Annotated in this window: 92 protein-coding genes, 5 pseudogenes and 1 riboswitch (1 of these 98 cut by a window edge); of the genes and pseudogenes, 48 read left to right on the top strand and 49 right to left on the bottom strand. The window is 72.5% G+C overall.

Annotation, left to right across the window (positions count from 1 at the left end; translation table 11 throughout):
• On the bottom strand, window positions 1-115 hold a 115-nt coding region (locus HHL19_RS09375), incomplete at its 3' end, for a biotin carboxylase N-terminal domain-containing protein (RefSeq protein WP_161198291.1).
• A 364-nt stretch (window positions 116-479) separates the two neighbouring features.
• Between HHL19_RS09375 and HHL19_RS09370 the strand changes: the two genes are divergently transcribed.
• Entirely contained in the window at window positions 480-926 is a 447-nt protein-coding gene (locus tag HHL19_RS09370) for a hypothetical protein (protein ID WP_169087545.1), read from the top strand.
• A gap of 7 nt (window positions 927-933) precedes the next feature.
• On the opposite strand, the gene HHL19_RS09365 is transcribed toward HHL19_RS09370, so the two are convergent.
• From HHL19_RS09365 to HHL19_RS09355, 4 genes are all read right to left on the bottom strand, one after another.
• Window positions 934-1557 carry a nucleoside triphosphate pyrophosphatase gene (locus HHL19_RS09365; RefSeq protein ID WP_169087543.1) on the bottom strand — a complete coding sequence of 208 codons (624 nt, stop codon included), beginning with the start codon at window positions 1555-1557 and terminating at the stop codon, window positions 934-936.
• A gap of 13 nt (window positions 1558-1570) precedes the next feature.
• On the bottom strand, window positions 1571-1699 hold the full coding sequence (locus tag HHL19_RS38065; RefSeq protein ID WP_277349218.1) for a hypothetical protein: 129 nt from the start codon (window positions 1697-1699) through the stop codon (window positions 1571-1573).
• A gap of 175 nt (window positions 1700-1874) precedes the next feature.
• Complete coding sequence (locus HHL19_RS09360) at window positions 1875-2087, bottom strand: acyl-CoA carboxylase subunit epsilon (RefSeq protein WP_169087541.1); 213 nt, start codon at window positions 2085-2087, stop codon at window positions 1875-1877.
• 20 nt (window positions 2088-2107) lie between these two features.
• Window positions 2108-3712 (bottom strand): acyl-CoA carboxylase subunit beta, encoded by a 1605-nt coding sequence (locus tag HHL19_RS09355; protein WP_169087539.1) that lies wholly within the window; start codon window positions 3710-3712, stop codon window positions 2108-2110.
• Window positions 3713-3846: 134 nt separating this feature from the next.
• Here HHL19_RS09355 and HHL19_RS09350 point away from each other — a divergent pair, with 134 nt between their 5' ends.
• From HHL19_RS09350 to HHL19_RS38450, 5 genes are all read left to right on the top strand, one after another.
• Window positions 3847-4698, top strand: a complete 852-nt coding sequence (locus HHL19_RS09350; RefSeq protein ID WP_169087537.1) for a biotin--[acetyl-CoA-carboxylase] ligase — start codon at window positions 3847-3849, stop codon at window positions 4696-4698.
• A 127-nt stretch (window positions 4699-4825) separates the two neighbouring features.
• Window positions 4826-6235 carry an adenylate/guanylate cyclase domain-containing protein gene (locus tag HHL19_RS09345; protein WP_169087535.1) on the top strand — a complete coding sequence of 470 codons (1410 nt, stop codon included), beginning with the start codon at window positions 4826-4828 and terminating at the stop codon, window positions 6233-6235.
• Between the two features lie 52 nt (window positions 6236-6287).
• Window positions 6288-7076: an enoyl-CoA hydratase-related protein gene (locus HHL19_RS09340; protein ID WP_169087533.1), complete on the top strand. Its 789-nt coding sequence runs from the start codon at window positions 6288-6290 to the stop codon at window positions 7074-7076.
• Window positions 7077-7161: 85 nt separating this feature from the next.
• Entirely contained in the window at window positions 7162-8295 is a 1134-nt protein-coding gene (locus tag HHL19_RS09335) for a GGDEF domain-containing protein (RefSeq protein WP_169087531.1), read from the top strand.
• A 191-nt stretch (window positions 8296-8486) separates the two neighbouring features.
• Window positions 8487-8591 carry a DUF397 domain-containing protein gene (locus tag HHL19_RS38450; RefSeq protein WP_346768456.1) on the top strand — a complete coding sequence of 35 codons (105 nt, stop codon included), beginning with the start codon at window positions 8487-8489 and terminating at the stop codon, window positions 8589-8591.
• Window positions 8592-8596: 5 nt separating this feature from the next.
• On the opposite strand, the gene HHL19_RS09325 is transcribed toward HHL19_RS38450, so the two are convergent.
• The 4 genes from HHL19_RS09325 to HHL19_RS09310 form a co-directional block, all read right to left on the bottom strand.
• Window positions 8597-9997 carry a hypothetical protein gene (locus HHL19_RS09325; protein ID WP_169087529.1) on the bottom strand — a complete coding sequence of 467 codons (1401 nt, stop codon included), beginning with the start codon at window positions 9995-9997 and terminating at the stop codon, window positions 8597-8599.
• A gap of 526 nt (window positions 9998-10523) precedes the next feature.
• A complete protein-coding gene (locus tag HHL19_RS09320; protein ID WP_169087527.1) occupies window positions 10524-11108 on the bottom strand; it encodes a hypothetical protein in 585 nt (194 codons plus the stop codon).
• Window positions 11105-13246, bottom strand: a complete 2142-nt coding sequence (locus HHL19_RS09315; RefSeq protein ID WP_169087525.1) for a hypothetical protein — start codon at window positions 13244-13246, stop codon at window positions 11105-11107. The genes HHL19_RS09320 and HHL19_RS09315 overlap by 4 nt, the downstream gene beginning before the upstream one ends.
• 52 nt (window positions 13247-13298) lie before the next feature.
• Window positions 13299-13730, bottom strand: a complete 432-nt coding sequence (locus HHL19_RS09310; protein ID WP_169087523.1) for a hypothetical protein — start codon at window positions 13728-13730, stop codon at window positions 13299-13301.
• Window positions 13731-14069: 339 nt separating this feature from the next.
• On the opposite strand from HHL19_RS09310, the gene hutH reads away from it, so the two are divergent.
• On the top strand, window positions 14070-15611 hold the full coding sequence (gene hutH / locus HHL19_RS09305) for a histidine ammonia-lyase (RefSeq protein WP_169087646.1): 1542 nt from the start codon (window positions 14070-14072) through the stop codon (window positions 15609-15611).
• A 56-nt stretch (window positions 15612-15667) separates the two neighbouring features.
• Here the strand turns inward: hutH and HHL19_RS09300 are convergent, their stop codons facing one another.
• Complete coding sequence (locus HHL19_RS09300) at window positions 15668-15925, bottom strand: hypothetical protein (RefSeq protein ID WP_169087521.1); 258 nt, start codon at window positions 15923-15925, stop codon at window positions 15668-15670.
• 138 nt (window positions 15926-16063) lie between these two features.
• On the opposite strand from HHL19_RS09300, the gene HHL19_RS09295 reads away from it, so the two are divergent.
• Window positions 16064-16447 (top strand): hypothetical protein, encoded by a 384-nt coding sequence (locus HHL19_RS09295; protein WP_169087519.1) that lies wholly within the window; start codon window positions 16064-16066, stop codon window positions 16445-16447.
• A gap of 195 nt (window positions 16448-16642) precedes the next feature.
• On the top strand, window positions 16643-17911 hold the full coding sequence (locus HHL19_RS09290) for an Ig-like domain-containing protein (RefSeq protein WP_169087517.1): 1269 nt from the start codon (window positions 16643-16645) through the stop codon (window positions 17909-17911).
• Between the two features lie 74 nt (window positions 17912-17985).
• Here HHL19_RS09290 and HHL19_RS09285 read toward each other — a convergent pair whose 3' ends face one another.
• The 3 genes from HHL19_RS09285 to ilvA form a co-directional block, all read right to left on the bottom strand.
• On the bottom strand, window positions 17986-18846 hold the full coding sequence (locus tag HHL19_RS09285; protein ID WP_169087515.1) for an ABC transporter permease: 861 nt from the start codon (window positions 18844-18846) through the stop codon (window positions 17986-17988).
• A complete protein-coding gene (locus HHL19_RS09280; protein WP_169087513.1) occupies window positions 18843-19859 on the bottom strand; it encodes an ATP-binding cassette domain-containing protein in 1017 nt (338 codons plus the stop codon). Before HHL19_RS09280 ends, HHL19_RS09285 begins: the two co-directional genes overlap by 4 nt.
• Window positions 19860-19933: 74 nt before the next feature.
• Window positions 19934-21163 (bottom strand): threonine ammonia-lyase, encoded by a 1230-nt coding sequence (ilvA, locus tag HHL19_RS09275; protein WP_169087503.1) that lies wholly within the window; start codon window positions 21161-21163, stop codon window positions 19934-19936.
• A 146-nt stretch (window positions 21164-21309) separates the two neighbouring features.
• On the opposite strand from ilvA, the gene HHL19_RS09270 reads away from it, so the two are divergent.
• The 4 genes from HHL19_RS09270 to HHL19_RS09255 are packed head-to-tail and all read left to right on the top strand — an operon-like array spanning window position 21310 to window position 22842.
• Window positions 21310-21822, top strand: a complete 513-nt coding sequence (locus tag HHL19_RS09270; protein ID WP_169087501.1) for a MarR family transcriptional regulator — start codon at window positions 21310-21312, stop codon at window positions 21820-21822.
• A 32-nt stretch (window positions 21823-21854) separates the two neighbouring features.
• Entirely contained in the window at window positions 21855-22349 is a 495-nt protein-coding gene (locus tag HHL19_RS09265; RefSeq protein WP_169087499.1) for a sigma factor-like helix-turn-helix DNA-binding protein, read from the top strand.
• Entirely contained in the window at window positions 22346-22594 is a 249-nt protein-coding gene (locus tag HHL19_RS09260; protein ID WP_169087497.1) for a hypothetical protein, read from the top strand. The genes HHL19_RS09265 and HHL19_RS09260 overlap by 4 nt, the downstream gene beginning before the upstream one ends.
• A gap of 56 nt (window positions 22595-22650) precedes the next feature.
• A complete protein-coding gene (locus HHL19_RS09255; RefSeq protein ID WP_169087495.1) occupies window positions 22651-22842 on the top strand; it encodes a DUF1059 domain-containing protein in 192 nt (63 codons plus the stop codon).
• A 118-nt stretch (window positions 22843-22960) separates the two neighbouring features.
• Here the strand turns inward: HHL19_RS09255 and HHL19_RS09250 are convergent, their stop codons facing one another.
• Window positions 22961-24115 (bottom strand): cystathionine gamma-synthase, encoded by a 1155-nt coding sequence (locus tag HHL19_RS09250; protein WP_169087493.1) that lies wholly within the window; start codon window positions 24113-24115, stop codon window positions 22961-22963.
• 151 nt (window positions 24116-24266) lie between these two features.
• On the opposite strand from HHL19_RS09250, the gene HHL19_RS09245 reads away from it, so the two are divergent.
• Both HHL19_RS09245 and msrA read left to right on the top strand, forming a co-directional pair.
• Window positions 24267-25373 (top strand): hypothetical protein, encoded by a 1107-nt coding sequence (locus HHL19_RS09245; RefSeq protein ID WP_169087491.1) that lies wholly within the window; start codon window positions 24267-24269, stop codon window positions 25371-25373.
• A 185-nt stretch (window positions 25374-25558) separates the two neighbouring features.
• Complete coding sequence (msrA, locus tag HHL19_RS09240) at window positions 25559-26218, top strand: peptide-methionine (S)-S-oxide reductase MsrA (protein WP_169087489.1); 660 nt, start codon at window positions 25559-25561, stop codon at window positions 26216-26218.
• A gap of 82 nt (window positions 26219-26300) precedes the next feature.
• On the opposite strand, the gene greA is transcribed toward msrA, so the two are convergent.
• Window positions 26301-26798 carry a transcription elongation factor GreA gene (gene greA, locus HHL19_RS09235; RefSeq protein WP_169087486.1) on the bottom strand — a complete coding sequence of 166 codons (498 nt, stop codon included), beginning with the start codon at window positions 26796-26798 and terminating at the stop codon, window positions 26301-26303.
• Between the two features lie 189 nt (window positions 26799-26987).
• Entirely contained in the window at window positions 26988-27389 is a 402-nt protein-coding gene (locus tag HHL19_RS09230; protein ID WP_169087484.1) for a DUF4307 domain-containing protein, read from the bottom strand.
• A gap of 98 nt (window positions 27390-27487) precedes the next feature.
• Here HHL19_RS09230 and mca point away from each other — a divergent pair, with 98 nt between their 5' ends.
• The 4 genes from mca to HHL19_RS09210 all read left to right on the top strand — a co-directional run bounded on the left by mca (window position 27488) and on the right by HHL19_RS09210 (window position 30400).
• Complete coding sequence (gene mca, locus HHL19_RS09225) at window positions 27488-28369, top strand: mycothiol conjugate amidase Mca (RefSeq protein ID WP_169087482.1); 882 nt, start codon at window positions 27488-27490, stop codon at window positions 28367-28369.
• Complete coding sequence (locus HHL19_RS09220) at window positions 28362-28604, top strand: hypothetical protein (protein WP_206325350.1); 243 nt, start codon at window positions 28362-28364, stop codon at window positions 28602-28604. Before mca ends, HHL19_RS09220 begins: the two co-directional genes overlap by 8 nt.
• 222 nt (window positions 28605-28826) lie before the next feature.
• Entirely contained in the window at window positions 28827-29705 is an 879-nt protein-coding gene (locus HHL19_RS09215; protein WP_169087478.1) for a metallophosphoesterase, read from the top strand.
• An 11-nt stretch (window positions 29706-29716) separates the two neighbouring features.
• Window positions 29717-30400, top strand: a complete 684-nt coding sequence (locus HHL19_RS09210; RefSeq protein WP_206325401.1) for a 4'-phosphopantetheinyl transferase superfamily protein — start codon at window positions 29717-29719, stop codon at window positions 30398-30400.
• A 153-nt stretch (window positions 30401-30553) separates the two neighbouring features.
• Here the strand turns inward: HHL19_RS09210 and HHL19_RS09205 are convergent, their stop codons facing one another.
• The 5 genes from HHL19_RS09205 to HHL19_RS09185 are packed head-to-tail and all read right to left on the bottom strand — an operon-like array spanning window position 30554 to window position 36432.
• Window positions 30554-31777, bottom strand: a complete 1224-nt coding sequence (locus HHL19_RS09205) for an acyl-CoA dehydrogenase family protein (RefSeq protein ID WP_169087474.1) — start codon at window positions 31775-31777, stop codon at window positions 30554-30556.
• The gene (locus HHL19_RS09200) at window positions 31778-32815 is read right to left on the bottom strand and encodes a class I SAM-dependent methyltransferase (protein ID WP_240981482.1); all 1038 of its coding nucleotides are present in this window, start codon (window positions 32813-32815) and stop codon (window positions 31778-31780) included.
• Window positions 32816-32842: 27 nt separating this feature from the next.
• A complete protein-coding gene (locus HHL19_RS09195; RefSeq protein ID WP_169087473.1) occupies window positions 32843-34045 on the bottom strand; it encodes a hypothetical protein in 1203 nt (400 codons plus the stop codon).
• Window positions 34021-35145, bottom strand: coding sequence for an MFS transporter (locus tag HHL19_RS09190; protein ID WP_169087471.1), 1125 nt, complete (start codon window positions 35143-35145; stop codon window positions 34021-34023). The genes HHL19_RS09195 and HHL19_RS09190 overlap by 25 nt, the downstream gene beginning before the upstream one ends.
• Before the next feature lie 39 nt (window positions 35146-35184).
• On the bottom strand, window positions 35185-36432 hold the full coding sequence (locus HHL19_RS09185) for an ATP-grasp domain-containing protein (RefSeq protein WP_169087469.1): 1248 nt from the start codon (window positions 36430-36432) through the stop codon (window positions 35185-35187).
• A 683-nt stretch (window positions 36433-37115) separates the two neighbouring features.
• Between HHL19_RS09185 and HHL19_RS09180 the strand changes: the two genes are divergently transcribed.
• From HHL19_RS09180 to HHL19_RS09135, 10 genes and pseudogenes are all read left to right on the top strand, one after another.
• Complete coding sequence (locus HHL19_RS09180) at window positions 37116-37790, top strand: iron-containing redox enzyme family protein (protein WP_169087467.1); 675 nt, start codon at window positions 37116-37118, stop codon at window positions 37788-37790.
• A gap of 75 nt (window positions 37791-37865) precedes the next feature.
• Window positions 37866-39209, top strand: a complete 1344-nt coding sequence (locus HHL19_RS09175) for an ATP-grasp domain-containing protein (protein ID WP_169087465.1) — start codon at window positions 37866-37868, stop codon at window positions 39207-39209.
• A complete protein-coding gene (locus HHL19_RS09170) occupies window positions 39197-40390 on the top strand; it encodes a biotin carboxylase (protein ID WP_169087463.1) in 1194 nt (397 codons plus the stop codon). Before HHL19_RS09175 ends, HHL19_RS09170 begins: the two co-directional genes overlap by 13 nt.
• Window positions 40387-41505: an arginine deiminase family protein gene (locus HHL19_RS09165; protein ID WP_169087461.1), complete on the top strand. Its 1119-nt coding sequence runs from the start codon at window positions 40387-40389 to the stop codon at window positions 41503-41505. Before HHL19_RS09170 ends, HHL19_RS09165 begins: the two co-directional genes overlap by 4 nt.
• Entirely contained in the window at window positions 41502-42479 is a 978-nt protein-coding gene (locus HHL19_RS09160) for a DMT family transporter (protein ID WP_169087460.1), read from the top strand. The genes HHL19_RS09165 and HHL19_RS09160 overlap by 4 nt, the downstream gene beginning before the upstream one ends.
• 55 nt (window positions 42480-42534) lie before the next feature.
• A pseudogene (locus tag HHL19_RS09155) lies at window positions 42535-42681 on the top strand (DUF255 domain-containing protein); the annotation flags it as partial.
• A gap of 213 nt (window positions 42682-42894) precedes the next feature.
• Window positions 42895-43097: riboswitch (cobalamin riboswitch) on the top strand.
• Window positions 43098-43272: 175 nt separating this feature from the next.
• On the top strand, window positions 43273-44430 hold the full coding sequence (locus HHL19_RS09150) for an ABC transporter substrate-binding protein (protein ID WP_169087456.1): 1158 nt from the start codon (window positions 43273-43275) through the stop codon (window positions 44428-44430).
• A gap of 115 nt (window positions 44431-44545) precedes the next feature.
• Window positions 44546-45517: an iron ABC transporter permease gene (locus HHL19_RS09145; protein ID WP_240981481.1), complete on the top strand. Its 972-nt coding sequence runs from the start codon at window positions 44546-44548 to the stop codon at window positions 45515-45517.
• Entirely contained in the window at window positions 45510-46295 is a 786-nt protein-coding gene (locus HHL19_RS09140; protein ID WP_169087452.1) for an ABC transporter ATP-binding protein, read from the top strand. Before HHL19_RS09145 ends, HHL19_RS09140 begins: the two co-directional genes overlap by 8 nt.
• A complete protein-coding gene (locus tag HHL19_RS09135; protein ID WP_169087450.1) occupies window positions 46292-48151 on the top strand; it encodes a TIM barrel protein in 1860 nt (619 codons plus the stop codon). Before HHL19_RS09140 ends, HHL19_RS09135 begins: the two co-directional genes overlap by 4 nt.
• On the opposite strand, the pseudogene HHL19_RS37140 reads toward HHL19_RS09135, so the two are convergent.
• Window positions 48126-48435 (bottom strand): annotated as a pseudogene (locus HHL19_RS37140) (Uma2 family endonuclease); the annotation flags it as partial. The gene HHL19_RS09135 and the pseudogene HHL19_RS37140 overlap by 26 nt on opposite strands.
• A gap of 140 nt (window positions 48436-48575) precedes the next feature.
• Between HHL19_RS37140 and HHL19_RS09125 the strand changes: the two are divergent.
• Window positions 48576-50597 (top strand): thioredoxin domain-containing protein, encoded by a 2022-nt coding sequence (locus HHL19_RS09125; protein WP_169087449.1) that lies wholly within the window; start codon window positions 48576-48578, stop codon window positions 50595-50597.
• 76 nt (window positions 50598-50673) lie between these two features.
• Here the strand turns inward: HHL19_RS09125 and HHL19_RS09120 are convergent, their stop codons facing one another.
• Both HHL19_RS09120 and HHL19_RS09115 read right to left on the bottom strand, forming a co-directional pair.
• The gene (locus HHL19_RS09120) at window positions 50674-51072 is read right to left on the bottom strand and encodes a rodlin (protein ID WP_169087447.1); all 399 of its coding nucleotides are present in this window, start codon (window positions 51070-51072) and stop codon (window positions 50674-50676) included.
• A 96-nt stretch (window positions 51073-51168) separates the two neighbouring features.
• Entirely contained in the window at window positions 51169-52203 is a 1035-nt protein-coding gene (locus HHL19_RS09115; protein WP_169087445.1) for an LCP family protein, read from the bottom strand.
• 187 nt (window positions 52204-52390) lie between these two features.
• Here HHL19_RS09115 and HHL19_RS09110 point away from each other — a divergent pair, with 187 nt between their 5' ends.
• Entirely contained in the window at window positions 52391-52549 is a 159-nt protein-coding gene (locus tag HHL19_RS09110) for a hypothetical protein (protein ID WP_169087443.1), read from the top strand.
• Between the two features lie 69 nt (window positions 52550-52618).
• Here the strand turns inward: HHL19_RS09110 and HHL19_RS09105 are convergent, their stop codons facing one another.
• Window positions 52619-53029 (bottom strand): rodlin, encoded by a 411-nt coding sequence (locus tag HHL19_RS09105; RefSeq protein WP_169087441.1) that lies wholly within the window; start codon window positions 53027-53029, stop codon window positions 52619-52621.
• A gap of 218 nt (window positions 53030-53247) precedes the next feature.
• Here HHL19_RS09105 and HHL19_RS09100 point away from each other — a divergent pair, with 218 nt between their 5' ends.
• Together HHL19_RS09100 and HHL19_RS09095 are read left to right on the top strand one after the other, a co-directional pair.
• Window positions 53248-53661, top strand: a complete 414-nt coding sequence (locus HHL19_RS09100; protein ID WP_169087439.1) for a rodlin — start codon at window positions 53248-53250, stop codon at window positions 53659-53661.
• A 180-nt stretch (window positions 53662-53841) separates the two neighbouring features.
• A complete protein-coding gene (locus HHL19_RS09095) occupies window positions 53842-54075 on the top strand; it encodes a chaplin (RefSeq protein ID WP_169087437.1) in 234 nt (77 codons plus the stop codon).
• 90 nt (window positions 54076-54165) lie between these two features.
• Here HHL19_RS09095 and HHL19_RS09090 read toward each other — a convergent pair.
• Together HHL19_RS09090 and HHL19_RS09085 are read right to left on the bottom strand one after the other, a co-directional pair.
• Window positions 54166-54363 (bottom strand): annotated as a pseudogene (locus tag HHL19_RS09090) (dimethylaniline monooxygenase); the annotation flags it as partial.
• A 14-nt stretch (window positions 54364-54377) separates the two neighbouring features.
• Window positions 54378-55688 carry an ATP-grasp domain-containing protein gene (locus HHL19_RS09085; RefSeq protein ID WP_206325348.1) on the bottom strand — a complete coding sequence of 437 codons (1311 nt, stop codon included), beginning with the start codon at window positions 55686-55688 and terminating at the stop codon, window positions 54378-54380.
• 315 nt (window positions 55689-56003) lie between these two features.
• Here HHL19_RS09085 and HHL19_RS38445 point away from each other — a divergent pair.
• A pseudogene (locus tag HHL19_RS38445) lies at window positions 56004-56846 on the top strand (glycosyl hydrolase); the annotation flags it as partial.
• Window positions 56847-57458: 612 nt separating this feature from the next.
• Here HHL19_RS38445 and HHL19_RS09075 read toward each other — a convergent pair.
• Genes HHL19_RS09075 through HHL19_RS09035 form a run of 9 tightly spaced genes read right to left on the bottom strand, consistent with a single transcriptional unit; the run spans window position 57459 to window position 67657 of the window.
• Complete coding sequence (locus tag HHL19_RS09075) at window positions 57459-58607, bottom strand: GNAT family N-acetyltransferase (protein WP_346768455.1); 1149 nt, start codon at window positions 58605-58607, stop codon at window positions 57459-57461.
• A complete protein-coding gene (locus HHL19_RS09070) occupies window positions 58604-59272 on the bottom strand; it encodes a lipopolysaccharide biosynthesis protein (RefSeq protein WP_169087433.1) in 669 nt (222 codons plus the stop codon). The genes HHL19_RS09075 and HHL19_RS09070 overlap by 4 nt, the downstream gene beginning before the upstream one ends.
• A 45-nt stretch (window positions 59273-59317) precedes the next feature.
• Window positions 59318-60454, bottom strand: a complete 1137-nt coding sequence (locus tag HHL19_RS09065) for a glycosyltransferase (RefSeq protein ID WP_169087638.1) — start codon at window positions 60452-60454, stop codon at window positions 59318-59320.
• Between the two features lie 53 nt (window positions 60455-60507).
• A complete protein-coding gene (locus HHL19_RS09060; protein WP_169087431.1) occupies window positions 60508-61311 on the bottom strand; it encodes a polysaccharide deacetylase family protein in 804 nt (267 codons plus the stop codon).
• Window positions 61208-63286 (bottom strand): murein biosynthesis integral membrane protein MurJ, encoded by a 2079-nt coding sequence (gene murJ, locus HHL19_RS09055; RefSeq protein ID WP_346768454.1) that lies wholly within the window; start codon window positions 63284-63286, stop codon window positions 61208-61210. The genes HHL19_RS09060 and murJ overlap by 104 nt, the downstream gene beginning before the upstream one ends.
• The gene (locus tag HHL19_RS09050) at window positions 63279-64619 is read right to left on the bottom strand and encodes an O-antigen ligase family protein (RefSeq protein WP_169087429.1); all 1341 of its coding nucleotides are present in this window, start codon (window positions 64617-64619) and stop codon (window positions 63279-63281) included. Before HHL19_RS09050 ends, murJ begins: the two co-directional genes overlap by 8 nt.
• Window positions 64620-64621: 2 nt before the next feature.
• A complete protein-coding gene (locus HHL19_RS09045; protein WP_169087427.1) occupies window positions 64622-66076 on the bottom strand; it encodes an exopolysaccharide biosynthesis polyprenyl glycosylphosphotransferase in 1455 nt (484 codons plus the stop codon).
• Complete coding sequence (locus tag HHL19_RS09040; protein ID WP_169087419.1) at window positions 66073-67209, bottom strand: glycosyltransferase; 1137 nt, start codon at window positions 67207-67209, stop codon at window positions 66073-66075. The genes HHL19_RS09045 and HHL19_RS09040 overlap by 4 nt, the downstream gene beginning before the upstream one ends.
• Before the next feature lies 1 nt (window position 67210).
• Window positions 67211-67657 (bottom strand): hypothetical protein, encoded by a 447-nt coding sequence (locus tag HHL19_RS09035; protein ID WP_169087417.1) that lies wholly within the window; start codon window positions 67655-67657, stop codon window positions 67211-67213.
• 379 nt (window positions 67658-68036) lie between these two features.
• On the opposite strand from HHL19_RS09035, the gene HHL19_RS09030 reads away from it, so the two are divergent.
• The 6 genes from HHL19_RS09030 to HHL19_RS09005 all read left to right on the top strand — a co-directional run bounded on the left by HHL19_RS09030 (window position 68037) and on the right by HHL19_RS09005 (window position 72135).
• Window positions 68037-68276: a chaplin gene (locus tag HHL19_RS09030; protein ID WP_169087415.1), complete on the top strand. Its 240-nt coding sequence runs from the start codon at window positions 68037-68039 to the stop codon at window positions 68274-68276.
• Between the two features lie 274 nt (window positions 68277-68550).
• The gene (locus tag HHL19_RS09025; protein ID WP_206325347.1) at window positions 68551-69396 is read left to right on the top strand and encodes a hypothetical protein; all 846 of its coding nucleotides are present in this window, start codon (window positions 68551-68553) and stop codon (window positions 69394-69396) included.
• A gap of 241 nt (window positions 69397-69637) precedes the next feature.
• Window positions 69638-69910: a hypothetical protein gene (locus HHL19_RS09020; RefSeq protein WP_169087413.1), complete on the top strand. Its 273-nt coding sequence runs from the start codon at window positions 69638-69640 to the stop codon at window positions 69908-69910.
• Between the two features lie 161 nt (window positions 69911-70071).
• Entirely contained in the window at window positions 70072-70926 is an 855-nt protein-coding gene (locus tag HHL19_RS09015) for a hypothetical protein (protein ID WP_169087411.1), read from the top strand.
• Window positions 70927-71049: 123 nt separating this feature from the next.
• Window positions 71050-71562: a hypothetical protein gene (locus tag HHL19_RS09010; RefSeq protein ID WP_169087409.1), complete on the top strand. Its 513-nt coding sequence runs from the start codon at window positions 71050-71052 to the stop codon at window positions 71560-71562.
• Between the two features lie 288 nt (window positions 71563-71850).
• Entirely contained in the window at window positions 71851-72135 is a 285-nt protein-coding gene (locus HHL19_RS09005) for a chaplin (RefSeq protein WP_169087407.1), read from the top strand.
• A gap of 89 nt (window positions 72136-72224) precedes the next feature.
• Here HHL19_RS09005 and HHL19_RS09000 read toward each other — a convergent pair whose 3' ends face one another.
• Both HHL19_RS09000 and HHL19_RS08995 read right to left on the bottom strand, forming a co-directional pair.
• Window positions 72225-73091, bottom strand: coding sequence for a tyrosinase family protein (locus tag HHL19_RS09000; protein ID WP_169087405.1), 867 nt, complete (start codon window positions 73089-73091; stop codon window positions 72225-72227).
• Window positions 73075-73473 (bottom strand): tyrosinase family oxidase copper chaperone, encoded by a 399-nt coding sequence (locus tag HHL19_RS08995; RefSeq protein ID WP_169087403.1) that lies wholly within the window; start codon window positions 73471-73473, stop codon window positions 73075-73077. Before HHL19_RS08995 ends, HHL19_RS09000 begins: the two co-directional genes overlap by 17 nt.
• A 149-nt stretch (window positions 73474-73622) precedes the next feature.
• On the opposite strand from HHL19_RS08995, the gene HHL19_RS08990 reads away from it, so the two are divergent.
• The 3 genes from HHL19_RS08990 to HHL19_RS08980 are packed head-to-tail and all read left to right on the top strand — an operon-like array spanning window position 73623 to window position 75836.
• Window positions 73623-74126: a DUF5949 family protein gene (locus HHL19_RS08990; RefSeq protein ID WP_206325346.1), complete on the top strand. Its 504-nt coding sequence runs from the start codon at window positions 73623-73625 to the stop codon at window positions 74124-74126.
• Between the two features lie 17 nt (window positions 74127-74143).
• Window positions 74144-74803 (top strand): vitamin K epoxide reductase family protein, encoded by a 660-nt coding sequence (locus HHL19_RS08985; RefSeq protein WP_169087401.1) that lies wholly within the window; start codon window positions 74144-74146, stop codon window positions 74801-74803.
• A 1-nt stretch (window position 74804) separates the two neighbouring features.
• Window positions 74805-75836: a glycosyl hydrolase gene (locus HHL19_RS08980; RefSeq protein ID WP_169087399.1), complete on the top strand. Its 1032-nt coding sequence runs from the start codon at window positions 74805-74807 to the stop codon at window positions 75834-75836.
• On the opposite strand, the gene HHL19_RS08975 is transcribed toward HHL19_RS08980, so the two are convergent.
• The gene (locus tag HHL19_RS08975; protein WP_240981480.1) at window positions 75802-76398 is read right to left on the bottom strand and encodes a TetR family transcriptional regulator; all 597 of its coding nucleotides are present in this window, start codon (window positions 76396-76398) and stop codon (window positions 75802-75804) included. The genes HHL19_RS08980 and HHL19_RS08975 overlap by 35 nt on opposite strands.
• A 27-nt stretch (window positions 76399-76425) precedes the next feature.
• Window positions 76426-77124 carry a hemolysin III family protein gene (locus tag HHL19_RS08970; protein WP_169087395.1) on the bottom strand — a complete coding sequence of 233 codons (699 nt, stop codon included), beginning with the start codon at window positions 77122-77124 and terminating at the stop codon, window positions 76426-76428.
• Between the two features lie 198 nt (window positions 77125-77322).
• Here HHL19_RS08970 and HHL19_RS08965 point away from each other — a divergent pair, with 198 nt between their 5' ends.
• On the top strand, window positions 77323-79140 hold the full coding sequence (locus HHL19_RS08965) for a phosphoenolpyruvate carboxykinase (GTP) (RefSeq protein ID WP_169087393.1): 1818 nt from the start codon (window positions 77323-77325) through the stop codon (window positions 79138-79140).
• 138 nt (window positions 79141-79278) lie between these two features.
• Here HHL19_RS08965 and HHL19_RS08960 read toward each other — a convergent pair whose 3' ends face one another.
• The 6 genes from HHL19_RS08960 to HHL19_RS08935 all read right to left on the bottom strand — a co-directional run bounded on the left by HHL19_RS08960 (window position 79279) and on the right by HHL19_RS08935 (window position 85783).
• Window positions 79279-79869 (bottom strand): hypothetical protein, encoded by a 591-nt coding sequence (locus tag HHL19_RS08960; RefSeq protein WP_169087391.1) that lies wholly within the window; start codon window positions 79867-79869, stop codon window positions 79279-79281.
• Window positions 79856-81454: a VWA domain-containing protein gene (locus HHL19_RS08955; RefSeq protein WP_169087389.1), complete on the bottom strand. Its 1599-nt coding sequence runs from the start codon at window positions 81452-81454 to the stop codon at window positions 79856-79858. The genes HHL19_RS08960 and HHL19_RS08955 overlap by 14 nt, the downstream gene beginning before the upstream one ends.
• Window positions 81451-82716: a toxic anion resistance protein gene (locus tag HHL19_RS08950; protein ID WP_169087387.1), complete on the bottom strand. Its 1266-nt coding sequence runs from the start codon at window positions 82714-82716 to the stop codon at window positions 81451-81453. Before HHL19_RS08950 ends, HHL19_RS08955 begins: the two co-directional genes overlap by 4 nt.
• Window positions 82713-83837 (bottom strand): hypothetical protein, encoded by a 1125-nt coding sequence (locus HHL19_RS08945; RefSeq protein WP_346768453.1) that lies wholly within the window; start codon window positions 83835-83837, stop codon window positions 82713-82715. Before HHL19_RS08945 ends, HHL19_RS08950 begins: the two co-directional genes overlap by 4 nt.
• Before the next feature lie 203 nt (window positions 83838-84040).
• Entirely contained in the window at window positions 84041-84415 is a 375-nt protein-coding gene (locus HHL19_RS08940) for a hypothetical protein (protein ID WP_169087385.1), read from the bottom strand.
• A 156-nt stretch (window positions 84416-84571) separates the two neighbouring features.
• Window positions 84572-85783, bottom strand: coding sequence for a pyridoxal phosphate-dependent aminotransferase (locus HHL19_RS08935; protein WP_169087383.1), 1212 nt, complete (start codon window positions 85781-85783; stop codon window positions 84572-84574).
• A 118-nt stretch (window positions 85784-85901) separates the two neighbouring features.
• Here HHL19_RS08935 and HHL19_RS08930 point away from each other — a divergent pair, with 118 nt between their 5' ends.
• The 3 genes and pseudogenes from HHL19_RS08930 (at window position 85902) to mptB (ending at window position 88180) form a co-directional block, all read left to right on the top strand.
• Window positions 85902-86348, top strand: a complete 447-nt coding sequence (locus HHL19_RS08930) for a hypothetical protein (RefSeq protein WP_169087381.1) — start codon at window positions 85902-85904, stop codon at window positions 86346-86348.
• Window positions 86349-86732 (top strand): annotated as a pseudogene (locus HHL19_RS37135) (IS200/IS605 family accessory protein TnpB-related protein); the annotation flags it as partial.
• 11 nt (window positions 86733-86743) lie between these two features.
• Window positions 86744-88180, top strand: a complete 1437-nt coding sequence (gene mptB / locus HHL19_RS08925) for a polyprenol phosphomannose-dependent alpha 1,6 mannosyltransferase MptB (RefSeq protein WP_169087630.1) — start codon at window positions 86744-86746, stop codon at window positions 88178-88180.
• On the opposite strand, the gene HHL19_RS08920 is transcribed toward mptB, so the two are convergent.
• From HHL19_RS08920 to HHL19_RS08910, 3 genes are all read right to left on the bottom strand, one after another.
• The gene (locus tag HHL19_RS08920) at window positions 88143-88355 is read right to left on the bottom strand and encodes a hypothetical protein (RefSeq protein WP_169087379.1); all 213 of its coding nucleotides are present in this window, start codon (window positions 88353-88355) and stop codon (window positions 88143-88145) included. The genes mptB and HHL19_RS08920 overlap by 38 nt on opposite strands.
• Before the next feature lie 241 nt (window positions 88356-88596).
• Window positions 88597-90201, bottom strand: a complete 1605-nt coding sequence (locus HHL19_RS08915; RefSeq protein ID WP_169087628.1) for an amidohydrolase family protein — start codon at window positions 90199-90201, stop codon at window positions 88597-88599.
• Window positions 90202-90217: 16 nt separating this feature from the next.
• Window positions 90218-91489 (bottom strand): alanine racemase, encoded by a 1272-nt coding sequence (locus HHL19_RS08910; RefSeq protein WP_169087377.1) that lies wholly within the window; start codon window positions 91487-91489, stop codon window positions 90218-90220.
• A 133-nt stretch (window positions 91490-91622) separates the two neighbouring features.
• On the opposite strand from HHL19_RS08910, the gene HHL19_RS08905 reads away from it, so the two are divergent.
• On the top strand, window positions 91623-91707 hold the 5' end (the start) of the coding sequence (locus HHL19_RS08905; RefSeq protein WP_346768452.1) for a sugar kinase. 956 nt of this gene lie beyond the right edge of the window; only the first 85 of its 1041 coding nucleotides appear in the window; it begins with the start codon at window positions 91623-91625; its stop codon lies off the right edge, out of view.

Raw genomic sequence — 91707 nt, 5'->3', positions numbered from 1 at the left:
GAGCGTCCCGGTCCGGATCGGCGTAGACGGCTACGCTCGCGATCCCGGCATCCCGGCAGGCACGGGCGACACGAACAGCGATTTCGCCACGGTTGGCGATGAGCACCTTGCGCACGATGGCTCCCTCCTTGAAACAAGCTGAGTTTAGGGACTACCGACACGGCCCCTCGACCCGTGTCCCGTGGTGAGCTTGCCCACATAGAGGGCGGCTCGAGGTTTCCTCGGGTCGTGAAATCCCTTGTCGCACCACGGTACGCAGGGTTCCTTTACGGCACAGTAGCTCCGAGGTGTGGCGCAGGTCTCTGTTCATGGAGCCAGTCGCCATTCGGGTTTCTTTGTGGAGTCCCTACGAATGGCGCAATGATTCTTTGCCGGAACGTCGGCCTTCGGCCATGCTGCGCACACTCTTGTCCGGACCTTTACTGGCCAGTAGCCTTCGCGCTGTCGACCGTACTGTCGGTAACAGGCGAATCCAGGGGGTGGCCGAGGTGGCCCGCAGACCGATCGCACTCGTCACGGCCGCCGTGCTCCTGGTGGAGGCGCCGGCCATCGTCGGCCTCAACGCGATCATGGCCCGTTTCGTGGAGGCCCAGTCGATGTCCCTCGACGGACTCGACCCCGACCACATGGTCACCGGCACCTGGGCCCTCGGCATCGGCTCCGGCGCCGCCCTCGCGCTCTGCTCCCTCGTCGCCCTGGTCGCGGGGGTCCGCGACCGCCGCCCCGGCCGCTTCGGCCGGGGTCTGCTCATCGGCTGCGCGGTCGTCCACGGGGTCCTCGGCGCGGTCGCCGTCGGCCTGATCGGCTGGGGCGCCTTCGCCTTCCTCATGACCGTCGTCGGGCTCGTCGTGCTCACCCTGGTCATGTACGGGAAGGAGAGCGCGGCCCCGGAACCGTCCAAGGCCCCGGAGCCGGCGGAGGCCTGACGGAGGCTCAGGCGCTCCAGAGCTCGGTGATCCCCACGTCCAGCTTGGCGAGGAGCCGGCGCAGCAGCGGCAGCGACAGGCCGATCACATTGCCGGGATCGCCGTCGATGCCGTCGATGAACGGCGCCGAGCGGCCGTCCAGCGTGAACGCGCCCGCCACGTGCAGCGGTTCGCCGCTCGCCACGTACGCCGCGACCTCCGCGTCCGTCGGCTCGCCGAACCGCACCACCGTCGAGGCCGTCGCCGACTCGTACCGCTTGGCCCGCGTGTCGTACACGCAGTGACCCGTCTGGAGGATGCCGACCCGGCCGCGCATCTCCTTCCAGCGGGCGGTGGCCTCGGTGGCGTCGGCGGGCTTGCCCAGCGCCCGGCCGTCGAATTCGAGCACGGAGTCGCAGCCGATCACCAGCGCGCCGCTCGCCTCCGGGCGGGCCGCCACGTGCGCCGCCTTGGCCTCCGCGAGCGCCAGGGCCAGCTCGGCCGGGGTGGGGGCGTGGACCTTGGACTCGTCCACCCCGCTGACGATCACCTCGGGCGCGAGACCGGCCTGGCGGAGCAGACCGAGCCGGGCGGGGGAGGCGGAGGCGAGGACGAGCCGGCGGGGCGTGCCGCCCGGGTGATCAGCAGTCATGGGGGCAGCGTACTCAGCGCCCGCCCACGACGAGCATCAGGACGACCATGGCAAGCGCCAGGATCACACCGGACCTGCGCATCATGGCCTGTGCCTCGCGCAGGAACTTCGGCGTCTTGTTCTCCGGGTCGGACCACAGCATGCCCCGATCCTGCTGCCGGGCGGCCCGGAACGCCTGAGTACGGATACTCAACCGGCCCCGGGGACGGTCGCGGGACGGCCCAGGGGGCGGCGGCGGAGCGCGTACGCCGGAGGCCGGACCCCCCGCACAAGGGGCCCGGCCTCGGCCTCACGCCGTACCGCTCACTTCATGTTCCTCAGACCGGCCAGTAGGACCGGGCCCAGGCCCGCGGGCCCGGCCGGGGCCGGGTCGAGCGGGCGATGCGTGACGGGTCCGACCAGCCCTCCGGTACCGCCGGGCCGAGACCCGAGGCGGCAGCCGCCGCCGTGGCCGCGGCCCGGGCCTGGACCACCGCCAGTGCGGCGGCCAGCTCCTCGGGCGTCGGGTTGCCTCGTACGACCTTGATCATCGTGCTGTCCCTCCCGTGGGCTAGAGCGGGATGTTGCCGTGCTTCTTCGGGGGCAGGGATTCCCGCTTCGTCCGCAGCTGACGCAGACCCTTGACGATCTGCGGCCGGGTCTCGGAGGGCAGGATCACCCCGTCGATGTAACCGCGCTCGGCCGCGATGTACGGGTTGAGCAGGGTGTCCTCGTACTCCTGGATCAGCCGCGCCCGCACCGCCTCGACGTCCTCGCCGTCGGCCTCCGCCTCGGCGATCGTGCGGCGGTGCAGGATGTTGACGGCGCCCTGCGCGCCCATGACCGCGATCTGCGCCGTCGGCCACGCGAGGTTCAGGTCGGCGCCCAGGTGCTTGGAGCCCATGACGTCGTACGCGCCGCCGAAGGCCTTCCGGGTGATGACCGTGATCAGCGGGACGGTCGCCTCGGCGTACGCGTAGATCAGCTTCGCGCCGCGCCGGATGATGCCGCCGTACTCCTGGTCCACGCCCGGCAGGAAGCCCGGCACGTCCACGAAGGTGAGGACCGGGATGTTGAAGGCGTCGCAGGTCCGCACGAACCGCGCGGCCTTCTCGGAGGCGTCGATGTCCAGGCAGCCGGCGAACTGCATCGGCTGGTTGGCGACGATGCCGACCGGGAAGCCCTCCACCCGGCCGAAGCCGGTCAGGATGTTCGGCGCGAAGAGCGCCTGCGTCTCCAGGAACTCGCCGTCGTCCACGACGTGCTCGATGACCTTGTGCATGTCGTACGGCTGGTTCGCCGAGTCCGGGATCAGCGTGTCGAGCTCCAGGTCCTCGCCCGACACCTCGGTCTCCGCCGTCTCCGGGAAGGCCGGCGCCTCCGAGAGGTTGTTCGACGGCAGGTACGACAGCAGCTGCTTCACGTACTCGACGGCGTCCTTCTCGTCCCCCGCCATGTGGTGCGCCACGCCCGAGGTCGCGTTGTGCGTCCGGGCGCCGCCCAGCTCCTCGAAGCCCACGTCCTCGCCGGTCACCGTCTTGATGACGTCCGGACCCGTGATGAACATGTGCGAGGTCTGGTCCACCATCACCGTGAAGTCGGTGATCGCGGGGGAGTACACCGCGCCGCCCGCGCAGGGGCCCACGACCAGGGAGATCTGCGGGATCACCCCGGAGGCGTGGGTGTTGCGGCGGAAGATCTCGCCGTACATCCCGAGCGCGCTCACGCCCTCCTGGATGCGGGCGCCGCCGGAGTCGTTGATGCCGACGACCGGGCAGCCGGTCTTCAGCGCGAAGTCCATCACCTTGATGATCTTCTGGCCGTACGTCTCGCCGAGCGCCCCGCCGAAGACCGTGAAGTCCTGCGAGAACACGGCCACCGGACGCCCGTCCACGGTGCCGTAGCCGGTGACGACGCCGTCGCCGTACGGCCGGTTCTTCTCCAGGCCGAAGTTGGTCGACCGGTGCCGGGCCAGCTCGTCCAGCTCCACGAAGGAGCCCTCGTCGAGCAGCAGGGCGATCCGCTCGCGCGCGGTCAGCTTCCCCTTCGCGTGCTGCTTCTCGACCGCCCGTTCCGAACCGGCGTGCGTGGCCTCGTCGATACGGCGCCTGAGGTCCGCGATCTTGCCCGCGGTCGTGTGAATGTCGGTCTCGTACTGCTCTGCCGGCTCGGACATCGGGATGCGGCTCCCTGCCTGGTCACGGGGGGTTCGTTGACTGCGAATGGGCTACTGAAGGCCTACTGATCCGTAGGGTATCGACGGCGATACGGTTCGGCACTGCGGTCTTTGCCACACCTACTCTGGCTTGCATGACGTCCTCCCACGCCTCCGGCGGTCGCTGGTCCGACCTCGACCGGCCCCCGCTCAACCCCTCCGTCCTGCGCCGGGCCCTCCTCCTTCCGGACGGGCTGTGGAGCTCGCTCGACGTGGTCGCGAGCACCGGGTCGACCAACTCCGATCTGGCCGCGCGGGCGGGCGAACTGCCCGACGGGGCCGTGCTCGTCGCCGAGGAGCAGACCTCCGGCCGGGGCCGGCTCGACCGCAGCTGGAGCGCCCCCGCGCGCTCCGGGCTCTTCCTCTCCGTCCTCCTCAAGCCCGACGTGCCCGCGCACCGCCTCGGCTGGCTGCCGCTGCTCACCGGCGTGGCCGCCGCCACCGGCCTCGTCAAGGCGGCGGGCGTCGACCTCTCCCTCAAGTGGCCCAACGACCTGCTCGCCACGGTCGACGGCGAGGAGCGGAAGGCCGGCGGGATCCTCGCCGAGCGGGCCGGCGAGGACGGGATCGTCGTCGGGCTCGGCATCAACGTCTCGCTGCGCGCCGACGAGCTGCCCGTCCCCACGGCCGGCTCGCTGCTGCTCGCCGGCGCCGTCTCCACCGACCGCGACACCCTGCTGCGGGCCGTCCTGCGCTCCCTCGCCGACTGGTACGGCGCCTGGGTGCGGGCCGACGGCGACCCCGAGGCCTCCGGGGTCCTGGCGGCGTACAAGGACCACTGCTCCACCCTCGGCCGGCGGATCCGCGCCGACCTGCCGGGCGAGCGGATGCTGGAGGGCGAGGCGGTCTCCCTGGACGGCGACGGGCGCCTGGTCGTCGCCACCGAGGGCGGCGGCACGGAGGCGGTCGGCGCGGGCGACATCGTCCACCTGCGGGCGACGGGCTGAACCCCGGACCGTTCAGGCGTGAGCCAGCCCACACCTGTCGTATCGTGGAGCGCGATCCAGGCGAACAGATCGGCAGGACAGTGGGAAGCGGCAGCGGCAGCGGCAGGGAACGGGCAGGAGGCGGCCGGTGACCGTCGACGACGCGAACGCGGGCGACGGCCGCTCCGAGTCGCACGCGCCGCGTGAGCCGCGGGGCTCACGCGAGCCGGACGGGCCAGGCCGACCGGACGGTTCCGGCCGGCCCGTTTCCGGCCGGTCGGACGGCTCGGGCGCACCGGACGGGTCGCACCAGCCGTCCGGTCCCGGCGAGCCGTCCGGTGCCGCCCCGTCCGGCCGGGCGGCCGACGCCTCCGGCGGCGTCTCGGGCGACGCCTCTGGCGGCGTCTCAGGCGGCGTCTCGGGCGACGCCTCCGGTGGTGCCTCCGGTGGCGCCGAGGGCTCGGCGTACCCCACCCCGCACCACGCCGTCGACCACACCGTCGAGCCGACCGACGACCCGCTCGCCATCCGCCTCGAACAGCTCATCCTCGGCGCCGACCGCCGCTACACCCCCTTCCAGGCCGCCCGCACCGCCGGCGTCTCCATGGAGCTGGCCTCCCGCTTCTGGCGGGCCATGGGCTTCGCCGACATCGGGCAGGCCAAGGCGCTGACCGAGGCCGACGTGCTCGCCCTGCGGCGGCTCGCCGGTCTCGTCGAGGCGGGGCTGCTCAGCGAGCCGATGGCGGTGCAGGTGGCCCGCTCCACCGGCCAGACCACCGCCCGGCTGGCCGAATGGCAGATCGACTCCTTCCTGGAGGGGCTCACCGAGCCGCCCGAGCCCGGCATGACCCGCGCCGAGGTCACGTACCCGCTGGTCGAGCTGCTCCTGCCGGAACTGGAGGAGTTCCTGATCTACGTGTGGCGGCGGCAGCTCGCCGCCGCCACCGGGCGCGTCGCCCAGGCCGCCGACGACGAGGAGATGGTGGACCGGCGGCTCGCCGTCGGCTTCGCCGACCTCGTCGGCTTCACCCGCCTCACCCGCCGCCTGGAGGAGGAGGAGCTCGGCGAGCTCGTCGAGGCCTTCGAGACCACCTGCGCCGACCTGGTCGCCGCGCACGGCGGCCGGCTCATCAAGACCCTCGGCGACGAGGTGCTGTACGCGGCGGACGACGCCGGCATCGCCGCCGAGATCGCGCTCCGGCTGATCGAGACCCTCAGCCAGGACGAGACCATGCCCGCGCTGCGCGTCGGCATCGCCTTCGGCACCGTGACGACCCGGATGGGCGACGTCTTCGGCACCACCGTGAACCTCGCCAGCCGGCTCACCTCGATAGCGCCGAAGGACGCCGTCCTGGTCGACAGCGCCTTCGCCGAGGAGCTGACCCGCACCGGCGAGGTGCCCGTCTCCGAGGCCGAGGCGGCGGAGGAGGCCGCCCGCGCCGAGAAGGAGGGCCGGGCCCCGGAGACGTACCGCTTCGCGCTCCAGCCGATGTGGCAGCGGTCCGTGCGCGGCCTCGGCGTCGTGGAGCCCTGGCTCCTGAACCGCCGTCCGACCTAAGATCCCTCCCGGTGAACCATGTGAACCGTCGTTAACCGGGAGGGCGCAGGAGATGTCCGAGCAGCGTTTTGGTGAGTTCGTGCTGGTCCGCAAGGAGGGGCACGTCGCCGAGTTCGTCCTCGACCGGCCCAAGGCGATGAACGCGGTCTCCTCCGCGATGGCCCGCTCCATCGGCGAGGCCTGCGCGGCGCTCGCCGCCGACCCGGAGGTCCGGGTCACCGTCCTGACCTCCTCGAACGACCGGGCCTTCTGCGTCGGCGCCGACCTGAAGGAGCGGAACTCCTTCACCGACGCCGAGCTGGTCCGCCAGCGGCCCACCGCCCGCGCGGCGTACACCGGCGTCCTGGAGCTGCCCATGCCGACCGTGGCGGCCGTGCACGGCTTCGCCCTCGGCGGCGGGTACGAGCTGGCGCTCTCCTGCGACGTCATCGTCGCCGACGCCACCACCGTCGTCGGCCTCCCCGAGGTCTCCGTCGGCGTCATCCCCGGCGGTGGCGGTACGCAGCTGCTGCCGCGCCGGGTGGGCGCCGCGCGCGCCGCCGAGCTGGTCTTCACGGCCCGCCGGGTGGAGGCCGCCGAGGCGGCGGAGCTCGGCCTGGTGGACGTGCTCGCGGAGGACGCCCGGACGGCCGCCCTGGAGCTCGCGGGGCGGATCGCCGCGAACTCGCCGGTCGGGCTGCGCGCCGCGAAGAAGGCGATGCGGCTCGGCCAGGGTCTGGACCTCCGGGCCGGCCTTGAGGTCGAGGACGGCGCCTGGCGCTCGGTGGCCTTCTCGGGCGACCGCGCCGAGGGCGTGGCGGCCTTCAACGAGAAGCGGAAGCCGGAGTGGCCCGGCGAGTGACGAGATTGATCCAATCTCGTACTAGATGTCACTTTCTGTGACGTTTCGGAAGGGGAAACGGGTCAAACCTCCCTAAGCTGGAGGAATGGGAGAGGATGTGCGGCTACGGGCCGTGGTGGCGCTGGCGCAGGGCATGGCGGCGGCGACCACCCCGCGCGAGTTCTGGCGGGCCGCGGCGCTCGGGGCGTGCGCCGGACTGGACGGGAGCTTCGGCGCCCTCTCGGTCTGGGAGCGGGACCACGGGCGGCTGCGGGTCCTGGTGAACGCGGGGGAGCGGGCCTCCGGCGAGGAGGAGTTCCCGGACGCGGAGACGTATCCGGTGCACCAGTTCCCCGAGATCACCGAGTTCCTGCACGAGCGGTGGGCGGTCGGCGCCGGTCCGCGCGCCTGGATCGAGACGGCCGCCGCCGCGCGGGTCACCGGGCGGGTCGAGGGGCTGCGGCGGCGCGGCCGGGGCGCCTGCGTGGTCGCCCCGATCGTGCTGCACGGCCGGGCCTGGGGCGAGCTGTACGTGGCCAGACAGCTGGGGGCGAAACCTTTCACCAGTGCGGACGCGGACTTCGCCAACGTCCTCGCGGCGGTCGTCGCGGCCGGCATCGCCCAGGCCGAGCGCCTGGAGGAGGTCCGCAAGCTCGCCTTCACCGACCCCCTCACCGGCCTCGCCAACCGCCGGGCGGTCGACGCCCGCCTCGACGAGGCCATCGAGCGCTACCGGTCCGACGGCTCCGTCGTCAGCCTCGTCGTCTGCGACCTCAACGGCCTCAAGCGCGTCAACGACACCCACGGCCACGCCGTCGGCGACCGCCTCCTCGAACGCTTCGGTTCGGTCCTCTCCCGCTGCGGCGCCCGGCTCCGCGGCGCCCTCGCCGCCCGCCTCGGCGGCGACGAGTTCTGCCTGCTGGCCGTCGGCCCGACCGCGGACGAGGTCGTGGCGGTGGCGGAGGAGCTGTGCGTACGGGCGGCGGAACTGGAGCTGGGTGAGGGCGTCGCCATCGGGGTCGCCTCCACCGGCGACCCCATCGGCCCCCTGAAGTCCGCCCGCCGCCTCTTCCGCCTCGCCGACGCGGCCCAGTACCAGGCCAAGGCCGCCCGCTCCACGAAGCCGGTCGTGGCCGGCCGCGACGGCACCGTCATCCGCCTCGCCGACGCCCCGCCCGGCGCCCGCGACCGCCGCCGCTTCCGCGACGCACCGACGGTGGAGCTGCCTCCGGAGCGGTGACGGGGGGTGACTGTCAGGCGGTGCACCGGGGGCAGAGGACCTCGTCCCCGATGGGCCGGAGCAGTCGCGCTTGGTCGCGGCGTCCCTCGCACTCCCGCATCTCCGCGAGACCTCGCTGAACCGGCACAAGAGCACGTACGGCGGCGCCGACAGCGACAACTGCGCCGAGGTCGCCGACAACGCCCCCCGACGTGGTCCGCGTCCGCGACACCAAGGACCACGCCCGGGGCGAAGTGACCGCCACGCCCACCGCCTGGACCGCGTTCACCGCCTTCGCGCGGACGCACACGGTCTGAGCGGCCTACTTCGACGGGTAGAAGCCCGCCGTGAAGCCGCTGGTCCACGTGCGCTTGCCGTACTTGGGCACGTACGCGGCGACGCCCTCGGCGATCCAGGCGGGGGGTTCGACGTCCGGGCCGAGCGGGGTGACCTTGTCGGCGGCGAGGTCGACCTCGACCGGGAGCGCGGGGCGGCCCGAGCGGTCGGCAGGGACCGTTCCGTAGGCGATGCCGCGCCCGGCGTCGACGGACGTGAACGTGACCCTCTTGCGGTCCTCGGTGTCCTCGAAGCAGTAGCCCTTGTTCTCGCGCAGGTCCAGCACGACGGGGCCCGCGTGGACGTAGCGGCCGCCGGACAGGGTGGGCACGGGCGGCCCGACGTCCAGGTCGATGCGCTTCCCCTCGCAGCGCACCGCGACCCGCACCTTGCCGGTGCCGGGGTCGCGGACCTCGTAGCGCCGGACCGCTCCGTTCCTGCCGGCGGACCAGTCCGCGATGATCACGCCACCGAGGTAGTAGGGCTGCACCAGTGAGGAGGCGGCCGTGTGCTCGATGTCGGGCGGCTCGCTGGTGCCGCTGTGCCAGCTGCCGCCGCCGAGCCAGAAGGAGGAGCCGAACGCGCTCGCCAGCGGTCCCCGGGGCGAGACGCCGAAGATCCCGGCCCTCTCGTCGCAGTCGCTCTGCCCGATGATCCGCCGTTCGGTGCAGCGTCTGACGCCCGACGGCGCCGCGAGCTGCCGTCGCGTGTACGTGGTCTGCTCGCCCGTGACGACATCCACCGCCAGCGGCTGCGCGTTCCTCGACCCCAACCGGGTGAAGTTGTGGACGACGCCCTCGCTGTCCTGGGCGGCGAACGTCTCCCTCTTGTACGGGAACTCGAACGTGCGGCTCGCCTCCACGCTGCCCGAACCGCCTGCCGGGAAGACCGTGAGCCGGGTCGTCGCTCTGGGCTTGGACGCACCGTCGCCGCCCTTCTCGCCCGTGAACCTCACCACCGCGTAGTCGGTCTCGCCCTTCGCGGTCACGAGCAAGGACACCTCGCCGTCCACCGTGCCGCGCCGCCCCGACACCGGCAACGCCACCGGCGCACCGGTCCACCGCACGTCACCGGTCCGCAGGTCCCGCGCCACCACCTGCGTGGACTTTCCGTCCCGGGCGTTCTTGAGGAAGAGGACCTCCTTGGCGTGCGGCGCGTACACGGGACTGCTGAGCCCCTCCGAGGACTCCACGGCCCAGCCCTTGGCGCCGTCGAAGGCGGCGGGCACCGCCACCCGGGGCCTCCGCTCCTCCCGGGGCGCGGCGCTCGCCGTGGCCGTCCGCTCCCGCCCCTCGGGCTTCTGCCCGCCGTCTCCGTCACCCCCGCCGCCACCGCACCCCGCCAGCAGCAGCCCGACCGCGACCACTCCGGCGGCACCCTTCCCCACGCGACGCTCGGCCCTCACGACTCCGCCCCCAGCTCCCTCGTCCAACTCTCCACGCCGTCAACGTGGTTATGACCGTACAGCCCCACTCCGACACCAGGCCTCGGTAAGCGCCGCCAGGTAGGCGCGCAGGAACCGTTCGGTATTCGCCCGCCACTCCCCGCTGTTCTCACGGTTCCTGGCCCAATCTTCGGTGCGAATCTCCAGGACCAAGTGGGTGTATTTCCCGAGCATCGAGGATCGCGCCGCAACACCGTAGAGTGCCGTGCTGACACCTCAAGGCATGTCGCGGAGAGCTGCTTCCGGCAGAGCGGCCCCCTGGCGCCGGAGCGCTCTCACCTGCACCAGGCTGCGGCGGACGGGCCGGTGTCGTCCGAGTCGCCCGCCAGGTCGACGGACTTGATCCTCAGCATGAGGTGTGTGTACGGGCGGCGCCTTCATCTCCCACTCCCGCGATGGTGACAGTCCCGTCGAACGGAGTTCATCTACGTTTCATGATTGCTTGCCTGCCGGGTCGCGCGCCGTGCTGTCAATTCCGGCATCGATCCACGAACGTCGCAGGAATGTAGGCGCGCAGAAACTCCTTAAGCTGTTGATGTCTCACGGGAAGGTTCTCGGGCTTGTCGGCATCCTTCCCGAAACGCACCTGCGTGACCAGGTACTTGTACGGTTCGCCCTTCGAGGTCTTCGGGGTGCAGGCCATGACCACCAGCGCCCCTTCGTCTCCGATCGCGGCACTGGTTACGTGTTCGCCCAGCTCAACTCGCTGGATGTTCGTGAATTTCAGAAGGTGCTCGGCTTCTTGGTGTGCGTCAATCTTCTCAATCTCTCGATCCTTGTAGATCGACAGGTTTCTGCCATTTCCATGCTGTTCCCTGTCCACATAGAGGAGGCATCGCTCACTGGCATCCTGCTCTTCCCCGACTGCGGCGCGGATCTTCTCTTCGAGGCTATCGCCCTTGGGGAGCAAAGGCTTGACCGTCGACTCGCCTGTTTCAATGCCACAGATTCGTTGCGGAATGCTGTAGTTCCAGTCCGGATTCTCGTCCGCGCAGCCCGATAGGAGCGCTGTGAGCGCTCCGGCTGCGGCCATGTAGATGTAGCTGCGCCTCATGATCCGTTTCCTGCCAGGCGGCGTGCTGCCGAGTTGCCGTCATTGGCGGCACTGTTGATCTTGTCGATCGTCGTGTACTCGGAATCCCCCTTGATCGCCTCGGGGTTGACCTCGCGCCAGTGGTGAGCGAGTGCGACAAGGCGACCTTCCCTGTCTTCGTTTGTCACAACGTTCTTGCGGGCGAGTCCATTGTCGATTCGGTCGATCTCCTCCTCCAGCCACTTTGCGGTAATCATGTCCACGCCGCGCTGTGCAGCGTCGCCCGCGTGCGGGATGAAGTTCGCCACGCCACCCCAGGTGTGGTACTCCCATTTGGCATCCCACGTGGCCTGGCTCTTCGCATCGTCGGCGTCGCCCTTCAGTCCTTGGTAGCGCGCTTCCTCAAGGAATCCGATCGTGTTACCGGCCCTTCGCCAGGTCTCCTCGGCACCGCCTTGGCCGGTGTTGATGTCGTGGACGATCTCCCGGTTGATGGCGTCCTGAAGCGTTCCATAGGCGAACTGATCGCGGGAGATCTGCTTCGCTGCCTCCAGCACCTGAGCCCGGTTCAATGGACTTTCTCCATTGCTGTGGGCGCTTGTCGCTTGGTGGACCTCGTCCCCGTAGTTGCCCATGGCCACGGCCATGGGTGTGCGCAGGCTCGGCGGGAAGTCGTCGCCCTCGGCGGAGAGGTGCTTCAGGGCGCCCTCGAAGACGCGGTTGTTCGCGTCGGAGTGCTGGACGTAGCCGCCGCCCGAGTCGTTCGGGTCGATGCCGGTCGTGGCGGCGATGAGTGCCGCGCCGAAGCCGGCACGGGTCTGCGCGTCCTCTGTGTCAGCGCTGCTGAGGGGGTCGTTCAGGATGCCGTCGGGGTTGTATGGAATGTCCATGTATCGGTTGTCGTCGACGACGTCCCAGTCCCGCTGCCGCGTCAGGTACTCCAGCCGGTCGCCGCTTTCGGACTCGGGGTCGAGGAACTTCGCCGCCGTATCCGGGTCCTTGCTCATGATCCCGAGCAGGCCGTCGAGGGGGTCGTTCGCGAACCACTCGTCCCGTGGCGCGGTGAACTGCCGGGGCAGGTCCCAGTTGTCGTTCCCTCTGTCGCCGCGCTCGGCGGCGATCAGGTCGTCGCCGAGGTCGTGGAGGAAGCGGTCCGAGTAGCCCTCGCCGTGCTGCATGAGGGTGACGAGGGACTGGTAGCCGCGGACCTTCTCGCCCTGCCACTCGTACCGCTTCATCCCGGCATCCTTCAAGCCGTCGCGGAACTCCTTGTACAGCGGGGACCCCGGGTCCCGCGTGGCCGTGGCGAGGGCGTTCGCCAGCCCTCGCTCGCCGCCGAGGTAGTGCTGCCTGTTCCCCGGGTCGGAGTCGTACGCGAGGGTGTTGATCTGGTTGGTGAGCCTGATGGTGCCCTCGGGGCCCAGGTGGCTGAGAACCATCCGGCTGAACCCCTCGTCGCCGGCGTTGTCCCGCATCAGTCGCGCCCACTCCTCCGGGTCGGCGGGCTTCTCGCCGGCCAGGATCCGGTCCGCGTACCGCTTCGCCTCGCGCGCCTCGACCAGTTCGATGTCACCGACCGCGTCGGCGTTGAAGCCGTGTCCGACACCGCGGGCGTTGTCGAGCATCTGCTCGAAGAAGCCCTTGACGCCGGCGGCGTCCCGGAGCGCCAGCTTGGCTCCCTGGTCGGCGTCGTCCACCGCCTGGACGGCGGCGGCGACGGCGGCGGTCCAGCTCGCCTCGTGGGCGGCGCGGGTGGGCGCGTCGGTGAGGCCGCCGTCCTCCTTGTTCCCGACCCTGCTCGGGTCGAGGTGCGCCCGGCCTTGTGCGTCGATGTGCAGGCCGGCTTCCTTCGCCGAGCCGACCAGTTTCCGCACCGCCGCGATCCGTTCGGTGAACTGCCCGTGGATGTCACGCAGGATGGCCGCGACGGCCCGGGCCTCGGTCGCGGCGGCGTCGAACTGCTCGCGCGTCGACGCGAAGCTCGTTCCGGCGGCGTCGGCGCTCGCGCCCGCCCATTCGCCGCCCGTGGCGACGGTCTGGACGGTGTTCCCGTACACCTCGCCGAGGTCTTCGAAGCCGTCGGCCATCCGGTCCCACGAGCCGGCCGCCGTGGTCAGTGGGGTCAGACGAATGCTGAGGACGTCCTGATAGGTGAGCATGCCCGCTTCCTTGAGGTTCGCCACCGTGACCGGTGTCAGGTCCAGGTCCAGGTCAGACGTTCCGGCGCGGTTCCCGCTCCGGTGGGTCGATCCGCGCGAGCGTGCTTCGGACGTCGAGGTCGATCTGCTGGAACTCCCGCTTCGTCCTGCTCAGCGCCGACCGGTCGCGTTCGAGGCGAGCCTTGAGGCCCTTCACCTGTGACGCCCATGCGTCGTGCGCGTCCTTCAAGCCGCTCCCCGTCGCCCAACCCGTGAACGCCGCCTCAGCCGCGTCCGTCTGCGGATCGGCGTGGCCTCCGGCCCGGTCGACGCCGGGGAGGAGTACGCCCTCCAGGGCCTTGACCGCCGCCCGTTTCCCCTGCGCGCTGGTCTTCAGATCGGCCGAGGCGGCGGCTCCGCCCGTCCCGTTCAGCTCCATGCGGCCCGCGCCGTCGCCCCGGGCCGCCACCTCCGCCTTGATCCGCTCCCACTCATCCCAGGTCATCCCTGCCCCCCCGTACGTGCCGCGTTCGCTGTACGCGTTGATTGCCCCGGTATCAACCTATCCGGGGTGTGGAGCTCGCCTGCCAGTACGGAACGCGCCAAAGTCCCAGCCTGTGCACCGCGCCACGTGGGTGCCATGACGGCCCGCCCAATCCGTCAGGTCCCGCACACGGGAACCGTCGCCCCCGGAGCGCCGCTCCGCCGCCCCCGCGCCCCCGCGCGTCAGACTGGAACCGCTCCGTCCGTCGCGAGGCGCGTAAGGGGTCGTGCCAGCGAGGGATGGTGACGAAGTCACCTAGTGACAGGTCGCTCTTCAATCCGTAGGGTGCTGAATATGGATATGCAGACAGTCGTTCTCGGCACGTCCGGCACGACCCCGCAGGACGTCATCGCCGTCGCCCGTCACGGCGCCCGTGTCGAGCTGTCGGAGGGGGCCGTCGAGGCGCTCGCCGCCGCCCGCGCCGTCGTCGACGCGCTCGCCGCCAAGCCCGAGCCCGTCTACGGCGTCTCCACCGGCTTCGGCGCCCTCGCCACCCGGCACATCGACCACGAGCTGCGCACCCAGCTCCAGCGCAACATCGTCCGCTCGCACGCCGCCGGCATGGGGCCGCGCGTCGAGCGCGAGGTCGTCCGCGCCCTGATGTTCCTGCGGCTCAAGACCGTCGCCTCCGGCCACACCGGCGTCCGCCCCGAGGTCGCGCAGACCATGGCCGACGTCCTCAACGCCGGCATCACCCCGGTCGTCCACGAGTACGGCTCCCTCGGCTGCTCCGGCGACCTCGCCCCGCTCTCCCACTGCGCCCTCGCGCTCATGGGGGAGGGGGACGCGGAGGGGCCGGACGGGGTCGTGAAGCCCGCCGGTGAGCTGCTCGCCGCGGCCGGTATCGCGCCCGTCGTCCTCAGGGAGAAGGAGGGGCTCGCCCTCCTCAACGGCACCGACGGCATGCTCGGCATGCTGATCATGGCCCTCGCCGACCTGGACACCCTCTACAAGTCGGCCGACGTCACCGCCGCCCTCTCCCTCGAAGCCCTCCTCGGCACCGAGAAGGTCCTCGAACCCGAGCTGCACGCCATCCGCCCCCACCCCGGCCAGGCCGCCTCCGCCGCCAACATGCTGGCCGTCCTCAAGGGCTCCGGCCTCACCGGCCACTTCCAGGCCGGCGAAGCCCCCCGCGTCCAGGACGCCTACTCGATCCGCTGCGCCCCGCAGGTCGCCGGCGCCGGCCGCGACACCATGGCCCACGCCCTCCTCGTCGCCGAGCGCGAGCTCGCCGCCGCCGTCGACAACCCGGTCGTCCTGGGCAACGGCGAGGTCCGCTCCAACGGCAACTTCCACGGCGCCCCCGTCGCGTACGTCCTCGACTTCCTCGCCATCGCCGCCGCCGACCTCGGCTCCATCGCCGAGCGCCGCACCGACCGGCTCCTCGACAAGAACCGCAGCCACGGCCTGCCGCCCTTCCTCGCCGACGACGCCGGCGTCGACTCGGGCCTCATGATCGCCCAGTACACGCAGGCCGCCCTGGTCAGCGAGATGAAGCGGCTCGCCGTCCCCGCCTCCGCCGACTCCATCCCGTCCTCGGCGATGCAGGAGGACCACGTCTCCATGGGCTGGTCCGCCGCCCGCAAGCTGCGCACCGCCGTCGGCAACCTCGCCCGGATCATCGCCGTCGAGCTGTACGCCGCCACCCGCGGCATCGAGCTGCGCGCGGGTCTCACCCCGGCGCCCGCCTCGCAGGCCGCCATCGACGCCCTGCGCGCCGCCGGCGTCGAGGGCCCCGGCCCGGACCGCTTCCTCGCCCCCGACCTGGCCGCCGCCGACGCCTTCGTACGCGAGGGCCGCCTGGTCGCCGCGGTGGAGCCGGTCACCGGCCCGCTGGCCTGACCGCGGCCCGCGCCCATGGGAGGCCGTCCCCGCCCGGGGGCGGCCTCCCGCGCGTTCTAGGACGCGCGGCCGTGCCGCCGCATCGCCAGCGCCACGAACCCGGCGCCGACCCCGAGGAAACCGGTCCCGCCGAGCAGGTACGCAGTGGTGTCCGGGCCGCCGGTGTCGGCGAGCCGGCCGGTCGCGGCCCCGGTGCTCCCGCCGGGTGCCCCGGGCGCCGCGTCGGAGGCGTTGGCCGAGGGGACGAACCACAGGGCGCACAGCAGGGTCCCCGCCGCGGTGGCGGTCAGCAGCGGGCGTCGGGCGGCGGACACGCGGATCTCGTTCTCCTCACGGAAAGCCTCACGGAAAGCCCCACGGAAAGCGCCGCGGGAAGCCCGCGGTGCGCCGATGCTAGTGAACCCAGCGGGTCGCGGGAAAGCCGAGGCCGGGCAGACCCTACGCTCCCAGCCATGAGCACCCCCGAAACCCCCGCCACCGCCGCCGGGACCGCGGCCGAGACCGTCACCCGCCACGTCCGCCTCCGGGTCGACATCGTCCTGGAGATCGACGGCCCCGCCGAGCTGACCGCCGCCGCCGAGGGCCGGATCGACGCCGACGAGTTCATGCCGGCCGAGGAGCGGGAGCACGCCAGGGCCGCCGTCCGGGAGGACCCCTCCGAGGCCCTCGCCTACCTCGTGGAGCCCTTCGACCTGGTCCGCGACCTGCCGGGCGTCGAGCTCGTCCAGGCCGCCTGGAGCAGCGAGGAGATCGAGTACGACCCCGACGCGATGGAGTGGGAGCTCGACGAGGATGATGAGGGTGCTGAGGACGGGGAGGACGACGACCGGCCGTAGCCGACGCGCAGAGGGCGGGCCCCGGGACGGCGTCCCGGGGCCTTTTCGCGCCGGTGTGCGGCGAACGGGGAACCGGAAGACCCCCGTGCGCGTGTAGTTCAGTGGTGTTCAGTGGTCTTCCCCACAAACCCCCCGCTTCCGGAACCGGAGGGGGTCTTATGGGTGTTCTGATGGATTGACAGGGAATCGGCGACGATGGAGAAGCGTGTGATGACGGTCGGCAAGCGCCGCAGGAGCCTGGCCGCGGCGGCGGCGGTGCTCAGCGGCGTACTCGTGCTCTCGGCCTGCAACGACGACGAGGCCGGCACGGCCGCGTCCGGCTCGGCCACCGCCACGTCACAGGCCCAGGTCGACGAGGCCGCCGAGCAGAAGACGTCCAAGGCGCAGATCACCATCTCGCCGGAGAACGGCTCGCAGAACGCCTCCATCAACAACGCGGCCAAGGTCGCCGTCACCGAGGGCAAGCTCACCGAGGTCACCATGACCTCCACCGAGGGCACCGCCGTCAAGGGCGAGATAGCGGCCGACGGCCTCTCCTGGAAGCCGACCGGCCAGCTGGAGCGCGCCACGGTCTACAAGATCGCCGCGACCGCCGTCGACGCGGAGGGCCTGGAGGCGCACGAGAACTCCTCCTTCACCACCGTGTCGAAGGAGAACAGCTTCATCGGCAACTTCACCCCCGAGGACGGCTCGACCGTCGGCGTGGGCATGCCGGTCTCGATCAACTTCAACAAGGCGATCACCGACAAGAAGGCCGTCCAGAGCGGCATCAAGGTCTCCTCCAGCTCCGGCCAGGAGGTCGTCGGCCACTGGTTCAACTCGACCCGGCTCGACTTCCGCCCGGACGACTACTGGAAGGCCGGCTCGACGGTCACCCTCAAGCTGGACCTGGACGGCGTCGAGGGCGCGAAGGGCGTCTTCGGCGTCCAGCAGAAGACGGTCACCTTCAAGGTCGGCCGCAGCCAGGTCTCCACCGTCGACGTCGAGAAGAAGACGATGACCGTCGTGCGCGACGGCAAGGTGATCCGGACCATCCCGATCTCCGCCGGCTCCCCGGAGAACACCACCTACAACGGCCAGATGGTGATCTCCGAGAAGTTCAAGGAGACCCGGATGAACGGCGCCACCGTCGGCTTCACCGACTCCGACGGCAAGGGCGAGTACGACATCAAGGACGTGCCGCACGCCATGCGCCTGTCCACCTCCGGCACCTTCATCCACGGCAACTACTGGGGCTCCCGCTCCATCTTCGGCTCCGTGAACACCAGCCACGGCTGCGTCGGCCTCGCCGACGTCAAGGGCGCCGGCGACCCCAACCAGATGGCCGCCTGGTTCTACGACCAGTCGATCACCGGCGACGTCGTCATCGTCAAGAACTCCAAGGACAAGACGATCGCCCCGGACAACGGCCTCAACGGCTGGAACATGAACTGGTCCTCCTGGAAGTCCGGCTCGGCCCTCTGACCCACCCCGCACCCCGCACGCGTTTCGCACGGAAAGGCCCCCTCCGCTCGGGAGGGGGCCTTTCCGCTGTCCCGTCAGCCCTCCGCGCGCCGGTACTTGCGGACCGAGAGGGTGCGGAAGACGGCGACGATGAGGACCGAGTAGATGAGCGAGGCCCAGACCGGGTACTGCATCGGCCAGGCGTCGGAGGGGGAGAGGCCGGGGTCGCCGAAGAGTTTGCGGCAGGCCTGGACGGTGGCGCTGAACGGGTTCCACTCCGCGACCGGCTGGAGCCAGCCGGGGAGCTTGCTGGAGTCGACGAAGGCGTTCGAGATGAACGTGACGGGGAAGAGCCAGATCAGGCCGCCGGAGGTGGCCGCCTCCGGGGTGCGGACGGAGAGGCCGATGAGGGCGCCGATCCAGGTGAAGGCGTAGCCGAGGAGGAGCAGCAGGGCGAAGCCCAGCATGATCTTCCCGAAGTCGGTCGGCGCCGCGTAGCCGGGCCGCCAGCCGATGATCAGGGCGACGACCGCGAGGACCAGCAGGGTCAGGGCGGTCTGGACGAGGTCGGCCATCGTGCGGCCGGTGAGGACCGCGCCGCGCGCCATCGGCAGGGAGCGGAAGCGGTCGATGAGGCCCTTGTGCATGTCGTCGGCGATGCCGGCGCCCGCTCCGGCGGTGGCGAAGGTGACCGTCTGGGCGAAGATGCCGGCCATCAGGAAGTTCTTGTAGACGTCCGGATCGGTGCTGTTCCCGATCTGCATCGAGCCGCCGAAGACGTACGTGAACAGGATGACGAACATGACCGGCTGGATCAGGCCGAAGAGGATCATCTCCGGAATCCTGGACATGCGGATCAGGTTCCGCTTGGTGATGACCAGGGAGTCGGAGAGGGACTGCGCGATGCCGCCCTTGGGGGCGGGGACGTGCGGGGCGGTGTCGGTGAGGCTGGTCACGCGGCCGGCTCCTTCCGCTGGAGCCGGGGGTCCTTGCCGTTCTCGTCCTCCGCGGCCAGCTCGGCGGCGTGGCCGGTGAGGGAGATGAAGACGTCGTCGAGGGTGGGGCGGCGCAGGCCGATGTCGTCGATCTCCACGCCGAGGGCGTCGAGGTCGCGGATCACCTCGGCGAGCAGCTTGGCGCCGCCGGTGACGGGGACGGTGAGCCTGCGGGTGTGCTCCTCGACGGAGACGTCGTCGAGGCCGCGTTCGCCGGGGCCGTAGCGGGCGAGGGCGGTGCGGGCGGAGGTGATGGCCTCGCGTTCGTGGACGACGACCTCGACGCGCTCGCCGCCGGTGCGGGCCTTGAGGTGGTCGGAGGTGCCGCGGGCGATGACCCTGCCGTGGTCGACGACGGCGATGTCGTGGGCGAGGTGGTCGGCCTCCTCCAGGTACTGGGTGGTGAGGAGGAGGGTGGTGCCGCCGGAGACGAGCTCCTTGATGACGTCCCACAGGGCCTGCCGGTTGCGGGGGTCGAGGCCGGTGGTCGGCTCGTCCATGAACATCACCGGCGGGGCGACGACCAGGGCGGCGGCGAGGTCGAGGCGGCGGCGCATGCCGCCGGAGTACGTCTTGGCGGGGCGGTCGGCGGCGTCGGCGAGGTGGAAGCGTTCCAGGAGCTCGCCGGCCCGCTCCTTCGCGGGCTTCGCCTTCATCTGGTAGAGCCGGCCGACCATCTGGAGGTTCTCGCGGCCGGTGAGGTACTCGTCGACGGCGGCGAACTGGCCGGAGAGGCCGATGGAGCGGCGGACCTCGTTGGGGTGCTTCAGGACGTCGACACCGGCGACCGTGGCGGTGCCGCTGTCGGGGCGGAGCAGGGTCGTCAGGACCCGTACGGTGGTCGTCTTCCCCGCGCCGTTGGGGCCGAGAAGGCCGAGGACGGTGCCCTCGGGCACGTCGAGGTCCACCCCGTCCAGTGCGGTGACGTCGCCGAAGGTCTTCACCAGTCCCTCGGCGTGGATCGCGCCTGGCATGTCCACACTCCCGAATCGCTGCTCGATCATTTCGGGCATTTCTGTCGATCCTAGGACAGTGTGGAGTGCCGTGCTCAGGCCAGGACCGTGTACCCCGCCTCCCGCAGCGCCCCCTCCACCTCACGGCAGTGCTCCGGCCCCTTCGTCTCCAGGTGCAGCTCCACCTCCACCTCCGTGAGGCCGAGCCGCGGATCGGTCCGTACGTGACTGACGTCGAGCACGTTCGCGTCGACCACCGTCAGCACCGCGAGCAGCGTCGCCAGCGCCCCCGGCCGGTCCGCCACCCGCAGCCGCAGGCTCAGATAGCGGCCCGCCGCCGCCATGCCGTGCCGCAGGATCCGCTGGAGCAGCAGCGGGTCGACGTTGCCGCCCGACAGGACCGCGACCACCGGGCCCCGGAACGAGGACGGATCGCTCAGCAGCGCCGCGACCGGACTCGCCCCGGCCGGCTCCACCACCAGCTTCGCCCGCTCCAGACAGAGCAGCAGCGCGGAGGAGAGCGCGTCCTCCGAGACGGTGCGGACCTCGTCCACGTACTCCTGGACCAGGCCGAAGGGCACGTCGCCGGGCCGGCCGACCTTGATGCCGTCCGCCATCGTCACCGGCGCGTCGACGACCACGGGATGCCCGGCGGCCAGCGACGGCGGATACGCCGCCGCGCCCTCCGCCTGCACGCCGATGATCCGCACGTCCGGCCGGACCGACTTCACCGCGAGCCCGATCCCGGCCGCCAGCCCGCCGCCGCCGACCCCGACGACGATCGTGCGGACCTCCGGGCACTGCTCCAGGATCTCCAGGCCCACCGTGCCCTGGCCGACGATGACGTCGGGGTGGTCGAAGGGGTGGATGAAGACCGCGCCGGTCTCCCGCGCGTACTCCTGCGCCGCGGCCAGCGTCTCGTCCACCACGTGCCCGTGCAGCCGCACGTCCGCGCCGTAGTCACGGGTCGCCGCGACCTTCGGCAGCGGGGCGCCGACCGGCATGAAGACCGTCGCGCGCACCCCCAGGAGCTGTGAGGCGAGCGCCACACCCTGCGCGTGGTTCCCGGCCGAGGCGGCGACGACCCCCGCCGCCCGCTCCTCCGGCCGGAGCCCCGCGATCCGCACGTACGCGCCGCGCAGCTTGAACGATCCGGTCCGCTGGAGGTTCTCGCACTTGAGCAGGACCGGCGCCCCGACCAGCGACGACAGGTGGCGGCTGCCCTCCATGGCGGTCACCCGGGCCACCCCCGCCAGCATCTTCTGCGCCCCGCGCACGTCGTCGAGCATCAGCCGGTGCAAGGGGTATGGCGTACCGAAGGTCATGACACCAAGTCTCGCAGCTCACCGGGGTCGCGGCCGCGCGGACCGCGGGCCCGCGGCGGGTTTGCGCACGGCAGGTACGGAGCCCGTCCTGTCCGCGTACTCTGTCCCCCACACCGACCACCCCCGCACGAGAGAGCCCCCCAGCCATGCCCACATCTCAGGACATGACGACCGAGCTCGACCCCGGCCTCCTCGATGCCCTCCAGCACCAGGTGGCCGTCTTCGCCCGCCGGGCCGAGCAGACCCGCCTCGGCGGCACCGGACAGCTCCGCAACTCCATGGACCGGGCCGCCTACCTCCTCCTCAACCGCCTCGACCAGGAAGGGCCGATGGGCGTCAAGGCGCTCGCGGCCGGCATGGGGATCGACTCCTCGACCGTGACCCGCCAGGTCGCCCCGCTCGTCGACTCCGGCCTCGTCAAGCGCGCCTCGCACCCCGAGGACGGCCGCGCGGTCGTCCTCCAGCTCTCCCCGCGCGGCCTGGAGCGCCTGGAGGAGGTCCGCTCCTCGCGCCGCACGCTCATGGCCGAGGTCACGGACGGCTGGACGCAGGACGAGCGCGAGTCCTTCTGCTCCCTGCTCACCCGCTTCAACGCGGCGCTCTCCGCCCGCCAGTCGGGACACCCCATGGGGACCGGGAGTTCGACGCAGGGGGGTTGACCCGGCTTCCCTCCCCACCCCATACATGAGCGGTGGGGAAGCAGCGGACCCGATCGGAACACGCCGCCCGCGCCCGGGAGTTCGACGCCTTCGTGGCGGGCGCGGCGGGGCGGCTGCTGCACGTCGCCACGCTGCTCACCGCGGAGACCCGGGCCCGGAACCCGTACGCCCGCGCGCTCCTCGCCGCCGCCCTCGCGCACACGTACGCGGTCCGCGACCGGGGCCACGACGAGGATCCGTACGCGCTGACCCGCGACGGACTCGCCCTCCGCTTCGCCCGGACCGCCCGGCGGCACCGCGCCGGCCGCGGCGGCGTCCTCGGCCTCCTCACCCCGCAGGAGCGGCTCGTCCTCGTGCTGCGCCTGTACGAGGACGTGCCCGAGGAACAGGCCGCGGCGCTGCTCGGCCTCCCGAAGGCCCGGGTCCGCGCGGTGTACGCCCGGGCGGTGGCACGCGTCAGGAACGGGGGCGGCGGCGTGAGGTACGGAGACGGGGCGGCGCGCGTCGGAAAGGGGGCGGCGGGGTGAGGTACGGCGACAAGGAGGCGGCCGTGCGGCGGCTGCTCGACACGCCCCATCCGCCCGTCCCCGGCGACCTGGCGGTGTGGGCGGCGGCCCGGGGCGGCCGGGCCCGGCGGCGGGAGCGGGCGCTGCGGCGGACCGGCGGCGTGCTGGCCGGGATCGCCGCGCTCGCCTTCTCCCTCTGGGCGGCCGAGGCCCGCCCCTGGGAGCCGCCGCCGGCCGCGACGACACCGCCGTTCGCCGGGCCGTGAGGACGGTTCTAGGCTGGAGGAAGGGGTCGGTCGGAACAGCGCCGCAGGAGGCCGACATGACCAGGAAAGCCACTGACTGCCGGGACACCCCGAGCGTGTCGGGCTGCTCGCTCTACATCTCGGGCGAGGAGGAGGAAGTGGTCCGCGCGGCCACCGAGCACGCCGTCTCTGTCCACGAGCACACGGACTCGCCGGAGCTGCGGGCGGAGATCCGGGCGAGCCTGAAGGACCCGCTGCCGGGGACCTGAACGGCCCGGTGGTCCCGGGTACGGCGGGCGGGAACGCTCGCCGCCGTACCCGGGGCCCGTACGGACCGGCCCCGCGGACCGGCCCCCGCGGATCAGCCCCGCGGACCGGCCCCGCGGATCAGCCCAGCGCCTCGCGCAGGTCGGCGATCAGGTCGTCGACGTTCTCGATGCCGACCGAGAGGCGGACCAGGTCGGCCGGGACCTCCAGGGCCGAACCGGCGACGCTGGCGTGCGTCATCCGGCCCGGGTGCTCGATCAGCGACTCCACGCCGCCGAGGGACTCGCCCAGGGTGAAGAGCTTCGCGCGGTCGCAGACGCCGACCGCCGCCTCCTCGCCGCCCTCGACGCGGAAGGAGATCATGCCGCCGAAGGACCGCATCTGCTTGGCCGCGATCTCGTGGCCCGGGTGCTCGGCGAGCCCCGGGTAGAGGACCTGCGTGACCTTCGGGTGCCGGGTGAGGAAGTCGGCGACCTTCGTCGCGTTCTCGCTGTGGCGGTCCATGCGGACGGCGAGGGTCTTGATGCCCCGCAGCACGATCCACGAGTCGAACGGACCGGCCACCGCGCCCATCGCGTTCTGGTGGTACGCCAGCTCCTCGCCGAGCTCCGCGTCGGCCGCGATCAGGGCGCCGCCGACGACGTCCGAGTGGCCGCCCATGTACTTGGTGAGGGAGTGCACGACGATGTCCGCGCCGAGCGCCAGCGGCTGCTGGAGGTAGGGCGAGGCGAAGGTGTTGTCGACGACCAGCTTCACACCGGCCTGCCGCGCCACGCCCGCGACCGCCTCGATGTCGGTGATCCCGAGCAGCGGGTTCGACGGCGTCTCGACCCAGATCAGCTTCGTACGGTCGTTGACCGCGGCGCGCACCGAGTCGACGTCCGAGGTGTTCGCCACGGAGAAGTCGACGCCCCAGCGCTGCACGACCTTGGCGAAGAGCCGGAAGGTGCCGCCGTACGCGTCGTTCGGGATGACCACGTGGTCGCCGGGGGAGAGGAGGGTGCGCAGCAGGCAGTCCTCGGCGGCCAGGCCGGAGGCGAAGGCGAGGCCGCGCCGGCCGCCCTCAAGCGCCGCGAGGTTCTCCTCCAGGGCGGTACGCGTCGGATTGGCGCTGCGGCTGTACTCGTAGCCGCCGCGCAGCCCGCCCACGCCGTCCTGCTTGTACGTGGACACCTGGTAGATGGGCGGGACGACCGCGCCGGTCAGCGGGTCGGCGGTGTTGCCCGCGTGGATGGCGCGGGTCTCGAAGTTCTGGTGGTTGTGCTGGTCGCTCATGGTCAGGAGCGTAGTGCCGGGGTCGGTTTCCTGCCGCGATTCATCCACAGGGGCGGCGTGGGAGGGGAGTTGCCGGAGAGCAGCCGGGTGAGTTGTCCACAGGCTGCTCCCGGGCGGGTTCCTCCCCACCGGTGTCCTGGACAATGGACGCATGGAGATTCTCTGGTTCCTGATCGCCCTGGGCCTGCTGTTCGGCGTCCTCGGCCCCTATCTGCTGCGCCGCCGCGGAGGCGGCATCCGGCAGGTCGCGCCCGGCACGCCCGACGCGGCCGACCCGGAGGCGTACGGATTCGTCCGGCAGGAGGAGCTGGACGTGCGGCTCCCGGGGCCGGACCACGATCTCCTCGACGTCCTCCGGATCGTCCAGGCCACCCAGGACTGGCGGGCCGCCGCCCAGCTGCTCGCCGGGACGCCGAAGGAGGGCGAGGTCCGCTGGCAGCGCGTCCAGGCCTTCGCCGGCGCGGCCTCCCTGGAGCTCGCGGAGAAGCCGGGCGTCGGCGGCGCCTGGCTCCGCGCCTGGCGTTCGGACGCGCCGAAGGACGCGGGCGCGGCGGCGGTGCACGCGGAGTTCCTGGTGCAGCAGGCGTGGCGCTCCTCGGCGGCCGGCAGCGACGACTTCCGGATCATCCTGGAGGAGGCCCGGAAGGTCGCGGAGGAGGCGGCCCTGCTGGCCCCCGGCGACCCGGTCCCGTACATCACGCAGCTGGCGGTGGCCCGAGGACTGGGCTACCCCCACGAACAGTTCGACCAGGTGTGGGCGAAGGTCATCGACCGGGCGCCGCGGCACATGGGGGCGCATCTGGCGGCCCTGCACTACTGGTGCGAGAAGTGGCACGGCTCGCGCGAGGAGGCCGACCACTTCGCGACGACGGCCGCCGCCCGCGCCCCGCAGGGCTCGCTGCTCGCCGCGCTGCCGCTCTTCGCCGTCTTCGAGCACGTGCCGGACGTGGTGCTCGTCCAGGACTTCTACCGCACGGCCGTGGTCGGCAAGGCGATGGAGGGCGCGCTGTACGCGGTGCACTCGGCCCGCCCGGACGACCCGATGCTGGCGCACGTGCGCCATCTGCTCGTGTACTTCCTGGTGCGCGGCGAGCGCTGGGCGGAGGCGATGCACCAGCTGGTCCGGGTCGACGGCCACGTGGGCGCGGTCCCGTGGACGCTGAGCGGCGACCCGGCGGGCGAGTACACCCTGCACCGGAACCTGGCGGTGGCCGGATACGAGGCGAACGGCGGCAGCCCGGCCACCCTCCGCCACTGACGGACCCCCGCCACGGAGCGGAGCCCCGCCACGGAGCGGACCCCGCTCGGGCCGGACCCCGCTCCGTGGCGGCCCCCCCGCTCCGTGGCGGGATACCACCAGGCACGGGCGCCGCGGGGAACAGTGGTGTCCGCGCAGGCGTTGTCTCCACTGCCGAACCGCGTCCGCGTCGAGGAGAGATGCCGATGTTCCTGTCCCGCACCCCCGTCCTGCCCACCCCGGAGCAGGCCCTGCGCGGCCGCCCGGAGCCGGAGTTCGCCGTCCCCGAGCGCCACACGGTGCTCGGCAACCCGCTGCTCGGCCCGTACCCGGAGGGGCTGGAGGTCGCCGACTTCGGACTCGGCTGTTTCTGGGGCGCCGAGCGGAAGTTCTGGCAGACCGAGGGCGTCTGGACGACGCTCGTCGGCTACCAGGGCGGCTACACGCCGAACCCGACGTACGAGGAGGTCTGCTCGGGCCTCACCGGGCACACCGAGGTCGTCCGGGTCGTCTTCGACCCGGCGAAGGTGTCGTACGAGACCCTGCTCAAGGTCTTCTGGGAGTCCCACGACCCGACGCAGGGCTTCCGGCAGGGCAACGACGTGGGCACCCAGTACCGCTCCGCCGCCTACACCCACTCGCCCGCCCAGGCCGAGGCGGCCGAGGCGTCCCGCGCCGCCTACCAGAAGGTCCTGACGGCCTCCGGATACGGCGAGATCACCACCACGGTCCTCCCCGCCGCCGACCGCGTCTTCTACCCGGCCGAGGCCTACCACCAGCAGTACCTCGACAAGAACCCGGCCGGCTACTGCGGCATCGGCGGCACCGGCGTCTCCTGCCCGATCGGGGTCGCGAAGGCCGAGTAGGCGGCGCGCAGGCTCCGGGAACGCCGAAGGGCCGGTCCCCCCACGGCGGGGGGACCGGCCCTTCGTTCGCGAAGAGGGGCCCTCAGGCGGTGTAGGGCTTGGCGCTGAGGATCTTGACCATGGCCTTCTTGCCGTTCGGCAGCTCGTACTCGGCGTCGTCGCCGGCCTTCTTGCCGTTGACGCCGATGCCGAGCGGGGACTGCGGCGAGTAGGTGTCGATCTTGTCGCTCGCGTACTCGCGGGAGGCGAGCAGGAAGGTCATCGTGTCGGACTCGTCGCCGTCGAAGGCGATCGTGACGACCATGCCGGGCTCGACGACGCCGTCGTCCGCCGGGGCCTCGCCGACCTTCGCGTTCTGCAGCAACTGGGTCAGCTGGCGGACCCGGAGCTCCTGCTTGCCCTGCTCTTCCTTGGCCGCGTGGTACCCGCCGTTCTCGCGCAGGTCGCCCTCCTCGCGCGCGGCGGCGATCTTCGCGGCGATCTCGGTACGCGCGGGACCAGACAGGTACTCAAGCTCGTCCTTGAGCTTGTTGTACGCCTCCTGGGTGAGCCAGGTGACGTTGTCGCTGGTCTGGGTCACAGGTGCTCCTCGTAGGTACTGGGAATACAAAGCATCGCCCTACGCGGGGAGCGGGTGCTTCCCGGGTGGGCGAAACCACGAGCCTAACAATGTGTGGCGGAAAGCGGGAGGACATAAACCATCGGGATGGCGTCGCTCCAGGTCACCGCGGTGGCCCGCCGGGGCCCGTCCCGGTGTCCCTACCCACCGCTACCGCGCCGTACACCCCAGCAGCTCGGCGCTGGTGGCGCGGGCGGTGGTGCGGAGCGAGTAGACGCGGTCGACCCGGCCGGCCGGCTCGTCGACGACGACGTCCTTGCGGGCCACCTCGGCACCGTCCTCGGAGCGGGAGCGGAGGGTGCACACGCCCTCGACGCCCTCGTCCTTGCGGACCTCCAGGTGCACCTGGACCTCGGAGTCGCTCACCACGTCGAACTTGATCATCTCGGCGCTGATCTGGTTGGCGCCGACGTAGTGCCAGCCGAACCAGCCGATCATGGCGAGGAAGAGGGTCCCGAGGACCGCTCCGGCGACCTTCAGCTTCCGGTCGGCCCGCTCGTCCGCCGAGCGCCCGTAGCGCCCCTCGGGCGGCTGCTCTCGCACGGCGCTCATGGTTCGGTCCTCTCGGGGCGGGGGTGGCGGAATTTTCGTCCCCCCGATTCCGTCACTATAGAGACCACGCTCCGCGTCGAATCACTGAGGATCGAGTCTTGACTGAGCAGCTGCGACTGATGGCCGTTCACGCCCACCCCGACGACGAGTCGAGCAAGGGTGCGGCGACCATGGCCAAGTACGTGTCCGAGGGGGTGGACGTCCTGGTGGTGACGTGCACGGGCGGCGAGCGGGGCTCGGTCCTGAACCCCAAGCTCCAGGGCGACCCCTCCATCGAGGAGAACATCCACGAGGTCCGCCGCAAGGAGATGGACGAGGCCCGGGAGATCCTGGGCGTGCAGCAGGAGTGGCTCGGTTTCGTCGACTCCGGGCTGCCGGAGGGCGACCCGCTGCCCCCGCTCCCCGAGGGCTGCTTCGCCCTGGAGGACGTGGACCACGCGGCCGGCGAGCTGGTGCGCAAGATCCGCTCCTTCCGTCCGCAGGTCGTCACGACCTACGACGAGAACGGCGGGTACCCGCACCCCGACCACATCATGACCCACAAGATCACGATGGTGGCCTTCGACGGCGCGGCGGACGCCGAGAAGTTCCCCGAGGCCGAGTACGGCCCGGTCTTCACGCCGCAGAAGCTCTACTACAACCAGGGCTTCAACCGCCCGCGCACCGAGGCCCTGCACAACGCCCTCCTCGACCGGGGCCTGGAGTCCCCGTACGGCGACTGGCTGGCGCGGTGGAGCGAGTTCGAGCGCAAGGAGCGGACGCTCACCACCTTCGTCCCGTGCGCCGACTTCTTCGAGACCCGCGACCGGGCGCTGATCGCCCACGCCACCCAGATCGACCCCGAGGGCGGCTGGTTCCGCGTCCCGATGGAGATCCAGAAGGAGGTCTGGCCGACGGAGGAGTACGAGCTCAGCAAGTCGCTGGTGCCGACCTCCCTCCCCGAGGAAGATCTCTTCGCGGGCATCCGCGACAATGCCTGACATGAGCGCACACCTCGCACTGACGCAGCTGGTCCCCTTCGCCGCCGAAGAGCTGGACAAGAACAAGGTGACCCCCGGCGTCCTCGGGTTCGTCGTCTTCGCGGTCCTGGCCCTCGCCGTCTGGGCGCTGATGAAGTCGATGAACCGCCACATGCACAAGATCAGCTTCGAGGAGGCCCCGGAGACGGCCGAGGCCGCCCCGGGCGGCGGCAAGGCCGCACCCGCCGCGAAGTAGCGGAGCACCCGCTCCCGCAGGAGCACCCGCTCCCGCACTCCCGTACACGTATCCGCACCGCGTCCCTCGCGGTGCGGATACGCGTGCTTCCGGACGCGGAGGCCCGTCACCGAGAGCGACGTGACAGGGTGTGGCCGCGGGCATGCGGATCGCGTGCCCCGTGACGCAGACTCGTCAGGACCGCCGCAGGACCCGCGCCGACACGTGAGGGTGGAAGAACTGATGCCGGAAGACACCGCCACCGCCGGCACAGGACGGTCCGACGGCCGTCTGCTGGCCGTCTCCGACCTGCACATCGCCTACCGGGAGAACCGCGCCATCCTGGAGGAGCGGGTCCTCCCCACCTCCCCCGACGACTGGCTGGTGGTCGCGGGCGACGTCGGCGAGACCGTCTCCGACGTCGAAGGCGCCCTCAAGCTGCTGCGCGACCGCTTCGCCCAGGTGATCTGGGTGCCCGGCAACCACGAGCTGTGGACCCCCGGGGACGACCCCGTGCAGCTGCGCGGCGAGGAGCGCTACCGCCACCTCGTGGAGATCTGCCGGGGGCTCGGCGTGCTCACCCCCGAGGACCCGTACCCGGTGTGGACCGGCGCCGGCGGCCCGGTGGTCGTGGCGCCGCTGTTCCTCCTCTACGACTACTCGTTCCGGGCCGAGGGCCTCACCCAGGAGCAGGCGCTGGCCGCCGCGTACGAGTCGGGCGTGGTCTGCTCCGACGAGTTCCTGCTCCACCCCGAGCCGTACCCGTCCCGCGACGCCTGGTGCCGGGCGCGGGTCGCCGAGACCCGGGCCCGGCTCGACGCCGTCGACCCGGCCCTGCCGACCGTCCTCGTCAACCACTTCCCGCTGGTACGGGAGGACACCGCGCTGCTCCACTACCAGGAGTTCGCCCAGTGGTGCGGCACCACGCTCACCGCCGACTGGCACACCCGCTACCGCGCCGCGGCCGTCGTCTACGGGCACCTGCACATCCCGCGCACCACCTTCCACGACGGCGTCCGCTTCGAGGAGGTCTCCATCGGCTACCCGAGGGAGCACCGCAAGCGCGGACTGCCCCGAGGAGTGCTGCGGGACGTCCTGCGGGTGCGCGGGGAGGAGCGGTGATCGGGGCCGTCCTGCCGCCGGAGGCGTCCTGGGCGACGCTCGACCGCGACCCGGGGCCCGACGTGCTGTTCCCCGCCGAGGCGGCGCTCGTCGCGGACTCCGTCGCGTCCCGGCGGGCGGAGTTCGCCGCCGGCCGGCACTGCGCCCGGCTGGCCCTGGCGCGCCTCGGCGTCCCGCCCGTCGCGATACCGGCCGGGCCGCGCGGCGAACCCCGCTGGCCGGACGGGATCGTCGGCAGCCTCACCCACTGCGCCGGCTTACGGGCCGCCGCCGTCGCCCGCCGCACGGACCTCCGCTCCGTCGGCATCGACGCCGAACCCCACGCCCCGCTCCCGGACGGCGTACGCGACGCCATCGCGCTCCCCGAGGAGGCCGCCCACCTCCGCGACCTGCGGCGCGAGCGGCCCGACGTCCACTGGGACCGGCTGCTGTTCAGCGCCAAGGAGTCCGTCTACAAGGCGTGGTTCCCGCTGGCCGGCCGCATGCTCGGCTTCGACGAGGCCCACCTCGCCTTCGCCCCGGACGGCAGCTTCACCGCCCGGCTGCTCGTCCCCGGCCCGCACGTCGACGGCCGCACCCTGACCGGCTTCACCGGCCGCTGGTCGGTCGCCCCCCAGCACGTCGTGACCTCCGTCCACGTCCCGGCCCCCCCGAACGCCCCCGCGACGGGCGAGACGAGGGAAACCCCCGGCTGACCCCCCTCACGGCCGGTGGCTCGAAGCGGCGAGCGAGGGGAAGCCCCTGCCGTACCGGGCGAGCGGGCTGCCCTCGCCGCAGAAGAAGGGGAGCCGGCGCACGGCAGGGGCGCCGTACCCGTCGCCCCTGCCGTGCCGAGCGGCTCCACGACGTCAGTCGGAAGCCGTCTTCTCCGTGGAGGGAGCTCCCACCTGCCAGTCGACGGGCGGCGGAGTGCCGTTGAGGAGCCAGTCCCCGATGGCCCGCTGCTTGAATATCGACGGGTTGTGGCTGGCGACGGTCCTCGAATTGCGCCAGTGCCGGTCGAGAGCGCGGCCGGTACTCGTCGCCGAGGCGCCCAGCGCGTTGAACAGCAGGGTCGCCGAGCGCGGCACCAACTCGGAGAGCATCACCTGTGCCTGCTCGGAGCGGATCTCCGCCACGAGGTTCGCCTCGCGGTCCTGTTCCGAGTCCCGCCCGGCGAGGCCCGTCTCCGAGGCCCGCTGCAACGCCTCCGCCACTCCGCGGGTCAGAGCCCGCGCTGTGTAGGCGATGGAGGATATCTCCCCCACGACCGATTGGATGTTCGGGTCGTCCTTGGCGAGGAGGGCGGTGCTGTGCGAGTAGTTGCGCTGGCGGTTCCGCACCGCCTCCACGATGTCCCGCTCGACGGCGACCGCGATGCCTGCCTGCACGACGAGCAGGATCCACTGGTAGAGCGGCGTCTGATAGCGAATGCGGTCCTCGAAGGGGGAGACGTCGCGAGGGTCGACACGCGCCTCGTCGAAGAACAACGTGCCCGTGCCCGTGGTGCGTTGGCCGAATCCGTCCCAGTCGTCATGGACCGTGACGCCCGATTGGTGCATCGAGACGAATCCGGCCACGCTCCGGCCCTCGTGGAGTCCTGAGACATCCGCCCAATCGGCGAAGATGGAGCCGGTGGTGTAGTGCTTCTTGCCGGAGACCGTCATCTCACCGTCGTGCAGGGTGAAGAGCGTGTTCTTCTGCCCCATCCCGATAGGGCCCGCCTCGGCCCAGGCGTTGCCCACCACCTGCCCGTCGAGGAGTCGGGGCAGCCACCGCTTGCGGTAGTCCTCGTCGGGCCGGTGTACGACGTCCTCCACGAAGGCGATGTGGCCCCGGAGGATCTGCGGGATGTTGGAATCGGCCGCCGCCAGCTCGATGAGCACGTCTCCCCACTCGGGAATCGCGAGCCCGTCACCGCCCCATTCCTTCGGTATGCGCAGCCGGCTGAAACCCGCGTCGGCCACGGCGCGCACCTGATCGCGCGGCAGCTCTCGGTCACGGTCACGCGCGACCGCGCCCTCGGCCACGTCCTTCGCCACCGCCAGCACGTTCGCTTCGGCCGATGCGGGGGATGAGAGGTCGGATGTCATCTACTTGGCGTCCTTCCCGGGCTTCCGCACCACCTGCAACGTCGAGTTGCCGAAGGCCTCCGTGTCGGTGTCGACGCGTGCGAACTCCTCGAAGCCCGCGGCGGTCAACTCGGAGAGCAGGGATTCCGGGGAACGCTCGGAGTAGTGCAGCACCTCGAGGTCGATGGGCTTGCGCTCGCCGTCGATCTCGACGTAGCGGGTGATCGTGCGCCCCGGCACCAGCTCGGCGGCGATGGCGTCGTAGTCCTTGATGGTGTGGAAGCCGCGACCCCACTCCGAGGCGCAGTGGTCGACGATGAAGTGGCCACCGGGGCGCAGCACGTCGAAGACACGGGCGATGTGACGCGCCCGGTCCTCCGCCCGGTCGAGCATGTGCAGCGCACCCATGTTGAGGGCCAGGTCGAAGGACTCCGCCGCCACGTCGCGCAGGAAGATGATGTCCTTCTCGACGAACCCGTCGGCGGGCAGCCCCTTCTCCCGCGCACGCCGACGCGCATTCTCCAGGGCACTGTGCGACACGTCGAAGGAAGTCACGCTGCGACCTATTCGGCTGCTCAGCAGAAAGAGGCTGTCGCGCCCTTCCCCGGTGCCCAGGTCCACGATGTCACCCTCGAATATCTCCGGGTGCCGTGCCAGGATCTCGCGCAGGCTCGCGTTCTCGGAGGCTCCCTCCCAGGATTCCGCGCCGTGTTCGTAGACCTTTGCGTAGCGGTCTTCGTACCCGAAGTAGTAGCCCTTCTCCGCGACGTACTTCCGCATGGCGGAGACGATCGGGTAGTCGGGTGCGATGGTGCGCTGCCGGGGAACCACGGCGCTTTCGCTGGTGCACTCCGTATGCGGTTGCACGGCCGTCAGCAGGAGCTTGTCGCCCGCCGCGATGCTGATCTTCTCGCCGACGCCGATGACCGTCACGCCTTCGCGCAACTCCTCCTCGGAGTAACCGCCCTCGGGCAGACAGTAGAAGCCGATCCTGCCCTGGGTGACCGTCAACGACGCGGGCTCCGGATATTCGAGCTGCACGACGTCGTTCACGTCCATGGTGACAGTGATTTTCTCAGTCATGGTTCATTTCCCCGTCCGTGCGTGGATGTGAGAACTGAGGAGCTCGCTGGGCTTGCTGCCGCGGAGATGGGCATCGGCCGCATCCCGGGTCCAATGGAAGATGCTCTGCTGCACTTTGCTGCCGCCGATGCTCAACTGCTGCCGCTCCAGGGCGAGGCGCATGACCCGTGCGGAGGTCGCGTAGTCCTGCTGTGCGAAGGCCGCGATGCCCTCGAAGAGCGGCCGGCACACCGAGTGGAAGAACTCCGGCGACTCCCGAGTGCGGCAGGAAGCCACGATCCTGTCGAAGAGCCGGTACTCCTCGGCCTTCGCGAACGCCATCGCGGCGTGCAGATCGTTGAAGACGTAGTTCGGGTCCGCCGCGTAGGCACCCCAGGCGTCCGCGAGCGTCAGCCAGTGGGGCGCCAGCAGCTCGGAGAACTCCTCTCCTCCCAGCATTTCCAGCCGCCACAGCAGTGCGACCGCGTCGAGGTCTTCCTGGGCTCCCGCCCTCGACTTGCGGCGCACCTCCAGCTGGTAGCAGCGCAGAGCCTCGTCGAGTTCACCCTCGCCGAGCAGGCCGATGGCGAAGTGCCACCACATGTGGATGCGCATCGGCTCTGCCGCTCCCCACCCGTTGGGGTGGTGGGAGATGGATTCCCTCGCCGCCGGGTGGTCGTGCAGTCTCTGCAGCACGTGCACCTTGGCGTGCAGGGCGTAGACGTCGTCGGGATTGATGCTCATCGCACGTTCGGCGGAGGAGATCGCGTCGGAGTACTCCCCGCACTCCTCCAGTGCGAAGGCGAGGAGGCCGTCACTGAGGCCGGCGGCGCGGCGGGTCATCGTGGAGCGCAACTCGACGAGGCTGCGGCCCGTCTCCAGCATTCCCTCGTTGTCACCGAGGGAGAAATCGGCCATGTGCGCGAGGAAGCCGGTGAGCAGTGCATGCTCCCCACGGGAGTTCTGCAGGCTGCTCGCCAGCATCTCGCGAGCACTCGGTAAGTCCCCGCGCGCCCAGCTCAACACCGCTTCGCGAGTGGTGCGGAACTCGGGGTCGAGGGAGTGTGGGGGGATCGCTTCGAGAGTGTCGACCGCCTCACGGCATCGTGCTGCCTCCATGGTGGTGACGCCTTCGGCGGCAGCCACGAGGCCGTGGTGCGGGTCGGTGTCTCGAAGGGTGAGAGGGTCGAGGCGGAGGGCGACTAGATCTTCAACGATGCTTTCCATGTTCGGCACCCCTGGAACGAGTACGACATAACGATGACAAGCAGGAACGGCGCGATCCACACCAGTGGTTGCGCCGCACCGAAGACGAGGAAGACGACGGCGAGGACGGGAATCGCCGTGGCATTGCCGAGGGCGACCGCATGGCCGGTGACGGCGGAGTCGTAGTGGGTGGCGGTGTACTCCCGCAGCGCGATGCGCAGCGCGCCGAAGCCGGTCCCGAGCGCGAAGGTGGAGAGCGCCATCGCGACCACGGTGGCTCCACCCGTGGGCAGCGCCCACAGCACCCCGCCGAGTACGGCGCAGGCGATCACCAGCTTCGTGAGTGTGGCGGAGGAGAGCCGCGCGCGGGCCGACAGCACACCCGCGACGATGACGCCGATGCCCAGGGAGGCGTCGACGACGGCGACCGCGACGAGGCCGGCGCCGCGGTCGCTGACCTGGAGCGGCAGCATCAGGTTGAACGCGCCGAGGACGGGCCAGACGAGCGCGAACGTGGCGATCAGACGCAGGGGAGCCCGAGGCTTCTCCGGGGGGCCCGCCTCGGCCTGGTCCCGCGTGTCGGCGACCACGGCGGCACCCGCTCCCGGCCAGCTGAGCGCCGCGACGAGCGCGAAGCCGGCCGTCAGCGCCTGCACGATGCCGCGGGTGCCCACCACTCCGATGATCGCGGGGGCCAGCAGCGGCCCGATCATCAGAGCCGCCTGATTGGCCGACATGGTGACGGAGCTGGCCCACGACACGTCCTGCCGCCGCTTCTCCTCGTTGAACCAGCTTTCCCAGCTCGCCTCCAGGGAAAAGAATCCGATCCACATGAAGAGGTTCGCCACGACGAGCGCGGTGGGGTTCTCCACGAGAAAACTGACCACGAACGAGACCGCGGCCACATAGAGCAGCGACAGCACGGAGAGGCGCTGTCCCGAGATCGTGATACGGCGGAGTACGAGCGGTACCGCCAGCGCCGGCAGGTACGACAGCAGTGTCGAAACGACCAGCCGCCAGTAGCCCCCGCCCTCCGCTGTCGCGATCTGCCAGTTGATCACGACGAGGAAGGTGCCGGCGAAGAGCCGGTAAGCGGTCGAGACGACGGTGTAGCGGATCATGGATGTCGGCAAGACTCTCCCCAGGGCCTCAATCTCGGATCAACCGAAGATCTCGCCGGAGAGCGTGTCCGCGATCTTGACGGGCATCATGGTGCGCTCGGTGAAGATTTCGTCCCACACGATTTCGACGACGCCGTCCCGGGTGGTCCAGTCCGCGACGGGCTTCGCGATGTCGCCGGGCTTCTTGGACACGTGGACGGAGACCACGCTCTCGGGAAGCTCCTCCGGGATCCTCACCGAGGTGATCTCGCCCGGCTGTGCCTTCAGGAAGGCCACGGCGCTGCTGCGGGTGGGTTCGCTCCGCACCAGAGGGAAGGGATCGATCCCCAGGTAGGAAGCCACGTGCAGGGTGTAGGGGTTGTACCCGTAGGCACGCTCCACCTGGTCCATGATGCCGTCACCGCCGGGACGAGCCGCCGCCTCGATGAGCCACGGAGCGCCCTTGCCGTCGAACTTGACCTCGACGTGCGCGATCCCGCGATCGATCCCCAGGGCCTCGCACGCCTTCTCCGCCAAGGTCGTCAACGCCTTGTCGCCGGCCCGGTGACTGGGCACGAGGTGTCCCACCTCGGCGAACATGGGAGGCTCCGAAAGGTACTTCTCGGTCACCGTGAGCGCCGTACGCCGATCACCGTGGCAGAGCACCTCGACGGAGACCTCCTCCTGGGAGTCCACGTACTGCTCGACCAGGTAGTGGGTGCCTTCGATGGGGAAGTCGTCGCGGTAGTGCTCGATGTGTTCCACCGAGGCCGCGAACGCGGCGATCGCCTCGGCGCGCGTGTGGGCGAGGCTGACCCCGCCGCTGCCGCTGAAGTCGGCGGGCTTGAGTACGACCGGGTACCCGATCTCCTCGGCCGCCGCGAGCATCTCCTTCTCGGAGGTGACGGCGATGGAGCGTGGAGTCGGCAGATCCGCCGCCTCGAAACGCGCCTTCATCGCGTACTTGTCGCGTGTGACATGTGCCGAATCGGCGGAGAGTCCGGGCAGTCCGTATTCCTTCGCCACGGCACTCGCTGTGGGTACACCCCAGTCGTTGATCGGTACGACTGCCGCCAGTTCCCAGCCGCGCTGTTTCCATTCGGAAACCGCCGCGAGCACGGAATCGGCATAACCGTCGTCCGCCTCGATCACTCGGTCGAAGAAGCGCTGCGGGGAACGCCGCGGATCGAGTGCCGTCGCCCACACAGGCAGGGAACTCGCATCCTTGGCGCCCGAGAACGAGCGCTCGCGCAGGAATAGACGCGTACCGATCCCTAAGAGGAGGACATACGGTTTTGATGTAACCATGCGGTCACGATAAGTCGGGCTGCAGCGGGTGTCAATTGGCGACCTGGTTGGCTGGTCCCTTTCGGTAATTCTGCGCCGCATCAGGGCTGTTGGCGTGTCGCGCGTGGACATGGATGAGTCAGGTGGGGGAGCGGGAGCCGCTGCAGATGCTCGGGCCGCCGACCGGTCGACGTCAAGGTCGCCCTCCGGTGCGGAGCGCCCGTTCGGAGGATCCCGCTCCGCCGGCCGCGCTGCCCTCCCCCTCCGCCCGGTCGTACGGCGTGAGGCCAACGATCCAGAGGTGAGGGGGAGTTGGCTGAATCCCGTGCGCTTGTGATCTGCATCACATTAGGAACAACCTTCCTCGTGCAGCCCTGTGATGAGTGATCTCATGCCGGTGGTGAGCACGCCGCTCGGGGTGGAGCCCGGGCGGCAGAGAGCCGCATTCCCGCAAGAGCCGACTCCACGGCGATTACTGCGACGGCAAAGCGCGTCGACGTGGGCCGCCCACGTCAGTCCATGACCTGTTCCATGACCTCACGTGCGACCAGCTCAAGACTCCCGAATTCTCCTGCGACGGACAGCGGGAGCGCCGGCCGTGCCGCACGCCGAAACTCTTCTTCAGCTCGGCCGCGCCCGTTTCGGCTGCGGCGCGCCGAGGGTGCCAGAAAACCCATCACCATCGAGCGATGAAAGGCACTTATATGTCACGCGAACGCCTCGAGAAGCTTGCCGCCGAAGGTATGGAGCGGCTCTTCGAGAAGGTTCCGAAGGCACGTGAATTCCACGCCGCCGAGTGGTCGGACCCGGACTACTACCGGCGTCACCTCGTCGAGACCGTCCTCCGCATTCGCCTCAACAACGAGGTGGACGCGTACGGTCTCTACAAGGTGGGCTACAAGGACCACCGGCTTGCCGCAACGCTCGCGAGGTACCTCTCCGAAGAGAACAACCACGAGGGGATGTTCCTGCGCGACCTGAAGGAGTTCGGTCTCAGCAAGGACGACGTGGACGCGATGCGTCCCCTGCCGTCGACCGAATACCTCATCGGGTACATGTACTTCTCCATCAACCAGGAAGGGCCGCTCCCGACCACGGTCTGGAACTGGTTCGTCGAGTGGTACTCGGACCGCTACAACCCGGCCATCACCAAGCACGCGGCCGAGGTCTACGGCCTGGAGAAGGTCAAGGGCTCCCAGGCCCACATCGACTACGACGAGTCCCACGACCACGACGAGTTGATGTGGGGCACGGTGGACCGCGCCATCAAGGGCTGGGGTTCCCTCGAGGACGCGGAACGGCACCTGACCAACTTCATCGACCTGATCGCGCTCTACTTCACCGAGCTCTACGAAACCACGGCCGGCCGCAAGGCCTGAGCCTCCGCGAAGCCCTGGACCGCCCGCGGCGCGCGCACACCCGCGTCACGCCATGCCGACCCGTAAGGATTCGTAGTGCCCGACAGGACCGTCCTGATACTCGAACCGGAGTCATCCGGCGTCGACCTCATCCCGGCTGCGCTCGCGCTCGGATTCGGTGTCCACATCGGTGATCGTCGGGCCGTCCACGAGCTGCCCACCGCGATACGGGAGGCCGTCGCCGCGGGTACGGCGGCCCACCACCAGGTGGACACGCGGTCGGCGGGGGCGGTGGCCGACATGGCCGCCGCCCTGGCGCGGCGCACCGAAGTCGCCGCGGTGGTCCCCGGTTTCGAGTACTCCATACCCACCGCGTCCGCTGTGGCGCAGCGCCTCGGCCTGCCGGGCATCACCCCTCGCTCGGCCGAACTGCTGCGGGACAAGAGAAGGATGAAACAGGCGCTCGCGGGCCGTGGCGTGAAGGTGGCCGGCGGCGTCCCGATCGCCGTCGAACGGGCCGACGACTCCCTGCTCAAGGACGTGGTCCGCAGGGTGGGGTTCCCCGCGGTCGTCAAGCCCGTCAACGGCAGCGGCAGCCTCCGCGTACGCCGTGTCGAGGACTTCGCGGAGCTGTGCGACCAGGTGGAGCTGTCCCGCCGCGAACCCCTCGACGACCTGGGCCTCAGCATCGGTGGCCGGCTCCTCGTGGAGTCGTACGTGACGGGTCCCGAAGTGAGCGTCGAGGGGTACGTCGCGGACGGAACCGTTCGTGTCGTGGCCGTGACCGAGAAGCAACTCGGCCCCGAACCGCACTTCGTCGAGATCGGGCACATCGTGGACGCCGGGCTCGAACCGGAGACACGGGCCGAGGTGGAGCGGATCACCCGGGCCGCCGTCCAGGCCCTCGGCCTGCACGTCGGGGCCTTCCACCTGGAGGCACGGCTGACCTCGTCGGGACCCGTGGTGATCGAGGTGGCCGCCCGTCTGGGCGGTGACCGGATTCCGGAGCTGGTCGCGGCCTCGTCCGGATTCGACCTGCCGCGCGCGATGATCCAGGCCCTGGCCGGGCTGCCCGTGACACCACCGGACGCGGGCGGACGGCCACGGGTCGCGGGAGTGCGCTTCTTCACCGTTCCGCACCCGGCCGTTCTCGGAGACCCGGATCGGCTCGTCCGCCGGATCTCCGCCGTCCCCGGGTGCCGGGCCGCCTCGGTCGGCCCTGAGGCGGGAGCCGCCCTGCGGCCGGCCACCGACTTCCGCGACCGCTTCGGGCACGCCGTCCTCGTCGCCGACGACCGGCGGACGCTGGACGCCGCGCTCGCCCAGGTGGACACACACGTCGAGCAGGCCGTGCGGGCAGACGCGGGCGAGGCCGCGTCGGCCCGGGTGGACGCCCTGGCGGGGAAGGCGACGGGAGGGACCACGGCATGCGTCTTCTGATCCTCAACCGGCACAGCGACAGCTTCGCGGAGTACGACCGGTACATCGACCACCAGGAGCACGAGGTCTCCTACGTGACGGTCCCGGAACACGTGCCCATGGTCCAGGGGGTCGGCCGTCACCTGGAGGTGCTGCCCTCGCTCGGCGACGAGCAGCAGGTGCTCCGGGCCGCCGAGCGGTGCCACCGGGAAGCCGGCCCCTTCGACGTCGTGTTCGCCCAGTCCGAGTTCGACCTGCTGACCGCCGCCGCCGTCCGCGAGCGGCTGGGCGTGCCCGGTCCCGGGGTGCGGGCCACCCGGCTGTTCCGGGACAAGCCCCGCATGAAGGAGGCCGTCGCCGAGGCCGGGCTGAGGGTTCCGCGGTTCACCACCGTCACGTCGGTCGCGCAGGTCGTGGAGTTCGCCCGTACCTGCGGGGGAGCGGTGGTGGCCAAACCGCGCGCCGGCGCGGCTTCCGGCGGAGTCGTCGTGATCGAGCCCGGCACCGACCCCGCCGTGACGCTCGCCGGTCTCGACCTGACCGAGTACGAGGCCGAGGAGCACGTCTCCGGGCCGATCTGGCACGTCGACGGCCTGCGCCACCAGGGCCGCACCTGCTTCCGGCTCAGCTCCCAGTACGTCGGCACCTGCTACGGGTTCGCGCAGGGCGAGCCCCTCGCCTCCGTGGTGCGCCTCGACGAGCAGGCCGACCTCGTCGGCGAGTTCGCCGACCGGTGCCTGGACGCGCTGGACCTGCGCGACGGGCCGTTCCACCTGGAGGTCATCGAGAGTGCCGACGGGCCCGTCTTCCTCGAAGTCGGAGCGCGCGTCGGTGGCGGTGAAATACCGTTCGTCCTGCACGACGTCTACGGGGTGGACCTCGTGGGCGACTGGCTCCGCGTCGTCACGGGGCAGCCGCCGCGGACGCTGCCCCAGGGCGCCCCACGTGAGCACGCGGGATTCCTCATGCTGCCCGAACCGGCGGGCCGGACCCTGGTCTCGCGGCAGAGCCCGCTGGAAGGAGTGGAGTACCTGTACGCCGAGGTGCTGCCCGAGCCGGGCCATCGCTTCGACGGCTCCGGTGGCTACGAGGAGCTCCTCGGGCGGTTCCGCTACCGCGCGCCGTCCGCGAAGCACCTCACCGACGCGGTCACCGAGACGCTGCGGACCTACCGCTACGTGCTGACGGAGGAGGGGCGATGAGCCGTGTCGTCTTCTTGATACAGAACCCGGCCGATGTCATGCCCGCCGAGATGGCGCTGTTCATGGGCGAGGACCCGCCGTACGACCCGGGGCGCGCCGCCGCGGAGTCGGCCGCGCTGAAGGAGGTCCTGGTCAGCCGCGGAGCCGAGTGCCTGAGTGTCCGTCAGCTCCTGACGGAGGCCCCCCGGGAGGCGCTCGTCGCCCTCGCCACCGCCGCGGTCGGCACCGACGAGCCGGATCGCTGGCCCGGCATCCGGGCGGCATTCGACAGCTGGAGCGGCAACGACCTGGCGGACATCGTGATCCGCCGGCCGCACCTGCGCACCCACGCCGATCCCGAGCTGGCCGAGATCAGCCCCGACGCCGCCTACGAGTCCTACGAGATCCGCCCCCTGTTCGGCCTGATGTTCCCCCGCGACCACTACGTCGATCTCGGGGAGTCGGTGGCGCTCGGCCGGCTGCGCCGGCAGGACCGGGCGCGGGAGACCGCGGTCGTCAGGACGGTCCTCGAACAGCTCCGGGGCAGGCCGGCCGAGCTCACGACCGAGGAGGGCCACTGGCTGGAGGGCGGGGACGCCGCGGTCTCGCAGCGCGTGGCCGTGCTCGGCGGGGGATTCCGGAGCAGCCCGGAAGCGATGGACCTGCTCCGCGGGGAGCTGTCGTCCGGGGGGAGGGCCGTCGTCAGCGTGCGGGACGGACGCAGGCGCCCCGAGGAGTTCCACCTCGACCACTGGCTGGCCCTCGGCCCCGACGTCGCCCTCGTGGCCGAAGACCGGCTCGACGACGTCGACGTGTCGGCCGTCGTTCATCGGAGCCCGGACGAATCCGGCACCGCCGCGACGACCCTCCGCGAGGCCCTGCACGCGACGGGCGTCGACGTCATCCCCCTGTCGGCCGCGCAGCAGCTCCTCTTCGCCGCCAACAGCTTCTTCCTCCCCGACGGGCGGACCGTCCTCACCTCGACGGCCGCGCACAAGGAACTGGCGCCGCTGCTGGAGCCGCGCGGGATCGAGGTGGTGAGCGTGCCCTTCGACAACCACCACAAGCTCTTCGGAAGCGTCCACTGCGCACTCAACACCGTCACTGTTCCGGAAAGGGAGAGCGAGACCTCATGACGAAGGCACCGGAGACGGTTCCTCCCAGCACACGAACAGAGCGCGTACGGGGGCAGCTCGCCCTCGCGGGCAGCGTCGTGGGGATCGGTTCGGCCTTCATCTTCGTACGTCTGAGCGAGGTGGACCCCACCGCGACGCTCATGCTGCGCATGCTGGCCGCGTCGATGATGATCGGGGCGGTTCTCGCACCGCGGAGCGCCACCGTGCGCGTGCGGGACATACGCGGCCGGGACATGGGACTGCTCGTGCTGGCCAGCATCGTCTCCGGGCTCGACCTGCTGGCCAACCAGTGGGCGGTCAGCTACACCTCGGTGGCCAACACCGCGTTCCTGATGAACGCTTCGCCCGTCTTCGTGCTGCTCTTCGCCTGGCTGGTGTACCGCGAGCGCGTCGCCGTGCTGAAGCTGGTGGCGGTGGGCATCGCCGTGGTCGGCGGCACGCTCGTCGTGGCGGGCGGGGGGGACCGGGCGCCGAGCAGCCTGCACGCCTTCGGCGACGGACTCGCCCTGACGTCCGCGGCGCTGTACGCCGTGTTCCTCCTCATGACCAAACGCCTGCGGGAGCGCATCCCCACGTCCGTCATCATGCTCACGAACTCGCTGGTGATCATGGTGATGCTGGCCCCCGTGGCGTTCCTGACGAGCGACCCCCTGCTGCCGAAGAGTGCCGCGGGCTACGCCCTGGTCTTCGGCTACGCGCTCGTCAGCCAACTGCTCGGACACGGCCTGATGACCTATGCCCTGCGCACCGTGGACCCCGCCCTCGCGTCGATGTCCGGGCTGCTGCGTCCCGTCGTGGCCGCCGTCCTTGCGTGGCTGATCCTCGGCGAGGGAATGGGGCCGCTCCAGTTCCTGGGTGGCGCCGTCATGCTGTTCGCGCTCTACTGCTTCCAGCGCGCGGACTCGGGCGGCGCCGCCCCCGCCTCCGCCACCAGAGACAAGGAGCAGCAGCTCAGCCCCGCGGACGACGTGTGAGTCCGTCGGGGCGTACCGCCCTGCCCCACGGTCCGGATGGTGCGACGATGCCAGCATGCACCGACTCGCGAACGCGATGTCGCCGTACCTGCTCCAGCACGCCTCCAATCCGGTGGATCGGTGGCCATGGGGAGAGGATGCGATGAATGAAGCCGAGCGGCGGGACGTGCCCATCCTCTTGAGTGTGGGCTATGCGTCCTGCCACTCATGCTTCCGGTAATCCACTGGTGCCACCGTCGCCTGGTCCAAGAGCAGCTGAAGGCTTCCTCGGAGTGGGCCCCCGAGCACGACGTCACCATCCGCCAGCACCTGGAGGGCGGTTCATTCGCTGCCGAGAAGCGGGGTCGGTCGCACACGACCGACCCGACGGCGACCCAGTGATCATCACCGCACGCAAGGCCGCTCCCGCGGACGGGTCGACTTCCGCGATGCGGGGTCGATGGCTACTGTGAACGGCGACGATCGCGACGGGAACCAGGAAGCCGGTGGGAATCCGGCACGGTCCCGCCACTGTGACCGGGGAGCGGACCCCACGGACGACCACGGCCGGAAGGCTGGAAGGTCGGGGTGAGTGATGATCCGGGAGTCAGGACACTGACCTGTCGCGGACACCATCCACGGGGCGTGGACCCCAGGAGGCGTGCATGCGGTCTGCGGCGGCGACAGGTGCGGCAGGCTCGTTCGGGTGCTCGGCGTGCGCTGGTCGCGGCCCCGTGGGGCGCGGCCGTGGTGCGTCACGGTCCCGGGTGCCGTTCCCCTGGCGGCCCGTTCCCCGGACGTGAGAGGAACGCGCATGCCTGCTGTGTCTTCCGGGGAGACACCCCCCGGACCCCCCGCCGCTGTGCCGGTCCCGGACGTTTCGCGTCGCCGGCTGCTGGGAGGCGCGCTGGCCGCGGCCGCGCTGCCTTTCCTGGGCACCGCTTGCGGGCGTGCCGAGCCGACGAGCACCGGCAAGAACCTGACCGTCACCGATCTGACCGGCCGCACCGTCGAACTGCCGCGCCCCGCCCGCCGGGTGGTGACCATCCCGCTGCCCGCCGCGTCCATGATGGTCGCCGTGAACGGCGGACCCGGGGTACTGGCCGGGATGAACGCGGCGTCGCGCACCGCGATCAAGGGCAGCTTCCTGGGCGAGGCGTACCCCGAGCTGCTCAAGGTGCCCACGGATGTGGCGGGGGCCGAGTTCGCGCCCAATGTGGAGAGCGTCCTCGCCCTTGAGCCGGATGTGGTGATCCAGTGGGGCGACCGGGGCGCGGGCATCGTCGAACCTCTGCGGAACGCGGGCCTGAAGGTCGCCGGGCTCACCTACGGGACGCAGAAGGACCTGGAAGGCGCCGTCACGCTGTACGGGCGGCTGCTCGGCAAGGAGGACCGTGCCGAGCGGATCGTCTCCGGAATGCGCCGGCGGCTGAAGCAGCTGCCCGCCGGAAGTCCCGCCGGAACCGGAGAGCCGCCGTCCGTGCTGTACCTGCGTGGCGCCGCCGACGGACTGAGGGTCGGCGGCGGAGCCTCGTACAACCACTACGTCACCGAACTCGTCGGGGGCCGCAATCCCGCCGCCGTCGTCAAGGAGGAACAGGCCACCATCGACGTCGAGCAGTTGCTGAAGTGGGATCCCGACATCGTTCTGCTCGGCAACTTCGGCCCGGCCCAGCCGAAGGACATGTACGACGACCCGGCGCTCGCGAGCCTGCGCGCGGTGCGGGAACGCCGTGTCTACAAGGTGCCGCTGGGCGGCTACCGGTGGGATCCGCCGAGCCAGGAGTCACCGCTGATGTGGCAGTGGCTCGCCGCTCTGGTGCGGGGCACCAAGGCGCCGGGCCTGCGGGCCGAGGTCGTACGCGAGTACAAGTTCCTCTACGGTGCGGAGCCCACCGACGCCCAGCTGGACACCGTCCTCCAGGTCCGCGCCAACTCCGGCTCCCGGGACTATGACGACTTCGGCCGCTGAGCGCGGGGCGGACCCGGGCACGGATGCGCGCGCGGCCGGCCCGGGCGCCGCACCCACCGCCGGGCCGGGCCGGGCACGGCAGCGTTCCGCACTCGTCGGGCTGCCGGTCGCGGTGTTGCTCGTCGCTGTCGCCGCGCTCGGGACGGGCCGCTACACGGTCGGCTTCGAGGACGTCGTACGGATCCTCCTCGGGCAGGTGCTGCCGATCGAGCGGACCTGGTCGGACACCGAGGAGGCCGCCGTGCTCCAGGTACGGCTGCCGCGCGTACTGCTCGCCCTGCTGGTCGGCGCCGGGCTCGCGGTCTGCGGGGCGACGCTCCAGGCGGTCTTCGGCAACCCGATCGTCAGCCCGCAGATCCTGGGCGTCTCCTCCGGGGCGTCCTTCGGCGGAGCACTCGCGATCGTGCTCGGTCTCGGCTCGGCGGCGCTGGTGCTCGGCTCGTTCGGCTTCGGACTGCTCGCCCTCTTCGCGGTGTTCGCGACCAGCCGGGTGCGCGGGCCCGCGCCGCCGCTGACGATCGTGCTGTCCGGCATCGTCGTCGGAGCGTTCTTCTCGGCGCTGGTCTCCCTGCTGACGTATCTCGCCGACCCGTACGGCGAGCTCCAGTCCATCGTGTTCTGGCTCCTCGGCAGCCTGGCCACGGCCACCTACGGCAAGGTCGCCGTGGCAGCGGTGCCGGTCCTGGTGGGCGGGGCGCTGATCTGCGCGCTGCGCTGGCGGATCAACGTCCTGTCGCTCGGGGACGAGGACGCCAAGACCCTGGGGCTCCGGCCCGGACGGCTGCGCTGGCTGCTGCTCACGGCGGTGGCCGCGGTGGTCGCCGGAGCGGTCGCGGTGAGCGGGGTCATCGGCTGGGTAGGGCTCGTGGTGCCGCACCTGGCGCGGCTGTGGGTCGGCCCCGACCACCGGGTGCTGATCCCGGTGAGCCTCGGCCTGGGCGCCGCGTACCTCACCGTCATCGACACCGTGACCCGCAGCCTCGGAGTGGCCGAGATCCCGCTGGGCGTGCTGACCGCGCTCGTCGGGGCGCCGGTGTTCCTCCTCCTGCTGAACCGCAGCCGCCGCCGGATGTGGTCCGATGCTTGAGCTCGACGGCCTCGGCTTCACCCACGACCCCGGGCGCTGGCTCTTCCGCGGCGTCGCGCACCGGCTCGCCCCCGGCGAGATCCTCACCGTGCTCGGGCCCAACGGCCGCGGCAAGACGACCCTGCTGCGCTGCCTCGCCGGCCTCGCCACGCCCACCGAGGGGCGGGTACGGGCCGACGGCGCGGTCGCGTACGTCCCGCAGAGCCACCGCTCCACCTTCGCCTACACGGCGCTGGACATGGTGCTGATGGGCCGGGCGCGGCACCTCCGCCCCCTGGCGACCCCCGGCCGCAGGGACCACGAGCTGGCCCTCGCCGCCCTGGAACGGGTCGGCCTCACCCACCTCGCCGGCCGCGACTACCCGACCCTCAGCGGAGGTGAACGCCAACTGGTGCTCATCGCCCGGGCGATCGCCGCCCAGGGGCCCGTGCTCGTCCTCGACGAGCCCGCGTCCGCGCTGGACCTGCGCAACCAGGGCCGCGTCCTGCATCTGCTCCGCGGCCTCGCCGACGAGGGCCGCACGATCGTCCTGACCACGCACCACCCCGACCACGCGATGGAGATCGCCGACACCGCGATGCTCATGTTCGGCGGCGCCGACGTGCGCATCGGCCCGGCCGGGGAACTCCTCACCGAAAGGACCGTCGGCGACCTGTACGGCGTCCGCGCGCACACCCTCACCCTCGACGGCGACCGAGCCGAGGGCACGCCCCACCGAGTGATCGTCACCCGATACGAAGCGTCTCGCGACGACGACAACCAGGAGCCGTCCCCATGACGCCCACGCCCACCTCCACACCCGCGACCGGTATCGCCTGCACCGTGCGCCCCTGGGCGCAGTTCCCGCTTCGGCGTGCGCTGGCCGGCATCCGTACGGCGGGGTTCGACGCGGTCGCCCTCCCGGTGCACGGGGTCACCGAGGTGATCACCCCCGACAGCCCGGCCGCCCACGCCCTGGAGGTCGGCGCGCTGATCCGCGACCACGGCCTGCGGCTCGTCGTTCTCAGTCACGCCGCCGACCTGGACCGCGATGACGAGCGGGCGCTGGCCACGCTGCGCCGCCAGATCGACCACTGTGCCCGCCTTGAGGTGCCGACGCTGGTCGACATGGGCTGCCCCGAGCCCGTCCACGGCGACCGCTACCTACGGCTCATGGCGGCCGCCGCCCCGTATGCCGCCGCCCACGGGGTGACCATCGCCGTGAAGCCGCACGGCGGCCTGACGCGCAGCGCGGCGGACACCCTGGCTGTCGTGGAACGCGTCGGCCAGGACGCCTTCCGGGCCTGCTGGGATCCCGGCAACCTGGTCCACTACGGCGGTGAGCCCCCGGCCCGCGGCCTGGCCGAACTCGCCCCGTACATCGCGGCGGTCGGCGTACGCGACCACCCGGCCCGCGGCCGGAACCGGGCGGTGACCACCGGGGGGATGCCGCCCGCGATCACGCCCGGCGACGGCATCGTGGACTTCACCGGCCTCTACCGGACGCTGCGCGAACACGGCTTCGCCGGGCCCAGCGCCGTGGAGAGCGTCACCAGGCTCGGCACCGTCGAGGAGCTGGACTCCGAGGCGGACCGGGCCCGCCGCAACGTGCTGGACGCGATGGCCGGCCGCGTACCGGACCGCCCGCGACCGGAACCGGCCATCCCGGCACGGCGGTCCTGCTCCCTCGTGGCGCGCACCGCCGCCGAGGACCCGATCGGCACGGCCCGCCCCTTCGACCGCTTCCTCATGCTGGAACTCCCGCTGCCGTGGCCGCCCGGAATGGGCACCCCGGTATGGGAAACGGACCGGGTCCCCGCCGCTCTGCGCTCGGCCCTGCGCAGGGCCACCCGCCGCACCGAGGAACGCGGCCTGACGATGAAGACGTTCGCCGCGGCACCGGACCCGGAGTACTCGACGCCCGGCCTGCTCCGGATCATCCGCTTCGACCGCGCCCCGGGCCCGGCGGCGCCCCTCTCCCGTACCGAGCACCACGTCCCCACCGACCAGGCCCCGGCCCTGATCGACGCGCTGTTCGCCGCGCCCGACGCCGACGACACGGCGGCTTCCCTCGCCCCCTTCGCCGCGTACCGCGTCACGACCGCGCACCGCGACCTGGTCGTCTGCACCCACGCCTCGGTCGACGCGTGCTGCGGCACCCTCGGCTACCCGTTCTACGAACAGCTCCGCCGGGCCCACGGCAGCGGCGGGGCGGTACGGGTGTGGCGCATCAGCAGCTTCGGCGGCCACCGCTTCGCCCCCACCCTGGTCGACTTCCCGGAGGGCCGCGTCTGGGGCAACCTCACCCCGGACCGCATGGACCGCCTGGTCGAACGCACCGGCGACCCCGCCGACCTGATGGACCTCTACCGAGGCTGGGCCTGCCTGCCCGACCCCGGCGAACAGGTCCTGGAACGGGAGCTCTTCCGTACGTACGGATGGGAGTGGACGTCACACCACATGAGCATCCACCGGACCACGGACACCCTGTACCACCTCACGGCCCACAACCCGCGCACCGGCACCACCCACCACCACACGGCCGAACTCCACCACCTCGGCCCCCACCCGGTCCTCGTCGGCTGCGACCGCGTCGCGGGAGAGGTCCAGCGCTATACGGCGTCGCTCGTCACACGGTCCCAAGGCCGACCCTGACGGCGAATGGCGCGGTGGCCTTCACTGCGCCGGTGCACACCTCGCCGTCCCGGTCGGCCCTGTCGGCAGGGTCGAGAACGTAGGTGTAGACGATCGGGACCCCGGCGGCGGCCTGCTCGCCCCGCCGGTAGACGGCGGTTGGTGAGGGGAACGTCCTGCAGGCGGAGGTCGAAGTCCGCGTCCGCGTCCCAGTCGGGGCCCGCGGCGGCGTCCAGGGCATTGGCCAGGGTCCGCGCCAGCCGGTTGTGCCGGTCGGAGGTGCTCGGGCCCACGACGGCCATGCCGAGCCCCGGCAGGTCCGGCGCTGCTGCGCCCAGCCTGCTGCCGCCCACCACGTGATGGCGCACAAGCGGAATTCGGCCAAGCGGGGCGGGCTCGTCAGGGTTTCGCCGGTCGTGCCAGTCGTTGTGAGAGGCTGGCTCGTATGAACCGGTTGGGTGGCGCGACCTCGCCTTATCTGCTTCAGCACGCTGGCAATCCGGTCGACTGGTGGCCGTGGGAACCCGAGGCGTTCGAGGAAGCGAAACGGCGCGATGTACCCGTTCTGCTGTCGGTCGGATACTCATCGTGTCATTGGTGTCACGTCATGGCGCACGAGTCCTTCGAGGACGAGTCCACCGCCGCGCTGATCAACGAGCACTTCGTCGCCGTCAAGGTCGACCGCGAGGAGCGGCCCGACATCGACGCCGTCTACATGGAGGCCGTGCAGGCCGCCACCGGTCAGGGCGGCTGGCCCATGACCGTCTTCCTCACCCCCGGGGCCGCCCCCTTCTACTTCGGCACCTACTTCCCGCCGGAGCCCCGGCACGGCATGCCGTCGTTCCCCGAGGTCCTCGAAGGCGTCCACACCGCCTGGACCGAGCGCCGCGGCGAGGTCGCCGAGGTCGCCGACCGGATCGTCAAGGACCTCGCCGGCCGCTCCCTCGCCGTCGTCGGCGACGGGCCGCCCGGTGAGGAGGAGCTCGCCGCCGCGCTGCTCGGTCTCACCCGGGAGTACGACGCGACCCGCGGCGGTTTCGGCGGCGCGCCCAAGTTCCCGCCGTCGATGGCGCTGGAGTTCCTGCTGCGCCACCACGCCCGCACGGGGGCCGAGGGCGCGCTCCAGATGGCCGCCGACACCTGTGAGGCGATGGCCCGCGGCGGCATCTACGACCAGCTCGGCGGCGGCTTCGCCCGCTACGCCGTCGACCGCGCCTGGGTCGTGCCCCACTTCGAGAAGATGCTGTACGACAACGCTCTGCTCTGCCGCGTCTACGCCCACCTGTGGAAGGCCACCGGCAGCGACCTCGCCCGCCGTGTCGCCCTGGAGACCGCCGACTTCATGGTCCGCGAACTCCGCACCCCCGAGGGCGGCTTCGCCTCCGCGCTCGACGCCGACTCGGACGACGGCAACGGCAGGTTCGTCGAGGGCGCCTATTACGCCTGGACCCCCGCCCAGCTGGAGGAGGCCCTCGGCGCGGAGGACGCCGTCCTCGCCGCCGCCCACTACGGCGTCACCGAGGAGGGCACCTTCGAGCACGGCGCCTCCGTGCTCCAGCTCCCCCAGGAGGCGGGCCCCGCCGACGCCGGCCGGATCGCCTCCATCCGCACCCGGCTCCACGCGGCCCGCGAGCGGCGCGAGCGCCCGGGCCGCGACGACAAGATCGTCGCCGCCTGGAACGGCCTCGCGATCGCCGCCCTCGCCGAGACCGGCGCCCTCTTCGACCGCCCCGACCTGGTCGAGCGCGCCACCGAGGCCGCCGACCTCCTGGTCCGCCTCCACCTCGACGACGGCGGCCGGCTCGCCCGCACCTCGAAGGACGGGCGGGCCGGCGCCCACACCGGTGTCCTGGAGGACTACGCCGACGTCGCCGAGGGCTTCCTCGCCCTCGCCGCCGTCACCGGCGAGGGCGCCTGGCTCGACTTCGCCGGCCTCCTCCTGGACCACGTCCTCGACCGCTTCACCGGCGAGGGCGGCGCGCTGTACGACACGGCCCACGACGCCGAGACCCTCATCCGGCGCCCCCAGGACCCCACCGACAACGCCACCCCGTCCGGCTGGACCGCCGCCGCCGGAGCACTGCTCTCGTACGCGGCCCACACCGGCTCGGAGGCCCACCGGACCGCCGCCGAGGGCGCCCTCGGCGTGGTCAAGGCGCTCGGCCCGCGCGCCCCCCGCTTCATCGGCTGGGGCCTCGCCGTCGCCGAGGCCCTGCTCGACGGCCCCCGCGAGATCGCCGTCGTCGGCGACGCCGCCGACCCCGGCTACCGGGAGCTGCGCCGTACGGCCCTGAGGGCGGCCACCCCCGGAGCGGTCCTCGCCGCCGGAGCCCCCGGCAGCGAGGAGTTCCCGCTCCTGCGCGACCGCCCCCTGGTCGCCGGTTCGGCCGCCGCGTACGTCTGCCGTCACTTCACCTGCGACGCACCCGTCACCGAACCGGACGCCCTGGCCCGCCTGCTGCGCTGAGCCCCCGACAAGGACACGGCCCCGCCGCCCCTCCGGAGAGGGACGGCGGGGCCGCGCCGTGGCCGAGCGACGCTGCTCAGCTGTTGCCGGCGCCGTTGCCGGACAGCACGGGGATGTCGCTGAGGATGTGCGACAGCGGCTCGTCGCCCTTGGCCTGGGTGGAGTTCTCGACGCACTGCTGGTTCTGCGGGGAGGACAGGACGTTGATGTCCTGGACCGCGATCGGCACGAGGCCGACGATCGAGCCGGCGTTGACCTTGGCCGGGAGACCCACGCACGGCTTGTTCAGGGAACCCTGGACGAGCGCGAACTGCGGGCTCATGTTGCCGTGGGTGGCGGAGTTGCCGAACTCCTGGTGCGCGCCGTTGCCGGAGAACGAGGTGGTGCCACCGTCGTCGGCGATGGCGAGCGCCTGGCCGGCCGTCGCGCCGACGACCGAAACAGCCACCGCAGCGGTCGCGAGGAGCTTCTTCATGTTCTGGCCTTTCGGATGACTGGCCCAGGCTGAGTGCCGAGCCGTGCTGATCAACTGGTCGCAGCGGCCGAGGTTCCGGTATGTCCACCGGACGGCCTACGGGCAGATGAGCGAAGACCCCCGGGTGGGCGCGTAGTCGGCGACGGAGAGCTCGCTGGGCGCGATCGCGTCGCCGGACGGCAGCGGCCGGTCCGCGCGCAGCCGCGCGAAGACCTCCGCGGCCCCCTCCTCGTCCCAGCCCACGGTGGATCCGACCCCGTCGATCAGCGGGTTGAAGCCGCGGACGGGCACGGTCGCGAACTCGGTACGGGACGGGCCGAGGGCCTTCAACCGGGTGGCGAGCGTCAGCAGTTCGGCCACCGAGACGCCCCGCTCGGCGGCCGCCGTGCCGCGCAGCGTCGAGGCGAGGGCCCGCAGCCGCGCCGGGTCCTTGAGGGTCCCGCCGGAGCGGATCCGGTCCAGCATGTTGACGAGGAACTTCTGCTGCTTGCGGATGCGGCCGAAGTCCATCTCCCCGTCGGCCTTCCGCGAGCGCACGTACTGCAGCCCCTCGCCGCCGCCCACCCGCCGGGTGCCGACCGCCAGGTCGAGGCCGGTCGCCGGGTCCTTCAACGGCTTCTCCGTACAGATGGGCACCCCGCCGTCGACCCGGTCGATGCTGTCCATGAAGCGGCGGAAGTCGACTTCGAGGTACCGGTGCACGGAGAGCCCCGTCACCGCCTCGACGGTCTCGATCGCGAGGGCCGAACCGCCTTCCGCGTGGGCCGCGTTGATCTTCGCGAGATGGGAGTCGTGGACGGCGCCGGTCCGCCGGTCGGTGTGCGGGCCGGGGAGTTCGGCGAGCGAGTCGCGGGGCAGCGAGACCACGCTCACCCGGTCGTTCCCGGCGGAGACGTGCACGAGCATGATCACGTCCGTGCAGTCGCAGTCCGCGCCGCCGAGCCGGAAACGTTCCTTCTCCGCGGCGGTGACCCCCGCCCGGGAGTCGACGCCGACGAGGAGCAGATTGAGTCCCTGTGCGGGAGCGGGGAGTTCGGTGGGGCCGCTGAGAGCGGAGGCGAGGGCTCCGGGGGCGAGCGCGAGAAGCGCCGCCGGTGCGAGCAGGAGCCGCCACGGACGCGGGAATCTCATGCCCGCACGCTATTTCGACCCCGCTCGCACACAGATACGCGACGCGGTATCGGGCGTGTGAATCACTCCGTTGCGAGGCTTGTGTAATGATGCGGGAATAGCAGCGGAAGGAGCGAGGATGGCGCCGCCGGTTCCCGGTAATCCCGGGAAATGGGAACGGATGGCCTTCATTCCGAAGAGCCGGTACGTGAGCGAACCGCCGACCGTCGACAGGGCCCCGTCCCACCGACAATTTCCCGTCTATTCCGCCCTGGTGGACCAGTGGGTGCAGGCGGGGCGGGCGGTGCCGGGCATGCCGGACCGGGAGTGGGAGCGCCTGATGTCCACCCCCGTCTGGCCGCGCTAGGGCCCGTCCGGCGGGCCCGGTACGCACGAAGGGGCCGCCCCGGCGGGGCGGCCCCTCGACGCGCGATCGTCAGCTGTTGCCGACGCCGTTCCCGGAGAGCACCGGGATGTCCTCCAGGATGTGCGACAGCGGCTCGTCGCCCTTGGCCTGCGTCGAGTTCTCGACGCACTGCTGGTTCTGCGGGGAGGACAGGACGTTGATGTCCTGGACCGAGATCGGGACCAGGCCCACGATCGAGCCCGCGTTGAGCTTCGCCGGCAGGCCGATGCAGGGCTTGTTCAGGGAACCCTGGACCAGCGCGAACTGCGGGCTCATGTTCCCGTACGTGTACGAGTTGCCGTACTCCTGGTGGGCGAAGTTGCCGCTCTTGGAGGTGGTGCCGCCGTCGTCGGCGATGGCGAGGGCGGGGGTGGCCGCGGCGGCGGAGGCGCCGACGATCGAAGCGGCGGCGGCCGCGGTGGCCATGACCTTCTTGATCACGGGAGTTCCCTTCTAGAACCGGCTCCGTGCAGGGAGCCCCCTGATCAACTCGCCTCGGAGCGCCGGGTTCCGCCCTGTCACCCCGTTGGCGGAGCGCACGCGGCAGCGCTCGTCGCGGTTCCCAGTCGATCGGGTGAAGCGCCGGAACCTACCTCTCCGCCCGCAGTTGATCCCGTCGCATCAATCAGCTCGATTGGTGGGAACAGAACGGATTCACCGTGATCAAGAAGATGATGGCGGCCGCGGCCGTCACCGCTTCGGCCGTCGGCGTCGCCGCCGCGGCCGCCGCCCCCGCGATGGCCATCGCCAACGACGGCGGCACGACCTCCTTCTCCGGGAACGGCGCCCACCAGGCGTTCGGCAACTCCACCACCGCCGGCGACATGAGCCCGCAGTTCTCCGCGGTCCAGGGCTCGCTGAACAAGCTCTGCCTGGGCGCCCCGGTCAAGGGCAACGTCGGCTCCGTCGTCGGCATCCTCGTCCCGGTCGCCGTCCAGGACGTCAACGTCCTGTCCTCCCCGCAGAACCAGCAGTGCGCGGAGAACTCCACGCAGGCGAAGGGCGACGAGCCGCTGTCGCACCTCGTGGAGGACATCCCGGTGCTCTCCGGGAACGGCATCGGCAACAGCTGATCCGGATACAAGCGCACCGCAGGGCCGGAGGAATTCCTTCCTCCGGCCCTGTGTCGTGCGCGCCAACGGAGTGAATGCCGGGCCGGGGAACGCGAATTCCGGTTTCCATCGCGGCAGTTTGTCGTTGTCCGTGTGAGCGACGGAAGCCGATCTCCCGTCGCGGAAAAGGAGCCAGACGAAATGAAGTGCAAGAAGGCTGCCGCCGTCATCGCCGGAGTCATCATGGCCATGGGCGCGGCCACCCCCGCCTTCGCCGACGCCGAAGCGTACGGTGCGGCCGTCGGTTCGCCGGGTGTCCTCTCGGGCAACGTCGTCCAGATCCCGATCCACATCCCGATCAACGCCTGCGGCAACAGCATCAACGTCATCGGCGCGCTGAACCCGGCCTTCGGCAACACCTGCATCAACGCCTGACCCAGGCGGTCGTGGCCGAGCCCACGGCACCCGCCGGCCCCGGGAGGCGCACCGCCTCCCGGGGCCGGCCCCTGTCTACGCCCGTACCGCCCCCGCCGGGTCGGAGAGGTGCGAGGCCCACGGCTCGGACTTCAGGAGCATGCCGGAGGGCATGGCGTGCCAGGACTCCATGGGCCGGCCGAAGGTGACCGGGTCGAGGCCGCCGGCCGCCGCGTGCGCGGCCACCGAGAGCCCGTAGGGACCGGCCCCGACGACCACCAGGTCGTGGACCGGATTCGCGTGCGCCATCGCGTCTTCCGTCTTCATCGCCGGGTGAGCCGGGTGGAGGAGGAGGGGCGGCTCGCGGGGCCGGGGAGGGTGGCCGGGTGCCGGGGCCGGCGGGCCGCGAGCCGCCGCCGGACCGCCGCCAGGGCCCGGCGCAGCAGATGGGCGAGCCAGGCGCGGCCCATGGCGAGCGCGGGCGCCGGGTCGTCGGCGGCGAACCAGGCGCGCTCGGCGGGCCGCCGGGCGGCGCCGGGCTCGGGGGCGTACCGGCGGCGCGGGGAGGCGAGCAGCGAGAGCGCCGCGTAGTTCTCGACGACGAACCGGCGGCCGTACGCGGGGGAGAGCGGCGGCACCGGCCGGCCGGTGAGGTCCAGGTGCAGGGCCCGCACCACGTCGAGGCCACGGCGGTCGGCGAAGAGCCGGAACTGGGCGCCGGGGCGGGGGTTGAAGTCGAGCAGGTGGTACGCGCCGGTGTCCGGGTCGAGGCGGAAGTCGAGGTCGCACACGCCCCGGTGCCCGAGCGCTTCGAGCAGTCCGCGGGCGAGCCGGTCCACCTCCGGATTGGGCGCCCAGCGGCCGACGGCGGTGAGCCCGGCGCCGTCCGGCCAGGACCGCTCCTTGCGACCGGTGGCCCCGGCGGCGCAGCGGCCGGCGGAGTCCGCGTACCCGTGGAAGAACCAGTCGAGGCCCCGGCCCGGCGGCAGCAGCTCCTGGAGCAGCAGCCGACTGCCGGCCTGCGGGGTGCGGCGGTACAGCTCCCGCACCTCGGCGAGCGAGCGGAGGATCGTCGTACTGCGCAGGCCGGAGCCGGCGGGCAGCAGCCAGGGGCGGCTCCACTTGGCGACCACCGGCAGGCCGAGCGACCAGGCCATGGCGGCGGCCTCCTCGGCGCCGGCGGGGAGTTCGGTACGGGGGTGGGGCAGGCCGAGCCCGGCGCAGACCTCGGCGAGCCGGGCCTTGTCCGCGACCCGCAGCAGCTGCTCCTCGGTCCGGTCGGGCAGCAGGATCCTGCCCGCGAGTTCGGTCCGGCGGCGGGCGAGCGCGAGGGCGCTGACGTCGTCCAGCGGGACGGCGAGCACGGAAGCTGACGGGGCGTCGGTGACCTCCCCGGCGATCCGGAGCAGCAGCCCGGCCAGCTCGGTGGAGGTCGCGGTGGCGGGCCGGGCGCGGACCGAGCGGACGTACCGCGAGCGGGCGACGGGGCTGTCGGTGGACTCGACGACCGCGTGCACGGGGATCCCGGCCCGGCCCAGGGAGCGGGCGGCGCCGAGGGTTCCGTGGTGGAAGGGGTTCCGGTCGAGCCGCACGAGGACTGCGGGAACGCGGGTGTCGAAAGGCGGCACGGCCAAGGACCCTTCATCTCGGGTGGCCCGACTGGGCGATGAAATCCTCTAATGGACTACGGAGCGGAGGGAAGCCGAGTTCACGGTCGGCTCATTAGGAATACTTTCAGAACATCAGATTGACTGTGCGTCAAAGGGCGCGCGCCTGAAGGAGCGGCCATGGAGCCTGTCGGAGGAACACCGAGAAGAAGACGGAAATGGCTGGGGGTGATCACCGCCGGTCTCCTCGTATCGGGTTCGGTCGTGCTGTCGGCACCCGCTCACGCCGCCGCGTCCGCCACGACGGAGGACCCCGGTCCGACTCTCCCGGCCGCCACGGCCATGGGCGCCTTCCTCGATTCCGGTTCGCGGGGCGTCCGCCGGATCGCCGAGCTGGAACGCTGGCTCGGCGGCCGCGAGCTCCGCGTCGGCCACACCTACCTGCCCGGCGACCTCTGGTCCAACATCGAGGGCCCGCCCGGCTTCCTCGACGCCTGGGCCGACTGGCGCAACACCAAACGCGACCGGATCTTCGTCCTCAACGTCCCCATGCTCGAACGGAACGAGGCAGGCGTCTCCGACCAGGAGGTACGCCGCCAGCTCCAGCTCGGCGCGGCCGGCTACTACGACCACCACTTCCGCACGCTCGCGCGGCGGCTCGTCGAGGCGGGCGCCCTGGACCCGGTCCTCGTCCTCGGCTGGGAGATGAACGGCACCACCTACACCCACCGGTGCGGACCCGACCCGACGGCCTGGAAGAAGTACTGGAACCGGATCGTCACGACCATGCGGTCCGTGCCCGGCCAGCGGTTCCGCTTCGACTTCAACCCCAGCCGGGGCCGGGACGCGGTGCCGTGGACCGAGTGCTATCCCGGCGACGACGTCGTCGACATCATCGGCATGGACTCGTACGACCAGCCGCCCGGCGCGGATTTCGACCGGCACGTCGACGAGCCGTACGGACTCCAGAAGCAGGTCGATTTCGCCGCCGAGCACGGAAAGCAGATCTCCTACCCCGAATGGGGGCTCTTCCGGAACGGCGACAACCCGACGTACATGCGGCGCATGCTGGAATGGATCCGGCAGCACAAGCCGCTCTACCACACCATCACGGACTATTGCCCGCACGGCGTCTGGCAGTGCGACGACAATCCGGAGTCGTCACGGGTCTTCCGGGAGATGCTGTACGGGGCGGAGCCGCCTTCGGTGCCGGTGGATCCTGTCGACCCGGTTGACCCCGTCGACCCCGTGGATCCTGTCGACCCGGTTGACCCCGTTGACCCGGTGGATCCGGTGGATCCGGTTGACCCTGTGGATCCCGTGGATCCGACGGTTCCCGAGCCGAAGCCTGAGCCCAAGCCTGAGCCCAAGCCCGAGCCCAAGCCCGAGCCGAAGCCCGAGCCGAAGCCCGAGCCGAAGCCGGAACCCAAGCCTGAGCCCAAGCCGGAACCGAAGCCCGAGCCGAAGCCGGAACCGAAGCCGGAACCGAAGCCTGAGCCCAAGCCGGAACCGAAGCCTGAGCCGAAGCCGGAACCCAAGCCCGAGCCCAAGCCCGAGCCGAAGCCGGAACCCAAGCCCGAGCCGAAGCCGGAACCCAAGCCGGAGCCCAAGCCCGAGCCCAAGCCCGACTGTTGGAAGGTCGAGCTCGGGGAGTGGGTGGAGAGCTGGATCGGTGGGCCGGTGTGTGTGCCCAAGGAGACCGGGTGGAAGGACGAGCCGAAGCTCGACCTCGACCTCGGCCTGGACCTGAACCTCGTCTGGAAGGAGGCCCTCAACGGCGTCTGGCCGTTCTGACGGTCAGCCGCCCGGCACGGACGCGGGCGCGCGGCCGGGGAGGCGGGCGAGGAGCCGGCCGACCCAGGCCCGCTCCCGCGCCTGCCGGGCCGCCCAGCGCCGCGCGTCCGCCGCGCCCGCGTGGAGCCACAGGAGCGGGGCCGTACCGCGGCCGGTGAGCAGCAGCCGCCGGTTGCGGACCGGCTCGGGCCGCCAGTGCTGCTTGTACGGTTCGCTGCCCCGCAGCATGCTCAGGGTGGCCCGGCCGCCCGCGCTGGTCTCGCGGGCCCCGTGCCGCAGCAGCATCGCGGCGACGTCGACCTTCCGCTCCCGCAGCACCGGGTCGGCGCCGTACAGGTAGCCGCCGGCGAGGCGCGGGGACATCAGGGTAAGGTCGGCGGCGACGACGTCCCCGCCGAGCCGGAACTCGGTGACCATCGCGTCGCCGCGCTCCACCATGGGCCGCACCGCCCGGGTCAGGTGCTGGGCGAACCGCTCGCTGGTGTGCTCGGCGGTCACCCCGCGGCCCCGCCACTGGAGGCGGTGGAGGGTGAGGAGGCGGTCGAGGGCGGCGGGCACGTCGGGGCCCGTGACCACGTGCGCGTCGATGCCGAGCGCGTCGAGTTTGCGCAGCTTGGCGCGGACCCGCTGGGCCTTCCCTGACGGGATCCGTTCGAGCAGGCCCTCCATGGGGACGGCGGGCAGCTCCAGGCACAGCGAGTCGGGGAGCCGGCGGCGCGGCCCGCGCCAGTGCGCGAAGACCCGTTCGGCGGCGGCGCCGGGCCGTACCTCCCGCAGGTCGACGACGGCGCCCCGGGCCGTGCGGGCGACGGCGTCGGCGAGGGCGGCGGCCGCCTCGGGACGCTCGTCGTCGAGGAGGACGTCGGTGAAGTCGGTGATGGCGCCGCCGAGCTGGGTGAGCACGGGCAGCGGCCCGCGCGCCCGCATCAGGGGCGCCGCCGCGACGAGCGCGCCGGACCCGTCCCGCACGAGCACCACCCGCAGCGCGCCGGGACGGCCGTACGACACCCACCAGGAGTGCAGCCAGGAGTGGGACTGGAAGGGGGTCGCCGAGGAGCAGCGCCCGTACAGCGCCGTCCATTCGGCCGCCAGGCGGCCGAAGGCCTCCGTGTCGCGGCAGAGCTCGGTCCGCAGGGTTCTTCCCAAGGTCACACCGCCTCCGGCTGGTGGGCGGCGGGCGCGGGCACCGCGGCAGCCGCGGCCGCCGCCGGGCGGGAGTGGCGGCCCTCGGCGCGCGTGGCGGCCCGCTTCGGGCGGACGAGCAGCGCGAGCCCGCCGAGCAGCCCGCCGGCGCAGGCGCCGACGAGGGCGGAGAGCGGCGCGGACGGCGACACGGGGGCGGCCGGCTTGGTCGCGCGGGAGAACTGGACGACCTTGACGCCGGTGCTGCCGGCGACGTGCGAGGAGTTGAGGACGAGCGAGCGGGCCACCCCGTCGGCGATCGACACCGCCTTGGAGGGCTTCGAGGCGCGGGCGGTGATGGAGATCATCGGGGCGTCCGGGGAGGTCTCGGCCTGGACGCTCTCGCGGAGGGTGGCGGCGGTCACCCCGGCCCACACCTGGGCGTCGCCGGTGACCGCGATGTCGGTGGCGACCCGGCCGTACGCCTGCGCGAAGCCGAGCGCCGCCGCCGGGTCGGACTTCTCGCCGGGGACGACGATGACGTGACTGGTGGCGGCGTACTCGGGGGTCTTCAGGGCCCCGTAGCCGCCGCCGAGTACGGCTCCGGCGACCACGGCGGCGGGCAGCACCGCCCAGCGGCCGGGGGAGCGCAGGGGGGCGGGCAGTCGTACGGCGCGGGGTGGGGTGGTGGTCATGACGGGCTCTCTCGCTGGGGCGGGCAGGGGGTTCGGGCGGTGGGTTCACGGGCCGGGGCGGCCGTGGACGGCCTGGTCGTAGAGGGTCATCAGCCGGTCGGCGCTGTGCGCGATGTCGTAGCGCCGGGCGGCGGCCGGGGCGGGCAGGCGTACGGGCCGGGGGCCGTGCACGGCCCGCAGCCGGTGCAGGGCGCCGATCAGTTCGGGCACCGACTCGCCGATCCGGCGGGCGCCGGGCGCCGCGTCGGCGGGCAGGTCCTCGATCGCCGGGCACGCCACGTACAGCACGGGCAGTCCGGCGGCGAGCGCCTCGACGACGGCGAGCCCGAAGGTCTCGTCGGGCGAGGTGGAGACGAAGACGTCCATGGCGGCGAGGAGTTCGGGGAGCATCGGGCCCGCGGGCCCGTCCAGCGGCGGGTCCTCGCAGGCGCCGAAGAACAGCACCCGGCCGGCCGCGCCGCACTCGCGGGCCACCGCGCGCAGCTCCTCGCGGCGCTCGCCGTCGCCGACGAGGAGGAGCCGCGCCTCCGGTACCGAGGCCACCGCCCGGATCAGCCGGTCGAACCGCTTGCCGGGCGCGAGCCGCCCGACGCCGCCGACCACGAAGGCGTCCTCGGGGATGCCGAGGACGCCCCGGGTGAGCCGGCGGGCACGGGGGGCGAAGGCGAAGCGGCCGGTCTCGATGCCGTTCGGCACCACCTGGATCCGGTCGGGTGCCACCCCCCAGTCGGCGAGCCGGCGGGCCACGCTCGCCGAAACCGCGACCGTGGAGGTGCCGAGCCGCTCCGAGGCCAGGTAGAGCGCGCGGGTGCCCGTCGACAGCGGGCGGCCCTCGATCTGCGACTCCCCGAGCGAGTGCTCGGTGGCGATGACCCGGCGGACGCCGCCGAGCCGGGCGGCGAGCCGGCCGTAGACGCAGGCCCGGTACAGGTGGGTGTGGACGAGGTCGTAGCCGCCCTCGCGGATCAGCCGGGCGAGCCGGGGCAGCGCGCCGAGGTCCCGGTTCCCGGTCATGCCGAGGTGGGTGACCGGGGTGCCGTCGGCCTCGATGCCGAGCGCGACCGGGCCGGGGTTGGTGAGCGTCACCACCCGGCCCTGGACGGGGAGGTGGCGCAGCAGGAGGCGGAGCTGCTGCTCGGCGCCGCCGATGCCGAGGCCGGTGATGACGTGCAGCACCTTCAGACGGCCGCTCTTCCCGCGGGCGCTCTTCCCGCCCCCGCTCTTCCCGCGGGCGCTCATCCGAGCACCGCCGCGGCCGGGCCGGTCCGCGCGGGGACCAGTTCGGTGGGGTGGCGGCGGCGCAGCGGGTGCAGGGCCCGCTTCGCGGTGAGCCGCCACGAGGTGTCGTCCTCGCCGATGTGGACGCGGGGCAGGGCGTGGGCGCTGGTCAGCGGGCCGGGGTCGATGGCGCAGGCGTGTCCGTACCCGGCCTTGCGGACGGCGCGGACCACGCGCGGGTCGACCGCCCCGTACGGGTAGCAGAAGCCGTCCACCGGGCCGCCGGTGATCTCCTCCAGGAGGGCCCGGGAGCGCCGGGTCTCGTCGGCGAGGGTGGCGTCGTCGGCCTCGGTGAGGCGGCGGTGCGTCAGTCCGTGCGAGCCGATCTCCATGCCGGCGCCGGCGATCCGCTCGATGCCCTCCTCGGTGAGCAGCGGCTTGCGCGGGCCGTCGGCGTCCCAGTCGTTGACGCCGCCGAGCCGGCCCGCCAGGACGTAGACCGTGGCGGTGAAGCCGTGACGGCGCAGCAGCGGCAGCGCCGAGTCGAGGAAGTCGGCGTAGCCGTCGTCGAAGGTGAGGCCGACGAGGCCCCTGGCGCGTCCCGCGGCGGTGGCGGCGAGCAGTTCCCGCACCGAGACCCCGCGCAGACCGCGGTCGCCGAGCCAGTGGAGCTGGCGGGCGAAGCGCACGGGGGAGACCGTCACCCGGTACGGGTCGTCAGCGGTGTCCGTGATCGAGTGGTACATCGCCACCCACAGGGGCGGCTTCGCCCACAGGGGCGGCTTCGGCAGCAGTCGGCGCAGCGCGGTGGGGGCGGGCATGGTCGGTCCTTCGGCGTCGGGTGGCGGCGTGGGGGAGGGGAGGGATCTCCGGCGCCTTGGCGGCGCAGGCGAGGAAGACGAGGAAGACGGCGGCGACGACGAGGACCGCGACGGCGAGGGAGACCAGCGGCGGGCCGATCGCCACCGAGCAGAGCCAGCCCGCGCCGGTCGCCCAGGCGCCCGCCGTGGCGAGCCGCAGCAGGCCCTCGCCGAGCCGGTCGGGCCGGACCGGCACGGTCTGCCGGTGGGCGCCGCACAGCAGCAGGACGGCGGTGACCGTGATGCCGAGGGCGTTGGCGGCGGCGAGGCCGACGGCGCCCCAGGCGGCGGCACCGGGCACTCCGGCGGCGGCGGTGGCGGCGAGCCCGGCGGCCATCGCGGCGGCCGGGTACCAGAGGGGGCGGGCGGCGGAGAAGTAGCAGCGGACGAGGGCGCCGACCATGGTCTGGCCGAGCAGCCCGAGCGCGTAGACCCGCATGACGGCGGCGGTGGCGACCGTGTCCGCACGGTCGAACTCGCCGCGCTGGAAAAGCAGTTCGACGATCTTCGGGGCGGCGGCGATCACCACGGAGGCGCCCACCAGGACCACCACCGCCGCGAGCAGCAGATCCCGCTCGACCCGCCGCCGCGCCCCCTCCGGATCGCCCGCGGCCAGCGCCCGCGCGACCACCGGGAAGCTGACCGTGCACAGCATCAGCGACAGGATCATCGGCATCTGCGCGATCTTCTGCGCGTAGTTCAGGTGCGAGATCGCGCCCGACGGCAGCGGCGCGGCGAGGAACCGCTCGATCAGCGTCTGCGACTGCCGGATCAGCGAGAAGGCGACCACCGGCGCGACCAGCCCGAGCACCACGAGCCGCCCGTCCCCCGCGAAGCCCGGCGCGAGCGCCTCCGGCTCCCGCGACGGCACCGGCCGCGCCCGCAGCTCCCGTACGAGCGCCGGCGCCTGCACCAGCACCATGAACACCCCGCCGACCGCGACCCCGGCGGCGGCCGACCGCACCCCCCACGGCTCGCGCAGGAGCACCATGGTGCCGATGATGCCGACGTTGTACGCCACGTAGATCGCGGCCGGCGGCAGGAAGACGTGGTGCGCCCGCAGCGCCGCCGAGCAGTAGCCGACCAGCGCGAAGGTGAGGACGCAGGTCGCCGTGAGCCGGGTGCAGTCCACCGCGAGCGCCGCGTCGGAGAGGCCCGGCGCGAGCAGCCGGACGACCGCGGGCGCGGCCGCGATCAGGACGGCGGCGACGGCGGCGACGGAGAGGGTGAGCCGCGGCAGCGTCCCCCGCACCAGCTCCCGTACGGGATCCCCGAAGCGCGCCCCCGAACGGCGGGCCAGGGCGCGGGAGAAGGCCGGCACCAGGATCAGCGCCATCGCGTCCTCGATGAGCAGCGTCGACGCGAACTCCGGCACCGTCCACGCCACCAGGAAGGCGTCCGTCTCCGCCCCCGCGCCGAAGTACCCGGCCAGGATCTGGTCCCGTACGAGCCCGAGCACCGCCCCGAGCGCCGTCAGCGCCGCCGTCACGGCCGCCGCCTTCGCGAGGAAGCCCCGCCCCTGCCCGCCCGCCGCCGCCCGCACCTTGGCCCGCGCGTGCGCCCGCCGCCCCTTCCGCACGACCGGCGTGTGGGCGGGGGAGGGGGAGGGAGCGGGAGCGGACGGCGGTGGGGCGGTGACCGCAGCGACCGGCGCGGGCGCCCACACGTCGGAGGCGGGGGTGTGCCCCACCGGGCGGTGCACCGGCACCCGCCGCGCCCCGCTGAGTCCGGCCGGCGGCGGCGAGGCACCGGCCCCCGGCAGCACGGCGGCCCCCGGGGCGCACGGGGAGTCCGTGGCGCCCGGGGGCATGGGGGACCAGGGGTCGGTCAGGGGTCCGCCGCGCGGCGGACGCGGCGGGACGGCGGGGCCGCCGGGCCCCGGGGGCGCGACGTACGCGTCCGTGGGATCCGGCGGACCGGCCCACGGGTCACGCACCGCGCACCTCCGGCGGGCCCTCAGGGCGGGGCGCGAGGGCCCACCAGGCGGCGAGGCCGAAGACCACCGACATCAGCACCGTCGACGGGCCGCCGATGTCCGCGTAGAAGAAGTCGATCAGCTGCCAGGACAGCAGCCCGCCCGCCACGAGCGCGCACTCCGCGCCCGTCCGGCGCCGCCGCAGCGCGCCCACGAGCAGCGCCAGCCAGCTCCCGGCGAGCGCGAGCAGCCCGATGAGCCCCTGCTCGCTGAGGACGAGCAGGTACATGTTGTGCGGGGAGAGCAGCGGCTGCTTCCGATAGCCCGCGCCCGCGCCGGCCGTGTCGCTGCCCGCGGAGAGCGCCACCGAGGCGTTCGAGTCCCGGTAGTGCGGGAAACCCTTGAGGCCGACGCCGGTCAGCGGCTCGGAGCGCCACATCCGCCCGGCCGCCGCCCACATCGTGTACCGGTCCGTCACCGACTGGTCCGGCGCCGCCGTCACCCGCGTGATGCTGGTGACCCGCTCCTCCACCATCTCCGAACCGAGCCCGAAGCCGCCGACGAGGACCACCGCGAGCGCGCCCACCGCCAGCGTCACCCGCGCCGCCCGCCGCACCCCGCCGAGGAGCAGCTGGATCCCGCAGGCCAGCACCGTCGCGATCCACGCGCCCCGGCTGAAGGAGAGCAGCAGCGGCACCACGAGCAGCCCGACGCAGACCAGGGCGGCGGTCCGCGCCCGCCCGGCCGGCGAACCGAGCGCGATCCCGGTGACGATGACGAGCCCGTACGCGACCACCGTCGCCATGCCCATCACGTCGGTCGCCCCGAAGGTGCCGACCGCCCGGATGTCCTCGCCCTGGTACGAGGCGCCCGTCCCCGTCAGGAACTGCCCGACGCCCACCGCGCCCTGGACGAGCGCGAGCGCCACCAGGCCCCACGCCACCACCGCGAAGTCCCGCCGGTCCCGGATCATCAGCAGCACCGCCGCCGGGACCAGCACGAACACCTGTACGTAGCGGGCGACGCCCGGCAGGCTCGACGCCGGGTCGTTCGAGGTGACCGCCGCCAGGCAGATCCCGCACACGGGCAGCCCCAGGACCACCGCCGCCGTCCGGGTCAGCGGCCGGGCGCCACCGCGCAGGAGCCGTACGAGACAGATCAGGACGAGCAGCCCCGAGGCCGCGTCGGCGACCGTGCCCGTGCCGCCCGTCCCGCCCTGCGCCCCGCCGCCGCCCGGCACCAGGAGCAGCGCGATCACCGCCAGGACCGGGGAGAGCGCCCCCGCCCTGCGGGCCCAGTCCCTCAGGTCCGGCGTCCCCGCGAGGGCCGGCACCGTCGTCACGGCCGTGGCCATCCTCAGCTCCCCGTCGGTCGCACGAGCCCGGCCGCCGTGCGGACGAGGATGCAGACGTCCTGCCAGAGCGACCAGTGGTCGATGTAGTGGTTGTCGAAGCGGCAGCGGTCCTCGATCGAGGTGTCGCCGCGCAGCCCGTGCACCTGCGCCAGACCGGTCAGCCCGACCGGCATCCGGTGGCGGGCCGCGTACCCCGCGTGGATCTTGCTGAACTGGGCGACGAAGTACGGCCGTTCGGGCCGCGGCCCGACCAGGCTCATGTCGCCGCGCAGCACGTTCCACAGCTGCGGCAGCTCGTCGAGCGAGGACTTCCGCAGGAAGTTGCCGGCCGCGCTCATCCGCCGGTCCCCGGCCACGTTCCACCGGGTCGCCGACTCCGACTCGTCCGACGGCCGCAGCGTCCGGAACTTCAGCAGCGTGAAGTGCCGCCCGTGCTGGCCCACCCGCTCCTGCCGGAACAGCACCCCCGGCCCGTCCGCGAGCCGCACCGCGAGCGCGCACACCGCGAGGACCGGCAGCGCGAGCGCCAGCGCGGGACCGGCGAGCGCGATGTCCAGGGCCCGCTTGGCCACCGCCCCGCGCCGCTCGGCCGCCGGCACCAGACGGCGCCGCGCGTACCCCCACACGTGCTCGCCCATCGGGCCCTCGTGCCGCTCCCCGCCGACCCGCCAGGTCGTACAGCCGTAATGCTGGAAGAGGGTCACCAGCTCCGGTTCGTGGGAGAGGAACACCGCCTCGCGGACCGTGTTCTGGATGACCGCCCGGCGGATCTCCTCCGCCGTCGTCAGCAGCGGAAGCCCCGGCTCCATCGGCCGCTGCTCACCGATCGTCCCGTCCGGAAGGCCCACGATCCCGACCGGCCGCATCCCGAACTCCGGGTGCTGCGCCGCCGCCGCCGCGAACCGGCGGGCCGCCGCGGGCGGACCCACCACGAGCGCCGACCGCGGCCGCTCCCGGGCGATCCGCCGCCCGCGCGCGAGCAGCACCGCCCGCAGCACGGCCGCCACCCCGACGTGCGCGGCGTACGCCCCGCACAGCCGCAGCGGACCGATCGCGAGCGTCGGCGACCAGGCCGCCGCGCCCGCCGCCGCCACGCACCACACCACCCCGGCCCGCGAGGCCAGCGCCGGCAGCTCGTCGAGCAGCCGCGCGTGCATCGGCGGCCGGTACAGCCCCCCGCGCCCGTCGAGCAGGAGCAGCAGCGCCGCGACCGGCAGCAGCAGCCGCGGGTCCTGGTGCGCCGGGCCGAGCAGCGCGGCACCGGCCAGCACCGCCAGACAGTCGACGACCCGCAGCGCCGGCGCTCCGGGACCCGGCCGCGCGGCCGCCCGGCGACGCGTCGGCGCGAGCCGGCCGGAGAGCCGCCGACGGGGGACGAACGAGACCGGCCCGAAGGCCGGACCCGCGACCGGCCACGGGCCGGGTGAGGAGGGAACGCTGGTACTTTCCGTGGTCACTGCGCAATCGGCTCTCTGTGCTCCGTGCCCCGCACTCCGGCCAGCTCGCGGTAGATCTCCGCGACGGCCGCGCCGGTGCGCCGCACATCGAAACTGCTGAGGACGTGCTCGTGGGCCTCACGGCCCAGGCGGTGCCGCAGCTCCGGCCGGCCGAGGAGGCGGCCGAGAGCGGCGGCGAGGGCGGCCGGATCCTCCGACGGGACCAGACACAGGGCTTCATGGCCGGGCGGCAGGCTCTCGCGGGCCCCGTCGACCTCGGTGACGACGACCGGCCGGCCCGCCGCCATCGCCTCCAGGGGCGCGAGCGCCATGCCCTCCCAGCGGGACGGCAGCACGACGACGTCCGCCGCCCGGTACCAGGGCACGGTGTCGCCGACCGCCCCGGTGAACCGCACCGAGGGCCCGGCGGCGGCCCGCAGCCGCTCCCCGTCCGGACCCTCGCCGACGAGCACGAGCCGCGCGGCCGGCACCTCGGCGAGGACCGCCGGCCAGGCGGCGAGCAGCACGTCCTGACCCTTCTGCCGGCACAGCCGGCCCACGCACACCACGGTCGGCGCCGGGTTCCCGGCGGGACCGTCGGTCGCGAACCGCGCCACGTCCACGCCGTTGTGCACCACCGACCAGGCCGCCGCCACCCCGGCCTCCTCGCCGGTACGCCGCTCCGCCGCGCTCACGCACAGGATCCGGTCGGCCCAGCGGGCGCCGAACCGCTCCCAGCGGCGCGCCAGTCCGGCGGTGGTGCCGGTCACGGCCTCGAAGGACCAGGCGTGCGGCTGGTACACGGTCGGGATCCGCCCGCGCACCGCGAGCCGGGCGCAGAGCCCCGCCTTCGCCGAGTGCGCGTGGACGAGCCCGGGCCGCACGGCCCGGACCACCCGGGCCAGTTCACGGGTCTCCCGGAACAGCGCGGGACCGGGGTCGCGCCCGGCTCGCCAGTCGTGGACCTCGGCGCCCTCGGCGCGCAGCTCCGCGGCGAGCGCGGTGCCGGGCGGGCAGGCGGTGACGGGACGCAGTCCGGCCGCGCGCTGGGCGCGCACCAGGTCGACGACGACCCTGGCCACCCCGCCGTCGCCGGGCTGGACCGCGTGCAGGACGGTGACGGACCCGGGGTCCGCCTCGATCGGGGCCCGCACGTCAGCGCCGTACGTCCGCCTGCGGGAAGAGCGCGCCGAGCCAGACGGTGTCCTCGCGGCTGCCGAGCCGGACGTGGACACGGTCGGCCCCGTTGCGCGGCGCCCCCCGCAGATCGAAGACGTCGGAGTCGTACCCCAGGGTGTTCCCGGCGGCCGGGAAGCGTGCCGTCCCGGCCTTGCCGAATTCCGTGATGCCGGAGTTCAGCCAGTCGTTCGCGGAATTGTCGGAATCGCCGATCAGGGCGGACTTCCGACCGCCCGTCCGTACCTCCAGGTAATCGTCGTCCACGTCGACGTAGCCGATCGACGTCCCGTCGTCGGAGGTCTCGGTGCCCTGGAGGCCCTGCGCCGAGGCGTTGGCGGCGCGCGCGATCCCACCGTGCAGCTCGGCCCGGTAGCGCGCGGCGAAGGGGACCCGGGCGGCCTCAAGAACCGCTGAATTCCGCATACAGGTTCTCCGCTTTGATGAGAGAAGGAAGGGAAGACCCGTGAAGACCGGGGGAGGGGGAGGTGTTGTCCGCACGAAATGGGTGAACGCGCGGCGGGCCCGGAAGCAACGTTCGGGAACGTTATAACCCCGGCGCGGAGCGATAGTAAGCATTAGATGCTCGGAAACGCTAACTCCCGTATCTGTGCGGCAGGTTCCTCGTTGGGCGTGTTGCGCCATTCTCCGGCCCGTCGCTCGAATGGCCCTCCCGCAGGCCAAAGATCGGTTGAACGTCACCCGTTCGGGAGAGCAACCGAAGAAAAGCCGGCGCGTTGTTGAGGGAGCCGGGCCGAACAGTCCGCGCAGTCCGAGTTGGAAATCGATCGAGGAGAACTTCTCCATGTCCCGTATCGCCAAGGCCGTCGTCCTGACCGTGGGTGCCGCCGCCGCGGTCGCCGGTGCCGCCGGTGCCGCCGCCGCCGACTCCATCGCAGAGGGCGCCGCCGTGAAGTCCCCCGGTGTCGGCTCCGGCAACGTCGTGCAGGTCCCGGTCCACGTGCCGGTCAACGTCTGCGGCAACACCGTGAGCGTCATCGGCGCGCTCAACCCGGCCTTCGGCAACTTCTGCGCCAACGTCTGACCTCGCACGTCGGATCGGTCCTTCCGAAGCCGGTGCGCCCACCCCTCGGGGCGGGCGCACCGGCTTTTTCCTTGCGGCCACTGGGCCGGTACCCGTTCGGGCGCACCCCCGTACGCCGTCCGGTGCAACGGCGTACGCCCCTTCGGGGGGCAGGTCGGAAGGCGGATTCACTCGAACGGAGACGTGGCGCTCAGTAGTTCTGTGGTTGCGGAGGGCTATACCCGCAGGCACGGTGGGAGGGAAGTTGTCCGACGCATAAGGAAAAGGAACACATATGCGTCCCCTGGTCACACGCCCTCTCACGGCCCTGGCGATATCCGCCGCCCTCACCCTCGGCGCGGCGGGACCCGCCTTCGCCGACGAGCACCGTCCCTCCCGCGCGGCCGACCGGGCCGCCCACGCCCCGCTCCCCGACGCCGCCGCCCTGCTGACCCGGACCAAGGCCCTCGCGGACGTCGGCGGTGTGACGACCCCCGTGACCGAACTCCTCACCGCCGCCCTCAAGGCCGACGAAGGCCAGCTCCCCGCGGCCGACGCCGAAGCCCTGAAGGCGAAGATCCAGGCCGCCGTCGACCAGGCCAAGGAGACCGCCCCCGCCCCGCTGCCGGAGACCCCGGCCACCCCGGAGCCGCCGGTCACCCCGCCCGTCGTGGACACCCCGGTCGCCCCGCCCGTGGTCGAGGCCCCCGTCGCCCCGCCGGCCGCCGAGGCCCCGGCCGGGCTGCCCGTGAAGCCGCCGGTGACCCTGCCCGTCGCGGCCGGGGCCAAGGCCGCGCCGGCCGCGCAGGCCGCGCCGGCCGATCTGGTGGACGACGCGCTCGGCACCGTCGAGAAGGCCGTCGCCGGGCTGGTCGCCGCCGTCACCTCCGGGGACGCCGGCGGAGTCGTCCCGCAGGTCACGGCCACGCTGACCTCCCTGGTCAACCTCGTCGTCGCCACCGTGCTCGGCAGCGGGCTGCCCGCCCCGGACCTGGCCGGCCTCCCCGCGCTGCCCTCGCTCCCGGTCGACCCGCCCGTCGAACTGCCCGTCGACCCGCCGGAGCTGCCCGTCGACCCGCCGGTCGACGCACCGGAGCTGCCGGTCGACGCGCCGGTGAAGCCGCCGTTGCCGGTCCGCTGACCCGCGCGCACCCCCGACCCGTACCGGTCCGGCCTTCCGCCGGGCCGGTACGGGCGCGTCCGTGTCCGGTCATCCGGAAATCGCACCGGTCCCCTTCGATCGGGTGCAGTGTCGAGAAATCCCTGCTCCTGGAGTTTCCGGGGAGCCCACCTCTCGTTACAGAAGACGGAAGCGACGCACGGAATTCATCAAGAAGCCTGTGCGGAACGCGAGTTGAAAGAACAGAGGAAGGATTCTCCCCATGAAGCCCACCAAGGTCGCCGCGGTCGTCGCCGGTTCTCTCATGGCCCTCGGCGTCGCCGCCCCCGCCATGGCCCAGGAGGCACTCATGCCGACCAGCCTGAACGGCGGCCTGGAGGCCATCGCCGCCAACGGGCTGAAGACGGACGTGCTCAGCAGCACCACCGAGGGCTCCCCGGTCAAGTCGGTCACCGACACCGCGACCCAGCTGAACCAGTCCGGCAAGGGCCTCCCGCTCGTCGGCGGCCTCCCGGTCAACCCGCTTGGCGGCTGATCGAATGATTTTCTGACCGGTCGCCGTGTGGCCTCGACCTCACACGGTGTGCCGCTCCCTACTCTCGGGACCGTCCCTCGCGAACGTCAGCGTGGGACGCGGCCGGACGGAGCGAGGGGGGATCCTCGCCGGTCTCTCCCTTTCTCCCGAGGAAGAGCGGTATGCGGTCCATCATCAGCAGGAAAGTACTCACCGCGGCGGCAGCGACCGGCTTGCTGTCGCTGACCGGCGGTCTCGCACTGGCCGCGAACGCGCACCCCGGCACGGGCGACACGCCAGGACCCGGCAACGGGCAGGCGCACGCCCCTCTCTCGCCGGAACTCTGCGGCGCCGGCATGGACCTGGGCGACTACGTGACGTCGGTCGTCGGAGACCTCTGCGCCCACGCGACGGAGGAACCCGACGGCGGCTACGGCGACGAGCCCACCACGCCGCCCACGACACATCCGCCGACGACGCCTCCGCACACGCACCCGCCGACCACGCCGCCGGGTGAGTGTGAGGAGGGTGAGCCGGGGTGCGAGCCCACCACACCGCCGACGACACATCCGCCGACCACGGCGCCTCCCACGACCCAGCCCCCGACCACGCCGCCGGGTGAGTGTGAGGAGGGTGAGCCGGGGTGTGAGCCCACCACACCGCCGACGACGCACCCGCCGACCACGGCGCCTCCCACGACCCAGCCCCCGACCACGCCGCCGGGTGAGTGTGAGGAGGGCGAGCCGGGGTGTGAGCCCACCACGCCGCCGGGTGAGTGCGAGGAGGGCGAGCCGGGGTGTGAGCCCACCACGCCTCCCGGTGAGTGCGAGGAGCCCGAGCCCGGCGAGGAGCCCGAGCCCGGTTGTGAGCCCACCACGCCGACCACCCCGCCGCACGGGCCCGACAAGCCCGAACTCCCCGACACGGGCAGCGACCCCGCCCTGTGGGGAGCGGCCGCCGTCAGCGCCGCCCTCATCATCGGCGGCACCGTCGTCCAGCTCCGGGGCGGCCGCCTCGTCCGGAGCCGTCGCCACTGACGTACGCGCCTGCCTGACGTGACGTCAACAGAGGCCCCCGCCCTCACCGGTGGGGGCCTCCGGCGTTGCTGCACATGGGGGAACCACGCGCGACGTTTCGGCCGAGTGGCTCGTTCACCCGGCATGACTCTGCGCTCTCACGCCGGCATGGGACTCCTCATGACCGCGCTCGCCTCCGCCGCCATGGCCGCCCCGGCCGCCGCCGTCGAGGCCCCGGTGATCGTTCCCCTCCAGGGCCTGGAGCCGGTCCTGCCGATGGACGCCCCGACCGTCGCGACCGGCGTGCCGGTGCCCATGCCCGGCGCCCCCACCGGCTTCCAGAAGGGCCTCGGCGCGCTGCCCGACGTGACCCTGCCGTCCGTCCCGCTCACCAGCACCCTGCCCGAGACCGTCGTGGACGCCCCGCTCCCCGAGCTCCTGAAGGGCAGCGAGCCGGGGAGGGCGCTCCTCGCCAGCCCGCACTCCGAGATGAAGGCCGCCACCCCCGGTGCCACCCTCGGCCACCCGGTCGAGGCCCCCCGGGGCAACGGCCTCGCCGGACTGCCCAAGCTCGCCGATCCGAAGCTCGGCCTCATCGCCCCGACGCTGAGCGGGGCCCTCGACTCCCAGCTCGGCCTCGCTCCCGAGCGCGGCTGAAACCCCCTTCCCCCGCCCTTTTCGGAATTCCGTTCGGGCGCGTTCCGCGCGAGTGAAGACACGATTCTTCCCCGCTACCGCAAGGGCCTTTCCTCGTTGCACCGGAAGGCTTGTCGCATGGCCACGGTCCGCGGTCCGGAGTGCCACCTCTCGTATCCGACGGGGGGCGGTCATCGGACCGCGGGCCACCTTTTCGGCTCAATCGCCGTGACCCGCTCCGTGGTACGGCGTTGAACGCACGTGACGGCCGTGATCCCTGCGGTCGCTCGACCCATCCAAGGAGTTCTGATGTCTCGCATCGCGAAGGCTGCCGCCGTTCTGGCCGGCACCGGTGCCGTCGCCCTCAGCGGAGCCGGCCTGGCCGTCGCCGACGCCGACGCCGGCGCCGTCGCCGCCGGCTCGCCCGGTGTTGTCTCCGGCAACGTCGTCCAGGTCCCGGTCCACGTCCCGGTCAACCTCTGCGGCAACACCGTCAACGTCATCGGCCTGCTGAACCCGGCCTTCGGCAACCACTGCGCCAACGTCGACGCCCCGAACGGCGGCGGCAACGGTGACGGCGGCTACGGCGGCTGACCGCCCCGCTTCCCCCGAGCGTCCCCCCGGCCCCTCCAGGGCCGGGGGGACGCCCGCGTCCGGGGCCTCCCCCGCCCCGCCCCGCCCCGTCAGGCGTACCGGTAGATCGCGCTGTGGTCGAACATCTCGGCCGGCGTCACGCCCCACGGCGCCATCGGCTGGTGCCGTGCCACCACCTTCCGGTACTGCGCGTCGCCCAGCGGCGGCGGCTCCGCCGGCAGATAGGCGGCCTGTGGATTGCGCTGCTGCCACCGCGACCACACCAGGTCCACGAAGGAGTGGTGCAGCCAGAACACCGGGTCGTTCACCGAACCGCCGCCGAGCATCAGACCGCCCACCCAGCGGTGCACCCGGTTGTGGATCCGGAACCGGTCGTTGCCCGAGCCCGGGGCCCAGCCCTCCAGGCGGTTGCGGAAACCCGAGGGGCTGGTCGAGTTCCACGGGGCCGTGTCGTACGTCCGCTCCCGCATCACCTCGTCCAGCTGGGCGGTCGTCGGCAGCGTGACCGGATCGCGCGGACGGCCGAAGTCCCTGGTCAGGAAGGAGGTCTCGGTCATCGCGTGCTTCACCGTCCACTTCCCCCCGGCGTAGGCGAAGGGGCCGGTGGTCACCTGGAGGTCCGAGCGGCGGCCGTTGCCGCCCATGAAGTCCTCCGACCAGAGCGAGGCCGCCGGGGTCGAGTCCCGGGTCCAGTCCCAGTACGGGACCGAAACCGTCGCGTCGATCCGGCGCAGCGCCCGCTCGAACTCCAGGAGGAACTTCCGGTGCCAGGGCAGGAAGCTCGGCGCCATGTGGGCGGTCCGCAGCCGGCCGGCGCCGTCGGCGACGTAGTGGTCGATGTGCATCCGGACGAACTCGTCGTACGTGCCGCGGCGCTTCAGTTCGAGCACCGCGGCGACGAACCGGCGGCGCTCGGCCGCCGTCAGGTCGCGCTGGTTCTTACGCGTGTACACCACGCGGGTTCCCTCCCGTCGGGTCGGAGTGGAGGCCGTGCCCCGCCGCGTACCGGGAGAGGGGGGCCGACCCCGCCGCGTCCACGGCCGCGCGGGTGGCCGCGAGCGGGCTCGGACAGGACTCGTAGTGGTCCAGCGGGGTCACCCAGCCGCCGTCGGCGCAGCGCATCAGGTGCAGCGGCCGCCCGTCCACCAGCGCCACCGGCTCGCCCGCCGGTCCGGTGAGGCCGCGGATCCGGCGGCCCGCGTACATCTCGTCGAAGGCGTACGGGTCCGTCCCCGTCTCCGGGGGGCGGGCGGCGATCCGGCCGAGGGTCCCGCCGGTGGCGGCGGTGACGGCCAGCGCGAACAGCGACCGGAGGGCGACACGGCGCGTGAAGGGCATCGGCGATCTCCTGGTGTCGACAAGGGGCCTCAGGGCACAACGATGAAAACCCGTGTTCGTTGCGGCCGGGAGTTCGAGCGGGGGAATGTCGGCCGGATGAGTGAATTCGGTACGGGGAAAGGGTGGTTGCCCCACTAGCATCCCGTTCCATGACCACTCCCCATGTCCTTTCCGAGGCGCGCAGCGTCTCTCCGCTGGGCACGCTCACGGTGATTCCGTGGTCCAGCGAAGTCACCGAAGACTCCGCCGGCACGCCTTTCCTCATGGCGTATTCGCTCGGCGACGGCCGGGACGGTCCGGAGGCCGGGCAGCAGGCCATGCGCGCCGCCCTGGAGTCGATGGGCCTCTCGGTCGGAGACCGGCTCTTCGACCTGGAGAAGGACGCGGGGATCAGCGCCACGCTGCTCGTCGAGGCCGGCACCGCCGTCCTCACCCTGCCCTTCCTGAAGGTGCAGTGCCCGGTGCCGGCCGAGTGGCAGGCCGCCGCCCGCGAGACCGGCAAGGTCTACTTCCTCTGCTCGGTGCGCCCGTGGGCCGAGGCGGTCCCCGGGCAGCCCGTGGACGAGGACCGGCTGCGCGCCTTCGTCTCCGACGAGGAGATGCTCGCGGAATGCGCCCACGTCCTGCTGCCGATCCGGCGCGTGCAGGGCTGAACGGAAGGGGCGGCGCGATGACGACGCTCGGGGTACGGAGCGGGGTCCCGGGACAGCGGCGGGAGGACCGCGCGGCGCGGGACCTGCGGTCGGAGGACGGCACGGTCGGCGCGGGCCGGGGGCTCGGCTGGCTGCTCGTGGTCACGGGCGCGGCCGGGATCCTGGCCGCGTGGGTGATCACGATCGACAAGTTCAAGCTCCTGGAGGACCCGGGCTTCCAGCCGGGGTGCAGCCTGAACCCGGTCGTGTCCTGCGGGAACATCATGAAGAGCGAGCAGGCGGCGGTCTTCGGCTTCCCCAACCCGATGCTCGGCCTCGTCACGTACGGCGTCGTCCTCGCGATCGGCGCCGGGCTCCTGGCGGGGGCCCGGCACCGGGGGTGGTTCTGGCTGGGGCTGAACGGTGGGATGCTGCTCGGCGTCGGCTTCTGCACCTGGCTGATGCAGCAGTCGCTGTACGAGATCAACGCCCTCTGCCTGTGGTGCTGCCTCGCCTGGACGGCGACGATCACCATGTTCTGGTACGTCACCGCGCACAACGTGCGGACCGGGGTGCTGCCCGCCCCGGCGGCGGTGCGGGGCTTCCTCGGCGACTTCGCCTTCGCCCCGCCGGTGCTGCACATCGGGATCATCGGGATGCTGATCCTGACCCGCTGGTGGGAGTTCTGGACCAGCTGACGTGAGCCGTCTCCGCCCCCGTTCCCGGCCGCGGGCCGCACTCCTGGTGCTGCTCGCGGCCGTCGCCGCGCTCGTGCTCGCGCCCGGGATCGTCGGCCGGCTCGCGCCGGGCGAGCGGCACACCGGGACCGCGACCGCGCCCGAGCCCTCGCCGCTGCCCGGGGTGCCGTCCGGCTTCTTCACCGGCTCCGACGCGGAGGGGGTGCGGCGGATCGCCGGGGCGGAGGCGTGGCTGGGCGGCGGGGAGCTGACGGTCGGGCACACCTATCTGCCGGGCGACCGCTGGTCCAACATCGAGGGGCACCGGGAGCTCTTCGCGCCCTGGGCGCGGTGGAAGGCCGGGCGGCCGGGGCGGCTCTTCGTGCTGAACGTGCCGATGATGGACCGCAACGAGGCCGGGCTGAGCGACGCCGAGGTGCGGGAGGGGCTGCGGCACGGGGCGGGCGGCGCCTTCGACGCGCACTTCGAGGCGCTGGGCGAGGGGCTGGTGGAGCACGGGCTCGGGGACGCGGTCCTGGTGCTCGGCTGGGAGATGAACGGCACCACGTACGGGCATCGCTGCGGGCCGGACCCGGCGGCCTGGAAGGCGTACTGGCGGCAGGTGGTCGGGGTGCTGCGCGAGGTCGAGGGGCAGCGGTTCCGCTTCGACTTCACGCCGAGCCGGGGGCGGGACGCCGTGCCGTGGCCGGAGTGCTATCCGGGGGACGACGTCGTCGACATCATCGGGATGGACGCCTACGACCAGCCCGAGGGGGTCTCCTTCGAGGAGCAGGTGAGCGAGGAGTACGGGCTCGCGCACCACGTGGCCTTCGCGAAGGAGCACGGCAAGCCCGTCTCGTACCCGGAGTGGGGGCTCTTCCGGAACGGGGACAACCCGGCGTACGTGCGGGGGATGCTCGACTGGTTCGCCCTCCACCGGCCCGTCTACCAGACGGTGACCGACTACTGCCCGCACGGGGTGTGGGGGTGTGCGGCCAATCCGCGCTCGGCCGAGGTGGTCAGGGGCGCGCTGGGAGCGACGGCCCGGCCTTGAGGGTGTCGAGGGTGCGGTGCAGCAGCGCCGTGAGGTCCTCGGCGAGGCCGCGCTCGGCCCAGTAGAGGACGGCCTCGCGCAGGGCGCCGAGGACGGCGGCGGCGAAGACCCGGACCTCCAGGTCGTCGGGGGCGCGGCCGGTGCGGTCGGCGAGGGCGCGGGCGAGCCGGCGGCCGGTCTCGGCGGTGGTCTCGGTGAGCCGGGCGCGGACGGCGGGGGTGCCGGCCATCAGCCGGGCGCGGACCCTGAGCTCCTCCGGGTCGGCGGCCAGGGCCGCGCCGATGGCCTCGACGACGACCGCGCGGAGGGATTCGAGGGGTTCCTCGCCGGCCGGGCGGGCGCGCAGCAGGGCTTCGAGGCGCTCGTCGTCCTCGTCGGTGAGGAGGATGTCCTCGCGGACGGGGAAGTAGCGGACGACGGTGGAGGGGGAGACCTCGGCCTCGGCGGCGATGCGCTCGATGGTGGCGGCCTCCCAGCCGTGGGCGGCGGCGATCCGTCGTCCGGCCCGGCGGATCGCCGCGCGGGTCTTCTGCTTCTTGCGTTCCCTCAGACCACTGGCCATGGGGTCATTCTGTCGTGTCATCCCTGGTCAGGACTGGTAGGCGACCAGGGAGATGCCGACGTAGTGGACGATGAAGGCGGCGAGGGTGAGGGAGTGGAAGACCTCGTGGAAGCCGAACCAGCGGGGGGACGGGTTCGGGCGCTTCATGCCGTAGATGACGCCGCCGGCGCTGTAGAGCAGGCCGCCGACGACGACCAGGACGAGGACGGCGATGCCGCCGGTCCGCATGAAGTCGGGGAGGAAGAAGACGGCGGCCCAGCCCATGGCGATGTAGCAGGGGGTGTAGAGCCAGCGGGGGGCGCCGACCCAGAAGACGCGGAAGGCGATGCCGGCGGCCGCGGCGGCCCAGACCGCCCACATGAGCGGCTTCGCGGTGGAGTCCGGGAGCAGCAGCAGGGTGAGCGGGGTGTAGGTGCCCGCGATGATCAGGAAGATGTTGGCGTGGTCGAGGCGGCGCAGGACGGCCTCGCCGCGCGGGCCCCAGTTGCCGCGGTGGTAGAGCGCGCTGATGCCGAAGAGCAGGCAGGCGGTGAGGACGTAGACCCCGCAGGCGATCCGGGCGCGGGGGGAGTCGGCGAGGGCGACGAGGACCAGTCCGGCGACGATCACGGCGGGGAACATGCCCGCGTGCAGCCAGCCCCTGAGTCGTGGCTTCAGCGGGAGCGACGGGGTCTGGGCGGTCGGTTCGGGCTCGACCGGGGTCACTTCCGGCGTGGCTGCAGTCATGACACGGAATCGTACCTACGGCCCCGTAGGTGCCGGATACGAGTGGCGATGCTCACGTGTGCACCCCCCTGGACATATGGGCGTTTCCAGCGGATGATCAAATGAGTGCGGTCGGCACCGGATGAGCAGCTACGACGCATCCGGGTCGCGGCCCCCACGGGGCATACAGCGGAATACACCCCTCTACAAGGAGCAATCGTGGCGCGCGACAACGCGGCTCCCCTTCCCACCCAGCACCAGGAGCTCGTCTCCTGGGTGAACGAGATCGCCGAGATCACGCAGCCGGACAGCATCGTCTGGTGCGACGGCTCCGAGGCCGAGTACGAGCGCCTGTGCGAGGAGCTCGTCGCCAAGGGCACGTTCACGAAGCTCGACCCGGCGAAGCGCCCGAACTCGTACTACGCCGCCTCCGACCCGACCGACGTCGCCCGCGTCGAGGACCGGACCTTCATCTGCTCCGAGAAGGAGGAGGACGCCGGCCCGACCAACCACTGGAAGGCCCCGGCGGAGATGAAGGAGCTCTTCGCGGGCTCCGAGGGCATCTTCCGCGGCTCCATGAAGGGCCGCACCATGTACGTGGTCCCCTTCTGCATGGGCCCCGTCGGCTCCCCGCTCTCCGCCATCGGCGTCGAGATCACCGACTCCGCCTACGTCGCGGTCTCCATGCGCACCATGACCCGCATGGGCCAGGCCGTCCTCGACGAGCTCGGCACCGACGGCTTCTTCGTGAAGGCCGTCCACACCCTCGGCGCCCCCCTCGCGGAGGGCCAGGAGGACGTGCCGTGGCCGTGCAACTCCACCAAGTACATCTCGCACTTCCCGGAGACCCGCGAGATCTGGTCGTACGGCTCCGGCTACGGCGGCAACGCGCTCCTCGGCAAGAAGTGCTACGCCCTGCGCATCGCCTCCGTCATGGCCCGTGACGAGGGCTGGCTCGCCGAGCACATGCTCATCCTCAAGCTCACCCCGCCGCAGGGCGAGGCGAAGTACGTCGCCGCCGCCTTCCCGTCGGCCTGCGGCAAGACCAACCTCGCCATGCTGGAGCCGACCGTCCCCGGCTGGACCGTGGAGACCATCGGCGACGACATCGCCTGGATGCGCTTCGGCGAGGACGGCCGCCTCTACGCCATCAACCCCGAGGCCGGCTTCTTCGGCGTCGCGCCCGGCACCGGCGAGCACACCAACGCCAACGCCATGAAGACCATGTGGGGCAACTCCGTCTTCACCAACGTCGCGCTCACCGACGACGGCGACGTGTGGTGGGAGGGCATGACCGAGACGGCGCCCGCGCACCTCACGGACTGGAAGGGCAACGACTGGACGCCCGCGTCCGAGACGCCCGCCGCCCACCCGAACGCCCGCTTCACCGTCCCGGCCGGGCAGTGCCCGATCATCGCGCCGGAGTGGGAGGACCCGAAGGGCGTGCCGATCTCGGCGATCCTCTTCGGCGGCCGCCGCGCCACCGCCGTCCCGCTGGTCACCGAGTCCTTCGACTGGAACCACGGCGTCTTCCTCGGCGCCAACGTGGCCTCCGAGAAGACCGCCGCCGCCGAGGGCAAGGTCGGCGAGCTGCGCCGCGACCCCTTCGCCATGCTGCCGTTCTGCGGCTACAACATGGGCGACTACATGGCCCACTGGGTCAAGGTCGGTGCCACCGCCGACGCGGCGAAGCTGCCGAAGATCTACTACGTGAACTGGTTCCGCAAGAACGACGCCGGCAAGTTCGTCTGGCCCGGCTTCGGCGAGAACAGCCGCGTCCTCAAGTGGATCGTCGAACGCCTGGAGGGCAAGGCCGAGGGTGTCGAGACCCCGATCGGCGTCCTGCCGACCCGGGAGGCCCTGGACACCGACGGCCTGGACCTGGCCGACGAGGACCTGGACTTCCTGCTCACCGTCGACAAGGACGTCTGGCGCGAGGAGGCCGCCCTGGTCCCCGCGCACCTGGAGACCTTCGGCAGCCACACGCCGAAGGAGCTGTGGGACCAGTACAACGCGCTCGTCGAGCGCCTGGGCTGATCCCGTAGCAGCATGAGACTCGTGGTGGGCTGCCCCGAAACACCGCCCTGACCAGTGGGGTCACGACGGTCCACCACGACGCAACCGGCCCCGGAGCCCCCTCAGGCTCCGGGGCCGGCGCATCTCCCCGTGCGGGGATCAGTCACCCCGGTCCTCCAGATAGCGGGTGTGCGCCCGCTGACGGAGCTCCTCCGCCTCCTGGAGTGCCGCGGCGATCCGGCCGGCCTCCTCGCGCAGGGCGGCCAGCTGCCGCTCCAGATGGCGCTCGGGAGGCTCGGAGCCCGGGTTCACCCGGGTCCACCAGCGGGTGCGGACGAAGGCGTCGACCGCCTCCGGCACGTCCTGGCGGACCGCCCGGGCCAGCACGTGGAGGTGCTCCGGGTCGCTGACCCAGCCCGGTTCGAGCAGCGCCTCGAAGAGCGCGTCCAGCTCGTCGAGACGCTCCCTGGCCTCCTCCGGCAGCTCCACCTCCGCGAGGTACTCCCGCAGGGTGGCGCGGTCCGCGCGCAGCGACTCCAGCTGCTCGCCGGCGCTCGGGAAGGCCGGGGCGTCCGGCCGCTCCGGCGGGGCGATCAGCGCGCCCGCGCCGTACAGGCCGAGCACCACCAGCGGCCAGAGGCCGCCGGCCGCGCCGGTGAGGCCGATGCCGAGTCCGGCCAGGCCGCAGAGGCAGCCCGTGAGGTTCTTGCGGGACTCCGCGTACCGGAGCACCGGGTTACTGGTAGCCACGGATCTCCTCGAAGGCGCCCTTCAGGGAGCCCCGCGTCGCGTCGAAGAGCTTGCCGCCGGTCAGCTCCGCGAGGTGGTCCAGCTCGGTCCGGTCGGAGTCGCCGAAGAGGATCGGGAAGACCGGGGTGTGCCGCTGTCCGGCGGGCAGCGCGCCGAAGAAGGCGTCGAAGTCGGAGGCCCTCGTCCCGTCGGTGTTCTCCCCGTCCGTCATGAGCACGATCGAGGTGAAGGTGTCGCGGGGCGCGGTGCCCAGGCTGCGGTAGGCCTCGGTCAGGCTGGAGTAGATCGCGGTGCCGCCGGAGGCCGTCAGCCGCCCGGTCTCGGCGCGGATCGCGTCCCTGGCCTTCGCCGGGTCCTTCGGGTCGACCGTGTACGTACGCACCTCGGCGCCCTTCACCGCGGAGCCGAAGGGCATCAGGGTGACCTCCTCGCGGTCCCGGAAGTCGGCCGTCAGCTCGGCGATCGCCTCCTTGAGGCGGGACAGCCGCTCACCGGCCATCGAGCCCGAGGTGTCCAGGACGTAGACCGTGCGGGAGGGCCGGCGCAGCGTGTTGTCGTACGCGTCGAGCAGGCCGTCGGCGACCGAACGGCTGCCGGGGAAGGGCAGTTCGCGCCGAAGCTCGCGGTCGAGCCGGGGCGAGGGGGTCACGCCCGCGACGACCGGGCGGCGCAGGGTGGTCTCGGTGATCCGGCGCTGCGCCTCCGGGGTGCGGAGGTAGGTGGTGAGCCGCTGGGCCGACTCCTTGGCGGCGGCGGGGGCCGCGGTGAGCAGGGTCAGCGGGTAGTCGGCGGTGACGACGCCGTCGGAGGGGCGGATCACGGTGAGCGCGCCGGGCGTGGAGAGCAGCACCGACTCGTAGTTGACCAGCGCGTCGACGTCGGAGCGGCGGTTGTAGGCGGTGGCGAGCCAGCCGGAGGATCCGGAGGTCAGCTTCTGGCCGGTGAAGAACTCGCGGAGCTTCGGGGTCGCCTTCGCCACGTCCCGGTCGCTCAGCGCGGACTGGGCGCCGGAGAGCCCGGAGGCGACCGAGACGAGCGCGGAGAAGCCGGAGTTGGAGCGCTTGGGGTCGGTCATGCCGTACGTCAGCTTCCCCGCGGCGACCGCCTGGTGCAGCTGCGACCAGGTGACCTTCTTCGGGTCCCAGCCGAGCCGGGCGACGGCCTCGGGGCGGACGCCGAGCGCCACCGGGGAGGTCATCACCGGAATCTCGCCGGTGATCCGGCCGGCGGTGTCGGGACGCAGCCGCAGGTAGTCGTTGGAGGAGAGCCAGACGGCGTCGTACTCCTTCTCGGCCCGGCCCGAGGCGATCTGCTCGACGGCGTCGAGGGTGCCCGCGTAGGTGGTGCGGACGGTGACGCCGGTCGCCTTGCGGGCGTCCTCCAGGACCGGTGCCATGTCGGACAGTTCGGAGGAGGCGAGGACACGGAGGGTGCCGGGTTCGGCGGGCCCGCTGTCCGTCCTGTCGCGCTGCTCGCCGGTGCCGCCGGCCGAGTTGCCGACCGTGCCGCAGGAGCCCGCGGTGGCCGTGAGGAGCAGGGCGAGCGCGAGGCCCGCCAGAAGGCGGGGGAGCGTACGGGGGCTCATGCGGAGGTGCCGCCTTCCAGCGCGCTCGTACGGCGGCCGCGGTCCACGTGGGCGCTCGCTTCCTGGAGTTCGCTCGTGAGGGAGGAGACGGTCGCCGCCATCGCCTCGGTCGCCTGGACCTTGTACGTGTCGATGGCGTCGAGCGTGCGGTAGATCTGCTGGAAGGCGGTGCGCAGGGTCTCGGCGCCGACCGCCGGGTCGGCGGCGATCCGCTGGATCTCGCCGGCCTGGGTGGAGAGCATCTCGGCGTTGCCGCGGATCAGGTCCTCGGTCGTCGACCGGAGCGCGTTCACCTGCTCGGTGACCTTGCGCTGGTTCTCCAGTGCGGAGGCGAGCATGACCGCGATCCGCAGCGCCGACAGGGTCGTCGTCGCGGCCCGGTCGACGCCCTTGATCAGTTCGTCGTTGTTCCGCCGGACCACGTCCATGGCGAGGTATCCCTGCGCGCAGACGGCGAGCTGGGTCAGGAGGTCCTGGTGCTTCTGGCGGACCGGGAAGAGGACGTCGGCGCGGAGCGCGTCCGCCTCGGCCGGGTCGTGGGTGCCGGCGATCCGCTGCTCGACGGCCGCGTCGAGGGCCTCGGTGAGGACGGCGAACTCCTGGAGCTTGCCCATGGTCTCCCAGAGCCGGGCCCGCTCGGTCTGCAACGCGGCGTTGTCGCGGCGCAGTTCGTCCTGGCCGCCGCGCAGCGAGCCGACGATCCGGTTGAGCGTCGCCTGCGAGGAGGCGTACGTGGCGACGTGGTCGCGGAACCTGTTGCCGCCGGGCAGCTTGGCGAGGAGGCCCTTGAGGCCCTTGTCGGGGGTGTCCTGGGGGTCCAGGTCCTCGACGGTGCGCCGGAGTTCGACGAGCGAGGAGCCGACGCGGGCGGAGGCGTCGCCGCCGCCCCGGCCGAGGGAGCGGACCGTGCGGTCCAGCATCCGGTTCGACTGCTGGGCGGCGGCCCGCATCTCGCCGGAGCCGAGCGCCGCGATCTCGCCGATGCGGCCCGCGAACTCCGGGGAGCGCGGGTCGAGTCCGGCGAGCGAGCCCACGTACTCCTCGGCCCGCCGGGCCGTCTCGGCGCGCACCGACTCGTCCAGCGGCACCAGGCTTGAGGCCTGCTCGGCGCGGACCTTCGGGGCGGGGGCGGGCGGGGTGAGGACGAGCGGGGCGTCCTGCCCGGGCGGGGTCAGGACGAAGGTGGACTCGGGAGCGCCCGCGTACGGGTTCCGGGGCTGCCCGGCGGCGCGCGGGTCGGTCGGGTCGGTCGGGTCGGTCATGCGGTGCCCCCCTGGTCACGGGCCCGCCGCGCCATGTCGCGCAGCACCGCGCCGGTGGGCACGGGCGCCTGACGGACTCCGGTCAGTGTCTGGTTGAGGTATTCGCCGTACTGGTTGGTGGCCTCGGTGAACTCGGGCGCGGCGCCCTGCGGCCGGAAGCCGTGCCGCACGGCGAGGCGGCGCAGCTCCGGGTCCTCGGAGAGCAGCCGGCCGAGCTCCTTGCCGCCCTCGCTGAGCGGTACGAGGGTGTGGTCGCTGTTCACCGTGGTGTCGGGGTAGAGCACGACGAGGTCGCCCATGGGCCGGCCGGCGAGGAGCTGGGCGGCGACCTGGGACTCGTACACGAGGACGAGGGGGTTGCCGACGCCGCTCACGAAGTCCCGGAAGGGGGCGTCGGAGCCGGTCTGCTGGGCGCCCTGCACCTGGGTGAGCTTGCGCAGGAGCGGGGCGGTGCGGGCGACGGCCTCCTTGCCGTCGGCGACCCGGCCGCCGTCGGCGACGTAGCTCGCGGCGGCGAGGTACAGGGCGCCGGAGTTGGAGGCCATCGGGTCGGTGGAGGTGATGAAGAGCGTGCCGCTCAGCTCGGCGTGCCTGTCGGCGCCCTTGAGCTGGCGCCAGCCGCGGTCGGCGCGGACGGCGGCCAGATAGGCGTCCATCTTCAGGATGCCGCTGGTGCCGCGGGCGCCGAGGGTGGCCAGGCCGTTGTCGGCGAGGACCCGGGCGGCGTTGCTGTGCGCGACCACCACCAGCGGCGAGTAGAAGGGGCGCAGCGGCGCGGCGGCGGCCTTGTCCGGGGCCTTGGCGCGCAGCTCGTCGGCCGGTCCCTTCGAGGAAGGGAACGCGAAGTCGTATCCCTTCAGGGGGAGTTGCCCCATGTCCCAGGACCCGGAGGTCTCGGTGTTCACGGTGAGGCCCTTGGCGGACAGGGCCTTCACGACGTCGGGATCGGAGAAGAACTCGCTCTTCTCCGAGCCGATGACTCCTCGCACGGTCTTCGTTGCCGTGCCCTTGTCCTTTTCGCCGCCCGTCACGAGGACGGCGGCCACGCCGCCGAGGAGCAGGACGGCAAGGACGATTCCCAGGATGCGTCTCACGCGGGCAGCGTGCTCGCGGAAACCCACATTCCAGAGGGAGTTGGGTGTACGGCGGGTGAAGGAGCGATCCCGGATGGGAACCGGAGGGGTGACCGCCGGATGGCGCCGCGTGCGGGTGGGGCGGGGTGGATGGACCGGGATGGGCGGACCGGAGTGGATGGACCGGGGTGGATGGACCGGGGTGGATGGCTCCCGGGCCGGGCGGTTCGTGCCGCGCGGCCCGGGGCCGTCTAGGGGGCGGCGGTGAGGGCCGCGGTGTGGGTGTCCATGCGGGTGGCCGCGAGGATCGCGGCGGAGGTGTCGGCGCGGGAGGCGGCGACGAGCAGGGCGCGGCCGGCGAGGTCCTGGGCCTTGCGGTGGAGGGCCTCGGGGGTGGCTCCGCTGAGGGCGGCGTGCCGGGCGGGGGGCGCGCCGCGGAGGCGGGCCACCTGGCGGGCGATCTGTTCGCCGCCCTCGCCGTCGCCGAGCTCGTCGGTGACCGCGAGCAGGGCGGCGAGGTGGCCGGCGAGCTGGATGTCCAGCTCCTCCTCGCGGGAACGGTGCGGGAAGGTGCCGGGCGCGCCGGCCGTCGTGTGGACCGAGGGGGTGCGGATCGGTTCGTACATGGGACGGCCTCCTGACTGCTCGGAGACCAGCCTAGCTTAGATTCTGTCTAAAGTTGATTCCGGTCCGGTTCAAGGGTGGGTCAAGGCTGGGGTGGGGGCGGGGCACCGCTCGCCACGGCGGGTCAGGACCGGGGGCGCCGCCCGCCCCGCGGCCGGTCAGTGCTGGCCGTAGCCGTCCAGGAAGCGCCCGATCCGCGTCACCGCGTCCGTGAGGTCCGCGACCGACGGCAGCGTCACGATCCGGAAGTGGTCCGGCTCGTGCCAGTTGAAGCCCGTCCCGTGCACCACCATGATCTTCTCGGCCCGCAGCAGGTCCAGGACCATCTGCCGGTCGTCCTTGACCTTGTAGACGTTCGGGTCGAGCCGCGGGAAGAGGTACAGCGCGCCCTTCGGCTTCACGCAGGTCACGCCGGGGATCGAGGTCAGCAGCTCGTACGCCGTGTTCCGCTGCTCCAGGAGCCGCCCGCCCGGCAGCACCAGGTCCTCGATCGACTGCCGCCCCTGGAGCGCGGCGGCCACCGCGTGCTGGGCCGGCATGTTCGCGCACAGCCGCATGTTCGCGAGGATCGTCAGCCCCTCGATGTACGAGGAGGCGTGGTGCTTCGGGCCGCAGACCGCGAGCCAGCCGGAGCGGAAACCGGCCACCCGGTAGTTCTTGCTCATGCCGTTGAAGGTGAGGCACAGCAGGTCGGGGGCGATCGCGGCGGTCGGGGTGTGGGTGGCGCCGTCGTAGAGGATCTTGTCGTAGATCTCGTCCGAGCAGATGACGAGGTTGTGGCGGCGGGCGATGTCCGTGAGCGAGCGGAGCATCTCGTCGTCGTAGACGGCGCCCGTGGGGTTGTTCGGGTTGATGATCACGATCGCCTTGGTGCGGTCGGTGATCTTCCGCTCGATGTCGGCGAGGTCCGGCATCCAGTCCGCCTGCTCGTCGCAGCGGTAGTGCACCGCCGTACCGCCCGCGAGGGAGACGGACGCCGTCCACAGCGGGTAGTCGGGGGCCGGGACGAGGACCTCGTCGCCGTCGTCGAGCAGCGCCTGCATCGCCATCTGGATCAGCTCGGAGACGCCGTTGCCGAGGTAGATGTCCTCGACCGAGAGGTGGATGCCCTTGGTCTCGTAGTGGCTCATGATCGCGCGGCGGGCGGACAGCAGGCCCTTCGCGTCGCCGTAGCCGTGCGCCTCGGAGAGGTTCCGGAGGACGTCCTCCAGGATCGCGGGCGGGCACTCGAAACCGAAGGCGGCCGGGTTGCCGGTGTTGAGCTTGAGGATGCGATGACCCGCGGCTTCGAGCCGCATCGCCTCTTCGAGCACCGGGCCCCGGATTTCGTAACAGACGTTGGCGAGCTTCGTGGACTGGATCACCTGCATGACGCGAGCTTACGGCCGGCGGGGGGCGCATGCGTCGTGTTCTCGGACACGTCCGGCACCGGGACCCGGCCGGACGCGCCCGGCGTACGGGCCTGTCGTGATCCCTACAATGCGGGCCATGAGCTTCGAGGACCCCGTCAGAGCCCCGCACGGGCGCCGCCGTCACGCCTCCGCCCGGCGGGGGCGCGGGGCGGTGTGGCTGGTCGCCGTCGGCGGGGCCGCCGTGCTCGGGCTCGGCGCGGTGGCGCTGACCGGCGGGGGCGGCGCGAAGCGGCCGGCCGAGCGGGACGCGGAGCGCGGCGGTCTGCCCGCGCTGATCCAGACGGACCCGAAGGCGAGCGGTACGACCCCGGCTCCCGCCCCGAGCCGGAGCACCGGCCCGGGCACGGGCGGCCCGGCCGGCCCCACCCCGTCCACGGTCGCCCCCACCACGCAGGCCTCGTCCGAGGCCCCCGCCACCGCGGCCCCCGCGACGGAGACCGCGCCGACCGCCACGTCCACCACCACCGCCACCGGCACCGACAAGCCCGGCCGGGGACGGGGCAACGGGAAGGGCCCGCGCTGAGACCGGGGTCTTCACCTGCTGGCCCTCGAGTGGGGTGCCCAGCACTGGCAAAAGCCGATGAGCGGCCCCACCCGCACAACCACCCGGCACGATGCCGCGAGCATCGCGATCGGACGACGCGCCCAGGGACACCCGATCCGGCGACGGACGACACCGCCCCGTGCACACCAGAGCGATGTGTACGGGCATCGGACCGTCCAGGCCGACCGGTTTGCCCCTGGGCGTGAGGAACCCCGCCCCCGCATCCCCGGACCACGGACACGATCCGTTCCGCCGGACGCGGCGCGTACGCGGGCGACCAGGACACCCACAACCGTTCGGGGTGTCCGCAGTGACCAGGTATGGGTCCAAGACTCACTTCTGCTCACTGATGAGGAACGGTAGGTTTGCCCGTCATGTGGGTGGTGAGTGCTTCCGGGTGCCGGTGGCTGGGTGCGGCGGGCGCGGTCGGCGTGACCGCCGGCGGATACGCGGCCGGGGCGCTGCCCGTGGTCGGCGGCGGATCCCTGTGGGCGCCGCGGGACGGTGCCGTCGAGACCGCCGGGGCCGTCGTCGCGGCGGTCGGGCTGACCCTGCTCGTCGCGGCCTGGTGGCGGTACGGCGTGCTCCTCGCGCGCGGCGTCCACGACCGGGTCCTGGTCACGCTCGCCGCGTGGGCCGCGCCGCTGCTGCTCGCCCCGCCGCTGCACAGCGCCGACGTGTACAGCTACATCGCGCAGGGCGCGATGGTCCTGGAGGGGTACGACGTCTACGGCGCCGGGCCCTCCGCGCTCGGCCCCGGTCAGCTCGGGGCGGACGCGGCGGCGAGCGTCGGCGGGAACTGGACCGACACCCCGGCGCCGTACGGGCCCGTCTTCCTGCTCCTCGCCGAGGGCGTGGTGAAGCTGACCGGCGGGGCCGTCGTCCCGTCCGTCCTGCTGCTGCGGCTCGTCGCCGTCGGCGCGCTCGCCCTCACGGTCTGGGCCGTGCGCGGCTTCCGGGAGGGCGACGGCGACGGCGCCCTCTGGCTGGCCGTGCTCAACCCGCTCTACCTGGTCCACGTGATCGGCGGCGCCCACAACGACGGGCTCATGATCGGGCTGATGCTCGGCGGGGTGCTGCTCGCCGTGCGCGGCCGGTGGGTCCTCGGCAGCGTGCTCGTCGGCTGCGCCGTCATGGTGAAGTCGCCGGCGGCCGTCGCGCTCCTCTTCGTCGCGGTGGTCGTCGCCCGGCGCGGCGGGCTCCTGAAGGGGCTGCTGCTTCCGCCGGCCGTCGCGGGCGCGGTCGCCGCCGGGGCGAGCCTGGTCTCCGGGACCGGCTTCGGCTGGCTGGGGACGCAGTCCGTCGCCGCCGCCATCCACACCCCGCTCTCGCTCACCAGCGACCTCGGCCTGGCGCTCGGCACGCTCGTCGCCGACGACCCCGAACCGGTCAAGGCGGTCGTCCAGAAGCTGGGTCTGCTCGCCGCCGTCGCGATCATCGCGGCCCTCGCGTGGCGGGCGTACCGGGGGCGGATCGACCCCGTCCTCGGGCTCGGCCACGGGCTGGTCGCGCTGGTCGCCCTCTCGCCGATGGTGCAGCCCTGGTACCTGCTGTGGGGCACGGCCGCCGTCGCGGCCGTCGCCTGGCACAGCCGGGGCGGTCAGGTGCTCGCCGTCGTCTCGGCGGCCCTCGTGTACGAGACGCAGCCCTCGGGACGCACCCCCTGGTACGGCTTCGTCGCCGCCGGGCTCGTCCTCGCCCTGGGGCTGCTGTGGCTCCGGCGCGACCGGTGGCCCGCCGGAGCCGGCGGGGACCCCGGCGGCGTCGGTGACCTCAGCGGCCGTCCGGCAGGGAGCGCAGCCCGCGGCTGAGCCGTTCGTCCTCGGCCGGGCGGTTGTAGATCTGGCCGCAGATCCGGATGCCGCCGCCGTCCTCCCACGGCCGGACCAGGACCCGGCAGCCGAGGCGGGCCATGAGCTCCTCGCGGAGCGCGTCCGCCTCCGGGCGCGTCCCGGCGAAGCGCTCCGGCAGCCGCAGGGAGCGCATCGCGAGGCGGGGGTCCGACGGGAGCGGGGTCGCGGACCGCCTCCTCGTCCGCGAGCGCCGGGTCCAGGGGGACGGTGACCGTGCGGGCGCGCCGGGCGGCGGCCGCGACGACCGTGCCGTAGCCGTGGTCGGTGACAAGGACCTCGTCGTCCGGGGCGAGCCGCAGCGCGCCCACCGGCGAACTCCTCTTCGACCCCGAGCTGGTGATCAGGGCGTCGACGGGGCCGGTGAAGGGCGCGTCCTAGGCCGGCGTCCGGCGGAGCGCGCGGCCCGCGAGGGCGTCCGTGCGGCGGCCGTCCTCGACGACGAAGCGGCCGGCGACCAGGACGTGCGGGATGCCGACGGGGAGCGTGCGGGGGGCCTCGTACGTGGCTCCCGCCGCGACCGTCGCCGGATCGAAGAGCACCAGGTCCGCCACGTACCCCTCCTTCACCAGGCCCCGGTCCGGCAGCCCGAGCCGGGCCGCCGGGCGCGAGGTCAGATGGGCCACGCACTCCTCCAGGGCGAGGACGCCCTCCTCGCGGACGTACCGCCCCAGGTACTCGGGGAAGGTGCCGTAGGCGCGCGGATGCGGCTTGGCGCCCTGCAGGATGCCGTCCGAACCGCCCGTGTGGACCCGGTGGCGCATGATCGCCCGCACGTTCTCCTCGTGGCCCACGTGCTGGAGGATCGTCGTGCCGAGCCGGTCGGCGAGGAGCAGCGCCCGCGCCTCCTCCCAGCCGGCCGGCCGCCGGCCCACCCGGTCCGCGAGGGCCGGGGCGGTGACGCCCGAGACCTCCACCGTCCGCCAGTCGACCGGCACCCCGTGGCAGCCGTCCGAACCCGTCACCTCCAGGTCGTGCCGGATCCGCTCCGCCGTCGCCCCGTCCGCGAGGCGCGCCAGGACCGCCTCCGGGCCGCCCTCCTGCGCCCACGACGGGAGCAGCGCGAGCAGGGTCGTACAGCCGGGGGTGTAGGGGTACGTGTCGAGGCTGAGGTCCGCGCCGGCGTCCAGCGCCCGGTCGAGGAGGGCGAGGAGTTCGGGGGCGCGGCCCTCGTTCTCGGCGAAGTTCAGCGTGGCGTGCGCGAGGTGGAGCGCGCAGCCCGCCTCCCGGGTCAGCGCGATCATCTCCTCGTACGCGCGCAGCGCCCCCGCCCCGTAACTGCGGTGGTGGGGGCAGTAGTAGCCGCCGTACTCCGCCACCACCCGGCACAGCTCGGTGAGTTCGGCGTCGGGGGCGTACATGCCGGGGGTGTAGGTGAGGCCGGAGGACATGCCGAACGCGCCCTGCTCCATCCCCTCGGCGACGAGCCGGCGCATCCGGTCGAGCTCGGCGGGGGTCGCGGGCCGGTCCTCCCAGCCCATCGCGTACATCCGGACCGTGCCCTGCGGGACGAGGTAGGCGGCGTTCACCGCGATGCCCTCGCCGCCGTGGGCGGTGTCGAGCCGGTCCAGGTACTCGCCGACCGTCCGCCAGTCCAGGTCCAGGGTCGTGTCGTCGGGGCCACCGCCGTTCCAGCCGGCGATCGCCCGCCGCACCTCCTCGCGCGTGCGGTCGTCCACCGGCGCGTACGACAGCCCGTCCTGGCCCAGGACTTCGAGGGTCACGCCCTGCGCGGCCTTCGCCGTGTGCTCCGGGTCGCGGAGCAGCGCGAGGTCGCTGTGGGCGTGCATGTCGACGAAGCCGGGGGAGAGGACCAGGCCCTCCGCGTCGACGGCCCGGGCGGCCGTCGGCCGCTGGCAGCCGGCCGCCGCGGCCTCCTTCACGATCGAGACGATCCTGCCGTCCTCGACCGCCACGTCGGCCCGGTAGGAGGGCGCGCCGGAACCGTCGACGACCTCCGCGTCCCGGAAGACCACATCCATCATCCCCGGCCCCCCGTCAGAAGAAGGTGCGGACGTAGTCGACGACCGTGCCGTCCGCCTCGACCAGCGGGATCAGCTGCCACTTGTCGAAGGAGGTGCACGGATGCGACAGGCCCATCCCGACCCAGTCGCCGACCTCCACCTCCGCGCCGTCCCGGGTCTCCAGCCAGGCGTGCTGGTCGGAGAGCGCGGTCACGGTGACCCCGTCGGCGGCCCTGACCTCGCCGGTCGCGGCGTCCCGCACCACCTGCGCCTCCGGCAGGTGGAGGTCGTACGCGGCGTCCCGCTTGCCCGCGTTGGTGAACGCCTGCCCGGCGGACGGCCGCGACACCACCTGCGACCAGAGGCGGAACGCCGGCTGGAGCGCGCCCTCCTCGGGGATCCGGTTGAACGGCGTCTTCTCGCGGTACTGGCCGTCGTCGTGCGAGACGTACGCACCCGAGCGCAGCAACTTCAGGACGGGCAGGGAGAGTTCGGGGATCTCCGCGAACACGTCGGCGACCGCGTCGAACCACGAGCTGCCGCCCGCGCTCACCACGATCTCGCCGACGGCCGGGTCGAAACGGCCGTCCTTGTCGAAGGCGACCGCGAGCCCGGTCAGCCGGCGCAGCCAGCCGCGGACCGACTCCCCGTCGGCGCCCGGCACCTCGGCCTCGTAGCCGGCGACGCCGACGAGCCGGAGGGTGGTGGTCGCGGCGACCGCGTCGGCGACGGCCGCGCACTCCGCCTCCGTACGGGCCCCGGTACGCGCCCCCTCGCCGGCGCCCAGCTCCACCACCACGTCCAGCGGGCGCCGGGCCCCGGCCGCGCGCAGCGCCGCGTCCATCAGGCCGACCCCGCGCACCGAGTCGACGTAGCAGACCAGGCGGAAGTCCGGGTGGGCGTCCAGCTCGGCGGAGAGCCAGCGCAGCGCCGCCGGGTCGACGACCTCGTTGGCGAGGAAGACCCGGTCGATCCCGTGGGCCCGGCAGACCCGGACCTGGTGCGGGACGGCGGCCGTGATGCCCCACGCGCCGTGCTCGATCTGGCGGTGGAAGAGGACCGGCGCCATCGAGGTCTTGCCGTGCGGCGCGAAGGCGAGGCCGTGGCGCTCGGCGTACTCCTCCAGGGCGCGGAGGTTGTGCTCGACGGACTCGGCGGAGAGGGCGAGGACGGGGGTGGTGAAGCCGCCGGTGAACAGGGAGCGGCGCTGGGCGGCCAGCTCGCCGACGGTGAGGCCCTCGGCGTCCGGCGGGAGGCCCTTGAAGCGGTGGTCGACGCGCTCGTCCGCCAGATCGTCGGTCGGCATGGGTCCCTCCTCCAGGCGTTGCGTCATGCGCAACGCCCATTGCGTATATCGCTCATCGCTGTCTAACATCCGGGCCGAGGCCGGGTCAATGGACCGGCGCCCCGATGCATCGCAGCCCCGCAGGAGCGTGACCGTGGCCGGACCGTCGTGCGACGTCGTCTGCGTGGGCGAGTCCATGGTGACCTTCCTCCCCTCCCGGCCGGGCCGACTCGCCGACG

Source organism: Streptomyces sp. R302 (assembly GCF_012927245.1).
Classification (GTDB): domain Bacteria; phylum Actinomycetota; class Actinomycetes; order Streptomycetales; family Streptomycetaceae; genus Streptomyces.
Note: the sequence above shows the minus strand (reverse complement) of the source record. Positions and strands in the feature narration are given on the sequence as shown.

Excerpts from the sequence above, each read along its gene's own strand:
- HHL19_RS09365 (WP_169087543.1), bottom strand. The coding sequence starts at position 1,557 with ATGACTGCTGATCACCCGGGCGGCACGCCCCGCCGGCTCGTCCTCGCC.
- HHL19_RS38065 (WP_277349218.1), bottom strand. The coding sequence starts at position 1,699 with ATGCTGTGGTCCGACCCGGAGAACAAGACGCCGAAGTTCCTGCGCGAG.
- HHL19_RS09360 (WP_169087541.1), bottom strand. The coding sequence starts at position 2,087 with ATGATCAAGGTCGTACGAGGCAACCCGACGCCCGAGGAGCTGGCCGCC.
- HHL19_RS09355 (WP_169087539.1), bottom strand. The coding sequence starts at position 3,712 with ATGTCCGAGCCGGCAGAGCAGTACGAGACCGACATTCACACGACCGCG.
- HHL19_RS09350 (WP_169087537.1), top strand. The coding sequence starts at position 3,847 with ATGACGTCCTCCCACGCCTCCGGCGGTCGCTGGTCCGACCTCGACCGG.
- HHL19_RS09340 (WP_169087533.1), top strand. The coding sequence starts at position 6,288 with ATGTCCGAGCAGCGTTTTGGTGAGTTCGTGCTGGTCCGCAAGGAGGGG.
- HHL19_RS09335 (WP_169087531.1), top strand. The coding sequence starts at position 7,162 with ATGGGAGAGGATGTGCGGCTACGGGCCGTGGTGGCGCTGGCGCAGGGC.
- HHL19_RS09320 (WP_169087527.1), bottom strand. The coding sequence starts at position 11,108 with ATGAGGCGCAGCTACATCTACATGGCCGCAGCCGGAGCGCTCACAGCG.
- HHL19_RS09315 (WP_169087525.1), bottom strand. The coding sequence starts at position 13,246 with ATGCTCACCTATCAGGACGTCCTCAGCATTCGTCTGACCCCACTGACC.
- HHL19_RS09310 (WP_169087523.1), bottom strand. The coding sequence starts at position 13,730 with ATGACCTGGGATGAGTGGGAGCGGATCAAGGCGGAGGTGGCGGCCCGG.
- hutH (WP_169087646.1), top strand. The coding sequence starts at position 14,070 with ATGCAGACAGTCGTTCTCGGCACGTCCGGCACGACCCCGCAGGACGTC.
- HHL19_RS09295 (WP_169087519.1), top strand. The coding sequence starts at position 16,064 with ATGAGCACCCCCGAAACCCCCGCCACCGCCGCCGGGACCGCGGCCGAG.
- HHL19_RS09290 (WP_169087517.1), top strand. The coding sequence starts at position 16,643 with ATGGAGAAGCGTGTGATGACGGTCGGCAAGCGCCGCAGGAGCCTGGCC.
- HHL19_RS09280 (WP_169087513.1), bottom strand. The coding sequence starts at position 19,859 with ATGCCAGGCGCGATCCACGCCGAGGGACTGGTGAAGACCTTCGGCGAC.
- ilvA (WP_169087503.1), bottom strand. The coding sequence starts at position 21,163 with ATGACCTTCGGTACGCCATACCCCTTGCACCGGCTGATGCTCGACGAC.
- HHL19_RS09270 (WP_169087501.1), top strand. The coding sequence starts at position 21,310 with ATGCCCACATCTCAGGACATGACGACCGAGCTCGACCCCGGCCTCCTC.
- HHL19_RS09255 (WP_169087495.1), top strand. The coding sequence starts at position 22,651 with ATGACCAGGAAAGCCACTGACTGCCGGGACACCCCGAGCGTGTCGGGC.
- HHL19_RS09250 (WP_169087493.1), bottom strand. The coding sequence starts at position 24,115 with ATGAGCGACCAGCACAACCACCAGAACTTCGAGACCCGCGCCATCCAC.
- HHL19_RS09245 (WP_169087491.1), top strand. The coding sequence starts at position 24,267 with ATGGAGATTCTCTGGTTCCTGATCGCCCTGGGCCTGCTGTTCGGCGTC.
- msrA (WP_169087489.1), top strand. The coding sequence starts at position 25,559 with ATGTTCCTGTCCCGCACCCCCGTCCTGCCCACCCCGGAGCAGGCCCTG.
- HHL19_RS09230 (WP_169087484.1), bottom strand. The coding sequence starts at position 27,389 with ATGAGCGCCGTGCGAGAGCAGCCGCCCGAGGGGCGCTACGGGCGCTCG.
- HHL19_RS09220 (WP_206325350.1), top strand. The coding sequence starts at position 28,362 with ATGCCTGACATGAGCGCACACCTCGCACTGACGCAGCTGGTCCCCTTC.
- HHL19_RS09215 (WP_169087478.1), top strand. The coding sequence starts at position 28,827 with ATGCCGGAAGACACCGCCACCGCCGGCACAGGACGGTCCGACGGCCGT.
- HHL19_RS09205 (WP_169087474.1), bottom strand. The coding sequence starts at position 31,777 with ATGACATCCGACCTCTCATCCCCCGCATCGGCCGAAGCGAACGTGCTG.
- HHL19_RS09200 (WP_240981482.1), bottom strand. The coding sequence starts at position 32,815 with ATGGACGTGAACGACGTCGTGCAGCTCGAATATCCGGAGCCCGCGTCG.
- HHL19_RS09195 (WP_169087473.1), bottom strand. The coding sequence starts at position 34,045 with ATGGAAAGCATCGTTGAAGATCTAGTCGCCCTCCGCCTCGACCCTCTC.
- HHL19_RS09190 (WP_169087471.1), bottom strand. The coding sequence starts at position 35,145 with ATGATCCGCTACACCGTCGTCTCGACCGCTTACCGGCTCTTCGCCGGC.
- HHL19_RS09185 (WP_169087469.1), bottom strand. The coding sequence starts at position 36,432 with ATGGTTACATCAAAACCGTATGTCCTCCTCTTAGGGATCGGTACGCGT.
- HHL19_RS09180 (WP_169087467.1), top strand. The coding sequence starts at position 37,116 with ATGTCACGCGAACGCCTCGAGAAGCTTGCCGCCGAAGGTATGGAGCGG.
- HHL19_RS09170 (WP_169087463.1), top strand. The coding sequence starts at position 39,197 with ATGCGTCTTCTGATCCTCAACCGGCACAGCGACAGCTTCGCGGAGTAC.
- HHL19_RS09165 (WP_169087461.1), top strand. The coding sequence starts at position 40,387 with ATGAGCCGTGTCGTCTTCTTGATACAGAACCCGGCCGATGTCATGCCC.
- HHL19_RS09160 (WP_169087460.1), top strand. The coding sequence starts at position 41,502 with ATGACGAAGGCACCGGAGACGGTTCCTCCCAGCACACGAACAGAGCGC.
- HHL19_RS09150 (WP_169087456.1), top strand. The coding sequence starts at position 43,273 with ATGCCTGCTGTGTCTTCCGGGGAGACACCCCCCGGACCCCCCGCCGCT.
- HHL19_RS09140 (WP_169087452.1), top strand. The coding sequence starts at position 45,510 with ATGCTTGAGCTCGACGGCCTCGGCTTCACCCACGACCCCGGGCGCTGG.
- HHL19_RS09135 (WP_169087450.1), top strand. The coding sequence starts at position 46,292 with ATGACGCCCACGCCCACCTCCACACCCGCGACCGGTATCGCCTGCACC.
- HHL19_RS09125 (WP_169087449.1), top strand. The coding sequence starts at position 48,576 with ATGAACCGGTTGGGTGGCGCGACCTCGCCTTATCTGCTTCAGCACGCT.
- HHL19_RS09120 (WP_169087447.1), bottom strand. The coding sequence starts at position 51,072 with ATGAAGAAGCTCCTCGCGACCGCTGCGGTGGCTGTTTCGGTCGTCGGC.
- HHL19_RS09115 (WP_169087445.1), bottom strand. The coding sequence starts at position 52,203 with ATGAGATTCCCGCGTCCGTGGCGGCTCCTGCTCGCACCGGCGGCGCTT.
- HHL19_RS09095 (WP_169087437.1), top strand. The coding sequence starts at position 53,842 with ATGAAGTGCAAGAAGGCTGCCGCCGTCATCGCCGGAGTCATCATGGCC.
- HHL19_RS09070 (WP_169087433.1), bottom strand. The coding sequence starts at position 59,272 with ATGACCACCACCCCACCCCGCGCCGTACGACTGCCCGCCCCCCTGCGC.
- HHL19_RS09060 (WP_169087431.1), bottom strand. The coding sequence starts at position 61,311 with ATGCCCGCCCCCACCGCGCTGCGCCGACTGCTGCCGAAGCCGCCCCTG.
- HHL19_RS09050 (WP_169087429.1), bottom strand. The coding sequence starts at position 64,619 with ATGGCCACGGCCGTGACGACGGTGCCGGCCCTCGCGGGGACGCCGGAC.
- HHL19_RS09035 (WP_169087417.1), bottom strand. The coding sequence starts at position 67,657 with ATGCGGAATTCAGCGGTTCTTGAGGCCGCCCGGGTCCCCTTCGCCGCG.
- HHL19_RS09030 (WP_169087415.1), top strand. The coding sequence starts at position 68,037 with ATGTCCCGTATCGCCAAGGCCGTCGTCCTGACCGTGGGTGCCGCCGCC.
- HHL19_RS09025 (WP_206325347.1), top strand. The coding sequence starts at position 68,551 with ATGCGTCCCCTGGTCACACGCCCTCTCACGGCCCTGGCGATATCCGCC.
- HHL19_RS09020 (WP_169087413.1), top strand. The coding sequence starts at position 69,638 with ATGAAGCCCACCAAGGTCGCCGCGGTCGTCGCCGGTTCTCTCATGGCC.
- HHL19_RS09015 (WP_169087411.1), top strand. The coding sequence starts at position 70,072 with ATGCGGTCCATCATCAGCAGGAAAGTACTCACCGCGGCGGCAGCGACC.
- HHL19_RS09010 (WP_169087409.1), top strand. The coding sequence starts at position 71,050 with ATGACTCTGCGCTCTCACGCCGGCATGGGACTCCTCATGACCGCGCTC.
- HHL19_RS09005 (WP_169087407.1), top strand. The coding sequence starts at position 71,851 with ATGTCTCGCATCGCGAAGGCTGCCGCCGTTCTGGCCGGCACCGGTGCC.
- HHL19_RS08995 (WP_169087403.1), bottom strand. The coding sequence starts at position 73,473 with ATGCCCTTCACGCGCCGTGTCGCCCTCCGGTCGCTGTTCGCGCTGGCC.
- HHL19_RS08990 (WP_206325346.1), top strand. The coding sequence starts at position 73,623 with ATGACCACTCCCCATGTCCTTTCCGAGGCGCGCAGCGTCTCTCCGCTG.
- HHL19_RS08985 (WP_169087401.1), top strand. The coding sequence starts at position 74,144 with ATGACGACGCTCGGGGTACGGAGCGGGGTCCCGGGACAGCGGCGGGAG.
- HHL19_RS08975 (WP_240981480.1), bottom strand. The coding sequence starts at position 76,398 with ATGGCCAGTGGTCTGAGGGAACGCAAGAAGCAGAAGACCCGCGCGGCG.
- HHL19_RS08970 (WP_169087395.1), bottom strand. The coding sequence starts at position 77,124 with ATGACTGCAGCCACGCCGGAAGTGACCCCGGTCGAGCCCGAACCGACC.
- HHL19_RS08955 (WP_169087389.1), bottom strand. The coding sequence starts at position 81,454 with ATGAGCCCCCGTACGCTCCCCCGCCTTCTGGCGGGCCTCGCGCTCGCC.
- HHL19_RS08950 (WP_169087387.1), bottom strand. The coding sequence starts at position 82,716 with ATGACCGACCCGACCGACCCGACCGACCCGCGCGCCGCCGGGCAGCCC.
- HHL19_RS08940 (WP_169087385.1), bottom strand. The coding sequence starts at position 84,415 with ATGTACGAACCGATCCGCACCCCCTCGGTCCACACGACGGCCGGCGCG.
- HHL19_RS08935 (WP_169087383.1), bottom strand. The coding sequence starts at position 85,783 with ATGCAGGTGATCCAGTCCACGAAGCTCGCCAACGTCTGTTACGAAATC.
- HHL19_RS08930 (WP_169087381.1), top strand. The coding sequence starts at position 85,902 with ATGAGCTTCGAGGACCCCGTCAGAGCCCCGCACGGGCGCCGCCGTCAC.
- mptB (WP_169087630.1), top strand. The coding sequence starts at position 86,744 with ATGTGGGTGGTGAGTGCTTCCGGGTGCCGGTGGCTGGGTGCGGCGGGC.
- HHL19_RS08920 (WP_169087379.1), bottom strand. The coding sequence starts at position 88,355 with ATGCGCTCCCTGCGGCTGCCGGAGCGCTTCGCCGGGACGCGCCCGGAG.
- HHL19_RS08915 (WP_169087628.1), bottom strand. The coding sequence starts at position 90,201 with ATGGATGTGGTCTTCCGGGACGCGGAGGTCGTCGACGGTTCCGGCGCG.
- HHL19_RS08910 (WP_169087377.1), bottom strand. The coding sequence starts at position 91,489 with ATGCCGACCGACGATCTGGCGGACGAGCGCGTCGACCACCGCTTCAAG.